Source organism: Actinoplanes sp. CA-015351 (genome assembly GCF_050955685.1).
Taxonomy (GTDB): domain Bacteria; phylum Actinomycetota; class Actinomycetes; order Mycobacteriales; family Micromonosporaceae; genus Actinoplanes.
Window position 1 is genome coordinate 7,577,564 of sequence record NZ_CP192102.1, and the last position, 112,929, is coordinate 7,690,492.

A 112,929-nucleotide genomic window follows, 5' to 3' on the forward strand; every position below is an offset into this window, starting at 1 on the left:
GTCACGTACGGTGACCAGGAAACATCACCGTACGTGCTTGCGAGATGACCGATTCGGTATCGCGTTCGATCATGTCGCACGGTAGGCATGACCAATGCTTCCGCACAACCCTCGTCCGCCGGCACCGACTTCCGGTGTGGACGGCGCGTCGGTCGGGCGGCACCGCAGGCCGGACACGCCTGCTGAGAACGTTCCGGCCCAGCCCGCCGCCGACATGTCCGCCGCCGCTGCCGCAGCTGCCGCCGCCCGATCGGCACGCCACCGCGCCGGCGCGAACGCGTCCTACAGCGCCTCCAGGAGTGCGAGCTCCTCCAGGAGCGCAGGCGGTTCCCGGAGTGCGAGCTCCTCGCGGACCGCTATCTCCTCGACCATCGTCGGCATCACGCGCGGCAATCAGCCACGCTCGGCACGGCATTCGCTCCCCGGGCGTACCCCGGTGGCCTCGGCCGGTCGCACCGGCAACCACCGCGCCCCCGGCGGCGGGGTGTCGTTCGAGGAATGGATGCGGGTCGCACGGAACCGGCCACAGCTCCTGCTCGGCACCCTGGTCATCGCCGGGGTGCTGCTCGCCGCGGTGCCGACCATCCCGCAGCAGGGCGGCGACCCGACAAGCGTGATGAACGTGGCGGCCCAGGCCGTCGCGTCCCGGGTCACCAGCTCGAAGCCGGCGCCCGAGGAGACCGGTGCCGCCGCCCCGGCCGTCACCTGGACCCAGCCGGAGACCGCGGAGACGACGGAGACCACCGAGCCCCCGGCGCAGCCGACCACCGAGGCCGAGCCGACCGCCGAGGCACGCCCGGCCGGGCTGAACCTGCCCAAGGGTGACGGACCGGCGAACTCTTTGATCACCACCGGCTCGCAGACCGTGACGCTGACCTTCGACGACGGCCCCGACCCGAACGAGACCCCCAAGATTCTCGCGATCCTGGCGCAGTACCAGGTCAAGGCGGTCTTCTGTCTGGTCGGCGAGCAGGCCGCCAAGCACCCCGACCTGGTCAAGCAGATCGCCCAGGCGGGGCACGTGCTCTGCAACCACACCTGGAACCACGATCTGAAGATCGGGAAGAAGAAGCCCGACGAGATCCGCGCCGATCTGGAGCGGACCAATGCGGCGATCCGGGCCGCCGTGCCGGGCGTGCAGATCCCCTACTTCCGCGCGCCGGGCGGCAACTTCACCGTGCGGCTCGTCCGGGTCGCCGGCGCGGACGCCATGACGTCGCTCTACTGGCACGTCGACCCGCGCGACTGGTACCACCCGGAAGGCGAGTCCGACGCCGACCACGTGAAGCGCGTGGTCGCCGAGGTCAAGGCGAAGACCCGGCCGGGATCGATCATCCTGTCGCACGACTTCAACCAGCCGGCCACGACTGAGGCGTACCACCAGCTGATGCCCTGGCTGGCGACGAACTTCGCCCTCGGCGTGCCGGGTCAGGAACCCGCGCCGACGGTTCCGGCCTCGGCCACGCCGAGCACCGCGCCGGCCACGTCGGCTCCGGCCACGCCCAGCGCGCCGGCCACCGCCACCCCGACACCGTCGGCCTCGACGACGACAGCCGCCACCGAGGAAGGCGTGGCGGCCGCGGCGGTCACGCCCTCGGCGACACCCTGACCTCGCGCTTCCGGCCGGCCGGACGGGCGACCTCCGGCTGGCAGGACGGGCACCAGTAAAGGTTGCGCCCGGCCAGCGGGCCACGGGCCACCTCGGTGCCGCAGACCAGGCACGGCTGACCGGGGCGGCGGTACACGTACACCTCGCCGCCGTGCCGGTCGACGCGCGGCGCCCGCCGCATCGCCTCCGGGGTGTGCTCGGTGTGCACGGTGTCGATCCGGCCGCGCGCCACGCCCTCTTTCATCAGCGCCCGCAGGTCGTCCCAGATCGCCGTCCAGCGGGCCTGGTCGATCGCGGTGCCCGGGGTCTGCGGCGACAGGCCGGCCCGGAAGAGCACCTCGTTGGCGTAGATGAGCCCGCAGCCCGCCACGATGGACTGGTCGAGCAGGAGCGCGAAGAGTGGCTTGGTGCTGCTCCGCACCCGCCGGAAGGCGACGGACGGGTCCGCGTCGTCACGCAGCGGGTCGGCGCCGAGCCGGGCCTTGAGCGCGTCGACGCCGCCCGGGTCCAGCACCGCACAGGCGGTGGGGCCACGCAGGTCCAGGAAATGACCGGAACCGATCATTCGCATCCGGACCTGGCCGATCGGCTCCGGCGCGGGCAGCTCACCGTCGGCGAACTTGCCGTAGAGCCCGAGGTGAACGTGGACGGTGCGGCCGTCCTCGTAGTGGTGCAGCAGATGTTTGCCGTACGCCTCGGTGTCGCGCAGCACCTGACCGCCGACCAGCGCGGCGCCCGCCACGAACCGTCCCTGCGGGCTGCTCACCTCGACCGGGCCGCCGGCGAAGAGCTCGCGGTGGCGCATGGCGAGGCGGTGAATCGTATGTCCCTCGGGCACGCGACAAAGGTATCCGCCGCCGGACTTCGCACCGATGGTCCGTGATCAGTGCCACTCGCGGGCCGTTTCTGCCGTGAGCGGATTCGCCCTGAGGGGAATCGCTGGGCTATCGCGCCATGCCTGAGAGAAGGTGTGAGTCGTAACCAGCGATGCGAGAGGGTGGGCTCATGAGCAAAAACACGACCATGCGTGGCGCCGGCGGGTCCTTCGACGACCAGGTGTTCGAGCGGCTGCTCCGGGAGCGGATCATCTTTCTCGGCAGCGAGGTCAACGACGAGGTGACCAACCGGATCTGCGCGCAGATGCTGTTGCTCGCGTCCGAGGACTCGGAGCGCGACATCGCGCTGTACATCAACTCGCCCGGCGGCTCGATCAGCGCGGGCATGGCGGTCTACGACACGATGCAGTACATCAAGAACGACGTCGCGACGATCGCGATGGGCATGGCGGCCTCGATGGGCCAGTTCCTGCTCTGTGCCGGCACCCCCGGCAAGCGGTTCGCACTGCCGCACGCCCGGGTGATGATGCACCAGCTCTCCGGCGGCATCGGCGGTACCGCCGCGGACATCGCCATCCAGGCGGAGAGCATGCTGCACATCAAGCACGTGATGAACGAGCGGATCGCGTTCCACAGCGGGCACACCCCGGAGGAGATCGAGCGCGACGCCGACCGCGACCGGTGGTTCACCGCCCAGCAGGCCAAGGACTACGGCCTGGTCGACCACGTCATCACGAAGGCCGCTGACGTGCACACCGGTGCACCGATCGGGTGACCTGAGTTCTGCTTTCGAAGGGCACGTGGAGTGACTCCACGTGCCCTTCGTGTTGTTTCCAGCAAGTCGGGGTATAGAGCTCGGTCATCACTGGAGAATCCTGTTCGGAGGTGCTGACGTGAGAATTCCTACCTTCCCCCGGCAGTCCTCGGCCGATACCACGGTCGAAGACCGGCCCACCGCTTCGACGACGCCCACCACCCAGCGTGACGACCGTCTGCCGCAGCGGACGTCGGTCGCTCCGCGGCCCAGCACGGTCACCCCTCCGCGGGACGAGACCACCAGGACCATCCCGGCTGTGCGTACCGAGACCCAGCGCGCCGCGTCGGTGACGCAAGAGCGCCCGGCTGCCGTGGTCGAGACCAAGCCTGTCGCCGACCGCAAGCCGCGCGCCAGCCTCATGGCCACGCTCGGCCTCATCGCCGGTGTTGCCGGCGCCCTGCTGGTGCTCTCCGGCCCGCTGATGGGTTACGGCATCGGCGTCGCGGCGCTCGGCCTGCTCCTGTCGATCGGCGGCCTGCTCGGCACCCGTAAGCGGCACGTCGCCGGAAAGACCGACGCCCTGATCGGCCTGCTGCTCTCGATCGGCGCGATCGTGATCGGCGTGCTGGCCCTGACCGGCTCGCTGTACTGGCTCGGCACCGACATGCAGCCGGTAAACGATCTTCGGCAGTGGCTCGACGCACAGTTTGCGGCCCGCTTCTGACGGGTACCTGACATATACCGGCGGTGATGCACAGCCGGTTGATTCCTCGGAACCGGGACGGTTGTCATACCGAACCCGCCCCGAAAGCCTCTGGCGGTTCGCCGGAGACCCGCATTGCGCTGAAGGACCGGCGGTTCGCCGGTCCTTCAGCGCATGCGCAACATTTCGCCGCCGGCCTCCGTGATCACGCAACGTTTCGCCGCGGTACGCATCATTGATCCGGGGCTGGCGTCGGTCGATGACGCATAGCGTCTTCTTCCATGACGTCCCACGCCACGCCGCGCCGATACCTGATGTGCCGGCCCACGCACTTCGCCGTCACCTACCGGATCAACCCGTGGATGGACCCGGCGGCGCCGTACGACAACGCGCTCGCCGTCAGCCAGTGGGAGAACCTGCGGCAGACGTTCCTCGGTCTCGGCCACACCGTCGATCTGATCGACCCGATCCCCGGTCTTCCGGACATGGTCTTCGCCGCGAACGGCGCCACCGTGGTCGACGGCCGCGTCCTGGGCGTCCAGTTCCGCGACGCCGAGCGCGCCGACGAGGCCCCGGCGTACGCCGCCTGGTTCGCCGACCGCGGTTTCGACGTGACCGAGCCGAAGCACACCAACGAGGGCGAGGGCGACATCCTGCTCGCCGGTGACGTGCTGCTCGCCGGCACCGGGTTCCGCACCGCGCACGCCTCGCACGCGGAGACCCAGGAGGTGCTCCGCCGCCCGGTGATCACGCTCCAGCTGGTCGACCCGGCTTACTACCACCTGGACACCGCGCTCTGCGTGCTGGACGGGACGAACATCGCGTACCTGCCGTCGGCGTTCTCCCCGGGTTCGCAGGACGTGCTCCGGCAGCTCTTCCCGAATGCGATCATCGCAACGCCGGAGGACGCCGCGGTGCTCGGCCTGAACGCGGTCAGCGACGGCCGCACGGTGGTGCTGCCGGTGCAGGCCACCAACCTCACGGCCGCGCTCGAAGCGGCCGGCTACAAGACCATCGGGGTCGACGTCTCCGAGCTGCGCAAAGCCGGCGGCGGCCCGAAGTGCTGCACGCTGGAGGTTCGGCCATGATCGCCTGCACCGAGCGGCACTCAGCCGCACTCTCGGACGGCGTCGCAGCCGAGGGCCAGAAGAGCATGGCAAAGGAGGCAACGGCATGACGACCGTCGAGTTCCGTACGCCGGACGCGCTGGCCGAGGCCGAGCGCTGGACCGCGCACAACTACCACCCGTTGCCGGTCGTGGTCGCCGAGGCCGAGGGCGCCTGGGTGACCGACGTCGACGGCCGCCGCTACCTCGACTTCCTGGCGGGGTACTCGGCGCTGAACTTCGGGCACCGGCACCCCGCTCTGATCGCCGCGGCGCACGCCCAGCTGGACCGGGTCACGCTGACCAGCCGCGCGTTCGTGCACGACCAGTTCGCCGACTTCTGCCGTGGGCTCGCCGAGCTCTGCGGCAAGGAGCTGGTCCTGCCGATGAACACCGGCGCCGAGGCCGTCGAGACCGCGATCAAGGTGGCCCGCAAGTGGGGTTACCGGGTCAAGGGCGTGGACGACGAGCGTGCCGAGATCATCGTGGCGGCCGGCAACTTCCACGGGCGCACCACGACGATCGTCAGCTTCTCCACCGACCCGGAGGCGCGGGCCGACTTCGGGCCGTACACGCCGGGCTTCGTGGTGGTCCCGTACGGCGATCTGGAAGCCGTCCGCAAGGCGATCACGCCGAACACCGTGGCCGTGCTCATGGAGCCGATCCAGGGCGAGGCGGGCGTGCTCGTGCCGCCGGCCGGCTTCTTCGCCGGTGTGCGTGAGCTGTGCACCGCGCAGAACGTGCTGATGATCGCCGACGAGATCCAGTCCGGCCTGGGCCGGACCGGCCGTACCTTCGCGATCGAGCACGACGAGGTCGTCCCGGACATGTACGTGCTCGGCAAGGCCCTCGGCGGCGGCATCGTGCCGGTCTCCGCGGTGGCCGCCGACCGGTCGGTGCTGGGCGTGCTGCGTCCCGGCGAGCACGGTTCCACGTTCGGCGGCAACCCGCTGGCCTGCGCCGTCGGCGCCGAAGTGGTCCGGCTGCTGGCGACCGGCGAGTTCCAGGAGCGGTCCGCCCGTCTCGGCGCCCACCTGCACGCGGGCCTGGAGGCGCTGATCGGCAAGGGTGTCGTGGGCGTACGCGGCCGGGGCCTGTGGGCCGGCGTCGACATCGACCCGCTGCTGATGACCGGCCGTCAGGCGTGCGAGCGCCTTGCCGAGCGGGGTGTGCTGGCAAAGGACACCCACGGCTCGACGATCCGGCTGGCCCCGCCGCTGGTGGTCACCGAGAAAGACCTGGACCACGCGCTGACCCAGCTGGCCGCGATCCTGAAAGCCGCCTGATTCACAGATCTTGTGGATTTCCGCGACAACGGTGCCGCGGAAATCCACAAGATCGAAAGCAGGACCGAACGCAAGCAGGAGGGTGAAGCTCAGCGACCCACCGGCCGGAACGCCATCGTCGGCGCTTCGGCCATCACCGATTCCGGCTGCACCACGCCACCTGTCGCCCAGAGCTTCGACCGCCCGATGTTGACCCCGGCGTACAGCTCCACCACGTCCTCGGCGGCGAGGATTCGGCTCTCCTGACGTTTCAGGCTGAGCCGCGCGTCGTCGTCGAGTGAACCGCCCGGACGGATGCCGGATCCGTTCGTGCTGACGTCCGTGACTGTCACCTCGCCGCTGCGCAGCGAGAACTGCACGTGACCCCGGCTGATCCATTTCCGGGCGTCGTCGGTCAGCCACTGTCCCAGCATGACCCCGCCGCCGCCCTCGGGCGCCCGGCCCACCACGACCGGCTGGTCGTCGGAGACCACGAATCGCTGCCGGATCACGCCGTCGATGCGTACCGAAAAGACCTCGGTGGTCGGCCGCGCCCCGGCGTCCTTGAGCCGCTCGCCGTGGCGCGGACAGGTGGGCGCGCCGGCCCGCAGGGCCGGAGGCGGCTGCGACACCGGGCTGGTGAAGGTCCGCATGTCGGAGAAGAAGCTGTCCGCGTCGCCGGTGCCGCTCGTGCTGTAACTGGTGCAGTTCGGCGCGGGGCAGCTCCAGATCCGGGCCAGCAGCCGCTCGCCGAGCGGTGAGCGGGGCACCGGAGGAGTCACCTCGCCGCGGCCAACCCGCGGGACCAGGATCGGCCCGCCCTGGTTCGACACCAGGGCCAGCAGGCGGCCGGGGTCGCTCACCCACGGGCGGCGGTCGCGGAAACGGTCCTCCCGGTCCCGGGTGAGCACCGGCAGGCCGAGCATCTCGGCGACCTCGAGCACCCGGTCGTCGAGCTGCGGAACCACCTCGATCTTGCCGTCGTCGGCCCAGCGCCGGACAACCATGCGCTCGTTCGACGTCAGGTCGGTGTCGGAGATGAGGCCGCGCGGGGCAACCGCGTAAACCGGCACATTCTCCTCGGCGACCAGACGGCCGAGCGCGTCGACCAGCAGACCGAGCCGGACCAGACTGGCCGGACGGCCACCGTCAAGGTCGGCATAGCGGACGACCTCGGACAGGTCAACCACTGCCCGGGCGAGCGCCGGGTCGGTGGTGAGCCGGACCTCAATGGCGTCGAGGACCTTGCTGACCTCGAATCTCACGAGCCCTCCCCAGGATTGCGCGTACCTGGCCCATCATGCCCGTCACATGATCGGTCTGGAAATCCGGGCGTCCGCGAGGCCGGACTTGTCCGTTTGCGAATTCATCCCATCGGGAACCTCCCCATCGACCGACGTCACCGATGCAGGGAGAACCGATATGCGGAAACTCGTACTGGCCTCGGCGACAGCCACACTCGCCCTGGCAAGCAGCGCGGGTTGCGCCGCGAACAACGCGGCCGAGCCGAGGTCGTCGTCGTCGCCGATCGTGGCGCCGAGCATCTCCGCGGCCTCCGCCGGCCCGGCCGCCTCCGCCGACCCGGCCGCCACCGCCGCACTCGGCAGGGCCACCGCCGCGCTCGGCACGCAGAGCTTCACCATGACCGTGACCGCCGGAACCGGCTTCGCGCTGACCGCGCTGATCGACCCGCCGACCGGCAAGGGCACCGCCGAACTCACCGCCTCCGGCCCGAGCACCGAGGTGACCGTGAAGTCCCTGCTGATCGGCCAGGATCTGTACGCGCAGATCCCCGGCATCACCAGGGACGGCACCTGGACCCACCTGGACATGAGCCGGCTGCCGGAGGGCGCGAACATCGGCCTGCGCCCGGGCCGGATCGATCCGGTGGACACCGCCAACCTGCTCGCGTCGACCACCGACGTGAAGGCCACCGGCGCTGACACGTACGCCGGAACTGTCGATCTCACGAAGGCGGCCGGCATCGCCGGCCTGGACCGGGTCACGATCGACGGGTACGGCGCCGCCGCCCAGCACATCCCGTTCGTCGCCGCGGTCGACGACCAGGGCCGGCTCGCCACCCTGACCCTGGAGCCGCCCGCGGTTCAGGGCAACCAGATCGTGCCGATCACCGCCAAGTACACCGATTACGGCCGGCCCGTTGCCGCCGAGAAGCCGGCGGCCACCGAGATCATCGAGGCGCCGGAGGACGTGTATCAGGTGCTCGGCGGCTGACCGTCCACAAGGGCCGGGACGCCGGGCGGTTCTCCTCGATCCACGCGTCGATCCGGGCCCACCAGTCGTAGAGCCAGTCGACGCGTTCCTGCTCGTCGGCCGGCACTTCCTCGGGTGGGACGCTCCAGAACCGCATCACCAAGCGCTTGTCCATCGGCAGCTCGCGCCAGACGTCGGACACCGTGATCATCCGGTCCAGGCCGGTATGCGCCACGAAGATCACTCCGGCGTCCGGCGCGGCTTCGATGGCGGCGAGCAGACCGCCCGGTTTTGGTGGCAGCAGGTTGCGCAGGTGCTCGGCGCGCTCGGCCATCTCGTCCAGGCCGCTGGCCCGGAGCCGGGCGATCGCGTTGATCTTGCGGCGCGGGGTGAAGTTGCCACCCTCCGGGAAGATCACGAAGGCGTCGTTGTCGTCCAGGCCGGTGGCCAGCTCGCCGATCTGCTCCTCCAGCGTCGACGTGCCGGTACGCCCCGGCGAGATGAACCGATTGGGCAGACGATTGAGCAGCACGTCCACCGCCGGATCCCACTGCAGGGCCGCTTTCAGCACGATCCGCGGCTCCCGTTCGAACCAGTTCACCAGGGCGTGGATCAGCGTGAACGAGTCGCCCGGTCCAGCGTGCCGGCTCACCACGATCTCCGGACGGCCAGGCATCCCGGTGTCCGGGTCGGTGCCGACCACGTCGATCGACAGATGCAGCGACCAGCGGGCGAACCAGAACATGCTTCGCAGGAACCAGCCGGTGAGCACGTAGTGCGCACGCTGGAACGTGGGATTGCGGATCTTCCAGCCGAACCCGGAAGCCAGCCAGAGGATCGCCAGCGCGACAAGTGCCGCAGCGTCCCAGACCAGGTAGACGATGAGCAGGAAGACCACCCGCGGCACCCGCAGCCGTCCGGGCACGAACGGCGACACGGCCAGGGCGAGCAGCAGCCAGATCGGCAGGGTGGTGACCAGGGTGATCGCGAGCACGACCACCAGCGGCGCGAGCACCGCGCGGCGCACCCAGATCGGCGGCAGGCCCATCACTGCCCCGGATTCGGCGCGGGATGCACATTGGCCGCCAGATAGCGGCGGGAAGCGGTGTACGCACGACTGATCCGGCGGCCGACCGAGGCCATGTCCCGGTACGCCCACGGCGAATCGTCCCGGGTCTCGCCGCCGCCGCTGGGGAGAACATGCACCCGTACATCGTCGGGCAACGATGCAAGCTCGCGGGCGAACCGGTGCCGCCGAGCGATCTCGAACGCCACCTGCGCCACCTCCCACGGCCGTTTCGGCACCGCCAGCTGGCGTTCCACCCGGCCCACCTGCAGCACGAAGATCAGTTTCGCGCCGATCCGGACGGCCTCGCCGATCGGGATCGAGTTCACGATGCCACCGTCCACATAGTGCTCGCCCCCGATCTCCATGGGTGGCAGCAGGCCTGGCACGGCCGAGGAGGCGAGCACCGCGTCGACAAGCGGCCCGCTGTCGAACCAGTGCTCGGCGGCCCGCTCGATGCTCGCGGCGCAGCACCGGAACGGAACCTTGAGATCACCGAACGTGGTGCCGTCACCGAGTTCGCTCTCCAGCAGCCGGCGCAGCGGCCGGGGCGAGTGCAGATGGGTACGCGCGGCGAAGCGGCGCATCTGCCGGCCGAGCGAGTCACCGTAGACCGCCGCCGCCTCCGGCGAGGTCCAGAGCCGCAGCAGCCGGTCGGTGACCCCTTCGGACGGATCCGCGGCGACAAGCGCGCCGTTGACCGCGCCGATCGAGGTGCCGACCACGACGTCAGGCCGGAACCCGGCGCGGAACAGAGCCCGCAGCATCCCCACCTCGACGGCGCCGAGCACACCACCGCCACCGAGCACGAACGCCACCGGGCTGTTGACCATGTATCCCATCTTGCCCTGACGCCGGTGTGAAGGCATACCGTCGGCCCATGCTGATCGGTGAGCTCGCCGAACGGGCCGGCACCAGCCCGCGCACGCTGCGCTATTACGAGGAGCACGGCCTGGTCCGTCCCCGGCGCGACGCGAACGGCTACCGCCAATACGACGACGCCGAACTCCGCGTCGTGCACGAGATCCGCGCCCTGCTCGCCGACGGTTTCGGCGTCGACGACATCAGGCCGTTCGTGGACTGCCTGCGCGCCGGCAACACCGCCGGCCACGTCTGCCCAGACGCCGTAGCGGTTCTGCGCCGCCGTCTGGCCGAAGTGGACGGATATCTCACCCAGCTCACCGACGTCCGCCGCCGCCTGCACGAACAGCTTGACCAAGCCATCGAACACCGGGAGATCCGTTGCCTGCTGAACCCCTGCTGACCGTCACCGACGAGACATTCGCCGCCCTCGTCCTCAACTCCCCGGTCCCGACCATCGTCGATTTCTGGGCCGCCTGGTGCCCACCCTGCGGCCCGATGACCCGGGTCCTCGCCGAGCTGGCAACCGAACTCGGCCCCGGCGTCCGCATCACCACACTGGACGTGGACACCAACCCGCGCACAACCCTCGAATACCGAGTCCACTCCATGCCGACGCTGCTCTTCTTCACCGCCGGCACCCTGACGAACACCCTGATCGGCGCCCGTCCCAAATCACTCCTCCGCCAAACCATCCATACAGCCCAAACCCCCTACACCAACGCAAACTGACCCACTCACTCTCTTTGTCGGTACGCCCTAAATCTCACCACACGCACCAACCGCGTACCCAAGTTCCTCGCCACGTGCCGCCCCTCCCGCCGGCGCCCTCCGGCGCCACCACCGGCGTCCCCTCGCGCTAGTCGAGCTCGGGCATGGCGACCGGCTGTGGTCGGGGACGGCAGCTGCCGCACTGGACCGCGTCCTCGACCACCAGGGCCTCGGCGCGGTCACGGGCGACCGAGCGGGTGACCTCAAGCAGGTACGGGCCGAAGCGCGCGTGCTCGGCGCACACGCCCCGACCGCAGAACCGGCAGGTGGCGCGGGCACCCTCGGCACAGAACCAGCACAGCATCAGCGGTCCTCCTCAGTACAGAACCAGCAGCGCATCAGCGGTCCTCCTTTGATCAGCCCGCGGACGTCCCCGTGCTCGGCTGGTCCGTTGTCGGGTCGTCGCTCGGCTCGGTCGGGTCTTCGCTGGTCGGGTCGTCCGTCGGAGTGGTGCTGGTTGCCGGGGCGCTGCTCGGCGCGGACGACGTGCTGCGGCTCGGGGCAGGACGGCTCGTCGGGACCGTGGTCGGCGCGGTGGTCGGCTGACGGGTCCGGGTCCTCGTCGGGTCCGGGTCGGGGCTGTCGGTCGTCTCGGCCGGGCGGGTGGTCTGCGCCGGTGACGTGGCCGGAGCCGACGACGACGGTACGACCGACGCGCTCGGCTCGGCCGGGAACGTGCCCTCCTCGATCGGATCCTCGCTGGGGTCGGCCGACGGGGGTTCGACCACTTCGCCGTCACCACAGCTCAGGCCGGCACCGGTAGCCGGAGCTGCGGCGCCCGCGACGGTGACCTCGCCGGACGCCACGGTGACGGTGAGCGGATCGACGGCGAACCACGCGTTGCCGGAGTTGGCGACGTCGCCCTGAGTACGCAGCACGGTCAGGCTGAGCGGCTGGTACGCCCCGCTCCTGCTCGTCGTGCCGGCGAGCACCCGGCCACTGCCCAGAGCCAGCCGGCCGGACGGCTGCGGCCGGCGGCCGTTCGCCGTCTCGGCGGCAGTCAGCTCGGTCGACGAACCGCCGCACAGCACCACGCTCGCGCCGCCCGGGAACGTCAGCAGAGCGCGTCCCGAGTCCGGAACCTTGATCTCCGAGCCGGCCGCGAGGTAACGCCGCTCGCTCGGCAGCAACGTCGTCTGATCGGTGGTGGCCTGGCCGCGCTGCACGGTCAGCAGCACCCGCTCGGCCGGCATCTCCGCCCAGGCCGGGCCGGGCTTCAGGTTGAGCGCGGCGCTGACCAGGGCGAACACCAGCAGGATGCTGGCGAAGGCCCACATCCGGCGCTCGAAGTGACCGTCCACGTCGTACGGACCGGGCTCGTCCGGCGGGCCGGGCGGCACGGCCAGAGGCGGATGGGCGGCGCCGGGGCGGACGGCCACCGGGGCGCCGGGGCGCAGCGACGGCATCGGGGCGCCCGGCCCGCGCCCGCCGACCAGGGGCGGCAGGATCGACGCGTCCGGGATGATCCATAGCCGGACCGGGGTACGCGTCTGCGCCACCGCTCCGGGGCTGCCGTCACCGACCGGGCCGACCAGGGTGCCGCGCCGCAGCTCGGTCCCGTCGGACATCGCGATGACGCCGGACTCGACCACCACGGCGTGGGTCGGGCCGGGCAGCACCACCGGGACACCGGGCTCCAGATCCGCCGGGTACGCGCCACCGATGAGCGCGAGGCACTGGTCGTCCTCCAGCCCCGCCAGGGCGGGAGTGTCGGCGAAGAGCGCTTCCGCTTCCGCCCGCTCCTCCGGCGGCGGTCCGGGCATCGGGCCGATCAGAGTGGACACCGTGTCGGCCGGCACGGTCAGCAGGGTCGCGCCGGAGGCGGCGTACCAGTCCAGCCGCGCGCTGCGGCCGGTGAGCGCGCCGGCCAGCCCGGCCAGGCCGCCCGGACCGGCGTGGTGCCGGATCGTGCCGCCCGGATCGCCGGGGCGGCGGCCGTGCAGCGCGCCTTCGACCACCACGTGGACGGCGGCGTGCTGCTCGCCCGCGCGGACCAGCTGACGGCCGGCCGGCGGGCGTTGCCAGCGGGCGTACGCGGCCAGTTCGTGCAGCACCGGCTCGGGCAGGCCGCCCAGCTCCGATGCGTGCAGGGCGGCCAGCCGGCGGGGCAGGTCGGCGTCCCGATCACGTTCGGCGGCGCGCTGCCGCCAGCGGCGCCAGCCCGCGCCGACCCGGCCGAGCAGGAAGTGCAGCGCCGGGGCGAGCAGACCGACGACCACCGCGATGAGGAGCAGCCGGCCGCCGAAGCCCTCGTACCAGAGACCGGTGGCGAGGCCGTGGACCCGATCGGTCCACAGGCGGTAACCGAGGCCGGCCGCGACGAGCAGCCAGAGCACGCCGAGCAGCGCGTAGAGCGCAACGATCCGGCCCTCGCGGTCCAGCGCCGAGAACCGTGGCCCGCGGCGGCGCAGACGGCCGGAGAGCCAGGAGAGCGCGCGTGCCCGCAGGTCGGGGATCTCCAGCCAGTCCATCAGCAGGTAGTGGCCGTCGAGCGGCAGCAGCGGGCTGAGGTTGAAGAACATGTGCAGGTAGAACAGGAACGCGAGCTTGAACGCGAAGCCTCCGGTCGCGGGCACGGCGAGGCCGATCACCTGGACCAGCCCGGCCAGGCCGAGCGCGGCTGCCGGACCGGCGGCGGTGACCGCCATCCGGGCACGGCGGCCCGCCATCCACACGTCGCTGGTGTCGACGAAGACCGACGGGATTCCGAAACGGAGCATCAGGCCGGCGGCCGGGACCTCCCGGCCGACCCGTTTCGCGGCGAGCGCGTGACCGAATTCGTGTATCGCCAGCGCCAGCACGTTGAGTAGCACCAGGCCGATCGCACCGAGTAGGTACGAGTCGTTCACCAGGAAGAGCGACCGGCTCCCCCGTTGCCAGGTAGCCCCGAACAGCCCCGCGCCGGCGACGGCGAAGACAGTCCCGATCCAGAACGCCACCCGGGTGAAGAGTAAGCGGCCGCCACCGCGGTACAGCGCGCCGATCAGGCCGTCCACGTCGACGGAGAGGACCCGGCGACCGCGCACGGCGGCCACCAGCGTCCCGCCGACCCGTTTCGGCAGCGGCTCCCGGCGGATCTCCCGCAGCGGCCGGAAGGCGTCCATCGGAAGCTCTTCCAGCATCCGGTTGGCGGCCAGGTCGGCGACGACCCGGCGGACCTGGTCGGGAGCGAGCCGGCCGGCGATCCGGGCGAACTCGGCGACCAGCCGGGCGACCGTGCCGCTCCCGTCCATCATCATGGCGAGCTGGTACTCGTCCGGGCTCAGGCGCAGGTACGAAGCCCGCCCGCCCTCTTCCGGCGAGCGCAGCATGACGTACCGGCCGCCGCGGACCGTGGCCCGGTGCCGGATCTCGATGCCGGCGCGCAGCACCGGGCGGGCGCTGGCCGGGTCGAGCCGATCGGCGACCGTGTGCCAGAGACCGGCGTCGGCCGGTCCGGACGGCACCCCGGGGGCGCGTCCGGCCAGGGCTTCCCAGACGTTGGTCCGGGGTTCGACGTACGTCAACTCGCAGGGCCTCTCACTCCACAAGACAACGCCCAGAGGGCGAATGGAGAGTAGGCGGTCGCCTGGGCAAACGCGAGTCTGGTGCGGCAAAAATCGCCGTTTGGTCGCGAAGGTCCTGAATCACGACATAGATAGGAATACGGCGGGTGACGCGCCCACCCCCGGGTCACGTCACCCGCCGTAGCGAGAGGGTCGTCTGTGTGGAGCCCGTTACTGGGCCTCTTGGAGTGTCACCGTGACGGTCTGCTCACTACCGTTTCGGGTGAACGTGATGGACAGCTTCTGGCCGACGGTGCCGGCCTGGACCGCCGCGACCAGATCGTCGGACTCGTCGATGGCCTTGCCGTCGACCTTGGTGACCACGTCACCCTGCTGAAGTCCCGCCTTCGAGGCCGCGCTGTCAGCGGTGACCGTGCTGACCAGGGCCCCGCCGTTCTCACCGTCGGTCACGCTGACGCCGAGCGCCGGGTGGCTGACCTTCTTGCCCGCCATCAGCTGGTTGGCGACGTCGGCCGCCTTGTTGCTCGGGATCGCGAAGCCGAGGCCGATGTTGCCGGAGCTGGAGCCCGAGGTGGCGATCGCCGAGTTGATGCCGACGACCTCGCCGTTCGTGTTGACCAGCGCGCCACCGGAGTTACCCGGGTTGATCGGGGCGTCGGTCTGCAGCAGGCCGGTCATCGTGGTCGAGGCCGACTGCTGTTGCTGCTGCTCCTGGCTGCCGCCGAACGGGTTCTGCGGCGTCTGCTCCTGCTCGTCCTCGCTGGCCGACTGGATGGTCCGGTCCTTGGCGCTGATGATGCCGGCGGTCACCGAGCCTTCCAGCCCGAGCGGGCTGCCGAGAGCCAGCACCGTGTCGCCGACCTGGATCTGCGAGCTGTCGGCGAACTTCGCCGCTTTCAGCCCGGAGACGCCGCTGGCCTTGACCACGGCGAGGTCGGTGCGCTCGTCGGTGCCGACGATCGTGGCGGTGGCTTTCGTGCCGTCCGCGAAGATGATGTTGACCTTGCCGTCGGTGGCGGTCGAGACCACGTGATTGTTGGTCACGATGTAACCGTCGGCGCTGAGCACGACACCGGAACCCTCACCGGAGCCCGTCGTGATCGAGACGACGCTGTCCTGGACCGCGGCGGCGATCTCGGCGAGCGAGGACCTGTCGACCACCCGGGTGACCGAGGAGTTGCCGGTCTGCACGCTCTGCGGGGTGCTGCCGTCGTCGAGGGCCAGAGCTGTCGCGGCGCCAACACCGCCCGCGCCGAGCGCGATCAGCACGGCGGCCGCACCGGCCAGGAAGATCTTGCGGCCACGGCCGGAGCGCTGCGGACGCTGGTCGCCGCCGGCCCACGGCGGGACGACGCCCTCAGCGGTCTGGGTGCCACCGGGCTGCCAGGCTCCGGCGTACGCAGCCTGCTGCGCGTAGTCCTGGTAACCGGTCTGCTGGTAACCGGCGTAGCCCTGCGGGGCCTGGTAACCCTGGTAGGGGTGGCCGTAGCCGTAGGGCTGGCCGGTGACCGGGTCGGTCGCGGAGGAGTAGGGCTGCCCGGAAGCGGGCTGAGCGTAAGCCGGCTGGGCTGACGCCGGCTGGGCCGAGGTCGGCTGGGCGGCCGGGTCCTGCGGCGCCTGCTGCTGCGGGGCTTGCTGCTGCGGGGCCTGCTGCTGCGGGGCCTGCTGCGTCTGCTGCCAAGGCGCCCACGGGCTCTGCGGCGCGGCGGGCGGCTGGGGTTGCACGGGCTGCGGCTGGGCGAACTGCTCCTGGGCGAGCTGCTCCTGGGCGGGCTGCGACTGAGCCGGCTGCGGCTGGGCGGCCGCGGTGTTGTGGGGTGCCGCGGACTGGGGAGCGGCGGTCGGCGGCACAATCGTCGGCTGTGCGGCGGTCGGCTGCTCAGACTCCACCCGCGCCGCGCTGTCTCCAGCGACGGCGTCCGCGGGCCGCGGGTCGGTCTCGTTCTCGTTCATGCGCTTAACTCTGCCCTGTCGTACTCGTACCGAACTGTGTTACCCCTGGACGTTTTCTGTGAACCCTTTATCGGGATTTATGGTGGGCAACGTGACGCTGAAGGTCGCGCCCTTGCCACCCTCGGAGTGAACCTCGACAGAACCTTGGTGCGCACGGACGATCGCCGCCACGATCGCGAGGCCGAGCCCGGTCCCGGTGGCCTCCCGATCGGTGTTGCGGGTACGCGCACCGTCCGCCCGGTAGAACCGCTCGAAAACCCGCTCCCGTTGCTCCGGGCTGAGCCCCGGCCCGGTGTCCGCGACCTCGACCACCGCCGTGTCGCCCTCGCCGGCGTGCAGCCGTAGCGTCACTGTCGCGTCGGCCGGGGTGTGCACCAGAGCGTTGGTCATCAGATTGCCGATCACCTGGCGGAGCCGGGCGTCGTCCCCGTACGCCACGAGTCGTTCCGGCTCGTCGCGCACTTCGAGGAGGATCTCCCGGTCCGGCGCCATCGCCTCGGCGGCCTGCACCGCGTCCAGCGCGAGCACCGGCAGCTCCACCGGGGCGAGCGTGAGAGGGCGTTCCCGATCGAGCCGGGCCAGCAGCAGCAGGTCCTCGACGAGCAGGCCCATCCGGGCCGCCTCGTCCTCGATGCGCCGGACCAGCCGGGCCACCGCGTCCGGATCGGAGACGGCACCCTGCCGGTACAGCTCGGCGAAACCGCGGATCGTGGTTAGCGGGGTCCGCAACTCGTGCGAGGCGTCCGCAACGAACTGCCGCATCTTGCCCTCGGACTCCAACGCCCGCGCCTCGGAACCCTGCGCCGCCACGGCCGCCTCCCGCGCCGCCTGCTCGGCCGCGAGGGCCGCCTGCTCGGAGTGCGCGCGGGCCAGGAAGGCCGTCTCGATCTGGGCGAGCATCGCGTTCAACGCGCGGGAGAGCCGGCCCAGCTCGGTGGTGGGATCGCCGTCGTTCTCCTCCGGGTCGGGCACCCGGCGGGTCAGGTCGCCTGCGCCGATCGCCGCTGCGGTCCGCTCGATCTGCACGAGCGGGATGAGCGTCTGCCGGACCAGCGCCGCGCCGATCGCCGCGAGTGCCACCAGCACCGCGCCGCCGACCAGGAAGTCGACCCAGACGAGCCAGGCGATGACCGCGTCCACCCCGGACATCCGCTGGCCGACGTAGAGAGCCGAGTCGTTGTCGGTGCGGACCACGAGCATCCGCCAGGTCATCGTGCCGTCGACCGACCGGGTCGTGTACGGCGTGCCGTCGTGCTTGCTGATCTCCTCGACACCGGTGAGGATCCGCGGCAGCTGGCCCGCGGTGTAGTCGCCGCCGACGTCGATGTCGCCGACCCCGGTGATCGACTTGGTGGTGGTCAGGTAATCCGAGGGCAGCACGATCCGGGACCCGGTGAAACCGGCCTTGATCCGGGCGTACGCGAACCGCTTGAGCTGATCGTCCATCCGGCTGATCAGGTAGGTGTTCAGTGCGTACGTGCTTGTCGCGCTGATCAGGGTGAGCGCGGCGAAGACCAGGACCAGCACCGACGCGACCAGCTTGGTCCGCAGGGAAATCTTGCGCAGGGTCGGGTGCAGCGGGATCGAGCCGCGAACCCGCTCAGCCAATTTCATCGCCCGGCGCCTAGACGGCGGGTTTGCGCAGGACGTATCCCACGCCGCGAAGCGTGTGGATCAGTCGGGGCTGGACGTTGTCCACCTTGCGGCGAAGGTACGAGATGTAGGACTCGACGATGTTGTCGTCACCGCGGAAGTCGTATTTCCACACGTGGTCCAGGATCTGCGCCTTGGAGAGCACCCGGTTGGCGTTGAGCATCAGGTAACGCAGCAGCTTGAACTCGGTCGGCGAGAGCTGCACCCGGCTGCCCGCCCGGTAGACCTCGTGCGTCTCCTCGTCCAGCTCCAGGTCGGCGAAGACCAGCCGGGACGGCTGCTCCTCGCCCGCTGTGGTGCGGCGCAGCACCGCCCGGATCCGGGCGGTGAGCTCCTCAAGGCTGAACGGCTTGGTGACGTAGTCGTCGCCGCCGAGCGTCAGCCCGCGAATCTTGTCCTCGGTGCCGTCACGAGCGGTCAGGAAGACCACCGGGGTCCGCTGGCCGCCCTCGCGCATCAGGCGGATGACCTCGAAACCGTCGAGGTCGGGAAGCATGACGTCGAGCACGACGAGATCAGGCGCGGAGCTGCGCGCGGCACTGACGGCCGCGCTGCCACTGGTCGCGGTGGTGACATCGAACCCGGCGAAACGCAGGCTGGCGGAGAGCAGCTCGAGGATGTTCGCATCGTCCTCGACGACGAGCAGTTTCGCCTCGCTCTGCTTGGGCTGGGTCTGAACGGCCATGGCGCCATTCTTTCGCCGTCCGCTGCGCCATGGCTGCACACTTGCTGAAAATTATCTGTGAGAGTCACCCCGCCGATCAGGCGGCGAGGCGGTAACCGCCCACTCCCATGCTGGACTGCGCCGCCCGAGCCAGCGCCTGGCGGCCGGCACCCGGCTCCGGCCGCAGCGCCGGTGCCGCCGCCAGGGTCACGGTGAGCCTGCGGACCCGGGCCACACGCAGCACCGATTCCCAGAGCGTGTCCTCGCCGACGAACGCGGCCTCGGTCGAGTCGTAACTGATCGAGATCGGCACCACCGGCGCTCCCGCGTCGATCGCCGCCTGGAACAGCGCCGGACGAAACGGGCCGTGCTCGGTGCCGCAGTAGGTCGTACCCTCCGGAAAGAGCGCGACCGAGCGACCGCCGCGAAGCGCGGCAGCGACCTCGCCCACCGTCCTGGGCAGCGTCTTCGGCCTGGTCCGATCGATAAAGATGGCGCCGCTGCGATCCGCGGTCGCGCCGATGGCCGGCCACTCCCGCACATCGTGCTTCGCCACCAGCCGCACCGGAACCACCGAGTACAGCGCGACGATGTCCAGCCAGGAGACGTGGTTGGCGACCAGCAGGCTGCCGGGTCGCGGCACCGCGCCGCGCCAGACCAGACGGATACCGAGAACCGCGAGGATCGCGCGGGGCAAGGCCTGCAGCGCGGCGCCGCGCAGCAGCGCCGCAGGCAACAGACCCGTCAGGAGTACGCCGATGAGCGCGACCACCCGCAGTGTGGCGGTGACCGGCGGCACCTGCGCGTGCCCGCCCGGCCGGCAGTCGTCATCGCACCCGGAGGCGGGGTGCCAGTTCATCGGGTCGCACCCAGGAAGTGCCGGCGGTACCGCGGGTCCAGCCGGTCCATCGAGAAGAGCACGTAGAAGTCGGCGCAGTCGAAGTCCGCGTCGTACGCCGGCTCGCCGCAGACCCAGCTGCCCAGCCGCAGGTAACCCTTGAGCAGCGCGGGAACCGCTGTCTTCGGGTCGCCGGCCAGACCTTCCGGCGGCGTCCACGGCCGGCGCGGGCGAACCCGCATGGCCGGCGGGGAGAGGTGCTTCGCGTTGATCCGTTCCCGGACGCCGGCCGCCGTGACGCCACCGTCGGCGAGCGGCACCGAGGCGCATCCGCCCAGCCAGCGCAGGTTGTTGAGGTGCATGTACCGGGCGATGCCGGCCCACATCAGGTTGACCACGGCGCCGGAGCGGTGGTCCGGGTGCACACAGGACCGGCCGGTCTCGACCAGGTGGTCCCGCAGAGGTCGGAGGGCGCTCAGGTCGAACTCGCCGTCCGCGTACCGGCGGCCGGCCAGTTCCGCGGCGCGCGGCGGGAGCATCCGATAGGTGCCCACCACCTCGCCGGTCGAGTCGTCCCGGACGAGCAGGTGATCGCAGTACTGGTCGAACTCGTCGGTGTCGAGTCCGGCCGGCCCTGCGAGAGTGGCGCCGAGTTCGCCGGCGAAGACCTCGTGGCGCAGCCGCTGTGCTGCCTCGACGAGGCTCGCGTCGTCCGCGATGAGAAGCGTGTAGCCGCTGGTCCCGGTGGGTGCGGCGGCTGTCATCAGAACTGCCATGGGATCTGTGTAAGGGTGACAACTGCCGATGGCGTGTCGGATCAGGAGGCGATGCGTGACCGGCGGATGAACGACTTGTGCGAGAGTCGGTGGATGCTGATCCCGGATCGCTTCAACGGCCCGCCCGGCACCGGCAACGGAGGCTGGTGCGCAGGAGTGTTCGCGCAGGCCACGGGCGTGCGACCGGCACAGGTGACGCTCCGGGTCCCGCCTCCGCTCGGCGTTTCCCTCGACCTGCGCGACGACTCGATCTGGGCTGGGGGGACGCTTGTCGCCTCGGTCGCGAAGGCACCCTCCATCGGTGATGGCGTGCCACCCGTTTCGCGGGACGAGGCGGTCGCGGCGTCGGCCGGATATCCCGGTTTCACCTCGCACCCCTTCCCCACCTGTTTCGTCTGCGGGCCGGATCATCCGGACGGCCTGCGGATCTTTCCGGGGGTGCTGGCGGACGGGCGGACGGCGGCGCCGTGGACGGTCCCGGACGAGGTCTCCGAGCCGACCATGTGGGCCGCGCTGGACTGCCCGGGAGGGTGGGCCGCGATCGCCACCGGCCGGGCGTACGTCCTGGGCCGGATCGCCGCGCAGGTGCTGGCCCTGCCGGCACCGGGCGACGAGTGCGTGGTGGTCGGCGCGGCCACCTCGATCGAGGGCCGCAAGGCGATGGTCGATTCGGCGGTTCACGGTCCGGACGGCCGAAGGCTCGCAATCGCGCGGGCGACCTGGATCACGACCGGCTGACGCCCCGCGCAAGCAGATCTCGCGGAAGGCAGTTGGTCACAGAGTGGACGTCCGGTCGGAGGGCGCTCAAGCACGGCGTAGCCTTGAGCGGGAATCCTACCCGTCCCGCGTGACGGAGCAGTCACGTGATGACAAACACGGTGAAAGAGGCGAACGCGGCAGTGTCGACGCAGCAGACTTCGCAGGACAATCCACTCGCGGACTTCGGTCCCAACGAGTGGATCGTCGATGAGATGTACCAGCGCTACCTGGCCGACCCGACCAGTGTCGACCCCGCCTGGCACGACTTCTTCGCTGACTACAAGCCGGCGATGGCATCGGGTTCGATCGCGACTCCGGACGAGGCCAAGGCGGCCACCGCCACCGCGTCCGCGGCGAAAGCGGGCACGGACGCTCCGGCTGCGGCCACGGTGGCCCCGGTCAAGCCGGTGACCCCGGCGGCCGCGCCCAAGGCCGAGCCGAAACCGAAGCCGGCACCGGTGGAGAAGGCCGCGCCCAAGCCCTCTTCCAGCGGCAACGTGCCCTCCGACGCGAAGACCACTCCGCTCCGCGGGGTCGCTTCCAAGATCGTCCAGAACATGTCGGCCTCGCTCGAGGTCCCGACCGCCACCTCGGTGCGCGCGGTCCCGGCCAAACTGATGGTCGACAACCGCATCGTGGTCAACAACCACCTCTCCCGTGGGCGTGGTGGCAAGGTCAGCTTCACCCACCTGATCGGCTGGGCGCTGATCCGCGCGGTGGTGGCGCACCCGGAGATGAACAACTCCTTCGCCGAGATCGACGGCAAGCCCAACCTGGTCCAGCCGGAGCACATCAACCTCGGCATCGCGATCGACCTGGCGAAGAAGGACGGCTCCCGCAGCCTGGTCGTCCCGTCGATCAAGAACTGCGAGACGATGGACTTCCGTCAGTTCTGGCAGGCGTACGAGGACGTGGTCCGGCGCGCCCGTCGCAACGAGCTGACCATGGAGGACTACTCCGGGACGACGATCTCGCTGACCAACCCCGGCGGCATCGGCACCGTCCACTCCATCCCGCGCCTGATGAACGGTCAGAGCGCCATCATCGGCGTCGGCGCGATGGAATACCCCGCGCCGTACTCCGGTATGAGCGACGAGATGCTGACCGAGCTCGGCGTGAGCAAGGTCACCACGCTCACCAGCACGTACGACCACCGGGTCATCCAGGGCGCGCAGTCCGGCGAGTTCCTCAAGGTGATGCACGAGCTGCTGCTCGGCAACCACGGCTTCTACGACGAGATCTTCACGTCGCTGCGGATCCCGTACGAGCCGGTCCGCTGGGTTCGCGACGTGGCCCGCACCTCCGAGGGTCAGATCGACAAGGCCGCCCGGGTGGTGGAGCTGATCCACGCGTACCGGGTGCGCGGTCACCTGATGGCCGACACCGACCCGCTCGAGTTCACCATCCGCAAGCACCCCGACCTGGACGTGCTCCAGCACGGCCTGACCCTGTGGGACCTGGACCGGACCTTCCCGGTCGGCGGCTTCGCGGGCAAGCAGAAGATGAAGCTGCGCGACGTGCTCGGTGTGCTGCGCGACAGCTACTGCCGCCGGGTCGGCATCGAGTACATGCACATCCAGGACCCGGAGGAGCGCCGCTGGGTCCAGGAGCGCATCGAGGTCAAGTACACGAAGCCGGACGCCGAGGAGCAGAAGCACATCCTGCACCGGCTGAACGCCGGCGAGGCCTTCGAGACCTTCCTGCAGACCAAGTACGTCGGTCAGAAGCGGTTCTCGCTGGAGGGCGGCGAGTCGCTGATCCCGCTGCTCGACGCGGTTCTCCAGTCGTCCGCCGAGGCCGGCCTGGACGAGATGGTCATCGGCATGGCCCACCGCGGCCGGCTGAACGTTCTGACCAACATCGTCGGCAAGCCGTACGAAAAGATCTTCAACGAGTTCGAGGGTCAGATGGACCCGAGGTCGGCCCACGGCTCGGGTGACGTGAAATACCACCTGGGCCAGACCGGCAAGTACACGACGCCGGACGGCGAGAGCTCGACGACCGTCAGCGTGGTGGCGAACCCGTCGCACCTGGAAGCCGTCGACCCGGTGCTCGAGGGCATCGTCCGGGCCAAGCAGGACCGTCTCGACCTGGGCCTGCACGGTTACACGGTGCTGCCGGTGCTGGTGCACGGCGACGCCGCGTTCGCCGGGCAGGGCGTGGTCGCCGAGACGCTGAACCTGTCGCAGCTGCGTGGTTACCGGACCGGCGGCACGGTGCACGTCATCGTGAACAACCAGGTCGGTTTCACCACCGCGCCGGAGTACAGCCGCTCGTCGATGTACTCCACCGACGTGGCCCGGATGGTCGAGGCGCCGATCTTCCACGTGAACGGTGACGACCCCGAGGCCGTCGTCCGGGTCGCCAAGCTGGCGTTCGAGTACCGGCAGACGTTCAACAAGGACGTCGTGATCGACATGGTCTGCTACCGGCGCCGCGGTCACAACGAGGGCGACGACCCCTCGATGACCAACCCGCGGATGTACCAGATCATCGACACCAAGCGCAGCGTGCGGAAGCTCTACACCGAGGAGCTGATCGGCCGCGGCGACATCACCGTGCAGGAGGCCGAGGAGCAGCTGCGCGATTACCAGGGTCGCCTCGAGGACGTCTTCAAGGCCACCCGGGACGCCGGCGCCACCCCGCCCCGCCCGCACAGCCTCACCGAGGAGGCCGAGCCCGAGGTGCAGACCGCGATCGGCGCCGAGGTGGTCCGCGCGGTCGGTCAGTCGCACGTCGAGCTGCCCGAGGGCTTCACCCCGCACAAGCGGGTCCAGCAGCTGCTCGACCGGCGCGCCAAGATGTCGTCGGACGGCGGCATCGACTGGGGCTTCGGTGAGCTGATCGCGTTCGGATCGCTGCTCGGCCAGGGTGTCACGGTCCGTCTCGCCGGCCAGGACTCGCGGCGTGGCACGTTCACCTCGCGGCACGCCGCCATCGTCGACGCGAAGACCGGCAAGGACTTCCTGCCGATCTCCACGATGGCGACCGGCAGCGCCCGGTTCTTCGTGCACGACTCGCTGCTCAGCGAGTACGCGGCGATGGGCTTCGAGTACGGCTACTCGGTGGAGAACACCGAGGCGCTGGTCCTCTGGGAGGCGCAGTTCGGCGACTTCGTCAACGGCGCCCAGTCGATCGTGGACGAGTTCATCTCCTCCGGCGAGGTGAAGTGGGGCCAGCAGTCGTCGCTGGTACTGCTGCTCCCGCACGGCCAGGAGGGCCAGGGCCCGGACCACTCGTCCGGCCGTCCCGAGCGGTTCCTGCAGCTCTGCGCGCAGGACAACATGCGGGTGGCGAACCCGACCACTCCGGCGAACTACTTCCACCTGCTGCGCCGCCAGGCTCTCAGCAGCAAGCGCAAGCCGCTGGTGGTCTTCTCGCCGAAATCGCTGCTGCGCCACAAGCTCGCGGTGTCGTCGGTCGCCGACTTCACCGAGGGCACGTTCCAGCCGATCATCGGCGACGCCGGGATCAACGGCACGCAGCTGGACGCGAACGCGGTGAAGCGGGTTCTGCTCTGCTCCGGCAAGGTCTACTACGACCTGTTCCAGGCGCGGGCCGAGCGCGGCAACACCGACACCGCGATCATCCGGATGGAGCAGATCTACCCGCTGCCCGTCGAGGAGCTCAAGGCGGTGCTCGCGCAGTACCCGAACGCCGAGGACTTCGCCTGGGTCCAGGAGGAGCCGGCCAACCAGGGCGCCTGGTCGTTCGTGGCGCTCAACCTGCTCGAGCACCTGGAGGGCGTCCGCCTGCGGCGGATCTCCCGCCCGGCCGCCGCCGCCCCGGCGGTCGGCTCGGCGAAGATGCACGAGGCCGAGCAGGCGGCGCTGGTCGAGGCCTCCCTGCCTCGCCCGTGACGTACGCGAAGTGAAGGGGCCGCTCCGGGAAACCGGGGCGGCCCCTTCTACTATCCGGGCATGTACTTCACCGACCGTGGCATCGAGGAACTCGTCCAGCGTCGTGGCGAGGAGACCGTGACCCTGGAGTGGATCGGCGAGCAGCTGCGCACCTTCGTCGACATGAACCCGGAGTTCGAGACGCCGATCGAGCGCTTCGCCACGTGGCTGGCCCGTGCCGACGAGGACGACGACGAATAGATCTCACCCTGTCCGGGACTTTCGGCCCGGCCGCGTGGTGGTCCTGCCGGTAGGTTGAATCCGTGGCACGCAGTGTGTACGTCGCGGGCTTGGGCCCCGGTGTCGGTAAAGGAACCGTGGCGCTCGGCATCGTCGAGTTGCTGTCCCGGCGAGTCGCTCAGGTGGCGGTCTTCCGTCCCCTGGTGGCCGGCCAGGACCGAGATCCGCTTCTCTCCGTCCTTCGTGATCGCTATCCCGGCCCGGTGCCGTACGAGGAGTCCTTCGGCGTCACCATGGCCGAGGCGTCCGCGCTGGTCGCCGACGGCCGCCGGGAGGAGCTGATCGGCCGGATCGTGGAGCGTTACCGGGACGTGGAGCGGCGCAGTGCGGCCGTCGTCGTGATCGGCAGCGATTTCTCCGACAAGGCTGACGAGGGCCGCGAGGAACTGCCCCGGGAACTGGCCTTCAACGCGCGCCTGGCGACCGAATTCGGCAGTGTGGTGGTCCCGGTCGTCAGCGGCGAGGGGCGTACTCCTGAGTCGCTCGCGGCGGCGGCGCGTAGCGCGTACCACTCGCTTGTTGATCTGGGCGCGACCGTTCTCGCGGTGATCGCCAACCGCGTGCCCTTTGATCTTGAAAAGATCAACGGCCTGCCGGTCCCGGTCTGGGCGATGCCCGAGGTCGCGGCCATCGCCGCGCCGACGGTGGCCGAGGTCGCTGCCGCGCTGGACGCCACGGTCTTCATGGGTACGCCCAGCGCCCTCGATCGCGACGTGCTGGATTACGTGGTCGGTGCCGCCCAGGTGCCCACCGTCCTGAAACACCTGACCGAGGGCGCACTGCTGATCACTCCTGGCGACCGCGCGGACCTGCTGGTGGCGGCGAGCGCCGCGCACGCGGCCGGCACGGCCACCCTGGCCGGTCTGGTGCTGACCCTGGGCGAGCCGCCGGACCCGCAAGCCGTCAAGGTCATCGAGCGTCTGAACACCGGACTCGCCATCCTGATCTCCAAGGCGGACAGCTATCACACGATCGCGGCGGCCGGCCGGATCAAGGCGGAGCTGAGCACACCCCGCAAGGTCGAGGCGGCGCTCGGCGTCTTCGAGAAGAACGTGGACACCGCGGAGCTGTCGCGGATGCTGGACGTGGCCCGCTCCGGCCGGGTGACCCCGCTGATGTTCGAGAACGATCTGATCGACAAGGCCCGCGCCGACCGGCGGCACCTGGTGCTCCCGGAGGGCACCGAGGAGCGGATCCTGCGGGCCACCGAGACCCTGCTGCGGCGTGACGTCGCCGACCTCACCCTGCTCGGCGACCCGGCCGAGATCACCCGGCGGGCCCGGGAGATCGGCGTGGAGATCGGTGGGGCGCACCTTGTCGACCCGGCAACCGCCGAGTGGCGCGAGGACTTCGCGGCCCGGTACGCGGAGCTGCGCAAACACCGCGGCGTCACGCTGGACCTGGCGTTCGACGTGGTCCGCGACGTGAACTACTTCGGCACCATGATGGTCGCGGCCGGCCTGGCCGACGGCATGGTCTCCGGCGCGAACCACACGACGGCGGCCACCATCCGGCCGGCCTTCGAGATCATCAAGACCGTGCCGGGGCTGTCGGTGGCGTCGAGCGTCTTCTTCATGCTGCTCGCCGACCGGGTCCTGGTCTACGGCGACTGCGCGGTCAACCCGGACCCGGACGCGGCACAGCTCGCCGACATCGCGCTCTCGTCGGCGCAGACGGCTGCCGCGTTCGGCATCGAGCCACGGGTCGCGATGCTGTCGTACTCGACCGGAAGTTCCGGGTCCGGCGCGGACGTGGACAAGGTCGCGGCGGCCACCGCGCTGGTCCGCGAGCGACGGCCCGACCTGCCGGTCGAGGGACCCATCCAGTACGACGCGGCGATCGACCCGGCCGTCGCCGCCGCGAAACTGCCCGGCAGCCTGGTGGCCGGAAAGGCAACCGTCTTCGTGTTCCCCGACCTGAACACGGGGAACAACACCTACAAGGCCGTGCAGAGGTCGGCGAACGCGGTGGCGGTCGGCCCGGTCATGCAGGGTCTGCGCGCGCCGGTCAACGACCTGTCCCGTGGCGCCACGGTCAAGGACATCGTGAACACGGTCGCCATCACGGCGATCCAGGCGGGAGCGAGATGACCCGGGTACTCGTGCTCAACTGCGGCTCGTCGTCGCTGCGGTACCGGCTCTACGACGGCGACGAGGTGCTCACCAAGGGCCTGGTCCAGCGGATCGGCGAGGCCGACGGCGACGTGGCCGACCACGACGAGGCCCTGCGTACGCTGATGGACGACCTGGACCTGACCGGGCTGTCCGCGGTCGGCCACCGGGTGGTGCACGGCGGCGAGCGGTTCACCGCGGCGACCGTGGTGGACGACGACGTGCTGGCCGCGATCGAGGAACTCATCCCGCTGGCCCCGCTGCACAACCCGGGCGCGCTGACCGGGCTGCGGGTGGCCCGCAAGCTGCTGCCGGACGTACCGCAGGTGGCGGTCTTCGACACCGCGTTCCACGCGACGATCCCGCCGGAAGGCGCGCTCTGGGCGGTCGACAAGGACCTCGCGAGCCGGTGGGGCCTGCGACGGTACGGATTCCACGGGACCTCGCACGCGTACGTGTCCCGGGAGACGGCACGGGTGATCGGCAAGCCGGCCGGCGAGGCGAACGTGATCACACTGCACCTCGGCAACGGCGCGAGCGCCGCCGCTGTTCGCGGCGGGCGGAGCGTGGCGACGTCGATGGGCATGACCCCGCTGCCCGGCCTGGTGATGGGCACCCGTTCGGGTGACATCGACCCGAGCCTGATCTTCCACCTGCACCGGGTGGCCGGCCTGTCGCTCGACGAGATCGAGGACACGCTGACCCGGAAATCCGGGCTGCTCGGCCTCTCCGGCGCCAACGACATGCGTACGGTCCTGGAGCGCGCCGACGCCGGTGACGAGGACGCGCGGCTGGCGTTCGACGTCTTCTGCCGGCGGATCCGGGAGTACGTCGGGTCCTACCTGGCAGTGCTCGGCCGGGTGGACGCGATCACGTTCACGGCCGGGGTCGGCGAGAACGCGCCGCTGGTCCGGGAACACGCGCTGGCCGGGCTGGAAGCACTCGGCATCACGGTGGACCCGGACCGCAACGCTCGCAATGAGTTGATCATCTCCCCGGACGGATCACCGATCACCGTGTGTGTGGTGCCGACCGAGGAGGAGCTGGAGATCGCTTCGGAGGCCCGGAAGGCCGTTTCCTAGAGCGCGAGCCAGGTTACGAGTGCGATCAGGACGACGAGGGCGACCACGCCACCGATCACGAACGGCAGCTTGGACGACGACGACTCGGAGTCGGACGTCGTCCGGGTGAACGCGCGGAACGCCTCGGTGTTGCCGCTGGGGTCGACGCTGTTGTCAGACATGCGCCGACCCTAGCGAAACGGGTCAAGGATGGCGAAACAGACCACCTGATCAGGCGAGATGATCGATTACGACCTTGCCGAAGACCTCGCCGGTGTCGAGCCGCTCGAACGCCTTCGCCGCCTCGCTGAACCGGAACGTCGAGTCGATCACCGGGCGGACCCTGTCGTCCGCGACCAGTTCCAGCAGCTCGGCGAGCTCGTCGGGGGTGCCCATGCTGCTGCCCAGGATCTCGATCTGCATGGCGAAGACCCGGCGCAGGTCGATCGTGGCCTGGTGACCGGCGGTCGCTCCGCACACCACGATCCGGGCGCCGGGCGCCGCACACTTCATCGAGTGGTCGAACGTGGGCTCGCCGACCGACTCGATCACCACGTCCACCCGTTCCGGCAGCCGCGCGCCGGGCTCCAGCGCGGTCGCGCCGAGCTGGCTGATCCGCTCACGTTTCCACTGCTCACGGCTGGTCGCGTAAACGCGCTTGCCCAGCGCCACGCCGAGCGCGACCGCCGCCGACGCGACGCCGCCTCCGGCGCCTTGAACCAGCACGGACCCACCCTGAGCGATCCGGCCGCGGGTCACCAGCATGTGGTACGCCGTGAGCCAGGCGGTCGGCAGGCAGGCCGCCTCGGCGAAGGAGACCCCTGCCGGTTTCCGGATCAGGTTCTCCCGGGGCGCCGCGATCCTCTCCGCGATCCCGCCGGGATGCCACTCGGAGAAGAGCGAATAGCCCCGCGGATCGGCCTTGTCCTCGACCACCGGGAAGACGACGACCTCGTTGCCGTCCGGGTCGACGCCTGCCGCGTCGCAGCCGAGGATCATCGGGAGCCGGTCGGCGGGCAGGCCGACACCACGCAGCGACCACAGGTCGTGGTGGTTGAGCGAGGAGGCACGCACCTCGACCGGCACCCAGCCGTCGGGTGTGGCTCGCTCGGGCAGGTCACCGACGGTCAGCCCGCGCAGGGGCTCGTCCGGGTTCAGGGCGGAGGCGTAAGCGGCTCGCATCAGCCGACCTTAACGCTGAATAAGACGGCCGTGCCGCCCCCGGATGTGCGGGAGCGGCACGGCTGTCCTGTCAGGTGGTGATGCCGTCGTCAGGCCGGGACGACAGTCGCCGCGTGCGCCGGGGCCGCGGACCGGCGCGCGACGCCGTCCTCGATCGCCGCCGCCGCGACCGCAGCCGCGACCGCCGGAGCGACCCGCGGGTCCAGCGGGGACGGCACGATCGCCTCGGGACGCAGGTCGTCGGAGACGATCGCGGCGATCGCGTCGGCTGCGGCCACCTTCATCCGGTCGGTGATCGTGGTGGCCCGGACGTCGAGCGCGCCGCGGAAGATGCCCGGGAACGCCAGAACGTTGTTGATCTGGTTCGGGAAGTCGCTGCGGCCGGTCGCGACGACCGCCGCGTACTTGTGCGCGACCGTCGGGTGGACCTCCGGCGTCGGGTTGGCCAGCGCGAAGATGATCGCGCCTGGCGCCATCCCGGCCAGCGCGGACTCCTCGATCGCGCCACCGGAGACGCCGACCAGCACGTCCGCGCCGATCAGGGCCTCGGCGATGCCACCGGTACGCCCGGAGATGTTCGTCGTGGCGGCGAGCTGCTCCTTGACCGGACCGAGGTTCGGCCGGTCGGCGTGGATGATGCCGCGCGAGTCGCAGACGATCATGTTGGCGCCCTGGACGCCCGCCGCGATGAGCGTTTTCGTGATCGCGACACCGGCCGCGCCGGCGCCGCTGATGACCACGCGCAGGTCGGCGAACTGACGCCCGAGCAGCTTCGCGGCGTTGCGCAGCGCCGCGAGCGTGACGACCGCGGTGCCGTGCTGGTCGTCGTGGAAGACCGGGATGTCGAGCTCGGCGTCGAGGCGCTGCTCGATCTCGAAGCAGCGCGGTGCGCTGATGTCCTCGAGGTTGATCCCGCCGAACGACGGGGCCATCGCCTTGACCGTGGCGATGATGCCCTCGACGTCCTGGGTGTCGAGGCAGATCGGGATCGAGTCGACCCCGCCGAACTGCTTGAACAGGACCGACTTGCCCTCCATGACCGGCATGGCGGCCTTCGGGCCGATGTTGCCGAGGCCCAGGACGGCCGAGCCGTCGGTGATCACGGCGACCGTGTTGGCGGTCCAGGTGTAGTCGGGGTAGAGCGACTCGTCCTCGGCGATCGCCTCACAGACCCGGGCGACACCCGGGGTGTACGCCAGGGACAGGTCGTCCCGGCTGGCGAGCGGAACAGTGGCGCTCATCGTCATCTTGCCCTGGCGGTGCAGGTCGAAGACCGGATCGGCGGCAAGGGCAGGATCGAGCTCAAAACTGAAAAAAGACACGGTGAACTCCACACGGCATCGTCATTGACACGTTGGCACCTGACCACTGCTGGTCGCGAGTATGCGCCAGAGGGAGGTGCGATGCGGGGATCACCCGGTAAAGCAACCGCAGCACGGGTGTGCGCTGGGGATCAGAAGACCTTAACTCAAACGCCCTGGCCTGGGCCAGTACCGGTACGTCACACGGCCCAGCGTGTCGGCGACGCCGTACGCCCGCGAGTCGTCGGTGACGAACTCGTTGTCACCTTCCAGCCACCAGCCGCCGTCCTGTTCGCGTACCGCGCGCTTGACCACCAGCAGGTCGGGCCGGGACCGGAAGCTCGCCACGACGATGTCTCCGGGACGAACCCGGCGGCCACCCCGGCGGACAACCAGGGCGTCGCCGGAGCGCAGCGCCGGAACCATGGACGGGCCCTGCACCAGCACTACGAACAGTGGTAATTGCCATCTCAAGGCATCAAGCCTCCGTCGCGTTACCCCATGGGTGTAAGGGGTAGTGTCAGCCTTGGATCATCGCAAATCTCTTTGGAGGAGTCCTGATGCGACTTCCGCGTTTCCTCACGCCGCGCACCGTTGTCAGCGCGCACTGTGACCTGCCCTGTGGGGTCTACGACCCGGCGCAGGCTCGGATCGAGGCCGAGTCGATCAAGGCCATCGCCGAGAAGTACCAGGCGAACACCGACCCCGAGTTCCGCACCCGCGCCATCCTGATCAAGGAGCAGCGCTCCGAGCTGGTCAAGCACCACCTGTGGGTGCTCTGGACCGACTACTTCAAGGCACCGCACTTCGAGAAGTACCCGCAGCTGCACGGCCTGTTCAACGAGGCCACCAAGCTGGCCGGCGCCGCCGGTGCGAAGGGCTCGGTCGACCCGGCCGTCGCCGAGCAGCTGCTTGGCAAGATCGAGGAGATCTCCAAGATCTTCTGGGAGACCAAGCAGGCCTGAGCGGTTCCCAGGCCCGGCAGCCGGATTAATTCCGGCAGCCGGGCCTGCCCTTACTCAGCGTGAGCGGCTAGAGTCTCCTCCATCAGGAGGAGGGGCTCGGGTGACTCAGCTGATGCAGACAGGGCCGGACGTCGGTGACGACGTCGTACTACTGACCGTTCCCGCCGACGGCGGGTACCTCGGTGTCCTCCGTACGGCCACCGCGGGCCTCGCGGCACGGCTGCACTTCGCGCTCGACGAGATCGAGGACTTGCGGATCGCGGTCGACGAGGCGTGCGCCATGCTGCTGGCGATAGCCACTCGCGGCGCCGAGCTGGAGTGCCGTTTCGCGGTCACCGACGATGCGCTGACCGTCGAGGTCACCGTCTCCACGGTTCGTGGCGCGCGGCTGCCCTCCGAGTCGTCGTTCGCGTGGAAGGTGCTGACCGCCCTCACCACGTCGGCCGAGGCCGAGGCGAACGGGCGTTCTGCCACGATTCGGCTGCTTACTCGGCGTACCGAGTTCTAGCGGACCGCTTCCGCGATGAAATCCAGGTGCTCGCCCGCGACGCGTGTCGCGCTCTCGGCGTCCTGCGAGATCAGACACTCCACCAGGCGGCGATGGTCGGCGTCGATGCGCAGCCAGTACCCCTCGGGCAGCACGCCGATGATCTCCTCGCCGTAAGAAGCCTGGTAAAGCGGGCTTCCGACCAGCTCGAACAGCGGGTTGCCGGTGGCCTTGGAGATCGCCCGGTGAAACGCGGAGTGTGCCGCCATCATCGTGTCGAAGTCGTCGATCACCGGGTCGAAGAGCGCGCCACGCAGCTCCGCCAGATGCGCGTCGGTCCGGCGCGTCGCGGCCAGGCCCGCCGCCGGCACCTCCAGGGCGCGCCGTAGCTCCAGCAGGTCGACAAGGCCGACGCTGGCGGAGTGGGTGAGCAGCGCGAACCCGGTCGACAGCCCGTCGGCCAGCTGCTCGGCGTCGGGATGAGCGACAAAGCTGCCACCGGTCACGCCACGCGTCGTCACGATCAGGTGCTGGCTGGCGAGAAGCCGCAGCGCCTCGCGCACCGTGCTCCGGCTGACGCCGATCTTGACGCAGAGTTCGGGTTCCGGAGGCAGACGTTCACCGGGCTGCAGCCGCCCTGAAGTGATATCTGCACGCAAATCGTCCGCAAGCTGCTGATATGCGGGCGGGCGCACCGTTGAGCCGGTCACCCATACAGGTTAGGCCCTGATCCGCCGACGGAGACCCACTAATCGACGCCCAACGCTCGACTACTTGGCGGAACGAGGATCAGAGCCGCGGTCACCGCAGCCAGAACCAGCATGCCCGCGCCCTGCCAAATCATGCCGATCTGGACCAGAAATCCTCCGGTCGCCAGCAGGAACAGCTGAATCACGACGGCCGGGCCCCGCGCACGGACCGCGCCGCGCCCGAGAGCGCGCGCCACCACGAAAACCCCGAACGCGGCCAGAGCGGCCATCACCGTGAGCGACGCGGCGATCGCCACATCGATCCCGTCCCCGGTCAGATCAAGGACGACGAGGTACGCCGTGAGCACAGCGAGGCCGGCCGCCTGCAGGTAGAGCAGCCGAACCCCCCATTCGAGGGTCGCCGCTCCGTCTTTCACGGGGTTCTCTCCGGTCACTCGTGCACCATACCGACAGACCGGAGGCGTTTCGACGGGTACAGTGCCGCCCATGCGAGCGTTGCTGGTGGTCAACCCCAGGGCGACGACGACCAGTGAGCGCAGCCGCGATGTCCTGGTCCGGGCGTTGCGCAGCGCGGTGGACCTGACGGTGCGATACACGGAACGGCGCGGCCATGCCACGAAGCTGGCGCGCGACGCGGCCGAGACCGGGGTCGACCTGGTCGTCACGCTGGGCGGCGACGGCACGGTGAACGAGGCGGTCAACGGTCTGCTGACCGCGGCACCCGCCCTCGGTGGGGAGTCGGGTCCTCTGGCGTACCGGCTTCCGGCGCTCGCGGTGGTCCCGGGTGGATCCACGAACGTCTTCGCCCGCGCGCTCGGCATGCCACGCGACTGGGTGGACGGCACCAGCGTGATTCTCGACGGCATCCGCGACGGCCGGCACCGGATCATCAATCTCGGCCGGGCCGACGACCGCTACTTCGCCTTCGCGGCCGGCCTCGGCTGGGACGCCGCGACGATTCGCAAAGTGGAGCAGGCTCGCCTCCGTGGGCGCACTTCCACCCCGGCTCTCTACGTCCGCGCGATGACATCGCAATTCTTCACCGGAATGGACCGCAAGGATCCACCGATGTCGCTGGAACGACCGGGCGAGGAGACCGAGACCGGAATCGGCACGGTGATCGTCCAGAACACCGCACCCTGGACTTATGTCGGTGAACGGTCCGTCGACCCGAACCCCGGCGCCTCGTTCGAACTGGGCCTCGACGTGATGGCGATGCGCCGCCTCAACCTCCCCGGCACCGCACGGACCGTGACACAACTCGCGTGGCAGTCCAGCGATCTACGAGGTAAACAAGTATTACGGCTTCATGACATCGCCGAGTTCACCGTGGTGGCGTCCCGACCCCAGGCATTCCAGTTGGACGGCGACTACCTAGGCGAACGCCAGAAAGTGCACTTCGTGTCCGTCCCCTCGGCTCTGCGTGTGATCTGCTGACAACGGGGTACGTGAACCTGGTAGGTGCTCACGATCCGTTACAGAAACACGGTCAAAAGGTCGGCGAAGTGGGCAGGACCGTACTACATTGATAGGGGCGTTCGTCATCCGGCTCCAGCAGTAACCACGGAACCGGACATATGGGTGCGTGAGCCAGCTCACCCGGCGGGAGAAACTTCCGGCGCTACCCTTGACATCGCGAGAGTTCGTGAAAGCATTCACAAGCGAAAAGAAGTAACCGGTTGCTGCTTGTGCGCGTTCCTTAATCAAGAAGCGCAGAACAGCCACCAAACACCAATAGCTTGCTGACGCACTGGTGATCGCGCGGGCACAACCCGTCGCCTCCACTGCGCATGCATATAGGTAAACAGCACTGTTTTCATTACCCCATCCGAAACAAGGAGTTTGCCGCCATGGACTGGCGTCACGATGCGATCTGCCGCGACGAGGACCCTGAGCTGTTCTTCCCGATCGGGACGTCCGGCCCGGCGCTCCTGCAAGTCGAGCAGGCCAAGGCCGTGTGCCGGCGGTGCCCGGTGACCGAGTCGTGCCTCTCTTGGGCCCTCGAGTCGGGTCAGGACGCCGGCGTATGGGGCGGCATGAGCGAAGACGAACGACGCGCAGTCAAGCGTCGCGGTGGCCTTCGGGTCGGCGCTCCTACCGCCTGAATCAATCCCCCACACAGCATTTGCGCCCCGGGCCTCACGGCACCGGGGCGTCTTGCTGTTTCGGGCCGCTCACCCAGCGTTCCATTCCGCAGTGCGCAATTGCGATCACCGTCAGTTTTCCCGAACCCCCGAAATGATCTCGAAATTCGGATCAAGACGCTTTGCGTCGCGGACTCGGCACACTCCGCATTGGAGTGACCCGATCACCCTTTCGCAGTTACCTTGCGCGGAGCGCCGGTAACCCACAGTGAGTTAGTTCGTTCACCGGCAATCAGGTAACCACTTGGTCGCGTAGTCCCCATCGGACTAGCCCTCAAGTCCTTCCCCGCCTCCGCTCAAATCCCCCGAATCCGGCGAAGGCTCACTGTGAATCCCCTGAACCACCTGTGAATCCCCTGAGCCCAGCCGCTGACCCGCTGACCCACTGAGAGTCCGCCGAGAGCCCGCTGAGCGCCCGAAGACGCCAAATCTGAGCTTGGGACTCCATGCAGGACGTTCCAGCCCCGCAGAATCCCGCTCCGAAGGCGGCGCCGCAACCTCGCAGGCGCGGGGTCAGGCTGCGATGGGTAGGCGGCCGGTCAGGGCGGGCTCTACGCGGGCGTTCACGAGGCGCACGAGTTCCGGGGCGGCGGCGAGTGGTTCGGCCACGGTGATTGCGCCGGCCTCGCGGGCGGTGCGTGCCGCCAGGTCGTAGAGCAGGCCCGGTGCCAAGAAATATGCCGCCGTGGCTACCCGCTGAGCGCCCGCCTCACGCAACCGGGTCACGGCCTCACCCGCGGACGGTCCGGCGCCGGAGGCATAGGCGACCTCAGCCGGCAGACCGAGTCGCCGTCCGAGCGCCGCGGCCGCTTCGGCCACCGTCGCCCGGGCAGCCTCATCCCGGGTGCCGGCCGAAGCGAGCACCACGCCGTCGACACCACCACCCAGCAGATCACCATCTGGCAGACCAACCCCCGGCAGGACGCCCTGACGGGTGACACCATCACTCGGGCGCGTTACGCAGCCGGCATGCCGGGTGGGAACGACGCACGACTCCACGCCGGGCGACACGGCCTCGGACAGGCGCCGGCACAGCGCCGCCAGCAACAGCGGTGACGCCGGGCCGAGGACGTCGGTGGCGGTCACCTCGATCGGCAGGGACTCGGCTTCCCGGACCACAGCGGGCAGGTCCACCCGGCCGTGATAGGCGGCGGTGAGCAGCAGCGGCACCAGGACCGCGCGGGAGGCCGGCACCGACGCCAGCACGTCGATCGGCCGGGGACCGGCGTGATCGAGATAGGACGCCCGCACCAGCCAGTCCGGCCGGGCCCTGCGGACGGCCCGGGCCAGCGCCTCGGTGGCGACCGCGGCCCGCGGGTCACGGCTGCCGTGAGCCACCAGGACGACGGCAGGCCGCGACCGGCGACTGAAGCCGGCCGCGGAGCCACCCGGAAAACCAGAGCCGCTCACACGTGCAAACCGCATTCGGTCTTCTCGAACATCGCCCAGCGCCCGGCCCGCGGGTCCTCGCCGGCCTTGGTACGCCGGGTGCACGGCCAGCAGCCCACCGAACCGTAGCCCTTCTTGAACAGCTCGTTGACCGGCACGTTCCACCGGCTGATGTAGCGGTCCACGTCCGCCTGGGTCCAGGCCGCGATCGGGTTGACCTTGACCTTGCCCTTCTTGGCGTCGAAGGCGACGACCGGCGTGTTGGCGCGGGTCGGCGACTCGTCGCGGCGCAGGCCGGTGGCCCAGGAGTCGTAGTCGCTGAGCGCGCGCTCCAGCGGCTCCACCTTGCGCAGGAAGCAGCACTCGTCGGGGCTGCGGGCGAAGAGACGGGGGCCGTACTCGCCGTCCTGCTGGCCGACAGTCATCCGGGGGCGGATGGACCGGACGTTGACGTTCATCGTGCGGGCCACGGTGTCGCGGACCTTGAGGGTCTCCGGGAAGTGCAGGCCGGTGTCGAGGAAGACGACGTCGACGCCGGGCGCGACCCGGGAGAAGATGTGCGCCACGACGGCGTCGGCCATCGAGCTGGTGACGCAGAACCGCGCGCCGAAGGTGTCGGTCGCCCACTTGGCGATCTCCTCGGCCGGCTTGCCCTCAAGGGCCTGCGCGGCGTCGAGAGCGAGCGCCCGCAGCTCCTCCGGGCTGCGCCGGCCGGGCTCCAAGACCGCAGACGACGAGGAGGCGGAGGCCGAGCCACCCAGGTCGATCAGGCCCAGGCTAGAAGCGTTCAGGAGACTCATCGATTTACTCCCTTGGACAACAACCCGATGAACTTGACCGAGAAAACCCGCGCGCAGGAGTGGCACTCCCAGGCGCCGTGCGAGGCCTCGTTGGGACGGAGGTCCTCTTCACCGCAGTAGGGGCAGTACAGGGGAGCGGATCTGGCGTCGCTCATTTCAGGAGCTCCTCGTCGGCCCGCAGGACCCACTTCGCGAAGGTCTCGCCGTCGGTGCGGCCGTCCAGGTAGTGCCGGGCGACACGTTCCACGTACTCGGGAAGCTCCTCGGCGGTGGCCTTCAGGCCACGCACCTTGCGCCCGAAGCCGGCGGTCTCGCCCTTGGCCATGCCGAGCGCGCCGCCCAGGTGGATCTGGAAGCCCTCGACCTGCTCGCCGCGCGAGTTCAGCACGAGCTGGCCCTTGAGGCCGATGTCGGCGACCTGGGTGCGGGCGCATGCGTTCGGGCAGCCGTTGATGTGGATCGAGAGGTCGGCGTCGAAGTCCTTGAGCCGCTCCTCAAGCCGCGCCACCAGTTCCTCGCCGCGCGCCTTGGTCTCGACGATCGCGAGCTTGCAGTACTCGATGCCGGTGCAGGCCATCGTCCCGCGGCGGAAGGCCGAAGGACGGGCTTCCAGCCCGATCGCACGCAGGCCCTTGACGAACGGTTCCACCTTGTCGTCAGCGATGTCCAGGACCAGGACCTTTTGGTACGCGGTGAGCCGCACCCGATCCGAGCCGAACTCCTCGACCAGGTCGGCGAGCTTGCCGAGCTGCGTGCCGGAGGTGCGCCCGACGATCGGGGCGGCGCCAACGTAGTTACGACCGTCGTTCTGCTTGTGCACGCCGATGTGGTCGATCGGCTTCTCCGGCAGCTCCGGCGCAGGGCCGTCGAGGAGCGTGCGCCCGAGGTACTCCTTCTCCAGGACCTCGCGGAACTTCTCCACACCCCAGTCGGCGAGCAGGAACTTCAGGCGGGCGCGGTGACGGAGCCGGCGGTAACCGTAATCGCGGAAGATCCCGACGACGCCTTCCCAGACGTCCGGGATCTCGGCCAGCGGCACCCAGACGCCGAGGCGCTCGGCCAGGCGCGGGTTGGTGGAGAGGCCGCCGCCGACCCAGAGGTCGAAGCCGGGGCCGTGCTCGGGGTGCTCGACACCGACGAAGGAGATGTCGTTCGCCTGGTACGGCCCGTCCGGCAGCCAGGAGATCACCGACTTGAACTTGCGGGGCAGGTTCGAGTACCGCGGGTCGCCGACGTACCGCTTGACGATCTCGTCGATCGCCGGCGTCGCGTCGATGACCTCGTCGATCGCCACACCGGCGACCGGACTGCCCAGCACGATCCGGGGGCAGTCGCCGCACGCCTCGGTGGTCTGCAGTCCGACCGCTTCGAGCCGGCGCCAGATCTCCGGCATGTCCTCGACCCGGATCCAGTGCATCTGGATGTTCTGCCGGTCGGTGATGTCCGCGCTGTCCCGGGCGAACTCGCTCGCGATGCCGGCGATGGTGCGCAGCTGCAGCAGGCTCAGGGCACCGCCGTCGATGCGGACGCGGAGCATGAAGTACTCGTCCTCGAGCTCTTCCGGCTCCAGCACCGCGGTGCGGCCGCCGTCGATTCCGGCCTTGCGCTGGGTGTAGAGACCCCACCAGCGGAACCGGCCACGCAGGTCGGCCGGGTCGATCGAGGAGAACCCGCCGTGGGCGTAGATGTTCTCGATACGCGCACGGACGTTGAGCGGGTTGTCGTCTTTTTTGCTGCGTTCGTTCGGGTTGAGCGGCTCGCGGTGTCCGAGCGCCCACTGTCCCTCGCCACGCGCCTTACGAGGGCGGGCGGTGGGACCTGCAGCGGGGGTGTTGCTGGGCGCCATGTCGGCGTTCCTCCGGGTTTCGTGGGCGCGCATTGCCGCCCACGGCCCTGAAGAGGACTCGTGACATCTGTGTCAGGAGTGGGCCCGGCGGTCGCGCGGCCGAAAATGAAAATCGGGCGGCGTCAGGAAGCCGGACACATCGCGCTGCGGACACGGCCGTAGTCCACGTGGCGGCGGGCCACGAGGCGGCAGTCCAGAGCAGCGGTCATGTTGGCTAGCGTCTCACGCCTGGCGAATCTGAGCCAGTGCGGTCCAGAATCCGGGAGTGTGCCGCGTAACACAGCCCTAACATCTTGTAACAGTTGCCACCTAAGCTCGCCGGCACCAAAGATCGACCACTTGGTGTAGTGACAACACTACTTAAGGTTGTCAGACTCGGGCGTCAAAGGCCTCAGGCCGACCCCTACGGGAGCCGCCCATGCTCAGTCCGGCAGCCTTCGACGACTCCCCGACCCGGCCACTCGCGGCGCCTCGGCGTACGACCCGCCGGCGACCCCTCGCCCTCGTCCTGGCGTGGGGTCCTTTTCTGGTCCCGGCCACGCTGGCCACCTCGGTCGGCCTGATCGGCCTGGCCGTGCCGGTGGCCGGTGCTCGCGAGCAGCTCACTCGGGTCTCCACCGGGCTCACGCCGGAGCAGATCCTCGACTCGGCCCGCGACGCCGACGCGGTGAACGCCTTCTACTACCTGCTCATGCACTTCTGGGCCGAGCTGGCCGGCGACGACGTCACGATGCTGCGGCTGCCGTCGGCCATCGCGATGGGCCTCGGTGCCGGGCTCGCGGGTGAGCTGGGCCGGCGCATCCTCACGCCCGGCATCGGGCTCTGCGCCGGGCTGATACTGGCCGCCCTGCCCGCGGTCAGCCGGTGGGCACAGGAGGCACGCCCTTACGCACTCGCTTTCCTCTGCGCCACCGCCGCGACGCTCCTGCTCTATCGGACGCTCGACCAGCCGCGCTGGTGGCGCTGGACCGGGTACGGGCTGTTGATCACCCTCACCGGCCTGCTGCACGTCACGGCGCTGCTGATCCTGGCCGGGCACGCGTACACGGTCTTCTCGCGATGGGTGCTCAGCCGCCAGCCCGCACTGTTCTGGTGGTTCCCGGTGACCGTGCTGTCACTCGTACCCCCGGCGCCGTTGATCTCACTCGGTGTGCGGCAGCATGCCGCGCTGCTGGCCTGGCGCCCCCACCTCCCGTGGGAGGTGGCGCGAAGCGCGCCGGAGGTGCTGCTCGGCTCGGCGGCGGCCGGGTTGCTGGTGATCGGGCTGGCGCTCGCCGCGCGGTGGCCGGACCGTGCGCTGATCCGCGAGCTGGCCGCGCTCGCCGCCGTGCCGCCGCTCGTGCTGATCGGGGCGACGTTCCTGAGCGGTCAGGTGTGGGCGCCGCAGTACGCGTTACCGGCCCTCGTGCCGATCACGCTCTGCGCCGCGGCCGCCCTGCGTGGCCTGCGTCTGCGAGCACTCCTGGCGCTGCTCGCGATCGTCGCGCTGGCGCTGCCGCAGCACCGCGCCATCCGCGAGCCGGACGCGCACCGCCCGGCCCCTGCCGCCACCACGGCGGCCGGACCGATCAGCGTTTCGCCAGCGGGACCACCATGACGGCCTCGGTGCCGCCGCCGGAGCGGTTGCGCAGTTCGATGCTGCCGCGCAGCTCACCGGTGGCGAGCGCCCGGACGATCTGAAGGCCGAGCCGTTTGCTGCCCTCGAACTTGAAGCTGTCCGGCAGGCCCCGGCCGTTGTCGGCGACCGTGACGTGCAGCTGCTTGCGGAAGCGATGCGCGGAGACGACAACCTCACCGGCGATCTCCGGCGCCGGGGCGGTCAGGTCCTCGTCGTCCTCGGGCGCCGGGAAACCGTGCTCGACCGCGTTGATGAGCAGCTCGTTGAGCACCATCACGAGCGAGGTGGCGATCTCGGCGGGCAGTACGCCGAACGTGCCCTCCCGGCGCATCCGCACCGGGTAACTGGTGGCTGCCACCTCGGTGGCGGCCGAGGCGACCCGGTCGACGATGCCGTCGAACTCGACCGCCTCGTCGCTGGACATCGAGAGCGTCTCATGGACCAGGGCGATCGAAGCGACCCGGCGTACCGACTCCTCCAGGGCCATCCGCGCCTCGGGCGCGGCGACCCGCCGGGCCTGCAGGCGCAGCAGCGCCGCCACGGTCTGCAGGTTGTTCTTCACCCGGTGGTGGATCTCCCGGATGGTCGCGTCCTTGGTCATCAGGGCGCGTTCCCGGCGGCGGATCTCGGTGACGTCGCGGACCAGCACCAGCGCGCCGATCGGCACACCGGCCGGCAGCAGTGGCAGCGCCCGGGTGAGCACTGTGGCGCCGCGCGCCTCCACCTCCATCCGGGGCGCGAACTCGCCGCGCAGCGACGAGAGGATCCGCTCGGACGCGTCGTTGCCCTCCAGCGGGTCGGCGGAGAGCCGGATGGCGAGTTTCGCCAGCTCCTCGCCGACCAGGTGGGAGTTGAAGCCGAGCCGCCGGTACGCGGACTGCGCGTTCGGGCTGGCGTAGGTGACCTTGCCGGACGAATCCAGCCGGATGATGCCGTCGCCGACCCGGGGCGCCGACGTGGTCTCACCCGGGTGCCGGGGCGGCGGGAAGGTCCCGTCCGACACCATCTGGGCCAGGTCGTCAGCGGTGGTGAGGTAGTTCAGCTCGAGCTGGCTCGGTGTGCGCGCTGTGCTCAGGTTGGTGTCGCGGCCGATCACCGCGATCACCTCGCTGTAACCCTCTTCCAGGTCGGTGGCGTCCCGGAGCCGGACCGGGATGGCCTCGTGGCGGGCCGGGGTGTCGCCGTACCAGACCGGGTCGCCCTCCCGCCAGATCCGCTCCTGGGTGATCGCCACGTCGAGGTGCGCCACCTCCGGGCCGCCGACGATCTTGCCGACCTGGTCGTCCTGGTACGCCGTCGGCGCGGTCACCGGACGCACCTGGGCGACGCAGAGGAACTCGCGTGGCTGCCTCGGTTCCCCCTTTATCGGCACCCAGAGAAGCAGGTCCGCAAAGGAGAGATCGGAGAGAAGCTGCCAGTCGCCGGCCAGGCGGTGCAGGTGGTCGATGTCGGCGGAGCTGAGGGTGGTGTGCTCTTCGACGAGGTCACGCAGGGTGGACACGGCCCCAGCTTATGGGCTGTTGATTACAGCGTCGTGGTGACCTTCTTGAGGCCGCGCGGCGCGTCCGGGTCCTCGCCCCGGGCCAGCGCGAGAGCGAGCGCGAGCTTCTGAAGAGGAAGGATGTCGAGCAGCGGGCTGTACCGCTCGTCGACGGCCGGGACGGCAAGCCGTGCCGAGGCGCCGGGAACGTCGGCCGCGCCGATCGTCACCACGTCGGCCCGGCGCTCACCGAGACGGGTCACCACGTCGCGCATCGCACGGCCGCCGGGGCCGTCGCCGACCACCGCGAGCACCGGCACGTCCGGGTCGGCCATCGCGAGCGGGCCGTGCAGCAGGTCGGCGCCGGAGAACGCGAGGGCCGGCAGGTAGGACGTCTCCATGAGCTTCAGCGCGGCTTCACGGGCAGTCGGGTACGCGTACCCACGGCCTGTCGTCACCAAGCTGGAAGCGAACCGGTAACGCTGAGCCAAGTCCTCGGCCGACGAGTCGGCGAGAGCCGCCTCGGCGAGCCGGGGCAGCTCCTCGATCGCGGCCCGCTCCTCGGCGGGGAGCTGCCCGTCACCGGCGCGCACGCCCTCGACGAGCAGCAGCAGGGCGAGCAGCTCGGCCGTGTAGGTCTTGGTGGCGGCGACCGCGCGCTCGTGACCGGCGGCGACGTCGATGGAGAGCTCGGCGGCCTGCGCCAGCGGCGACTCGGGGTTGTTGGTGACGGCGAGGGTGAGCGCGCCGTTCTCCCGGGCCACGCCGAGGACGCCGGTGAGGTCGGCGGAACCACCGCTCTGACTGACACCGATCACCAGCGAGCCGGTGAAGTCGGGCTTGGCGCCGTAGAGCGTGATCGCGCTCGGCGAAGCGCTCGCGACCGGCAGGCCGAGGCGGATCTCGGACAGATAGGCGCCGTAGAGCGCGGCGTGGTCGGAGGTGCCCCGGGCCACGAACACCACGTTGCGCGGTTTCCGGCGAGCGATCTCGGCTGCCACCTGCGCGATCGCACCGGAATTGTGGCCGTCCAGCAGCCGGGCGAAACCGGCGGGTTGTTCCGCGATGTCCGCCGACATGCCGTGCCCTCGCTGTGTCACGTGATCCTCCCTGACATCCAATTCTTGTGCGATCGCTGCGCAGTCTTGCAAGAAAAAGCTTACTAGGTCAAGGTTTCGCGCACGATTGCGCAAACATGAGGACTGACATATGGCGTCGGTTCCCCTAGGGTCTTTCCTCGTGGAATCCCCCTCGTCCCACCGCGACATCGCGCGCGCCCGCGCCGCACTCGACCGTGGCGAGAACGCGGACGCCGCCGGGCTTCTCGCAGGCCTGCTCGCCCACGCACCCACCCTGCCCGAGATCCACGAGCTGCTCAGCCGGTTGGCCGCGACCACCGGGGGCGGGCTCGACCTGTTCGGCGCCGAGCCGTACGAATCGGTCGGCCGCACGGTCGCCCGCGCACACCTGCTCGCCGCCTCGGGCCGCCCGGAGGACGGGCTCCCACTTCTCGCCACTGCCAGCGGCAGCCACCCGGAGATCGACTGGGCCGGCGTGCCCTGGGTCAGTGAGCCCGCGCTCGGCGTACGCGTCGACCCGGGCGTGCTGGCCCGCACGATCATGCGGCTCTGCACCGCCGTCGGCGATCCCGCGCCGGCCGAGACGGTCGACGCGCTCCGGCCCTATCTCACTGTCGTCCGGCACGCCGTCGCCGCGCACGGTGAGCAGGCGATGCTGCTCGGCGCCGGTTCCGCGCTGGCACGCCGGCTCGGCGAGGTCGGTCTCGCCGTCGACTGGGCCGCTCGCGGCGCCCGGGCGCAGCCGTCGAAACTCGGGGAGATCTGGCTGGGGTACGCGTACCGCAGCGCCGGCCGGATGCCCGAGGCGCTCGCCGCGCTGCGCCGGGCTGTCGCGTACGACCCCGACGACCTGTCGGTGTACGCCGACGTCGCCGCCACCCTCGCCGACCTGGACCGGCTCGACGAGGCGCTGCGCTGGACCGAGCTGGCGCTGGAACGCGACCCGGACTTCGATTGTGTCGTGCACACCGCGCACCGGCTGCGGTACCGGGCCGACAGCGACGTGGCCCACCTGGTCGCGCTCGCCGACTTCATCCGGGACCACCCGGACGACGCGCACGAGCACACCGACCTGGAGGAGTGCTGCCGGGAGACGCCGTGGCTGGGTGGCATGCCGGCCGGTGCTCTCCTGCCGGCCGGGCGCGCTCCGGTCAACGCCGAGCCGTCCGCGGACGCGGTGCACCGGCTGCTCCGGGTCGCGTCACCGACCTGGGCGCATCCGCCGGCCGCGTACGACCGGGCGCTCGGACTGGTTCTCGTCGAGCCGTGGGAGCTGCTCGCGCTGCTGGCCCACCCGTCGGTCACCGAGGCGCGCCAGCCGACCGGGCTGGAGGCCTGGGCCTGCCTCGGCCTGCTGCACCACGGCAGCGAGGAGCCCTGGCTGGAGTCCAGCCGCCGGCGTCTGCTGCTCGGCCTGCTCGACGGCGATCTGGACCGGGTGACCCAGGCGGCGCTGTTCGCGCTTGTCACGTACGCCTGGGTGGACCCGGAAGCGCGCGCCGACGTGGCCGCCGTGGTCACCGGCCGGCTCACCGAGACGGCGTCCGGCCCCGCCGCGCGTGCCGTCGCCGAGCTGGCGCTGGCCGCTCCCGGCCTGGACCGGCCCGCCCGGGAGCTGGCAGCGGCCACGATCCGGGTCCCGGCCATTCCTCGTCCGCGGGGCCGGACGGTCTGGCGCCGCTTCACCCCACGGCGCGGAGACCGCGCCTAGGGCCTAGTTGATCACCGCGGCTTACGGCCTAGTTGATCACCGCGATCAGGTCGCCCTCCTGGACGACGTCGCCTTCGTGCACCGCGAGCTGGGAGACCGTCCCGTCAGACTCGGCGATCACCGGGATCTCCATCTTCATGGACTCCAGGATCACCAGCGTGTCGCCGTCCGCGACGTTGTCGCCGACGCCGGCCACGACCTTCCACACGTTGGCCACCATCTCGGCCCGGATCTCGTCCGCCATGAGGGGATCACCCTTCTGCTCGCACTGCTCTCGGTGAACGTCATCAAATCACGGATGCGTCCCGGCCACGTCCCGGCTCGGCGGACGCGCCCACTACGATCGGCAGCGAGAAGGCACCACGGAAGGGAGTACCACCATGGCGAAGAAGGCCCGCAAGAAGAAGGCTCGTAAGAAGAGCGCCGCGAACCACGGCAAGCGTCCCAACAGCTGAAAAAAGGCCCGGCGAATGCCGGGCCTTTTTCGTGTCCTGCTCAGGTCAGGGCTGGTGCTCCCGAGTCTCGGTCTGCACCTCGAGCTGGTCGAGCTTGAACCGCAGACGCTCACGCAGCTCCGACGGGGCGCGCTCGTCGCCGCAGCAGCGGTTCACCAGCGCTTTCACGTCCTGCTCGATGCCGAACTCGCGCATGCAGCCGGTGCACTCGTCCAAGTGCTTCTGGATCAGCTGGCGCCGGTCCTCGCTGCACTCGAGGTCGAGGTAGAGGTAAACCTCGCTGAGAGCGATGCTGCAATCAGTCTCGTTGTCGTCGGTCGACATCGGTGTCAGGCCCCCTGCGGTTCGGACGTCGTGGCACGGGTGATGCCCCGGTCGGAGGCGTACCCCTCCAGAAGGTTGCGCAGGTTGCGCCGCCCGCGGTGCAGACGGGACATGACCGTGCCGATCGGCGTACCCATGATGTCGGCGATCTCCTTGTAGGAGAAGCCCTCGACATCAGCGAGGTACACAGCCAGCCGGAAGTCCTCCGGCAGAGATTGCAGCGCTTCCTTGATGTCACTGTCCGGAAGCCGGTCCAGCGCCTCGGTCTCGGCCGAGCGAAGACCCTGCGACGTGTGCGACTCGCTCGACGCGAGCTGCCAGTCGGTGATCTCCTCGGTCGGAGCCTGTACCGGCTGCCGCTGCTTGCGCCGGTACGAATTGATGTACGTGTTCGTGAGGATCCGGTACAGCCACGCCTTGAGGTTCGTACCCTCTTCGAACTGGTGGAACGCGGAGAACGCCTTGAGGAACGTCTCCTGCACCAGGTCTTCGGCGTCGGCCGGGTTACGGGTCATCCGCAGTCCGGCGGCGTACAACTGATCCACGAACGGAAGCGCATCGCGCTCGAAGCGCTGACGGCGCTCGTCTGTCCGCTCCTTCTGGGCCACCCTGGACTCCCCCCTCGACTGCCTCGCCGAGGATACGGGTAGTGCCCCTGTAACGCCGTTGAAAACCGGGTGTGTGCTCACGCTCACCGAACGGCTTGACGGCGGTGTCTCGACCGCTGGCCACTCGGGAGAGCTCAAAAGGCTCTGCACCCGGGCGGCCTCCCGGCCGTCGCGCTCGGTTACCGAACCCACCACGACTTCCCCTTCCGACGAACAAGCTTCCGGGGGGTGTAACGCCGGAGGGTGACCCGCCATTCCGCTCGTTGCCGCGTTATCGGGCCCAGCCGTTGCGCCGCAGCCAGCCGGCGGCGATCGTGGCGGTTCCGGCGACGTCCTTGCGCAGATCGTGGACAGCGCCGGGTCGCACAACCACCTCGACCGGTCCGTGCGGCTCCGGCACACCGAACGGATCCCGGTCCCCGTTGATCACCAACGCGGGCACGCCGAGCTCCAGCTCACCCGCCCGGCTCTTCTCCGGCTTACCCGGCGGATGCAGCGGAAACGCCAGCGCGAGAACCCCCGCGGCCCCACTCGTGGTCGCGGTCCGGCACGCGACGCGCGCTCCGCTGGAGCGCCCTCCGACGATCAACGGCAGCGTGGGTACGCGTAAAGCAGCGACCACCGCACCCCACGCCTCGTCGAGATGCCCCGCGGGTGCGGGCGCGCGGCGGCCGGCCACCCGGTAAGGCTGGGTGACCAACGCGACCCGCACGCCGGCCGCCACCGCCGCGTCGTGCACCGCGATCAGGTCCGGCGCGTCGACTCCACCACCGGCGCCATGGCCGAGAAGGAGCAGACTCGTCGCCGGACCTGAGGGCACGGTGACACGCGCGGCGGCGGGGCCGCGCGGAGTCTCGATCGTGAGTTCTTCAGGCACCGACCGTTTTTATCAGCTTTTGTCAGCGACTCACCGGGATGAGGGTCAACAGCCGGCGATCCTCGTCGTCGGAGGAGTCCTCGACCAGGTCACCCTCCGCGGTGACCCGTTCCCGCCAGGCGACCAGCATGGCCCGCCGCTCGCGTGGCGTCGTGCCGCCCCAGACCCCGTGGCAGTCACCGACCTGCAGTGCCCAGGCCAGGCAGGCTCCTTGCACATCGCAGGTTCCGCAGAGAGCGACAGCGCCGCCGGACGGTTCGTTCGGCGCCGGAAAAAACGTCTCCGGATCGACACTGCGGCATGCGCCGCGTGTCCGCCAGGCCTCGTCGGTCCGCTTTTGCACGATCGCCTCGAGCAGTCGCGGGTCGCGTCGCGCGATGGCTACCTCGTGCGGACGCGGCATGCGTGCTCGTGTCATCAGCCCACCTCCCCCGTGGGACCGGAAGTGCTGTGGCGACCGGAACGCACCTTACGCACCGGCACCACTCCGGCGCTGGTTTGTACCGCACCGTACAAGATCAGAACAAGGGGGTGATCTATCTTGAAACAAAGTTGTTGATTCCGAATGGGCGCATAATCCGACAAAGACCAACGTTGATCTAGCGCCGTTCAGAAAAGCGTTACCTCGGGTCGAGGTTCCAGTAACTCGGGTCCATTGTTGCGAACATTGCCGACTTCCGAGCCGACCGGACGTACCTCGATGGCCTCGAGATCACTCTCGGAGAGCGGACGCAACAGCTCATCCGGATCGCCTCCACCGGCCAGCCAGTCGGACCACCGCTCGGCCGGCAGAATCAGCGGCATCCGGTCGTGCACCCTGGCCAGACCACCGAGCGCAGCGGTCGTCACCACACTGCAGGTGAGCACTGATTCCGGACCCCAGGCCGACCAGAGCCCGGCGAAGGCGAGAGGTTTCCCATCGCGCGGCGTCATGTAGAACGGCTGCTTCTGCTTGCCGTCACGCACCCACTCGAACCAGCCGTCGGCGGGCACCAGGCACCGCCGTTTCGCGAACGACGGCGCGAAAGATCGCAGCGTAGCCACCGTCTCGGCGCGAGCGTTGATCATCCGGGCGCCGCCACGCAGGTCAGGTGCCCAGTGCGGGACGAGCCCCCAGCGCGCGGTGTCGAGCACCCGGGCCTCGTGCTGTTTCGACGTGCGGATCAGCGGAACCGGGTCGGTGGGAGCGACGTTCCAGCTGGCACGCAACGGCTCGGCAACGTCGACGGCCTCGAAGAACGTGCTGAGGTCGGCGTTGCTCCGGGTCGTGGCGTATCGGCCGCACATGAGAGTGAACGGTACTGCCAGCAGCCCTCCGCCGTCCGCCCCGCCACGCCCGCCCCGAACCCACGGTGAGCCCGCGTCCAGCCGCGCCAGGAGCCCACGGTGGGTTCGCGTCCAGCCGCGCCAGGAGCCCACGGTGAGCTCGCGTCCAGCCGCGCCAGGAGCCCACGGTGGGTTCGCGCCCAGCCGCGCCAGGAGCCCACGGTGAGCTCGCGTCCAGCCGCGCCAAGAACCCACGGTGAGCCCGCGCCCAACCGCGCCAAGAACCCACAGTGAGCCCGCGCCCAACCGCGCCAAGAACCCACAGTGAGCTCGCGTCCGCCTTGCGGGGAGGCGCACGGTGAGCTCTGGTCCGGCCCGGGGGCCCGGGCGGCGCGCCGTCGAATGTCCCGCTAGAGCCGTGAAGAGCACCTGAGACGGGTCAATCAAGGCGTCGTCCATGGCCTGTGTGGGGTGGATGAGGTCACACCCAACGCCATCGTGTGCCCTGATCCCCGCTATAGCCGTGACCAGGGCACACGCAACGCAACGGTGTGCCCCTGGCCCCGCTGATCGGGCCTACTGTGTGCCGCTGTCCACATTCCGGCCCGGGCTTCGTCGTGCCGCGCCGCAAATCGCGCGAATCGACAAGATCGACTGGCCACCGTTCCCGGGTAAGCGAGGTGAGCACAAACGCAGGCGTTCTCAACGTTCGCCCACTGCCCCCGGGGCGGCGTGAGCCCCGCGGAAGCCGCTCGCCGTCCCCGCCGCGTGGTATTCCGTGGTCTGTTCCGCTCGGACCACGGCCAGCCGGAGCAATGGCGGCGTCCCGGTCGGCCGCGCACCATTCCCGCACCGTGGGCGCGCTCCCATGGAATGCCTCGCGTATTGCCTGATAGATAAAGGAATGCGTCACGGAATTCAGAGGACGCAAGGGAAAGCGCGGCCGACCGGGGTCTCGCGACGCACTCCACGGGGCCACACCGGCTGCCGCACGCCGGGACTCACCGACGGCGGCCGGGCGATCACTGGCGGCGGCCGAGCGATCACTGGCGGCGGCCGGGCGATCACTGGCGGCGGCCGGGACTCGCCGACGGCGGCCGGGTGCGTGGGTACGCCGAGACGGTGATGGTTGGCCGCATTCGTCCCGGGAGACGGGAACTCGGGAGGGGCCCGGCTGCGCCCAGCGGCAGAATGGGGTGGTGACTGCTGAACCTCGCCCCTGGCTCGCCCCGTCCGCTTCCGGCCCGGTCTCGGCGACCGTGCGGCTGCCCGGCTCCAAGTCGATGACCGCCCGCGCTCTCGTCATCTCCGCGCTCGCTGACGGGCCGTCAGTGATCGAGGCGCCGCTGCGGGCGCGTGACACCGTGCTGATGTCGGCCGGCCTGCGGGCGCTCGGCGTCGGCGTCGACACCAGCGACGACGAGAGCTGGACCGTCACGCCCGGCCCGCTGCGTGGCCCGGCCCGGGTCGACGTGGGGCTGGCCGGCACGATCATGCGATTCCTGCCGCCGGCGGCCGCGCTGGCCGAGGGCACTGTCGAGTTCGACGGCGACCCGCACTCACGCAATCGGCCGCTGCGCCCGATCGTCGAGGCGCTCCGCGCCCTCGGTGTCGCGATCGAGGCGTCGCCGACCGGTGGGCTGCCGCTGACCGTGCGCGGCAGCGGCCTGGTCGAGGGTGGCGAGGCCGTCATCGACGCGTCCGGGTCCAGCCAGTTCGTCTCCGGGCTGCTGCTCTCCGCGCCCCGGTTCACCAAGGGGCTGACGCTGCGGCACGAGGGGCCACCGGTGCCGTCCGCGCCGCACCTGCGGATGACCACGCACATGCTGCGGGCCGCCGGCGCGGTGGTCGACGAGAGCGTGCCCGACGTGTGGGCCGTCGAGCCGGGTGGCCTGCGCGGGCACACCTGGACGATCGAGCCGGACCTGTCCGGGGCGGCGCCGTTCTTCGCGGCGGCGGCCGTGACCGGCGGTCAGGTCACCCTGGCCGGCTGGCCGGCCGACAGCTGGCAGCCGGTGGAGCGGGTGATCGAGCTGTTCACCGCGCTGGGCGCCGAGGTGACCCGGTCCGCGGAGGAGGGCCTGACCGTGCGGGGCACCGGCACCCTTCGCGGGATCACCGCCGACCTCTCCGAGGTCAGTGAGCTCACACCGGTGATCGCGGCCCTCGCGGCGCTCGCCGAGGGTCCGAGCGAGCTGCGCGGTGTCGAGCACATCCGCGGCCACGAGACCGACCGGATCGCCGCCCTCGCGGCCGAGCTGACAAAGGCCGGCGCCGAGGTCACCGAGTTCCCGGACGGGTTGCGGATCGTGCCCGGCCCGCTGCGGGCGACCACCTTCGAGACGTACGCGGACCACCGGATGGCACACGCCGCGGCGGTTATCGGCCTCGCCGTGCAGGGCATCGAGCTCGCCGACGTAGGTTGTACCTCGAAGACGTTGCCCGAGTTCCCCGAACTCTGGGCGGGACTCGTGGCGAGGAGCTAGTTCTGCCAGGCCGTAAGCGGGAGTACGACGAGGACGACGTCCGGGTCCGGCCGGGGCGCGCGTCGCGTCCGCGTACCCGTACCCGCCCCAAACACGACGACGCGATCGACGCGCTCGTCATCACCGTCGACCGCGGGCGTTACGGGTGCGTCCGCGAGGACACCGGCGACATCGAGGTGATCACCGCGATGCGTGCCCGGGAGCTGGGCCGCAAGTCGGTGGTGGTGGGCGACCGGGTGCAGCTGGTCGGCGACGTCTCCGGCGCGCCGGGCGCGCTGGCCCGGATCGTGCGGATCAGCGAGCGCACCTCGGTGCTGCGCCGGACCGCGGACGACGACGACACCACGCCCGAGGGCCGGCTGGAGCGGGTCGTGGTGGCGAACGCCGACCAGCTCGTCATCGTGAGCGCGCTGAGCGACCCGCCGCCACGGACCGGGTTCATCGACCGGTGCCTGGTGGCGGCGTACGACGCGGGCGTCGAGCCGCTGCTCTGCCTGACCAAGGCCGACCTGGCCGGCCCGGAGCAGGTGCTGGACTACTACGCCGAGCTGGATCTGCCATACGTGCTGGTCCGCCCGGGCAGTGATCTCGACGAGCTGCGCGGGCGGCTGGCGAGCCGGATCTCGGTGATGGTCGGCCACTCCGGCGTCGGCAAGTCGACGCTGGTGAACCGCCTGGTGCCGGACGCCCTGCGCGCTGTCGGCGTGGTCAGCGCGATCGGCAAGGGCCGGCACACCTCGACCAGCGCGGTGGCGCTGCGACTTCCGGCAGTGGGTAAGTCGAGGAAAGACCCGGGCTGGATCATCGACACCCCGGGGATCCGGAGTTTCGGCCTCGCTCACGTCAGCGCGGAAAGCCTGCTGCACGGCTTCTCCGACCTGGTCGAGGGAACTCTGGACGACCAGCCGAACTGCGGGCACTCCCCGGCTGACGCCGATTGCCGTCTCGACGCGTGGGTTGCGGCTGGGAACGCTGATCCGCGGCGCTTGGCCTCGTACCGAAGGCTCCTGAGCTCGCGCGCCGGAGAGCTGGACTCGCGCAACGAAGAAGGACCCGCGGCCTAGCCGCGCTGCCCGTGGAATGACTCCATCCCGGCGGGGTATCAACGAGATTCTCAGCCGGTGACGACCGATCCTCACGCCGAAATGCGAGGAGGGTGCGCGTTATGCACAATGGAGCGATCATGCCGATCGAGGTTCGTCATCTGGTGGACCGTGGCCGGGCTCATCCCCTGGTCCGGCTGTCCGGGGTGCTCGACGACGGATCCGCGGCCGCGGCACGCTTCGCACTGCTCGACCTGCTCGCGGACCAGCCGGAGGCGCTCGTGGTCGACGTCGACGGCCTTCAGGATCCGCACGGCCTCGCCGTCACGATGCTGCGCGATGTCTTCGACGTGACCCGTGACTGGCCCGGCTCACGTCTGGCGCTCTGCGGCACCACCGACACCGCGACCTGGCTACCGACCGGCTGGCCGGCCTGGCCGGATCAGGCAAATGCCTTCGCCGCCCTGGGCGAGCCGGACCCGGATCGGCGGATCAGCATCGACCTGGAACCGGATGTGGGCGCGGCCCGGGTGGCCCGCGAGGTGATCACCGACGCCTGCGACCGATGGGGCCGCACCGACCTGACCGGCAACGCCTGCATCGTGACGACCGAGCTGGTGAACAACGTGGTGGCACACGCCCGTACGCCGATGCGGGTGCTCCTGGCCATGGACGACGAGACGATGAGCGTTGCGGTCCGGGACAGCTCGCCCGTGCTGCCCCGGTTCACCGGCCCGGTGGCGCCGACCTCGTTCGGCGGCCGTGGCCTGCTCCTGATCGACGCCATGACCTCGCGCTGGGGAAACCTGGAACTGGACGGCGGCAAGGTGGTGTGGGCCCGCCTCGTGCCGGATCGAACGGTTATGCCGGTATGAGGCTTCCCCTACCTGGGTAGATTGCGCACATGCGAGAGAACGACTACCCCACCGAGGTCAGCGACCCGGAGGCCTCCGGTCTGCCGGACACCGCCGATGACGACTCCACCGCGTACGACGAGGTAGACAGCTCCCGGTGGGCCGACGGGGCTGATCCCGCCGCCCTGGCCGGCACCGGACCCGGTGGGTCGAACCGCTTCGGTGACACCCCGGAGGAGGCGCTGCAGGGCGAGTCGCTGGACCAGCGTCTGCGCCAGGAGGAGCCGGACGTCGGCGCCGTGCGGGAGCAGATCCGGCCGGACCGCGACCCGGACGACGAGACCGTCGACGACTCGGAGGAGCTGGCCTTCGACCGGGACGTCTGGGAGGACGGGCCGACCTCGGACCCGAATTCGCCGATCTCGCTCTACGACGACGGCCAGCTCGACGCGGACGCCCCGGGTTCGGTGGGCCGCCTGGTCGCCCCGGACGAGGGCTCCGGCTTCGACGAGGAGACCGACAGCGTCGCGTACGATGCGGGCGCGGCCGGCGGTGGTGCCAGCGCCGAGGAGCTCGCGATGCACGAAACCAGGGCTCCGGACTACGACTGACGGTCCTAACGGCTAGAAAGCCGTAATGGGTCCTTAAAGATTTGGTCCCATCCCTTGCTGAGAGCGCTCCCGAGCGCGCACAGTGCTCCCGCGAGTGATCAAGGGGTGGGAGTCTTTCGAATGAACAGCGCGCGCCTGCTGCGGACGCTGACGGCGGCCGCGGTGTTCGTCTCCGGGCTCGCGGTGGCCGCTCCGGCCTCCGCGGCCACGACGATCACCCGGGTCGTCTTCAGTGATGATTTCTCGGGTGACCGGGGCACCGCACCGGACCCGGCGAAATGGGTGCCACAGGACGACGGCGACCAGGACGACGGCGACCAGGACGACGGCGACCAGGACGACGCCTCGCTGGACGGCGAGGGCAACGTCACGCTTGACGACCCGCTGCGGACCGTGCGGACGTTCGCCTCGTCGAACGGGCACGCCGAGGCCCGGATCAAGCCGGGCCGGGAGTACGGCGCCTGGCGCGCCCTCGCCGTGCTCGACGAGTCGGGGCAGCTGCCGGCCGGGCAGGTCGAGCCGCTCGCCGACGACCGGGTGAACCCGGACGAGTTCCACACGTACACGATCGACTGGACGGCGACCTCGATCGTCTGGTCGGTCGACGGCACCAAGGTGCTCCGCTTCACCCCGGCGGAGAGCGGCAAGCCGTTCCACCTGGTGCTCAACGTGACCATGGGCGAGCGCCGGTCGCCCGACGTCGTGGTCGATTCGGTACGGGTAACCGTCAAGGTCACCGTCGCGACCAAGCCGTGGAAGAAGTTCACCACGTACAAGGCCGGCCAGTACGTCACGTACAAGGACGTCGCGTACCGCGTGCGGGAGCGGCACACCTCCCTGCCGGGCTGGCAGCCGAGCCTGGTCCCGGCGCTTTTCCAGAAGATCTGACGAAAAAAGAGTTATCCGGTGGTTCCGGAACCCGTCTCCATTGACCGATGGCAGTCGATTTTTAAAGACTGTTTGGAGTAACGGCTTTCCCTCTCCCCCGGAGGATCCCCCATGCGCAAGTTACGGATACTTCTCAGTGCGGCGGTGATCGCGACAACGCTCGCCACCACGCTGACCCTCGCCTCCCGCAGTGACACCGCCGACGCCGCGATCGGACCGGTGACCTGGTCCGACGAGTTCAACGGTGCGGCTGGCGCGGCGGCCGACGGCTCGAAGTGGAACTTCGACGTCGGCGGCGGCGGGTTCGGCAACAGCGAGCTGCAGTACTACACGAACTCGACGAACAACGTCCGCCAGGACGGCGCCGGGCGCCTCGCGATCACCGCTCGCAAGGAGAACCCGGCGAACTACCAGTGCTGGTACGGCACCTGCCAGTACACCTCCGGCCGGCTGCTGACCTCGGGCAAGTTCACCCAGAAGTACGGCCGGTTCGAGGCGAGCATCAAGGTTCCCAAGGGCCAGGGCATCTGGCCGGCGTTCTGGATGCTCGGCGACAACCTCGGCAGCGTCGGCTGGCCGCAGTCCGGCGAGATCGACATCATGGAGAACGTCGGCAAGGAGCCGAACACCCTGTACGGCACGGTCCACGGCCCCGGGTACTCCGGTGGCAGCGCGATCAGCGGCAGCCGTACCCTTGGCGCTCCGCTCGGCGACGCCTTCCACTCGTACGCTGTGGAATGGTCTCCGAACCTGATCGTCTGGTTCCTCGACGGCGTGGAGTACCACCGGGTCACCCCGGCCACCCTGGCCGGCCGCGGAGCCTGGGTGTTCGACCACCCGTTCTTCATCATTCTGAACGTCGCGGTCGGCGGCAACTGGCCGGGCAGCCCGGACGCCAGCACCTCGTTCCCGCAGACGATGCTCGTCGATTACGTCCGCGTCTCGGCATGGAACGAGGACACCGCGACCGGGTCCGCCCTGAAGAGCACCTTCAGCGGGCGCTGCATCGACATCCCGAACGGCAACAGCGCCGACGGCACCCGCATCCAGATGTGGGACTGCAACGGCTCCACCGCTCAGCGCTGGACCTTCGCGGCCGACGGCACCCTGCGGGCGCTGGGCAAATGTTTCGACCCGGCCGGTGGGGCGCTCGCGAACGGCACCCCGATCCAGCTGGTCACCTGCAACGGCAACCCGGTGCAGCGGTTCACCCTGTCGGCCGCCGGTGACCTGGTGAACGTCTCGGCGAACCGGTGCGTCGACATCAAGGACTGGAACGCGGCGAACGGCGCCCAGCTCCAGCTCTGGGACTGCGGCGGCGGCACCAATCAGAAATGGACCAGGGCCTGATCCTCATCGGCCCAGTGTGTACTGATCGCCGTACACCTTCCAGGTCAGTGGGGTGGTGAGGTCGAGGTTGCTGGCCCGCAGGAACACCCGCTGGGCGGTCTCCACCCGGCCGAGGTCGCTGTGCGCCTCTTCGGTACGCATCTCGGCGCTCCGCGCGTTCAGGAACGCCGTGAGATAGGCGATCTCGTCACCACCCTGCGCCGGAGTCCGTGCGGCACGTGCCGCACGGCTCCGGATCGACCGCATCCCGTCCGGGCCGTGCATCACCGCGGCGTCGTAGTACGCGAACTGGCCCAGCGCCCGCAGCCCGTCGCCCTGCGCGAGCCGCACTGCCGGGTCGAAGTAGACCCGGTCCCGGGCGTCCTCCTGCACGCTGCGGAAGACCTCATCGGTGGCCGACGCCTTCCACGCCTTGGTGAAACCGGAGCCGAGGCCGGTGTGCGAGTCGGTGCCGTTCACCGAGCGCAGCGCCGGCAGGTATCGGGCGAGTGGGTTCGACGGCTTGCGCCGGGTGTACTCGGCGACCACGCCGAGCATGTCCGCGGTGCCGGAGGTGAACCCGACCAGCCCTCCGGTGTATCCACGGCCGTCGCCGATGTCCTCGATGTATCCGTACGAGGCGCGCCAGTTCAGTGTCGAGTTCTCCGCGCTGGCGACCAGCTTGAGGGCGGTCTCCTTCTTCTGCGCGGCAGTGAGCGCCGCGGCTGCGGCCGGCACCGCCGCGGACGGCCGGCGACCGCTCTCGGTGACCGGGCCGGACGGACCCGGCCCGTAAGCCTGCATCTCCCAGAGCGAGTACCCGCCGGACTCGACGGAGCGCTGGGTGGCGAGCAGCCGCAGGAAGCGCCCGGAGCCGTGCAGGCTGAGGACGTCGTCGGCGCCGCCGTTGCCGGTACCGGTGCGGTAGAGGTCCGTCCACACCGAGCCGTTGTCGGAGAGCTGCAGGCGGTACGCCTTCGCGTACACCTTGGCCCAGCTCAGCCGGACCCGACGGACCTCCTGCGCGGCGCCCAGATCGATCTGGACCCACTGGGTGCCCGCGCCCGAGCCGCTGGTCCATCGGGTCCGCCCGTCGCCGTCAGCGACCGCGGAGGCGGTCCAGGCGACCGAAGCTGCCGACGAGGCCAGCGCCGGGCGCCCCTGGGAGATCACGACGTCGGAGGAGCCACCGATGGCCGCCACCGAGACGGCCGGCGGCACACAGAGCACCGCGGCGATCCCACCGGCCAACGTGAAAGAACGAAACGACCCGACCCGAAACCGCATACTTCCAACGCTAGGGCCGGATCCGTCAGCGACGCTTACGGTTCCGGGAAATCAACACTATCGCCAATATGACCGCACCGACCACGAACAGACAGCAAAGCAACCCAAATACGCCGAAAACACCAAACCCGCCCCGGGACCGTCGCCGGGCCGCTTCCACGGCCAGGTCCGCCACGCCGTTGCTTGCCGCCCAGGCATGCGCCGGGATTACCAGGGCGAGCACCACGCCGGTCACGGCAGCAGCTGCGCGTGACCACCACTTCACCAGATGAGCCATGTACTCAATGCTGACCGATGAGCGCAACGGGTAATGGAGCGGTACCTAAGGAAGGAACCTGCGATGGATGCGGATCTGGTGGCGCTGGCCGAGGCGCACGGGGTGTCGACGTGGTACGAGGACTGGCGGCGCAAGCGAACCGAGGTCTCCCCGGAGTCGGTGATCGGCGTGCTGGGCCTGCTCGGGGTGGACGCGAGCACGCCGCCGGCGGTCCGTTCAGCACTCGCCGACGTTCGCCGCACAGACCAACATCGGTTGCCCGGCACGATCGTCCTGCGCCTGGGTGACAACCGCCCGCTGAGCGAGCCCGGCGAGGTCACGCTGGAGGACGGCGGCGCCCGCACCGTGGAGAAGCTCGAAAACCTGCCTCTCGGCTGGCACCGGCTGCGCTGTGCCGGCCAGGACATCACTCTCGTGGTGGTCCCGGACGAGCTGGCCGAGCCGCCGGAGACCTGGGGCTGGATGCTGCAGCTCTACACGCTGCACTCGGCGGACTCCTGGGGCATGGGCGACCTCGGTGACCTGCGGACCTTCGTCGCCGGGTCGGCCGGGGCCGGGCTCATCCTGCTCAACCCGCTGCACGCGATCGCGCCGACGCATCCGGTGCCGGCTTCGCCGTACTCGCCGTCGAGCCGGCGGTTTGCGAACCCGCTCTATCTGCGGGTGTCGGACGTCGAGGCGTACCGGCGGGCGGACCCGGAGCTGCGGGCCCGGGTGGACGCGCTGCGGCCGGGGCCCACCGACGACGGCCTGATCGATTACGACGTGGTCTGGGCGGCGAAACTTGCCGCTCTGGAGCTGCTCTGGCCGCTGGCCGGGCCGGTCGACCTGGACCGGGACCCGGGGCTGACCGACTTCGCCCGGTTCTGCGCGCTCGCCGAGCAGCACGGGCCGGACTGGCGGACGTGGCCGGAAGAGCTGCGCCGGCCGGACTCACCAGCGGTTCTCGCCTTCTCCTCGGACCGGATCGCGTTCCACGCCTGGGTGCAGCACCTGGTCGAGGACCAGCTGGCCGCGGCACGCGAAGCAGCCTCGGGCATGCCGGTGGGCATCGTGCACGACCTGGCCGTGGGCATCGATCCGGGCGGCGCGGACGGCTGGCTGCTCCAGGACGTCTTGGCGCCGGGTGTCCGCGCGGGCGCCCCACCGGACGCGTTCAACCAGCTGGGCCAGGACTGGGGTCTGGCTGCGTGGCGGCCGGACAGGCTGGTCGAGACCGGGTACGCGGCCTACCGGGACATGCTGCAGCGGATCTTCCGGCGCGCCGGCGGGCTACGGGTCGACCACGTGGCCGGGCTCTGGCGTCTCTGGTGGGTGCCACCGGGCCTCGGCGCGACCGAGGGCACGTACGTGCGGTACGACCCGGAGGCGATGCTCGGCATCCTCGCCCTGGAAGCGCACCGGGCCGGTGCCGTGGTGATCGGCGAGGACCTCGGCACGGTCCTGCCGGAGGTGACCGAGGGCCTGGAGCGGACGAACATGCTCGGCTCGGCGGTGCTCTGGTTCACCCGCGACAACGACGGCGATTACCGCCCGGCGGCCGGATATCCGCGCAACGCGCTCGCCACCATCTCCACCCACGACCTGCCGACCGCCGCCGGCTTCCTGGCCGGCGAGCAGGTGAGGGTACGCGCGGAGCTGGGCCAGCTGGCCGGTTCGGTCGAGCAGGAGGAGGCGAACTGGCGCAAGGATCGTGCCGAGCTGCTCGGCCTGCTGAAGGCCGAGGGTCTGCTCGACGACGACGCGACCGCCGAGCAGACCGTTCTCGCCATGCACCGCTTCCTGGCCCGCACACCGTGCCGGTTCGTCACCGCCTCGCTGCACGACGTCCTGATGGAGAGCCGCCAGCCGAACCTGCCGGGCACCTACGACGAGTACCCGAACTGGCGGATCCCGCTCGGCCCGGACCTCGCCGAGGTAATCACACAGCCACTGTTCCGGGAGGTCGCGGCGATTCTGGGTAAGAACAAGCCATGAGTTTCCTGGACAAGGCCAAGGCGATGATCGACAAGCACGAGGACAAGGTCGACGCGGCGCTCGACAAGATCGGTGACGAGGTGGACCGGCGTACCGGCCACAAGCACTCGTCGAAGATCGACAAAGGCGTCGAGGAGATCAAGAAGCGCACCGGTCCGACCCGTTAGATCGGGCTCAGATCGACAGGGGCTGCGGCGGCGGGTCGTCGTCCACGGCGTACAGCATCGGGTGCAGTGGCAGGAAGGTGTCCGGCTGCCGGCAGCGAGCCGGCGGCAGCAGGGACGACCCGTGTGCCGGGTGCTCCCGGCAGTGCCGGTGCGCCCGGGCCAGAGCATCCTCGTGATGCCGTCCGCCGCCGTACTCCCCGCAGCCGCCGCAGTCCCACCGCCAGAACGGTGGCCCCTCGTCCGAGGTGTGCCGGCGGATCCGCAGCGGCGGACCGGCGCTGCGCCGCGCGGCGGCCAGGATTCCGGGCATCTCTCTGACCGGCGGCGGCCCCGGTGGCCGCCGCTGGCCCATGATCTCGGCAAGCACGTTGCTCGACACCGCCACCTCCATGGTCGTGATGCTGCGTTTCAGTGTGAAGCGCACCTCCTGAACCGGATGGCGTTTTTGCCGCTTTTATCTGCTTGTAGTAACCCCCAGTGATGACGTGGTCACTCCGGGGAACACTGATGCCAGGTCGCCGAGACCGCATCGGGCCCGCAGGATCTCGCCGATCACCGCCCGATAATCGGTGGTCACCGCCAGGTCGCCGTCGCGCAGGTTGGCCGCGGCCAGGCCGGGCCACCGCCCGTACACCTTGCCGCCGCGTACGCCGCCGCCCAGCACGAACATGGCGTTGCCGTAACCGTGGTCGAGACCGCCCGAGCCGTTCTGGGTGACCCGGCGTCCGAACTCGCTGATCGTGACAACGGTGACCCGGCGCAGGCCGTCCGGACCCAGGTCGGCTGCGAACGCCGCGAGGGCCGTGGCGAACGCCTTGAGCTGGTCGAACATCCGCTTGCCGGGCGTCGCGACACCGAGGTTCTCGTGCATGTCCCAGTCACCGGAGTCGACAGTCGCGCTCATCAGCCCGACCCCCGACTTGATCAGCCGGGCCACGTCGCGCAGCGCACCGCCGAGCTCGGTGGCGGGATAGACCGCGCCGTTCGCCGGGGCGTACCCGGCGGCACGCAGCTTCGCGGCCTGGGCCAGCGCACCGGTCAGCTGGGCCGAGGTCCGCCCCAGCGCGGCCGGGGCGCCCTCGTACAGGGCCGCCATCGTCGCCGCGATCGGCCGGTCCGCCTGGTCACCGTTGAGCTGGGTCTTGTCGACCGAGGTGATGCCGAGATATCCGGCCGGGCCGGCCAGCACCCGGGCCGGCATCGCGGTGCCCATCGCGACAGCGTTGAACACGTCGGAGGTGCCGAGCGAGCCGAGCATCCGGTTCAGCCAGCCGGTCCGGATCGAGGTGCCCGGAGCTGCCCGCTCCAGCTCCTCCATGGCCGAGAAGTGCGACCGGTTCGGCGCCGGCTGCCCGACCGCATGCACCGCGGCGAGCTGCCCGCCCGTCCAATACGGCAGCAGCGGCGCGAGCCCCGGATTCAACCCGAAGAACGAGTCACCCCCGATCAACTGCGCCTTCGGTACGCCGATGCCAGGCCGCGCCGGGTAATAGGCCGCGTCGCCGTGCGGCACCACCGCGGAGAGCCCGTCGAAACCGCCCCGCAGCGAGAGCAGCACCAGCACGTCACCGGCGTACGCCGGATCGGCCGCGAAGGCGAGCCCGGTGTCCAGCTGCGAACCGGCCAGCCCGGCGAACGCTCCCGCCGCTCCGGTGGCGAGCAACCGGCGCCGGGAGACAGTGGCCTGACGCTCGTCGTCGCACGCACAGGGAACAGTCATGGTCCTCATCTCAAGGCGAACGTCGGCGAGTTGAGCAGCATCCCCATCAAGTAGGGGAACATCCATCCGGCCACCGGATCGGTGGCCTTCAACGGTGACGCCGGTGTCTTGCCATAGAACTCGGCGAGCGCCGCCACGTGCTTAGCCGGTGGCGCCATCCCGGTCAGCCGCACGCCCAGCGCTGTGATCAACGCCCCGTACGTGGCCGGCAGCGGACCGACCATCCCGGTCGCCAGGTTCGCCGGCCGCACCAGAGTGTCCGGCCACCAGCCGGCCGCGATGGAAAGGTGGAAATTCCAGCGCACCAGCAGGCCGGACGGCGAAGCCCAGGCGCTCGCCACGTCCGGATAGCCGTTCGGCGGACCCCAGCCCAGCGGCGCGTGCCCGGCATCACGGGCCATCCAGTACAGGCTCTCCAGGAACTTGGTGCCGCTGGGCGCCGGTCCGTACCCGAGGGTGCGTACCGTCGCCGCCAGGTCCTCCATCGGCGTACGCGTCTTGGCGCCGATCGATGCCGCGAACTGGGCCGAGCCGAACAGCGCCCGCAGCACCGGCGCGATCGCCGACTTGTTGTCCAGGTACACCTTGACCAGCGCGGTGATCAGGTCGGCCGGTGGCTCGTCGGCGACGAAGCGGACGCAGAGTTTCGTGACGATCCGGCGGGCCGTGACCGGGTGCAGGGCCAGGTAATCGAGGAAGCTCAGTGCGGCCGCCTCGCCGCCGGCCGGGGTGCTGTTGGCGTGCTGGAAGGCGAGGACGCGTACCGCCCCGGTGGCGTGGCCGGCCGCGTCGTATCGGTATTGACCGGTCGTGTTGTCGACGGTCAGCCCGGTGAGCAGGCGGGCCGCGTCCTTGACGTCCGATTCGGCGTACGCAAGACCCACGGTGTGCAGTTCCAGCAGCTCACGGCCGTAGTTCTCGTTCGGCGACGCCTTCGTCGAGAACCGGTTGTCCAGGTACGTCAGCATCGCCGGATGCCGGGCGGACGCCTTGAGCAGGTCGGCGAACGTCCCGAGGGCGTACCTACGGATCACGTTGCGGTCGTAATCGATCCGGCTGTCCCAGACGTCGCCGTGCGGGCAGCTGACGTTCAGGTGGTTGCTCCAGAAATCCACCATCACCTCGAACAGTTGGCGCTCGCTCCAGATCGCCCGGGCCGTCGCGGCGAAACCGAGCTGCCACATCGGGTCCCAGCTGTACTGCTTGAGCTTGCCGGAGGTGACCTGGCCGCGGATCTCGGCGATGCCGAGCCCGGCCAGCGGCAGGCGGGCCAGCACGCCGTCGGTGACCTTGTCGGGAATCGAGGCGGGTGCGAGCTGCCGCTCCAGCCAGGCCTTCGCGCCCAGCTTGCGGATCTCCGCGATCGACGACGGGCTCGGACCGAACGTGGCCCGCCGCAGCAGGTGCAGCAGCTGATCGTCAGGGAGAAAGGAGGCTGCTTCGGGGGCGAGGGAAGCCTCCGAGGAGGCGGTGGCTGCCGCCGCCGGCGTGCTGGGCAGGGCGACCGCCACACCGGCGGCCGCCGCAACACCCAGGACACCGCGCCGGGTCATCGTCTGCTCTGATGCGCTCACGCGGGCATAGGTCGGAAGTTTCCCGAGTGATCGTTGGCTTCCCTGCGACGCGCTACCGATTTGCTCCGGACATACTTGCCCGATGGCACAGCGCAAGGCGTCCCGGCGACGCGTGGAAACAGTCGCGTCCGGAGTCGCCGAGCTGGTGCCCGACCCCGACCGGGACACCGCGTTCACCCTGATGCTGGACGGCGCGCCGCAATCCCACGTCGACCTCGCCGACCCCACGTACCTGCAGTTCGAGTACGTGCGCCGGATGGCCTCGGCGATCGATCTGGTCGCGCCGGCCGGCAGGCCGCTGCGCGCCCTGCATCTCGGTGGCGGCGCGCTGACGCTGCCGCGGTACATCGCGGCCACCCGGCCCGGTTCCGCTCAGCGGGTGGTCGAGATCGACGGACCGCTTGTCGAGCTGGTGCGCCAGGCACTCCCACTGCCCGCTTCAGGCAACATCCGGGTACGCGTGGCCGACGCCCGCGCCGCCGTCGAAGGCATGCGCGACGCCGGGTACGACGTGGTGATCCTGGACGTCTTCGCCGGCGCCCGCACCCCCGCGCACCTGGCCTCCGCCGAGTTCGCCCAGCAGGTGGCCCGGGTCCTCGACCCGACCGGCTGGCTGATCGCGAACGTGGCCGACGGCCCGCCGCTGAAGTACGCCCGCAGCCAGGTCGCCACGATCCGCGCCTCGCTGCCGGAGGCCTGCCTGATCGCCGACGCCGGCGTGCTGCGCGGCCGCCGGTTCGGCAATCTCGTGGTGCTCGCCGGCCGGACACCGCCGCCGCTGGCCGAACTGACCCGGCGAGCGGCCGGCGACTGGTTCCCGGGGCGGGTGGAGACCGATCTCGATCGCTTCACCGGAGGGGTCGCTCCGGTGCCGGACGCATCCGCGGTCCCCTCGCCACCACCTCCCGAGGGCCTATTCGGTAACCGAAAGTGATGACCGGATAGGCCGTTGGTACACCGCTGATTACCGCGGTGTGTCGATTTCCGAAGATCCGATGTGATTCGCGCCCGGTGACTGGCGGCACTCGGTGCGACAGGCTGTAATCGGGGACGGCCGCGCGAACGGCGGATCGCGGCGAACACGGGGAAGGCGAACATGTTCCACCAGCACTTCCTGTCGGCGGCCGGCACTGATCTCGGACCGCTCGACAGCGGGGAGCGTGTGCTCTGGCAGGGCCACTGTGCCGTCGCCGAGTACGCGTTCGATGAGGCGTCGTCGCTACCTCGATGGACGCTGCCCGAAGAGACCGATGTCCTCGTCACCGACCGGCGTGTGCGGTACACACACCCGACCGAGTCAACGGTGAGTAGCGGCGAGCTGTTCTGGCTCTGGCCGCAGCACCTCCGTGTCCAGCCGGGCAACCGGGAAGTCGGGCGCAACGCCACGGTCACCCAGATCCAGCTGGTCTGCAACGGCCCGGACGGCAGTTTTCCGGCCCTGGTCTTCGCCGGTGGCACGCTGGCCTCGGTCGGCGACGCCGACCGGCTCGCGAACGTGATGCGGCAGGCGATCGCCCGGTTCCGGGTGGAGAACGCGAACGAGCTCGGCGTACCGGCACAGCAGGCCCGGATGCTGTCGCGCCTGGTCATCGGACCGGAGTTCAGCAATTACCAGGGCGGCGAGGGCCAGACCGTTACCCTGCTCGGCTCGGTGCAGGTGCCGGCTCCCGAGCCCGCTTACCAGGAGCCTGCTCAGTTCGAGGAGCCCGATCCGGCTCCGGTCTCCTCGGCGCCGGTCTCGGCCACGCCGGTTTCCGCCAGTCGCGCGTACTTCGACCGGCCCGGCCTGGACGCCGACGCCCAGCGTGCCCACGAGGCTCTGCGTGCCGAGCAGGACAGCCGGTACGCCGAGCCCGACCTCGCCTCCCGCGCGGCCAGCCTGGCAGCTCGGATCGCCGGCCTCGTCTCCACCGACGAGACCCCGGGCGGGCACCCGAACAACCTCTCGGCGTACCTCAACGCCGACGTCGACCCGGGCACCGCGCGCTAGATCAGGCCTCCGCTCAAGCTTCTGACGACCGGCTCGCCGCGGGTGCGAAACAGCTGCCCGCGGCGACCCGCTCGGCGTGCAGCTGGTGCGCCCGGCGCAGCAGCGTCATCAGCTCGTCCTCCTGGCGGATCCGGGCCCGGTACTTCTCCGGCAGCTCGCGCAGGCTCTTCTCCTCCACGAGGAGACGGTGGTAGATCTCGTCGCAGTACGCCGGGTCGGTCTCCACGTCGAGGAACTCGGTGGCGTGCCGGCGGGCGGCCGCCACGTGCGTGCGGGCCCGGCCTTTCGGGCTGAGCAGCGACGCCACCACGGTGATCAGCAGCACGCCGATGATGATGGCGAGCGAGAGCAGCGTCGGGATCTCGGCGACGTCGATGTGCTCACCCTCGTTGATGAACGGGACGTTGTTCTGGTGCAGCGCGTGCAACACCAGTTTCACGCCGATCAGCGCCAGGATCGCGGCCAGGCCGTACGACAGGTAGACGAGCCGGTCCAGCAGGCCGTCGATCAGGAAGTAGAGCTGCCGGAGCCCGAGCAGCGAGAACGCGGTGGCCGTGAAGACCAGATAGACGTTCTGGGTGAGGCCGAAGATCGCCGGGATCGAGTCGAGTGCGAACAGGATGTCGGTGCCGCCGATCGCCACCATCACGAGCAGCATCGGGGTCAGGACCCGCTTGCCGTCCTTGTAGGTGAAGAGCTTGTCGCCGTCGTACTCGTCCGAGGTGTGCAGGAACCGGCGTGCGATCCGGATCACGATGTTGTCCGGTGCCTCGTCCGGGTCGTCGCCCTTCTCGCGCAGCAGGTTTCCCGCAGTGACCAGCAGGATCAGCCCGAAGATGTAGAAGATCCAGGCGAACGAGCTGATCAGCGCGGCGCCGAGCACGATGAACCCGGTCCGGGCCAGCAGCGAGACCACGATCCCGAAAAGCAGCACTTTCTGCTGGTCGGCGCGCGGCACCTTGAAGCTCGTCATCAGCAGCAGGAAGACGAAGAGGTTGTCGACCGAGAGCGCTTCCTCGGTGACGTACCCGGCGAAGTACTCGGCGCCCATCGTGGAGCCGCCGAAGATCCAGACCCCGATGCCGAACATGATCGCGATCGACACGTAGATCGACGTCCAGAGTGCGGCCTCGCGCAGCGTAGGAACGTGCGCCCGCCGGACGTGGAAGAAGAAGTCGAACAGCAACAGGCCGACGATGAAGAGGACGGTCAGCACCCACACCAAGCCCGAGACCTGCATGGCAACATCCTAAGGGTGATCGGCGCCCGTCACTGCGGCGCGACGCTGCGACGGAGTGAGAAAAAGTACGTCTGTGAGATTCGCGCCACGCAGGTCGGTGCCGCGCAGGTCGGCGCCGGTGAAATCAGCCCGGCGCAGATCCGCGTCCCGCAGGTCGGCGCCGATCAGCAGCGCGCCGCGGAAGCTCGCGCCACGCAGGTCGGCGCCCCGCATCCGGCGGCCGATCAACTGCGCCCCGCTGTGATCCGACCGGCGGCCACCGGCCCGCGCACGAGCCAGCTCGCTCGCCCGGCGCAGCAACGGATTGACCCGGTTGCGGTACGCGTCCACGTCGAGCGCACGCAGTTGCTCGGCGCTCCCACCGGCCATCCGGTCGGTCTCGGCGAGCGCGGCCTCCAGGTCCCGGCGCAGACCGCGGGCCTCGTCCAGCTTCAATGCCTCGGTGAGGTACCACATCAGCTCGTGCAGCTGCCGCATCACCGGCAGCGACGCGAACATGTCCCCCGCGATCTCCGGCGCCGAACGCCAGTCCCGCCCGCCGAAAGTCTCCTGCGTGATGCGTTGCCCGGCCCCGAAACAGTCGAACACCACGCACCCCGGAAAACCGCGCTCCGGCAGTTTCTCGTGAATGCCACAGAGGAAGTCGTCCCGCAGATTCCGGCACGGCTGCCCAGCCGGTTTGTCGATCGCGAAATCGGATGATCGAGCAAAGGCGGGAGCCACACAACAGAGCGCGGCGCAACGAGCGCAATCAGCGGCCAGACCAGTCACTTCGCCCACTCTAGGACCCCGATTAGGCACCCAGCTCAGTGCGGGGTAAGCTTTGTTCATACCGACGCGGGGTGGAGCAGCTCGGTAGCTCGCTGGGCTCATAACCCAGAGGTCGCAGGTTCAAATCCTGTCCCCGCTACAAGTGGTAGGGGCCCTGTGTTTGCGGAGATCGCAAACTGGGGCCCCTTTACGTTATTCCTTCCTGGGGGCCGAGCCCCCAGACCCCCAGGTTGCGATGGTCGCGCGCGGTGAATCTCTCGCGCTCGGTGCATCTCTCGCGCTTGGTGAGTCTCTTTCTCTTGCGCCTGGTTTGCGGGTTCAGGGGCTTTGCGGAAACAGTGGTTCTTGGTTTGCCCGGCGGTATCGGGTGGCTTTGCTGCGGGGGCCGGTTCCGATCAGGTCTACTGTGCCTTCTTCCCGCATGATTGTCAGCCAGCGGCGAACGGTCTGGTCGCTGAGTCCGGTTCGGGCAGCCAGGTCGGCTCTGGACAGCGTCTCGTCACCGAGAGCGGCAAGCAGCGCTGGGCGGCGATCGGCCCGGCGGGCCGTGCCGCTGGCGTGGAAGGCTGGGCGTGGAGCCAGCCAGTACTGTGCCCAGCGTCGAGTTCCGCTCTGAGTGACGAGCTCACGGGCGACTAGATCTTGGAGTTCGCCAGTTGCCACGCGCGAATCGACGCCGGTTGCGGCCCGGTATGAGCGGTTGTCCAATATCTCCTCCTCCCGGAGCATCGCCAGAGCGACGCATTGGCTGTCAGTGAGGCCAGGCTCGCCGAGCTCTCTGATCCATTGGAGAGTTTCTTCCGACAGCAGGGTGTGATTCGGGAAGGTGACGATGAAGGATGAGACACGGTCCTCAAAGCGAGGCGGGCTCATGCCGGCACCCAGAAGCGCATCGAGCATCGAACGGATGCCTGAGCCCCTGTTCTCGCAGACAGTCCGCGTCTCACCCGGTAGCGGAACGTCCTCGAGGAGTTTGATCAGGGTCGCGTTGCGCGCCGAGGAGATCCCTTCCTCGCCGAGGCTGTCAACCGTGATCGGGCCGAACAGGCCGCCAGGGCTCTTGATGACGAGGCGGTCGGGATACATCTCGACTTGAATCTGGGTCCCTCGTGCGCCTCCCGACAAATCTCGGTGTACCAGGGCATTGACGACGGCTTCACGCAGCGCGGTCTCGGGGTACTCCCAGATGTCCTGCCGGCCCGCGTCGGCCACCACCGCCCGGCGCGACATGTTCCGGCGAATGGCGGCCAATGCGTCACGGGCCATCAGCGGTATCGGGCCTTCAAGAGCGACGTTGTCCAGGAAGCGCTGACCAGAGGCTAGCTCCGCGCCGGTGGCGGTTGGGTAATGGACAAAAGTGAGCATGAGCTGTGGAAAATGCTCTTGTGGATAGGTGCCGAGTGCTAGCAGGCCCGCGAGCGAGACTTCATCCTTGCCCTCCGGATCGGGCACCAGAACCTTTGCCCGGCGCAGAACCGCGAGGCGGTCGAGGTCCTGAAACGCGTATGGCCGACTGGTTCGCAACCGCGCGATCAGGGCATCAACAGCCGGCTGTGCCAGATCGCCGATCCTCGTGCCGGGAACTGCCTGCTCGTCGTCTCGTGGTTGACCTCGCGAGGACAGCATTATCTGGACTTCGTAGGTCGACAAACGTCGGTCGCCATCGCTGACCCGCACGAAGCTGCCCTTGGTGATGCCGGCCCCTTTGTAGAAGCACGGCTTTTGGGCCGGATCGAGTTCGGGAATTTCAGCGACGACTAACCGCTCGTCCTCGAACTTGTGAATTTGAATGAGCGGCCGTATCGCAGGTTCCATCTCCGACGAGCACATCGACGCGAAATCGGCAGCGAGTTTCGCAGGGTTCGGAAGGCCGACAGCCGGGAAGCCTCGGCCTTCATCGAGTCCGAGTATGACGACGCCACCGCGCGTGTTGGAGAACGCGGACAGCGTCTCCCGAAGCGACTTGGGTAATCCTCCGCTGCTGTTCTTCACCTCGACGTCGGCGATGTCCGCGCCGAGGACGCGCAGGTTAGCGACGATCTCACCAAGCTCGGCGTCGAACAACACGGCTCCTTGCCCATCCCGATCATGCCTACTACATGATAGCTAGCATGTTAGTCATCATGATGGTTCTTCCGGTACGCGTACCGAAGGTGGCGTTTTGTCGTCGTCGACCAGGCCGATCATTCCGGCGGACCCGACCACGTTCGAGAGCGGAAGCGGCACCCGCGACCCGTACCAATCCAGAGAGCGCAACCAATCCAGAGAGCGCAACCACCGCAACGTGGGGGTCTGGGGGCTCGGCCCCCAGGAAGAAATCACGAAGAGGGGCCCATGTCCGCGCTTTCCGCGGACACAGGCCCCTTCCACTCGTAGCGGGGACAGGATTTGAACCTGCGACCTCTGGGTTATGAGCCCAGCGAGCTACCGAGCTGCTCCACCCCGCGTCGGTATGAATGAAGCTTAGCGCACCGTCTCCGGGGGCTGCAAAACGGCCCCCGGAGACGGCTGCCACATCAGCTGCCGGCGCTGACTGACGGCGCCACGGCGGGCGCTGTCGTGGCCGGTGTGCTTGCTTCCGTGGCCTGGAGCTGCTGGAAGCGGTTGACCGCGTCGTCGAGGGCCTTCAAGGCTTCACCCTGCTTGACGAAGTCGCCGTCGCGCTGAGCTGCCTTGAGGTCTTCGATGGCCTTGTCGACGGCGGCCGCGGCCTGGGCCAGGTCGCCGGTGACGGTGGGCGGTGCGGTCGACGGTGTCGGTGTGGCGCCGGGCGTGCCGGTGCCGGGTGTGGTGGGCGTCTCGGTTGTCGGTGTGCCTGACGTCCGGCCCAGCTCGGCCAAGGCCTGCAGGCCCTTGGTGAGGTTGTCCTCAAGCACGACGTAGGTGCCGCCGTCGCCGTAGGACATCAGGACTTTTTGCAGCAGCGGGGCCGCGTTGGCCTGGCTGTTGCTGCGCACGTAGACAGGTTCGACGTAGAGGATGTCCTTGTCCAGCGGCAGCGAGATGAGGTTGCCGTAGAGGACTGTCGCCTGGCCCTGGCGGCTGAGAAGTGCCAGGTCGGAGGCGACGTTCGCGTTGTTGGTCATCCGTTGGTGCACTTGGACGGGGCCGGAGACGACGGTGTCGTCGGGTAGCTCCAGCACCTCCAGCTTGGGCTGGCCGTCCACGTACGAGCCGGAGATCAGCGCTGCCATGTTCTCCCGGTCGGCCGGTGTGACGCCGGCTGTGAGCTGGAACCGTGTCTCGTCCTGCTCGGGGAGTTTCACGTTCAGGTAGAACGGCGGCTGCTTGACGCCGTTCTGCGGCGCGTCCGGTGCGTTCGGAACTTCCCAGAAGTCGTTGCCGGAGAAGAACGTCTGCGGGTCGGTGACGTGGAACTTGGTCAGCAGGTTGCGCTGGACCTTGAACATGTCGGCCGGGTACCGGAAGTGCGAGGCCAGGTCGGTCGGGATCTCCGCCTTCGGCACGACGAGGTCGCCGCCGAACGCCTTGTTCCACGCCTTGAGGACCGGGTCGCTGTCGTCGAACTCGTAGAGCTTGACGGTGCCGTCGTACGCGTCGACGGTCGCCTTCACCGAGTTGCGCATGTAGTTGACGTCGTCCCGGGCAAGGGCGAAGGACCCCTGGCCGGTGAGCTCGTCACGCGTCTCGGTCGCGAGGTTGATCTTCTGCGCGTACGGATAGGTCTGCGCCGTGGTGTAACCGTCCAGGATCCAGACGATCTTTCCGCCGACGACGGCCGGGTACGGGTCGCCGTCGATGGTGAGGAACGGCGCGACCTTCTCGACGCGGTCCCGCGGGTTGCGGACGTACATGAGACGCGACTTCGAGTTCACCGCGTCGGAGAGCAGGAAGTTGCTCTCGGTGTTCTTGATCGCGAAGACCGCGCGCTTGAGGAACGAGCCGATCGGCACGCCACCGGTGCCCTCGTACGTGTAGAGCTCGGACGCGTCGCTGTTCTGCTCCTGCGGACGGTCGAACTCGACGTTCTTCTCGGCGCTCTCCTGGCCGACGATCACGTACTCGCTGGACTGCTCGCCGTAGTAGATCCGCGGCTGCTCGGCCTTGATCTCGTCGGTGGTCGAGGCGCAGTTGCCCTGGTTCGTGCTGCCGAGGAAGCCGGAGACGAAGAACGGCAGACCGGTGCCGCAGACCTGGTTGGCCGGCGCCGCCACCAGGCCGTAACCGTGCGTGTAGACGGTGTGCCGGTTCAGCCAGTTGCGCTGCTGGGCGGTCAGTTTCTCGTCGTTGATCTCACGAGCGCCGACCACGTAGTCCTGGGTCTTGCCGTCGATCGTGTACCGGTCGACGTCGAGTTTCTCGCCGAAGTCGTAGAAGCCCCGGGACTGCTGCGACTGGGTGAAAGCTTGCGAGACCAGCTGTGGGTCTATCAGCCGCACGTTCTGCGCGCTGGTGTTGTCGGCCAGGTTGGTCGGCGGGCTGCCGCTGGCCGCGCTGTACTGGGTGACATCGGTGGCCTCCAGACCGAACGCGTCGCGGGTCGCGTCGATGGATCTCTGGATGTATGGCGCTTCCTTGTCCGAGAGGCTCGGCTTGACCTGGAAGTTCTGCACGGCGAGCGGGTAGATGCCGCCGATCGCCACGGCCGAGATGGCCAGCAGCGCCAGCGAGACGCCCGGCCACACCAGGTTTCGCATCACCGCGTTGGAGAAGACGATGATCGCGATCGCGACCACCACCGAGATGTACGCGAGGATCTCCTTGGCCGGCAGCAACGCGTTGACGTCGGTGTACCCGGCGCCGTACAGCCCCGGTGACACGTGCTGCTCCAGGAGCAGCGCCCGCCGGTCCAGGATGTACGCGACCGCCTTGAGCAGCACGAAGATCGCCACCAGCGTGGTGAGGTGGGCGCGTGCCGCCGCCGTCATCCGGTCGCCGACGCCCTGGAGACGCACACCGCCGAAGATGTAGTGCACCGCGAGCGCACCGAGCAGCGACAGCACCACAGCGGTGAAGCCGACGCCGAGCAGGTAACGCAGCAGCGGGAACTCGAAGATGTAGAAGGAGATGTCGACCTTGTGCTCGGGGTCCTGGACGCCGAAGTCTCCGCCGTTGCGGAACAGCATCCAGTCGGCCCATCGGTTCTGCGCGGACAGGCCCGCGAAGAAACCGACGATCAGGCTGACCACGGTAATCCAGGTGCCCAGACGGGGCGTCAGGATCATCCGGTAACGCTCCAGCGTGGCCTGTTCCGCGGAGTGCGGCCGCAGCAGCGGCCGCAGGCGGTACGCCAGGTAGAGGTTTCCGGCGACGATCAGGGTCATCGCCGCGCCGATCACAAGGAACAGCAGCAATTTGGTGAGCAGAACTCCGGAGAAGACCTGAGTGAAGTCGACTTCGGAGAACCACAGGTAGTCGGTGTACGCGTCGATGCCCCACCCGAGCAGCGTGAAAAGAATAAAGACCCCGACCAGGACGCCGACCGTGACGCGACCGCGCCGGCTCATCCTCGGTAGAGGACTATTACGCATGACCAACGTTGGCTCCACACTTCGTCTGGCCGGTGTTTCACCTTACGATGTCGCATCCAGCTTCTATACGCGGCAGAACTGTCTCGTCACTACCGGTGCGGGATCACGAAGCCGTACACGGCTTCGGGGTCCCGCCTGAGGTAAAGGTCGCGAGCGCGGTGAGCGCATCGTCCACCGTGGCGACCTCCGCCATGGGCAGACCGGTCACCGCGTTGCGAAGCGCTTCCGCGCAGTTGTCCTTGGGCACCAGGAAGAGCTCGGCGCCTGCGTCCTTGGCTCCCACCAGCTTCTGCGGGATGCCGCCGATCGGGCCAACGTTACCGTTGTCGTCGATGGTTCCGGTGCCCGCGATCACCTTGCCGCCGGTGAGGTCCTCGGGCTTGAGCTTGTCGATGATGCCCAGGGAGAACATCAGGCCGGCGCTCGGTCCACCGATCTTGTCGAGGTCGATCTCGATGTCGAACGGGTTCGGCTGGGTGGTCTCGATCTCGATGCCGAGCCGGGGGGTGTCGTCACCATCTGCGGTCTTCGTGGTGATCTGAGCGGTACCGGCCTTGCCGTCACGCTGGTAACCCACGGCCAGCGCCGTGCCGGCGGGCTTGGCCCGGACCAGCTCGGTGACCTGGGACGGGTCCTCGATCGTGGTGCCGCCGACCGACGTGATCACGTCGCCGGCGGCGAGCTTGCCCTCGGCGGCGCCACCGGTCGTGACCTTGCGCACGGAGGTCAGCACGGGGTATCCCAGCTCGCGCAGCGCGACCGTCTCGGCGCTGGTCTGCGACTGTTTCCACTCCTGCGCGTTCTGCTCCTGGACCTGCTTCTCGCTCTGGTCCGGCGGGTAGATCAGCTCGCGCGGGACGACCGCGTCCTCGCCGCTCAGCCAGCCCTGGATGGCCCAGACCAGCTCGACTTTCGACTGCACGTTCACCGTGGTGAGGCGTAGCTGGCCTTTGGAGGTCGAGGTCTCGCCCTTCTTGACCTGGATGACCTCGGTGCCGTTGTCCGAGCCGAGGGTGTTGACCGTGGGGCCGGGCTTCAGCACCACGTAAGGCAGGGGCGCGACCATGACACCGGCTGCCAGCAGTGCGGTGATCAGGGCACCGAGGATGACGGTGACACCTCGACGTCTCATGCGCGTGAGAGTACCTACCCACCCTGAGTTCTCTCTGAGCTGATACCGCCCTCAGTCCGCTCGCAGCATTTCGCGCGTACGGTTGGGGACGTGCCTGATATCCCGTTCGGCTTCTCCCTGCCGGGCGCTCAGCCGCCCGACCCCTCCGACCCGCAGCAGATGCAGCAGTTCATGGCGCAGCTGCAACAGATGTTCGCCGCACCTGGAAACGGTCCGGTCAACTGGGACCTGGCCCGGCAGGTCGCCGCCAGCCAGCTCTCGGCGTCCGGCGATCCCTCGGTGAACATGCTGGAGCGCCACCAGGTCGAGGAGGCTCTGCGGCTCGCCGACCTCTGGCTCGACCCGGTGACAGCCCTTCCGAGCGGCGTCCACAAGGCCGTCGCGTGGAACCGCAACGAGTGGATCTACAACACTCTCGACGTCTGGAAAAAGCTGTGCGAGCCGATCGCCGGCCGCATGGTGGGCGCGATGGGCGACCTCGTGCCCGAGGAGGCCCGCGCTCAGCTGGGCCCGATGCAGTCGATGGTGGCGACGCTCGGCGGCGCCCTCTTCGGCGGGCAGCTCGGGCAGGCTTTCGGCCAGCTCGCCGCCGAGGTGCTCTCGGCCGGCGACATCGGGCTTCCGCTCGGCCCGGCCGGCACGGCCGCGCTGATCCCTTCCAACATCAAGGCGTACGGTTCCGGCCTCGAACTTCCCGAGGACCAGGTACGCCTTTACGTGGCGTTGCGTGAGGCCGCACACCAGCGGCTCTTCGGGCACGTCCCGTGGCTCCGGTCGCACGTGCTGAGCGCCGTCGAGACGTACGCGAACGGCATCACCGTGAACCGTGAGGCGATCGAGGACGCGATGAGCCGGGTCGACCCGAGCGATCCCGAGTCGATGCAGCAGATGGCTCTCGAGGGCATCTTCACTCCTGAGGACACCCCGCAGCAGAAAGCCAGCCTGGCCCGGCTGGAAACGGCGCTGGCACTGGTCGAGGGCTGGGTCGGCCATGTGGTCGACGCCGCCGCGGCCGACCGGCTGCCGTCGGTGGCCGCGCTCGGTGAGGCGTTCCGTCGTCGCCGGGGCGCCGGCGGCCCTGCGGAGCAGACCTTCGCCGCCCTGGTCGGCCTCGAGCTGCGGCCGCGCCGGCTGCGTGAGGCCGGCGTCCTGTGGGCGTCGGTGGCCGAGCAACGGGGCATCCCGGGCCGGGACGCGCTCTGGGACCACCCCGACCTGCTGCCCACCGACGAGGACTTCGCCAGCCCGGAGACCTTCGCGGCAGGCCGTTCCGACTGGGACATCAGTGAGCTGGACAACCTGGGCGACGGTCCGAAAGAGGACTGAGTCAGCCGCCGAGGAGGGCCCGGGTGTTGTCCCAGCCCTCCAAGGCGGTGTCCAGCGTGGCCAGCTCAGCCGGGCCACGCAGACGGCGCCACTGCGCGGTCGAGGTGACCTCACCGGGCGTCGGAGCGTTCCGGCGCAGCAGCTGTGGTGTCGCGCTGTCCAGGTCGAGGTCGAGGAGCCAATCCGGCGCGGGCAAATTCGTCGCGACGCCGAGCGCTCCGCCGCCGGGCCCGCCGGGCGCCACCGCGACCGACTTGCTGTCCAGCGGCTGGAGAAGTTTGCCCAGGGTCATGCCGGGCACGTCGGGCGCGTCCGCGGCGATCACGGCGGCCTGGTCGTAACCGTCGCCGGCCGCGGCCGCCAGCACCGGCAGCAGGGTCGGCGCCGGCACGTCGTAGATCTTCATGCCCGGCCAGGCGATCTCCTCGGCCAGCTCACGGTCACCCGGCCCGGCGGCGATCGCGGCGTCCGCCGCCGACAGCCGGGCGAGCAGATCGACCACGTCCTCGGCCAGGGCGGCACGCCAGTCCCGGAGCGCCACTCCGGGCGGGCTCCACGGGACCGGGACCAGCAACGTCACCACCAAGCGCCGAACCACGGCCAAAGCTTAGTGCTCCGCCATCTCCAGGTTTCCGGCCGCGGACACTCCCTCGAGGTAACCGCGGGCGCGCTCGGCTTTTCCGAACCTGTTCACCAGCTCCCAGAAGCGGGCATTGTGACTCGGCACGACCAGGTGGGCGAGCTCGTGCAGGACGACGTAGTCGACGACCCACTCGGGCATCTCCTGGATGCGGTGCGAGATCCGGATGGTCGCGTCGTCGGGGGTGCAGGAGCCCCAGCGGCCGTTCTGATTGGTGACCCATCGCACGCTGGCCGGAACCACCACGTCGGCGTAATCAGCGAGGTATCGCGCGGTCAGGCGCCTGGCGCGGGCCAGCAGCTCGGCGTCGGTGCACCGCAGGCGTTCCTCACGGGCGGCCAGCCGGGCGAGCATCCGCTCCACCCACTCGGTCTCCTCGGCCCGGGAGAACCGGTCCGGGATGAGCACGACGACACGTTCACCGTCGCGGTACGCGGACACCGTCCGGCGCCGGCGCTGACTGCGCCGCACCTCAACGACAGGCTTGCGCACGCGGGCAGCCATTACCGGCTCGCGCGGCCCTGATTCGGGTTCACGTTGAGACGCTAATCCGCCAGCCCCTGGTCACCGCAAGAGTACTGGCAATGAGCTTCTCCGAAAATGCCCACTTCCGACGCATATACCCGAAAAAAATTTCCCCATCCGCAACATCGGGAGACACCTGTCAACCTAGACCATCTTCGACTCAGGCCTCGGGCGGCTTCGGTGTCTGTTTTATGCCTTTCTGATGGCAATCGTCGGCGTGTCTCGGCAATTCTGGCGCAAAAGGACACTTTGACCGGCACACTCACGTCGTCGGCGACACCGCCGACACTGCGTTGACATGGAACCGGCCTGACCTGGGTAAGTGACCGCCCCGGACGGGTGGCCACAAACCGCGTGGCCGCGCGGTCCAGCGCCGCAGAGAGGTTCGCACCCGTAGCCGCGAACGAGGCACCGGGCTGAGCGGCCGACGACACCGACGAGGAGGAACCGTGGCCGACACCACTTACAACGGCTACTGCGTGAAGTGCAAGGAAAAGCGCGACTTCCAGGGCGAAGTGGCAGTCTCCAAGACCGGCATGAACATGGCCAAGGGCAAGTGCCCTGTCTGCGGGACCACCATGAACCGGATCCTGGGCAAGGCCAAGGCGTGACCGCTTCCGGGGAGGGCTGCCGCATGGTCGCCCTCCCCGGTGGCTTCACCCGTTTACCCGTAACCGTGGCCGACCAGTCACGTTGAGTGGTTCGGGGCGACCCCTATCCGCCTGTGGATAACTCGCTTCAGCCTGTGGACAAAGCTGCCCGCGCCCTCGCGGGCCTGTGGATAACATCACCGCTCCGCAGTGCTGCCGTGACAACCTGTCATCCATGTCCCGGACACCGCTGCCGCGGCCGACCCTGATTCCCGGGCTGCCGCGCATCTGGCGCAACCCCGGTGAACTCCAGCTCGGCCTGGATCCCGCGCACGCCGTGGTCCTGCGGCTGCCCGATCCCCGAGCCGCCCGGGTCCTCGATCTCCTCGACGGCGTCCGATCCGAACGCGCCGTGCTCCTGCGGGCCGCCGAGCTCGGCGTACGCCCGGACGAGGCACGCAGCCTGCTCGACCTGCTTCACCAGGCCGGACTCGTGCTGCCCGCCGGAACACTGCTGCCGGCCACCCTGCCGGCCGTCTCCCGCGCCCGGCTCACCGGCGAGGCCGCCGCGCTGGCCCTGAGCGCCGTCTCCCGCCGCACCGGCCAGCCCTCCCCGGCGCGGGTGCTGCGCCGCCGCCAAGCTTCCAGGGTCGCGCTCAGCGGCCGGGGCCGTCTCGGCGCCCCGATCGCGGTGGCGCTCGCCGAAGCGGGTGTCGGACACGTCCACCCGGACCTGTCCGGCACTGTCGGGGCCGGCGAGATCACCGGCGGGCCGCTCGGCACCGCGGACGTGGGCAGCCCGCGCCGGTCCGCAGTCGCCGCCGCGATCCTGCGTACCGTGCCCGGCACGGACGTGCACGGCACCCGTCGCCCGGTCGCCGATCTGGTCGTCCAGCTGGCCCACGACGAGCCGGCCGCCCTGGTCGCGGCCGCGCACGCCGGGCGTCGCCAGCCACATCTCGTGGTCACCATCCGGGACGGCGCCGCGGTGATCGGCCCGCTCGTGCCGGCCGGCGGGCGGCCCTGTCTGCGCTGCGTCGACCTGCATCGCCAGGATCGGGACGCCGGATGGCCTGGCGCGCTGGCGACGGCCGGAGCGGATACCGAGCCGTGCACGGTCGCCACCCTGCTCGCCGCCGTCGCGTACGCGACCGCCGAGGTCCTCGCCCACCTGGACGGCGAGGTGCCGGAAACCCTCGGGGCGGCCGTCGAGATCACCGCGCCGGGCCGGTTCCGGCGGCGTACCTGGCCGCCTCATCCGGCGTGTGACTGCCAGCGGCGGGCCCGGTCCCACACCGGACCTTCACCACATATCCCCAAAAGCACCAGACGACGGGCCGAGTAGCCGCCGGAAGTCGGTCACAATGATCTGGTGACCGACATACCCCGCCGCGCTGCTTCCCGGACCGCCAAACTGGCCGCGCTGCCCCTCGGGTTCGCCGGGCGCACCGCGCTGGGCCTCGGCAAGCGTGCCGTCGGCATCGCGTCCGACGTCATTTCCGCGGACATCCAGCAACGCACCGCCGAGCAGCTGTTCAGCGTCCTGGGCCAGCTCAAGGGCGGTGCGATGAAATTCGGGCAGGCGCTGTCGGTCTTCGAGGCCGCGATGCCCGACGAGATGGCCGGGCCGTACCGGCAGGCCCTGACCAAGCTCCAGGAAGCGGCGCCACCGATGCCGGTGGCGAACGTGCACAAGGCGCTCGCCGAGCAGCTGGGGCCGGACTGGCGGGACAAGTTCGCCGAGTTCGACGACAGCCCGGCCGCCGCGGCCAGCATCGGTCAGGTGCACCGCGCCGTCTGGAAACTGCCGCCGGCCCGCCGCAACGGCAAACCCAAGCTGCTGCCGGTCGCGGTGAAGGTGCAGTACCCGGGTGCCGGAGACGCACTGGTCGCCGACCTGAAACAGCTCTCCCGGCTGGCCGGGATGTTCAAGATCATCCAGCCCGGCATGGACGTGAAACCGCTGATCGCCGAGCTGCGGGAACGGATCATCGAGGAACTCGACTACGAGATGGAGGCGGAGACCCAGCGGGCCTTCGCCGAGGCGTACCGGGACGATCCCGACATCTTCGTGCCCCGGGTGGTGGCGTCCGCACCCCGGATCCTGGTGACCGAGTGGGTCGACGGGAAACCGCTCGCCGACGTGATCAGCGACGGCACCGTCGAGGAGCGCGACGAGGCCGGCCGGCTCATGGCGATCCTGCACTTCTCCGCGCCCGGCCGGGCCGGTCTGCTGCACGCCGACCCGCACCCCGGCAACTTCCGGCTGCTCGACGACGGCCGCCTCGGCGTTATCGATTTCGGCGCGGTGGCGCGCCTGCCGGACGGCCACCCCGAGCCGATCGGCCGCCTGGTCCGGCTCGCTCTCGACGGCCGCGCCAAGGACGTGGTCGACGGGTTGCGTGACGAGGGCTTCATCAAGCCCGACGAGGAGATCGACGCCCAGGCGGTGCTGGACTTCCTTCTGCCGATGATCGAGCCGATCGCGGTGGAGCGGTTCCGGTTCACCCGCGCCTGGCTCCGGGGCGAGGCGGCCCGGCTGGGCAGTCCGCGGTCCCCGGGTTATCAGCTCAGCCGCAAGCTGAACCTGCCGCCGTCCTACCTTCTGATCCACCGGGTCACGCTTGGATCGATCGGTGTGCTCTGTCAGCTCGAAGCGGAGGCTCCGTACCGGGAGATCCTCAAGGAGTGGCTGCCAGGATTCGCACTCACCGATGGTGAAGCTCCTGCTGATGGTGAAGCTCTCACTGACGGCGAATCTCTCACTGATTGAGATCGATAAACATCGAAAAGGCCCGTCCGCAACAGCGAACGGGCCTTTATCTATTGGTGGTCGTCAGAGTCCGCCCAGTTCGCGGCCGGCCCGGTTACGGGCTTCCATCGCGATACGGCGGGCGGAACGGTAGGCCTCAGGTGCGACTTCGCTCTGAGGCCTTCGCATTCGGGCCCTCGACAACGCTTCGTGGATGAGTCTCATCTTGGTGGATCCGTTCGGGGTCATCTTGGTACTCGGCTTTCGGATATCGATCACGGTCATGGGGAGGGAATTCATCTCAGGCCGCCAGGCGGACCGAGTTGCGGGTGTCGAGACCGTTCGCGGCGAGCCGCTCCTCGACCTCGACGGCCAGCTCGGCGTCGCGAGCGACGTCGGCCTTACGGGGACGGCCACGGGGCCGCTTGCGCGGAACCACGGCGCCACGCTCAAAGATCTCTCCACCCCAGACACCCCAGGGCTCACTACGCTCCACCGCTCCGGCGAGGCACTCCACGCGGAGCGGGCAGTCGCCACAGAGCGACTTCGCCAGCTCCAGCTGGGCCGGGGCGTCAGAGAACCACAGGTCAGGGTCGAACTTCCGACAGGGCAGGTTTGCCTCGAGCTCGACGGTCACGTCGAGTGGGGCCAGCGCCAGACTCATAAAGCCCGGTCACCTCTCTCTTCTTCTCGATCTTCTGGATCGCGATACGGGTTGAACACCGGCGGGTGAGCCGGCCAAAAAATTAAGGCCGCGGATCCCGGTTATCGGGTTCCGCGGCCTCGAGGTGAGCCGGAGGTCTGTAATCAGACCGGCCTTCCTCGAGGCGGGACACCGCTGCCACCATCCGTGTAGCGCTTACGCGAGATGGCATTGCCACTGAAGCCAGTGGTCCCCTTGTTTCCATCGACGAGCACCAGAACGGTTTTGCCCAGCTCGGCCTGGACCGGAGCCTGGTGCGCCCACGGAGAAACAGCCCGCTCAGCGACAAGCAGAGCAGAGGTGGCAGGGGCGGACGGCGAGCAAACTGCAGACGGCAGCATCGACGGAATCATCATGTTGAGCTTCATCAGTGCCACCTCCTCCATAACGTTGCACTCGTGTCCTGAATCTTGGCGGGCGGAGCCGCTCGCCAAGATGTGTTCTGAGGCTATGCCTGCCCTACAGCGGAGAGCAAACGAATTAACGGACTAACTTTCGAAGTTTTTCTGGGCAAGATCATCAGGGCTCGCTCCGGCCACCAGAGCGAAGACCGCCTCGCCGTACTGGCCGAGCTTGCGCGGGCCGATTCCGGCGATCGCGACCAGCTGCGCGGGCCCGGCCGGCCGGCGCTCCGCCACCGCCGCCAGGGTCGCGTCGGTGAATACCACGTACGCAGGAACTTTCAGGCTCGCGGCGGTGTTCGCCCGCCACACCTGGAGACGCTCGTACAGGTCCTCGTCGATGTCGGACGGGCAGGTCGGGCAGCGGCCCAATTTGCGGTCCGCACCGGCCAGCAGCGTGGCGCCGCAGATCCGGCAGGAGGAGACCTGCGGGCGGCGGCGGTCGGGTTTCCGACTGGCGGCGATGCCGCGCTCACCCCGGTCCGCGGCGTGGCCACCGGTGCGCTCCAGCTGCGGCAGGAACCGGCACGGGCGGCGCGGACGGCCACCAGGGGCGCGGGACTGGCCGTACGAGAGCCACAGGCACTGTCGCGCCCGGGTCACACCCACGTACAGGAGCCTGCGTTCCTCCTCCAGCTGGTCGGGCGTTTTCGCGTACGTCGTCGGCAGGGTCCCGTCGGCGAGGCCGACCAGGAAGACCGCGTCCCATTCCAGGCCCTTCGCCGAGTGCAGCGAGGCGAGGGTCACGCCCGCCACGGTCGGCGCGTGCTGCTGTTCGGCGCGGCGGGCCAGCTCGTCGTTGAACGCCGAGAGCGACACCTCACGCTGCACCCGGCCGGCTTCGCCTATCGGCAGGATCGCCGGTGTCGCCGCGTACTCCTCGGCGAGGGTGACAAGCGCCGCGAGCGCCTCCCACTGCTCGCGTGCGGCACCGCCCGGCGGTGGCTGGTCGCGGTTCCAGCCGGTGCCCGCGAGGCCCTCCACGACCGCCTGGACCAGCGGGGTCTCCCCCGGGATCGAACGCACGGCGGCGCGCAGCGCGATCATCGCCCGGCGGACCTCGGTGCGTTCGAAGAACCGTTCGCCGCCGCGGACCACGTACGGGACCTCGGCCTCGGCGAGCGCCTCCTCGTACGACTCGGACTGCGCGTTGGTCCGGAAGAGCACCGCGATCTCGCTGGCCGGCGTCCCGCTCGCGATCAGCTCGCGGCATCGACGGGCCACCGCAGCGGCCTCGCCCGGCTCGTCCGGGAAGATCTTGAGTTCGGGTTCCGGGCCGGACGGGCGCTGACCGACCAGCTCCAGGCGCAGTTTCGCCTCGGTGCCCCGGGCCTGCCGGATCACCGCGTTGGCGAGGCCGACCACCTGCGGGGTCGAGCGGTAGTCGCGGACCAGCCGGACCACCACGGCGTCCCGGCGCCGGCGCGGGAAGTCGATCAGGTATCCGGAGGTCGCGCCGGTGAACGAGTAGATCGTCTGGCTGGCGTCGCCGACCACGGTGAGGTCGTCACGGCCGCCCAGCCATGCTTCGAGCAGCCGCTGCTGCAGCGGGTTGACGTCCTGATACTCGTCGACCACGAAGTGCCGGTACTGGGCGCGGATCTGCTCGGCGACGTCCTGGTGCTCCTCGATGCCCCAGACCGCGGCGCGCAGCAGGTCCTCGAAATCGATCACGCCCTGGCGGCGCTTGAGCGACTCGTAGGCGGCGAAGACCTCGGCAACCTTGGCCGGGTCGACCGGGGGCTCGCGCAGCGCCTTGGCGGCCGCTACGACGTACTCCCCGGGTTCGACCAGTGACGACTTGGACCACTCGATCTCACTTGCCAGGTCCCGGGCGGCGGCGCGGTCCGTGCGTACCCCTGCCTTGGCGGCCGCGAGGCCGACCACCCGGACCTTGCTTTCCATCAGCTCGGGCATCGCGCGGCCCTCCAGCAGCCGCGGCGCGAAGTAGCGCACCTGGCGCAGGGCGGCGGCGTGGAACGTGCGGGCCTGGACCCCGCCGGCGCCCAGCGCGGTGAGCCGCGCCCGCATCTCGGCTGCGGCGCGGGCGGTGAAGGTCACCGCGAGCACGTGCCGGGGGCTGATCTCGCCGTTCGACGTCCGGTACGCGATCCGATGGGTGATCGCCCGGGTCTTGCCGGTACCGGCGCCGGCCAGGATGCAGACCGGTCCGGCCGGGGCGGTCACAGCCGTTCGCTGATCCGGGTCGAGCCCGTCCAGCACCGCAGTCACCGCATCAGATAGCACGGTAGGGAATCATGACACCCCTGGCGGGTGTTGTGCTTCTCAGCCGCACCGCCGTGTGACGAGGATCGAAGGAGCCCTGACCGATGCTGACCATGTACTCGACGTCCTGGTGTGGGTACTGCCACCGCTTGAAGAGCCAGCTCGACCGCGAGGGCATCGCCTACGACGTCGTGGACATCGAGCAGGACGAGACGTCGGCCGAGTTCGTGCGCAGCGTGAACGGCGGCAACCAGACCGTTCCGACGCTCAAGTTCGCTGACGGGTCCGCACTGACCAACCCGTCGATCGTGCAGGTCAAGCAGCACCTGTCGGCAATCAGCGCCTGATCGGACGAAAAGGGGCCGTTCCCACGAACGGCCCCTTTTTCATTCCCCCGATTACGGAATCAGCGCCGGGATGCTCGAGTCGAGCAGTCCCCGCTCCTTCAGCGCGCCGTACAGCGGAGTGGTTTCCGGGTAGTGACCCCACTGGTGGTCACCGTCACCGGCGCCGAACCCGCCGAGCAGCTGCTTCTGGACCTCGCTGAATCCGTTCCACTCCGGCCGGGCCGGCAGGTCCGCGACCTCGTCGCGGATCGCGATCCAGCGCGGGGTGTAGCCGAAGAACGCGCCGACGCGCGTGATGTCGGAGTAGTTGTCCGACCGGGCGTGCCAGATGCGGCGATCGAAGACCACCAGGTCACCCGCGTTCGCGGTGATCTGGACGGCGCCCTCGGGCTGCGGCCACGAGACACCGCGGCTCGGCGGGCCGGGCAGCCAGTTGGTCTTGTGGCTGCCGGGCAGGACGGTGAAGTTGCCCCGGCCGGTCTCGCTCACGTCGGAGAACCAGTACGCGAGTTTCACCGACATCATCGGCCGCGGGTCGGTCTCGATCTCCCGGTTCTGCCGGCCGCCGTCCTGGTGCCAGTGCCACCATTCCTTCTGCTTCTCGTGCAGCTGGGGGTGCACGTCGATGTGCGAGTGGTAGACGTGCACGTTCCACCCGAGCAACGACCAGATGTACTTGAAAGCTCTGGGGTGATCGAGCAGGAAGGCCAGCTCGGGCACGTGGGCGACCGGCGAGAGCTGGTGCAGCGCACCGCCCTCGGCCTTCACCTTGTCGTAGTACCCCAGAATCGCGGCCCGACCGGCCTCGATCTCGCTCTCACTGAGCACCGACGGCACGACGATGTAGCCGTCCCGCTCGAACGCCTCCCGCTCCTGGGCGGACATGGGCGTCCACGCCGGGGCTTCCACCTGGGTCATCGGTTCCCCTCTCGTCTTTGTATCCAAGACGCATCCGGACCCCACTCAGGTTGCCACCGAACCAGAAAAAGATTCTGTTAACCCTGCAGCCACTTCTCGACGAGATAGAAGGCGATCGACGACCGCATGGGCAGGCTCATGGGTACGCCGCTGTCCGGGTCGACGTAACCGCCGGCGATCATCTTGGCGATCGCGTCCCGGGTGAACCAGTGCGCCTCGTCGATCTCCTCCGGGTCGAGCACGAACGGCTGACCAGGGTCGGCGACCGCGTGGAAGCCGAGCATCAGCGAGCCCGGGAACGGCCAGGACTGACTGCCCACGTAGTGCATCGAGCTCAGCCGGATCCCGACCTCCTCATGCACCTCGCGGACGACCGCGGCCTCGGACGACTCGCCGGGCTCCACGTAACCGGCCAGGCAGGAGAATCGGCGTACGCCGTCCGACCCGGTCGGCCAGGACGCGTTGTGCCCGAGCAGACAGCGGCCGGCCGGTCCGGCGACACCGTCGTGCACCAGCACGATCATGGCCGGGTCGGTACGCGGCCACATCAGCTGACCCTCGTCGTCGGCACGGGCCCAGCCGGCCTCCACCACCGTGGTCGGCTTGCCGGTACGCGGGGAGAACCCGTGACTGCGGTGCCAGTTGCCGAGCGCGGCCGCCGCGGTGAACAACCCGGCGTCCCGGTCGTCGAGCAGATGGCCGATCTCCCGCAGGGTGGCCGCCCGCTGATCACCGGTCGCCTCGACCGGGGCGTCGACGGCCCAGATCGGGACGCCGCCCACGTCCAAGCCGAGGAACCACGGCTCGTGCGCGGCGTCCGGCGCCTGCGACGACGGCACCAGGATCAGTGCGACGCCGTCGTCCGGGCGGCCGGTCACCAGGGCACGGCCGCCCTTCGCGAGGTCGACGACCAGGACCAGGCCGCGCGTCCAGGCGTCGGCCAGCCAGGCCTCGTCCTTCCGCCGGTGCGCGGCACGGTCCAGGGTGGTACGGGCCAGCGGCGGGGTACCGGGTTGCTCCCCCAGGTCTGGCTGTTCAGGTTCGGTCACTCTGTGCTTCGCTCCACGGCCGTCAGTACGGACAGTTGCGACTCGATCTTGTCGGCGTCGCCGAGGACAACGGTAACCGCCCGCGAGGGGGCGAGGTACTTCGCTCCGGCCGCGAAGACCTCCTCACGGGTGACGGCGGCCAGTTTCTCCGAGTGCTCGCGCAGGTGGTCGAGGCGTAGGCCGAAGCCCGCGTACATGCTGGCCAGGCCGGCGAGCCCGGATTGGGTGGACATGCCGAGGCGCAGCGTGCCCAAGGCGTATCGCCGGGCCTGCTCCAGTTCCTCCTCGCCGGGCGGGAGGCTCGAGATGCGACCCAGTTCGTAGATCGTCTCCAGCAGCGACGGGCCGGTCACCTCGGTGGCGACCTCGGCCGCGCCGAGCCAGGTGGAGCCGGCCACGGAGTGCTCGATCACCGAATGTGAGCCGTACGTGTAGCCCTTGTCCTCCCGGATGTTCTCCACCCAGCGGGAGGAGAAGTAACCGCCGAAGATCAGGTTGGCGACTGTGAACGCGGCGTAGTCCGGGTCGGTACGCGGAACGCCCGGCAGCGCCAGCCGCAGCGACGACTGCACCGAACCGGGCCGGTCGACGAGCAGCAGCGGGCCGGTCGAGATCGCCGGGGTGGGCGGGATGACGCCGTCCGGCGCCGCACCGGACCAGCCGCCGAGCACCTTTTCCGCGACGTCGATCGCCTGGTCCGGGTCGATGTCGCCGACCAGGACCAGGGTGGCGCCGGCCGGGCGGACCCGCTCGGCGTGCAGCTCGCGCACCGCGGCCGGCTCGACGGCACGGACCTCGTCCGGCGTCGGGGTCTGCACCGCGTACGGATGGGTGTCGTAGATCCGCTTCAGCAGCGCGACCCGGGCCAGATGCGCGGGCTGGCTGAGCGCGACCTGGATGTGGTCGACCAGGCGCTCGCGCTCGGTCACCACTTCCTCGACCGGGTACGTCGCGTCGGTCAGCGAGCCGGCGAGCAGTTCCAGGGTCCGATCCAGCCCGGCGGCGAGCGCGTTGCCGCTGATCAGGAGACGGTCCGGGTCGATGCCGGCGGCCAGGCTGCCGCCGACGGCCTGCAGCTCGGCGGCGATCTCGATGCTCGACAGCGTGCTGGTGCCGGTGAACAGCGCCTGGGAGAGCAGGGTGGCCGGGGCCAGCGGCGCCCGGCCGAACGGGATCCGCAGCCGCAGCTCCACCAGGGGCACCGCGGAGCGGCGGATCGCGATCACGGTCAGGCCGCTGGGCAGCCGGCGCTCCGCCTCGCGGGGCAGGTGCAGGTCAGCGTCCGGAACCAGGTCGGGCAGGGTCGTGGTGCTCATGAGGCAGCTCCCGGGATGACTTCGACGCTGGCACGGTTCTCCGGGCGCAGGGTGGCCGCGGCGGCGACGATCTGTTCGCCGGTGACCTCGCTGACCAGCTTGGGCAGCTCGTTGAGCAGGTCCGGCCGGCCGCGTTGCAGCTCCAGGACCGCCATCGGCTGGGCCCGGCCGAGCACGTCGTCGGTGCCCTGCAGCAGGCGGGTCGCCATCCGGGCCTGTGTACGGTCCAGCTCACCGGGCTTGAGGCCGTCGGTGACCAGACGGTCGAGTTCCTCGTCGATGGTCTGCAGCACCTTGCCGGCGTCGCCCCCGGGAGGCAGGTGGGCCTGCAGCAGCAGCGCGGTGGGGTTGCGGACCTGGTATTCGTCGCCCATGAAGCCGATGTACCCGCCGAGCGTGGTGGCCGTCCGGTCGCGCTGGACCAGCCGCTCCACGAGACGGGAGGCGTCGCCGTCGGTGAGCACCTCGGCGAGCACCGAGTACGGCAGGTAACGGTCGAAGTGCGCGATCGGGTCCGGTACGCCCCAGGCCCCCGCGACGGCGGGCAGCGGCGCGATGCGGTCGATGTAGGTCTCCCGCTTCTCCTCGGTGAGGCCGGGTTCGGCGAAGTCGGGCAGCTCCGGCGCGGGCCGCGCCTCGACGTCACCGAAGTGCCGCTCGATCATCGCGGTGGCCTGGGCCACGTCGAAGTCGCCGGCGACCGAGAGGACCGCGTTGCCGCAGGCGTAGTAACGGTCGAAGAAGCCCTGTGCGTCCTCGACGGTGGCGCTCTCCAAGTCCTCGAACGAGCCGTACCCGTCGTGGGCGTTGGCGAACGTGGAGAACATCACCGGCGGCAGTTTGAGCCAGGGGAACCCGCCGTACGGCCGGTTCAGCACGTTGACCCTGATCTCTTCCTTGACCACGTCCACCTGGTTGCGCAGGTTCTCCTCGGTGAGCCGGGGCCCGCGCATGCGGTCGGCTTCGAGGAAGAGCGCGCGCTCGAGGCCGCCGGATGGCAGCTCCTCGTAGTAGTCCGTGTAGTCCAGGTGGGTGGAGCCGTTGAAGGTGCCACCGGCGCCTTGCACGTGCCGGAAGTGGGCCAGCTTCTCCAGGTTCGCCGAGCCCTGGAACATCAGATGCTCGAAGAGGTGGGCGAAGCCGGTACGGCCTTCCGGTTCGCTGCGGATGCCGACGTCGTAGACGACGGCCACGCCGACCACCGGGGCGCTGCGATCCGGAGAGAGGACCACACGCAGACCGTTGCCGAGGGTGAATCGCTCGACCGGATATTTCGTCGCGGGGATCTTGATTCTGGGCGCCACGGTACGAATCTAGCGTGTTGGCACGGATCCGCGCGGTAGTCATCGGTGTAGCAGGGCGATGACGCGGAGTAAATGCGTCGATATCCCGATCCGCCGATCTTTGCGGGACCGGCGCACTCCGTGTTGCCCCCGTCACAGCACTTGACGCGTCAATCCCATCTGTTCCACTATTCCCATCCAGCAGATAGGTTAAGCAAAGAATCACGGGAGGGGGCGCGCGACATGTACGTATCGGCTCGCACGGACTACGCCGTACGCGCAATGCTGGCGGTCACCGCCGAGCACCCCCACCTGGTCAAAGCCGCTGGACTGGCTGCGGTCCAGGACATCCCGCTCAGCTTTTTGCAAGGAATCCTGCTCGATCTGCGCCGCGCCGGGCTGCTGCACAGCCACCGCGGCGTGGACGGCGGGTACGCCTTGGCCCGCCCGGCCGAGGAGATCACCGTCGGCGACGTGGTCCGCGCCGTCGGGGGTGCCCTCACCACCGTCCGGGGGCTACCCACGTCCACGGCGGTCTATCACGGTGCGGCGACGGCGCTGCATGACGTGTGGATCGCCGTCGAGGCGGCCATCGAGGGTGTAGTCGACCACAAGACCCTGGCCGAACTCTCTCAAAACTCAGTGAAGAAAAATTAGGAGTGAGCATGAGCTCCCGCACCACACGTGCGCTTGCCCTTGCATCGGCCGCGGTTGTGGCCTCTACCGCGCTGGCCGCTTGCGGATCGAACGACGACAACACCGCCGAGGGCACCAGCGGCGCGGCTGCCGAAGCCAAGACGATCAACCTGGGCTACTTCCCGAACATCACCCACGCGCCCGCCCTGGTCGGCGTGAACAAGGGTCTGTTCAAGGAGGCCCTCGGCAGCGCGACCACCCTCGAGACCAAGACCTTCAACGCCGGTCCGGCCGCGATCGAGGCCCTGCTCTCCGGCGCGATCGACGCGACCTACATCGGCCCGAACCCGGCGATCAACGGCTGGTCCACCTCCAAGGGGACCGCGCTGAAGATCATCGCGGGCAGCACCTCCGGCGGCGCCGGCCTGGTCGTCAAGGAGGGCATCAACTCCGCGGCCGACCTCAAGGGCAAGAAGATCGCCACCCCGCAGCTCGGCAACACGCAGGACGTGGCTCTGCGCGCCTGGCTGAAGGAGAACGGCCTCAACGCCGACACCAACGGCGGCGGTGACGTCTCCGTCCTGCCGCAGGACAACGCGACCGCGATCCAGGCGTTCGCGCAGGGCACCATCGACGGCGCCTGGGTGCCGGAGCCCAACTACAGCAAGCTGATCCTCGAATCCAAGGGCAAGGTCCTTGTCGACGAGAAGACGCTGTGGCCGAACCAGGAGTTCGTCACCACGCACCTGATCGTCAGCCAGAAGTTCCTGAAGGAATACCCGGGAACGGTCAAGAAGCTGCTCCAGGGCCACATCAACGCGGTCAAGTACATCAAGGACAACAACGCCGACGCGCAGACCGCGGCGAACGCCCAGATCGAGGCGCTCACCGGTAAGCCGCTGAAGGCCGAGATCCTGACCGCCGCGTTCGCGAACCTGAAGTTCACGTACGACCCGATCGCGTCCTCGCTGTACACGAGCGCCCAGCATGCGGAAGAAGTCGGCCTTCTCAAGACCGTCGACCTCAAGGGCATCTACGATCTCGGTCCGCTGAACGAGCTGCTCAAGGCAGACGGTCAGCCCGAGGTCAGCGACGCCGCGGCCAGCTGACGAACCACTGATGGGAGGGGCGAGCATGAGTACGGTCGTCCGGATCGACGACGTCTCGAAACAGTACGGCTCGGGCAGCAACGCTCTGCTCGCCCTTGACCACATCTCACTCGACGTCGAGCAGGGAGAGTTCGTCTGCCTGCTCGGCGCGTCCGGCTGCGGCAAGAGCACGCTGCTCTCGCTGGTGGCCGGACTCGACAAGATCTCCAGCGGCACCCTGGACATCGGCGGGCGGCACGTCGCGCTGATGTTCCAGGAGGCCGCGCTCTTCCCCTGGCTCTCGGTGGCCGGCAACGTGGAGCTGCCGCTGCGGCTTCAGGGCCTCGGCCGGGCCGAGCGCCGGAAGCGGGCCCTGGAGCTGCTGGACATCGTCCGGCTCTCCGGTTTCGCCGACAAGCGCCCGCACGAGCTGTCCGGCGGCATGCGGCAGCGGGTCGCCCTGGCCCGGGCCCTCGCCCAGAACGCCGACGTGCTGCTGATGGACGAGCCGTTCGGCGCGCTCGACGCGATGACCCGCGACATCCTGCACGACGAGCTGGAGCGGATCTGGCGCGAGCAGGAGCTGACTGTGCTCTTCGTGACCCACAACGTGCGTGAGGCCGTACGCCTCGGCGACCGGGTGGTGCTGCTCAGCAGCCGCCCGGGCCGGGTGATCGAGGACTTCAAGATCGGCCACCCGCGCCCCCGGCGCATCGACTCCCCCGAGGTCTCCGGCCAGGCCGCCGAGATCACCGACCGGCTCCGCGCGGAGGTCGCCCGCCATGCCAACTGAGCCCACCAACACCACGGCCACCAGAACCACGGCCACCAGGGCCGCCGTCCAGGGTCTCGACCCGGGTGCGTTCCCGCCTCCCGCGGACCTCAAGCCCGTCGACCTGGCGGCCGCCGACCGGGTCAGCGGCATGGACGCGCTCGAACTCGGTCCCAAGAAGGAAAAGGGCCGGATCGGGCTGCGGATCTGGAACAGCACCTGGCCGAAACTGCTGGCGATTGCCATCGTCATCGCGATCTGGCAGATCACGGTCCTGTCCGAGTGGAAGCCGATCTACGTTCTTCCGGCGCCGCTCGACGTCTTCACGGTCCTCAAAGACCTGGTCACCACCGCTGACTTCTGGAACGGCGTACGCCTGACCATGACCCGTGCGATCACCGGCTTCTTCCTGGCCGTGCTGATCGGCACGATCATCGGCGCGGCCGTCTCCCGGTTCGCCCCGCTGCGCGCCGCGATCGGCTCGCTGATCACCGGCCTGCAGACGATGCCGTCGATCATGTGGTTCCCGCTCGCGATCCTGCTCTTCCAGCTCGGCGAGAGCGCGATCATGTTCGTGGTCGTGCTCGGCGCCGCGCCCTCCGTGGCGAACGGCCTGATCAGCGGCATCGACTATGTGCCGCGGACCTGGCTGCGGGTCGGCCAGGTGATGGGCATGAAGGGTCTGGCGCAGTACCGGCACCTGATCCTGCCGGCCTCGCTGCCGTCGTTCGTCTCCGGCCTGAAGCAGGGCTGGGCGTTCTCCTGGCGCAGCCTGATGGCCGGTGAGCTGCTGGTCATCGTGCCCGGCACGGTCTCGGTCGGTGTCCGGATGCAGAACGCCCGCGACCTGTCGGACAGCGCCCTGGTGATCAGCTACATCATCGTCGTCCTGGTCATCGGCATCCTGATCGACCAGCTCTTCAACTTCGCCGACGGCAAGCTCCGCAAGCGCTGGGGATTGACGGGAAGCTAAAGCGGCCGCACCGACTCGAGGACCTCGTCGACGACGTAGTCGAACTGCTTGTGGGTTCCCGGGATCGAGACGTACAGAATCGCTGCCGTCGGCTTGCCGACGTCGATGACCGCCACCGCGGAGAGTTCCTCGGTGGCGGTCAGTCCGTTCGCCTGGAATTTCAGCCGGAACTCGCTCACGAAGGCCGGCAGCCCGCCCAGCGTGGTGACCTCGTCGCGGAGCGGCTCCATCGTGTTCGGCTGCGGGTAGTACTCCGCCCGCACGTCCGCCGCCACCTGCCGGCCGACGCACTCCAGGTCGAGCGAGACCGCGTCGTTGTCCGCGGCCGGCACCGCCGCCGACAGGATCGACGCGTGGTACTGCCCGCCGCTGTACATCTCGGTCACGAAGTGCTGACCGACGCGATAGGGAACTTCGAGGGTCCCGGCCCGCCACACGTCGTCCCAGACCAGCCACGGCGAACCGTACTTCCGGTACGAGATGCCCGCTTCCTCGTCCTCGGTCCGCTCGCCGGTCACCGGTGCCGCAGCACTGGGTTTCCGGGTCGGCGCCGCACTCGGCGCTGTGGTCGGCGCCGGGCAGGCCTGTGCCAGCGGCGGTCGCAGATCGGCCGGAGCAGCCGCCTTGTCGGCGAACGGATTGCTCTCCCCACCGAAGATCACGATCAGCAGCACCGTCAGACCAGCCGCCAGAATCGCACCGGCCACCCCACCGAAGATCATCAACTGCCGCCGGCGCCGTTGTGCCCCATCCGGGCGCGGCGCCTCCGGCTCCGCAGGCGGTTGCGCGGCTTGCGAGGGTACGCCCGAAGCGGTGACCGTGCCCGACGTCCACGACCCGCCAGACCGGCTCCACGCGTTCGGTTCCGACATGTTCTCCAGTGAACACCACGGGACGTCTCAAGAGCCGGTACGCCTGTCGGCATTGTCCACCCGTACCGGGCCTTTTCCAGAAAGTTCAGCTACCGTGCTGCCATGGAACTGGTGTATCCCCCGGTTGTCGGCCTAGCTAAGACCATGTTTCGCGTCCTCGACAACAAGATCGAGGTCCAGGGCGGCGAGCACATCCCGACCAGCGGCGGGGCGGTGCTTGCCAGCAACCACTCGAGCTACCTCGACTTCATCTACTGCGGCCTCGGTGCCCAGCCGTCCAAGCGGCTGGTCCGCTTCATGGCGAAAAAGGCAGTGTTCGACCACAAGATCAGTGGTCCGCTGATGCGCGGCATGAAGCACATCCCGGTCGACCGCAAGGCCGGCACCGCCGCCTTCCGCGAGGCGATCGAGTCGCTGCGCAGGGGCGAGATCGTCGGCGTCTTCCCGGAGGCCACGATCAGCGAGTCGTTCACCATCAAGGCGCTGAAATCGGGTGCCGCGCGGATGGCGCAGGAGGCCGGCGTCCCGCTGATCCCGATGGCTGTCTGGGGCCCGCACCGTCTCTGGACCAAGGGGCGGAAGAAGGAGCTCACCAAGCGCCACGTGCCGGTCATCATCAAGATCGGCGAGCCGATCCAGATGCCGGACGGCGCCACCGCCGAGGCAGTGACCGTCCTGCTGAAAGAGCGGCTGACCAGGCTGCTCGACGACGTGCAGAGGGCGTACCCGGAGAAGCCGGCCGGCGAGGACGACCGCTGGTGGCTTCCCGCCCACCTCGGCGGCACCGCACCGCTGCCGCAGCCCTCAGCGTCGGTCTGACACTTCCTTACCGAAGAAGCTCAGCCTGACCGAAAGAGATCAGCAAGGCCCTCGGCGCGCCGCGCCGGGGGCCTTCACTTCGCCCCATAAAGGCATCGGCGCCGCACCCATGCGGGCACGACGCCGATTTCTTTTGAGACTTACGGCTACCGCCGGAGGTGGCAGCCGATCAGGCTCGGAATCAGACGGAGCGGATGTTCGCGGCCTGCGGGCCCTTCTGGCCCTGGGTCACCTCGAACTCAACACGCTGGTTCTCCTCCAGGCTGCGGTAGCCCGACATCTGGATTGCGGAGAAGTGGGCGAAGACGTCGGCGCCGCCGTCGTCCGGGGTGATGAACCCGAAGCCCTTGTCCGCGTTGAACCACTTCACAACGCCGGTAACCATGATCGTCTCCTCGACGGTCGATCGCTCTCGCCCATTATGGACGGGAACGAGGTAATAAGACCCGCATTCTGCGGGACTCGTGTCGCCGTACTGATCGCCCGTACCGGAGAAACCCGGGTTACGACAAAGAGCGCCTGGGGCAGACTTCCCCACAGGCGCTCCTGAGTACTTGGGAACCAAACTGACAACGCTCGCGAGCGTATCATGATGGAGGAGGCCGGGGACATGGTCGGCACACATTTGGCGCGGCGTCTCAGCGACGCCGGACTTGTCTGGAAACCGCGGCTCGGCGACCGGTTCACGGTGCCCGATCGCGACCTCGACGACGAAGTTTTCGTGCTGAGCAACATGACTATCCAGGTACATGATCGACCTGACGGCCCGATCATCGGCTTCAACGGCACCACCGAGTGGGCACTCGACGATGTGGATCTCGACGAGGCGATCTGGCTGCCCCGCGAAGATCAGCTGCGGGAACTCCTCGGCGGAACCTTCCGGGAACTGCGCCGCGAGACAGGCGACTATTCGGTACGCGTCGGCGTGCTCGGCGAGGACCGCGTCTTCACCGCAGCGAGCGCCGACGAGGCGTACGCAAGTGCTCTGATCTTTCTCCTTGGTGCCGCCGGCCTGGGCGCGTCAGAGTGACTCCTCCGGCACCGCGAGGATCAGCTCGGCCAGCTCGCTCGCGTCCATGAGATCGGCCGGACGCACCGTGACCTGCTCCCGGACGTAATGGAACCCGGCGCGGACCCGGCGCACCGGCACACCGGCCAGTGCCGCCCAGGCCAGCCGGTACGCGGCCAGCTGCACCGCCGCGGCGTCCGCCTCCGCACCACCCGGGCGCCGGCCGGTCTTCCAGTCGATCACGTCGAACCGGCCGTCCGGGTCGGCGAAGACGGCGTCCATCCGGCCACGCACCACCACACCGGCGACGGTCGTCGCGAACGGGACCTCGACCTCGACCGGATTGCGGTCGGCCCACTCCCCGGTCAGGAACGCCTCCTGGAGAGCCGCCAGCTCCTCGTCACCGGCCGCGCCGTCGTCGGCCGCACCCGGCAGCTCGTCGATGTCGATCAACCGGCCCGCCCCGAACCGCTGCTCCAGCCAGAGGTGGAACGCGGTGCCGCGCCGGGCCTGCGGCGCCGGGCGGTGCGGGAGAGGACGGCGCAGCGATCGCGCCAGGGCTTGCGGGTCACGCCGGAGGACAACGAGCTGCGAGACCGACAGATGCGGCGGGAGTGCGACCTCGGCCGGGCCGTCCTGGGTCGTGCGTTCCGCACGCTCGGCGAGCAGGAGGCGAGCCTCGTTCCGCCAGCGGACGACGTCCGGGTCCGCCGCTGACTCGGCCTCCTCGCCGGCTTCCTGCTCGCCGGCTTCCTGCTCGCCGGGTTGCGAGCCCGGACCCGCCAGGCCGACCAGATCGGCGGCCAGCCCCGCCCGTGCCGCCACCTCAGGGTCACGTGACGCCAGGTCGGCGAACGCCTCAGCGGCCGACTCGTCCGGGCTCTCGATCATCCGGCGGATCAGGTCGGCGGCGGCCACCATGGCCGGCCGGCGCAGCCCCAGGGGATCGGCCGGCCACTCGGCACTCGACACCGCCTGCTCGCTCGGGTTCGACTCGCCCGGCGCGGGCTCCGGCGTCCACCGGTCCACCACCCCGGCGCCGTCCGCGCAGACCGCCCGGATCTCGTCGAGGAAGACCGACGGCCCGCGCGGCCGCTTCACACTCTCGCCCCACCAGTAACCCGAGCAGAGCAGCAGCCGGCGAGGACGCGTCACCGCGACATAGGCGAGCCGGCGCTCCTCCCGTTCGTCATGCTCCCGCCAGGCCCGGCCGAAAGTGGTCAGCGCACCCGCCACGTCCTTCTGCTCGACCGCGTCGGTCAGATCGAGATCGGGCAGACCCGACGAGTCACCGCGCAGCGGGAACGGCAGCACACCGATGCCGCCCAGGTAGTGATCGGAACTCCGGGACATGCCGGGCCACACTCCCTTGCAGAGCCCGGCCACCGACACCACGTCCCACTCCAGGCCTTTCGCGGCGTGCGCCGTGAGGATCTGCACGGCGCCCTCGACCACGTCCACCTGACCCGGTTCCAGCCCGCGTTCCTCCTCCTCGGCGGCGGCCAGGAAGGCGAGGAAGCCGGCGATGGTGCCGCTCTCGTTCTCCCCGGTGTACCGGGTCGCGGCCTCACCGAGCGCGTCCAGGTGGGCGCGGGCCAGCCCGGCGTCACCGGCCGCCCAGCCACGGACCGCCACCTCCACGTCCAGGCCCATCGTTCGCTCGATGTCCGCGAGAAGATCGGGCAGCGGTTGGTCCAGGCGCTGCCTCAGCGCACCCAATTCCTTTCCGTACGCCCGGAGCCGCGCGAACCCCTCCACCGAGTACTGCGCCGGAATGCCCAGATCGGCCATCGCCTCGACCAGGGTGGCGTCGTCGAGACGGTCCGCGATGATCTCCGCTTCCTCGGCGTCGCTGTGCTCCTGCGCCCGGGCAGCGGCGAGCGCCCGGGACCGGCGATGCAGCGACACCAGGTCACGCGGGCCGATCCGCCAGCGGGCGCCGGTGAGCAGGCGCAGCAGGGACGCGCCGTCGGTCGGGTCGGCAAGCACACGCAGGGTGCAGACGACGTCGCGTACCTCCGGGGTGTCCAGCAGCCCGCCCAGGCCGACCACCTCGACCGGGAGGCCACGGGCACGCAGCGCCTCCTCGATCGCCGCGATCTGGCTGCGGACGCGTACCAGGACCGCGCTCGTCGGACGCAGGTCCAGCGGGATCTCGCCGGCCGGCGCGGACGGCATGCCGGCGGCCAGGCGCCACGCGGTGAGCATCGAGTCGGCGATCCAGCCGGCCTCGTCGGCGTACGTCGGCAGCAGCGCGCACGTGACCGTCCGGCCACCGACCGCCTCGGCCACCCGGGGCGCCGAGGTCAGCTCGGTGACCTTCACACCGGCGCGCAGCGGGGCCGAGATCGTGTTCGCCACCGCGAGGATCTCCGGGCGGTTGCGCCAGCTCTTGGAGAGGCTCTGCACCCAGGCCGGGTGCTGTTTCCGGTCCGGGAAGTCGCTGGGGAACCGTTCCAGCGTCCCGGCCGAGGCGCCCCGCCAGCCGTAGATCGACTGGCTCGGGTCGCCGACCGCGATCACCGGGTGGCCGCCGCTGAAGAGTTCCTTCAGCATCACCACCTGGGCGTGGCTGGTGTCCTGATATTCGTCGAGCAGCACGATCCGGAACCGGCCGCGCTCGACCGCTCCGACCTCCGGATGGTCCCGGGCCACCAGGGCGGCACGGGCCATCTGGTCGCCGAAGTCCATCGCCTCCAGGTCGAGTTTGCGCTGCTGGTAAAGGCGTACCAAAGGCAGCAGGGTGAGTCGCTGCTGCTGGCGCCGGAGCATGTCGGTGACGTCCTTGTAGACCCGGCCCGGGTATTCGGTGATGTCGGCGTAGAACCCGCCGGTCCAGGCGGCGACGTCGTCCGGTGTGGTCAGGTGCTCGGCGATCTCGGCGGAGAGCGCCAGCACGTCGTCGGTGACGGTGCCGGGCGCGCGGTTCAGCCCGGTCATCTCCCCGGTGTACGTGCGCACCAGCGAGTCGACGATCTGCCAGCGGGCGGCCTCGGTGAGCAGCCGCGCGGACGGCTCGTAACCGGCGCGCAGCCCGTGCTCGGTGACAACCCGGGCCGCGTACGCGTGGTACGTCGAGATGGTGGCCTCACCGGCGAACGCGTCGTCCCGGCCGAACCGGCGGATCAGCTGGCCGACCCGGGTACGGACCCGGTGCGCCAGCTCGCCGGCGGCCTTGCGGGTGAAGGTGAGACCGAGGATCTCGCCTGGGTGCGCGTACCCGTTGGCGACCAGCCAGACCACCCGCGACGCCATCGTCTCGGTCTTGCCCGACCCGGCGCCCGCGACCACCAGCAGCGGCGCCACCGGAGCCGCGATGATCGCCTCTTGCTCGGCGGTCGGCGGCGGCAGGTGCAGCATCCGGGCCAGCTCGCGCGGCGTGTACCGAGGCCCGGAGTCGGCGCGGCGACGGGCCCGGGGTTGTTCTCCGAACAGCGTGGGTTGGCTCATTGTGGTTCGACGACCTGTCGCCCCTTACCAGAAATTGGACAACTCGTGCGGACCGGGCAAACCCGGCACCGGCTGTTCGCCACCGCGGAAAACGTCGAGGCGGCCATCGTCTCCGCCGTCCGGCGCACCATCGCGTACGCCCACTGCGGATCCGTCGCGTCGGAGAGCGGCACCTGCATCTGCTCGCGGGCCTCCCTGCCCGGACCGAGCTGCACCAGCGCCGCGCCGCCGCTGTCACTTCCGTAATCCGCGAAAGCGCCCGCGTCGACCGCCGCCTGATAGCCGCCGAGCTGCGGGTTCTCCGCCACGTCAGCACCGGCCACGGCGGTCGTCTTCCCGGTCTTGAGGTCGATCACCACGAGCCGGCCCTCGTCGTCGATCTCCAGCCGGTCGACCCGCCCGGTCAGCTGGATCGGCCGCTGCTCGTCCTCCAGCCGCACGGTGAACTCGTGCTCGATCGCCAGCAGCCGCCGCGGGTTCACCGCGAGCCAGCGCAGCAGCTTGTCGACCATGCCCTGCGCCCGCTCATGCTCCGGCCCGGCCAGCCAGCGCGCCGCCAGCTCGATCGAGTCGAACCGGGCGCTCACATATTCGACCAGTTTCTCCCGGTCGGCGTTGGCGTCCTCGGCGAGCATCGCGGCTGCGTGCACCAGGTTGCCGATGCCCTGAGCGGGTCCGGCCGGAGCCGCACCACCGTGCCGTTCGAGCAGCCAGCGCAGGCTGCAGCGCAGCGCGCTCTCCATCGACGAGGGCGTGACCTTGACCAGATCACCCTCGTCGATCAGCGGCCGGTCGTCGGAGAGCGGCCGCAACCCCCACCACTCGTCCGGATGGGCGCCTGCCACCCCGGCGGCGGCCAGCTTCGCGAGCTCACCCGCCGCCGCGCGCCGCCGGCCAGGCGTCTCGTTTTCCGAGACCACGACGGTACGGAGTTCGGCCACGAGCGAGGCGAGCGTGAGAGCCCGAGGAGCCCGCCCGACAGCAAGCTCAACCTCCCCGCCGTCCAGATCTTCCAGCTCTTCCGGGGTTTCCAGCTCTTCCGGGGTTTCCAGCTCTTCCGGGGTTTCCAGCTCTTCCGGGGTTTCCGGGTCTTCCGGGTCTCCCGGCTCTTCCTGGTCGTCCGGGTCCGTTTCCCGAGGCTCGGGTTCGGGCTCGGGTTCGGGCGGCTGCGGATCCTGCGGGCCGTCACCCGGGCCGGGCCCGCCCGAGCCGTCGGACCCGCCCGGACCGTCGGGCCCGCCCGGACCGTCGGAGCCACCTGTGCCACCCGCGCCGCCGGGGCCGCCGGCCGCCAGCTCGGTCAGGAAGCGGCTCGGCTGCTCCTCACCGCCGATGCCGCCGGAACTCGCGGACGACACCGCGGTGACCACGAGCCGCCGCCGAGCCCGGGTGATCGCCACGTAGAAGAGCCGCCGCTCCTCGTCCAGCAACGCCGACGTCTCACCGGCGACCGCGGCCGGACCCGACGCGGGACGGCCGGCCAAGACGTCGACCAGACGCTCCGACCCCAGCAGACTCCCGCGCAGGCGCAGGTCGGGCCAGATGCCCTCCTGCACACCGGCGAGAACCACGACGTCCCACTCCAGGCCTTTCGCCGCGTGCGCGGTCAGCAGCCGAACCGCCTCACCCCGGTCGGCGCTCGGCGCGATCGAGTCAGCGGGCAGGTCCTGGCCGAGGACATGTTCAAGAAACACTTCGGTACGCGCACCCGGCAGCCTGTCGACGAACCGCGCCGCCGCGTCGAAGAGCACCACCATCGAGTCGAGATCACGATCCGCCGCCTCGGCACGCCAGCGCCGGGCCCGCCCCGCCTCCCGGTGATCCGGCATCGGGGTGGAGCCGGTGCTCATCGCGTACCACCGGTCGGCCAAACCGCTGGCCCGCCACACCGCCCAGAGCACGTCCTCGGCCGTGGCGCCCGGCTCGGCGGCGGCTTTCCGAGCCACGTCGATCAGATGTGCCACGGCTTTGGCCGGCCGCGCCCAGCGACGCTCCACCATGTCCAGTCCGGCCGGGTCCCGCACCGCGTCGACAAGCAACTCCCCCGACGGCCGCCGGTCACCGGCCGCGAGAGCGAGCGCCCGCAGCCCCTGCCGCAGCCGACGCTCGGCAAGCGGATCGGCCCCGCCGAGAGGCGAGTGCAACAACGCCACCGCCGCCTCTTCCTCAAGCACACCCGGATCAAGCGCACACCGCAGGAGCAGCAGAAACGGTGCGACAGCAGGCTGCAGGTGCAGCGGCAGATCCTCGGCGAACGTGACGGTCGGAACCCCGGCAGCGGCCAGCGCCCGCTGAACCGAAGGCTGCTGCAGAGTGGTCGACCGCATCACCACGGCCATCCGCGACCACGGCACCCCGTGCAGCAGATGCGCCTCCCGAAGCGCGTGCGCGATGAACGCGGTCTCCGCAGCAGGCGACCGGAAAATCCGCACCACAGCCTCAGAAACCAACACCCCAGCCTCGGGCACCTCAACCGCAGGCACCTCAACCTCCGGCGCTTCAATCGCTGGCGCCTCGGGCTCCGGCGCTTCAATCGCTGGCGCCTCGGACTCCGGCGCTTCAATCGCTGGCGCCTCGGACTCCGGCCCGCCCGCGCCGGCTTCGCCTCCGCGCCTCCCCTCACTCTCGATCTTGTGGATTTCCGCAGGCCCGTTCTCGTGCGAGTCAACAAGATCGGCAGAGGAGGGGGCCGGCGCCGGAGCCGCAGAGGAGGGAGCCGGCGCAGGAACCCCAGAGGAGGGAGCCGGCGCAGGAACCCCAGAGGAGGGAGCCGGCGCGGGAACCCCAGAGGAGGGAGCCGGTGCGGGAGCGGCGGGCGGGAACATCGGGCGGTGGCTGATCGGGCCCCGCATGCGGCGGGCCACGCGCCCGGTCGCGCTCAGCAACGGCGCTGCCACGCGGTAGTTCGTATGCAGCGTCACCGTCTCCGCCGGCGCGCCCGCCGGTGAGCGGAAACGGTCAGGGAAGGCCGCCACCAGGGACGGGTCGGCGCCTCGGAAGGCGTAGACCGAGGAGTCCGGGTCGGCGAAGGCGACGACCGGTTTGCCGCCGCCGGCGACCTGGGCCAGCAGGTCCATCTGGGCCGGGTCGGACTCGGCCAGCTCGTCGACGTAGACGAACGCGAGGCGTCGGCGCTCGGCGGCCAGCAGGTCCGGCTCGTCGGCGAGCAGGCCGGAGGCCGCGCGGACCAGCTCGGCCGGATCGTAAGCGGTGGAGCCTCGAGTGGTGACGTCACGCAGGGCGAGCACCGCGACGTACTCCCTGAGGAAGCGGGCTGCGGCCGGCCAGTCGTCGCGGCCGAGCCGCTCGCCGAGGCGGGCCAGCTGCGCCGGGCCGATGCCACGCTCGGCGGCGCGCTGCATGAGGTCACGCAACTGCTGGGCGAAGGCACGGGTGGGCAGGGCCGGGCGCAGCGCCTCGGGCCAGCCGATCTGATCGGGCGCCTCCGGGTCACCGACGACGGCCAGCAGCTCCCGGATGATCAGGTCCTGCTCGGGGCCGGTCAGCAGCCGCGGCGACGGCTCACCACGCTCGGCGGCCGCCCTGCGGAGCAGGCCGAACGCGTACGCATGGAAGGTCCTCACCAACGGCTCGTGCACGATCCGCCCGCCGTCGTCGGCTATCCGGGCCTCGATGCGGTCGCGCAGCGCCGACGCGCCACGGCGGCCGAACGTCAGCACCAGGATCCGCTCCGGATCGACCCCCTCGGCGATCCTTGCCGCGACCGACTCGACGAGCAGCGTGGTCTTGCCGGTGCCGGGACCGCCGACCACCAGCAGCGGCCCGCCGGCGTGCGCGGTCACCCGACCCTGCACCGGGTCGGCGAGCAACTCGGGCACAGCAGGACGAGGACGCCGAACCAGGCGATAAGCCGGCCGGCGCACCGGAGTCTGGGGGGCCGGCGTGCTCACGGCATCTATGAGAGCACGCCGGTACGACGTTCTCCCGCAGCGAGGTACCGGCCGAGGGAGATGCGGACGCGAGCCGGGCCGAGGTCAGGCCGCGAGCGCGGCCTCGATCTGGTCGACGGCCTCGGGTACGGTCCGCGCGATCAGAATCATCTCCAGCGCCGCCGGCCGGACGAACTTGTTGTCGACCAGGCTGCCCAGCCAGGTCCACAGGCCGTCGTAGAAGCCGTCCGGGTCGAGCAGCACCATCGGCTTGCGGTGCACGGCGAGCGTCGCGGTGGTCCAGACCTCGAAGAGCTCGTCCAGCGTGCCGAGGCCGCCGGGCAGGGTGATGAAGGCGTCCGACCGCTCGACCATCAGGTTCTTGCGGGAGCTCATGTCGGCCGTGACGACGAGCTCGTCGGAGGCCAGGTCAGCGACCTCCAGGTCCATCAGGCGCTGCGGGATGATCCCGAGGGTGCGGCCACCGCCCGCGCGGGCGCCGTCGACGACGGCGCCCATCATGCCGACACAACCGCCGCCGGAGACGAGCGTGTGCCCGCGGCCGGCGATGGCCCGGCCGGTCTGCTCGGCCAGGTCGAGCCAGCGCTGTTCGAGGGTGGTGGAGGAGGCGCAGAACACGCAGATGGCGGCCATGTCAGAGCTTCCCGAGGGCGGCGTCGGCGTCCACGATGATCCGGACGGCCTCGGCGACGTCGTCGGTGACCTGCAGAAGTTCGAGATCCATGGCGTTGATCTTGCCTTCGTCGAGCATCCGGCGCTTGATCCAGTCGAGCAGGCCGCTCCAATATTCGGTGCCCATCAGGATCACCGGGAAGCGGGTGACCTTCTTCGTCTGCACGAGGGTGATCGCCTCGAAGAGCTCGTCGAGGGTGCCGAAGCCGCCCGGCAGGACCACGAAGGCCTGCGCGTACTTCAGGAACATGGTCTTGCGGACGAAGAAGTACCGGAAGTCGATGCCGACGTCGACCCAGTCGTTGAGGCCCTGCTCGAACGGCAGCTCGATGCCAAGTCCCACGGACATCCCGCCGGCCTCGGTGGCGCCGCGGTTCGCCGCCTCCATGACGCCGGGGCCGCCGCCGGTGATCACCGCGTAGCCCGCCTCGGCGAGGGCCGCGCCGAGGCTCTCCGCCAGCTCGCACTCGTAGCTGTCGGCGCTGCTGCGGGCCGAGCCGAAGACGCTGACCGCGGGTGGCAGGTCAGCCAGGGTGTCGAATCCCTCGACGAACTCGGAGAGGATGCGCAGGGCGCGCCAGGCGTCCTTTGTCTTCCACTCGCCGCGGTGGGGTGAGTCGAGCAGTTTCTCGTCGGCGGTGCTCGGCGGGATGGCGTCACGGCGCAGCGTGACGCCTCCACGGTGACGCTCCGGACCCGCCTGCGGTCGCCCGTTGGTGCTGTCCGTCATGCGTCAAAGGTAGTGCGGACGGTCAGTACCCGGTGAATAACCGGGTGCGTTTCGGTAAGAGGATTGCGACCTGCGGACCTTTTTGCCAGATTGAAGCAACCGAACGTAGCCCTGCGACGTCTGTACTGTTACCGACCTCGACCACACGGCAGGCACGGTGCCCGGTTTGACACCGGGTGCCCGGCGAAGGAGCAGCCACCGTGACGAACCGTTACGAGCGCCTCAAGATGCACCGCGCCATGCAGCGCCGGATCCGCCTGGTGGTGGAGGAACGGCGGATGGCTTTCGCGGCGCGTGAGCCCGAACCCACCGTCGACCTCGAGACCACGATGGAGATACCGCCACCGGCGCTGCTGCCACAGCGCGCCGTCGGCCGGGTCGTTATACAGAGCGCGTAGAAAATAGAAGAACCGAGCGCCTAGATGTCGGACGACGGCGCCAGCCAGCGGTACAACGTGGCCGCGCCGTCCCGGATCTTGCCGATCTCGACGTGCTCGTCCGGCGCGTGCGCCAGCGCCGGATCGCCCGGCCCGTAATTGAGTGCCGGGATGCCGAGCGCCGCGAATCGGGCCACGTCGGTCCAGCCGAGCTTCGCGGCGGGCTCCTCGCCGACCGCCAGCAGGAAGTCACGGGCCGGCGCGGCGGTCAGGCCGGGGAGCGCGCCCGGCGCCGAGTCGATGACCTCCAGCTCGTAACCGTCGAAGACCTCGTGCAGGTGTTCGAGCGCCTGCTTCTCGCTGCGGTCCGGTGCGAAGCGCAGGTTCACCTCGGTCCAGGCCTCGTCCGGGACGACGTTGCCGGCGATGCCGCCGCCGATCCGGACCGCGCTGAGCCCTTCCCGGTACGTGCAGCCGTCGATCGTCACGGTCCGCGCCTGGTAACGGTCGAGGCGCCGGAGGACCTCGCCCATCGCGTGGATCGCGTTGGTGCCGCGCCAGGCCCGCGCGGTGTGCGCCCGGCGGCCCCGGGTGTGCAACCTCACCCGCATCGTTCCCTGGCAGCCCGCCTCGACCACCCCGTACGTCGGTTCGAGCAGCACCGCGAAGTCGGCCTGCAGCCATTTCGGATGCGCGTCGGCGACCAGGCTGAGCCCGTTGAACTCGGACTCGATCTCCTCGGCCTCGTAGAAGAGGTAGGTGATGTCGTACTCGGGGTCGGGCACGGTGGCGGCCAGGTGCAGGGCGAGGGCGACGCCCGACTTCATGTCCGAGGTGCCGCAGCCGTAGATCAGGTCGTCGACGACAGTGGACGGCCAGTTGTCGTTGATCGGGACCGTGTCGAGGTGGCCGGCGAGGATGACCCGCTGCTCCCGCCCCAGTTTGGTACGCGCCATCACCGTGTTTCCGAGCCGTTTGACGTTCAGGTGATCGACCTGGCGGAGGGCGTCCTCCACGCAGTCGGCGATCACCTTCTCGTCACGGGACACGGACTCGATGTCGACCAGCGTGCGGGTGAGCACGACCGGGTCCACCAGCACGTCCGGGGTAAGCGGGTTGGCCATGTGCGCACCATACCGGGGTTCCACGAGCCCGCCGTTGCCTCGTTACGGTCCGGTAGGGTTCCGGTCGTGGAAACCGCGATCTCGACCTCGCCCGCCTGGGGCATCGGCCTCGCCACCGTGACCGCTGAGGGACAGGTGCTCGACACCTGGTTCCCCGGCGGATATCTGGGCCTCGGCGAGGAGCCCGCCGACGTTCCGGCGCTGCCGGCCGGGCTGACCGGCCCGAAACTGCTGCCCGGCCTCTCCACGGTCGAGGTCCGCACGGTGATCAAGTCACTGGCCGACCCGATCACCGACGCCTCGGACGCGTACCTTCGCCTGCACCTGCTCTCGCACCGGCTGGTCCAGCCGAACGCTCTGAACCTGGACGGTGTCTTCGGCAAGCTGGCGAACGTGGCCTGGACCACGGCCGGCCCGTGCCCGCCGGAGCGGGTCGACGAGCTGCGCTTCCTGGAGCGCGCCGCCGGCCGCCAGCTGAGTGTGTACGGCGTGGACAAGTTCCCGCGGATGACCGATTACGTGGTGCCCTCGGGCGTCCGGATCGCCGACGCCGACCGGGTACGCCTCGGCGCCCACCTGGCCTCCGGCACGACGATCATGCAGGAGGGATTCGTCAACTTCAACGCCGGTACGCTCGGCACCTCGATGGTCGAGGGCCGGATCGTGCAGGGCGTGGTGGTCGGCGACGGCGCGGACATCGGCGGCGGATCGTCGATCATGGGCACCCTCTCCGGCGGCGGCAAGGAGAAGGTCCGCATCGGCGAGCGCAGCCTGCTCGGCGCGAACGCGGGTGTCGGCATCTCGCTCGGCGACGACTGCGTGGTCGAGGCCGGCGTCTACATCACCGCCGCCTCCAAGATCTCGCTGCCCGACGGCCGTGTGGTGAAGGCCATCGAGCTGTCCGGTGTGAACAATCTCCTGTTCTGGCGCAACTCGCTCTCCGGCGCCCTGGAGGCGAAGCCCCGCAAGGGCACCGGCATCGAGCTGAACAGCGCGCTGCACACCAACGACTGATCAAGAACGCAACGAACTGACGGCCGCCGTTCGCACGGCGGCCGTCAGTGTCTCCAGGACCCGAGACTCGATCTTCCAGCGCTGCCAGTACAGCGGCACGTCCAGGAATCGCCCCGGCATCACCTCGACCAGCCGGCCCGCCGCGAGATCCGGAAGCGCGTGCTGCTCCGGCATCATCCCCCAGCCGAGCCCCTGCCGGATCGCCTCCTCGAACGACGCCGCAGCGGGCACGTAGTGTGCCGGCGGCAACCGCCGCGAGCCCAGGAACCGCTGCTGCAACTCGTCCTTCCGGTTGTAGACGACGACCGGGGCACGTTCAACATCATCAACAGGAAAAGCGGCGACGGCCAGGTACCGCATCACCCCGAGGCTCTCCACCCGGCACCCCTGCACCGCCACCCGATCCGCGGTCACCGCGGCCATCGCCTGCCCGGTCCGCAGCAGCTCGGCCGAGTGATCCTGATCATCGATATGCAGTTCGAACCGGACGTCCGGCACCGCTGTCAGCACCGGCAGGAACCAGGTGTTCAGCGAGTCCGCGTTGACCACCACGGAGAGCCGGCTGCCGTCCCGGGCCTGCCCGAGGGCCTCCTGCTCCAGCAGCGCCACCTGCCCGGCGAACCGGACCAGCGCCTGCCCGGCCGTGGTCGCGGTGCACGGCTTGCCGCGGCGGACCAGCACCTGACCGACCGACTGTTCGAGGGCCTTGATCCGCTGACTGACCGCCGACGGGGTGACGTGCAGCGCCCGCGCGGCCGCCTCGAAGCTGCCCTGCTCGACAACCGCCTGGAACGTAGCGAGCTGAATCTGGTCCACGTTAAGCAACGCTAATCCATAGTCAGAATCTTTAGCTGGACTGATCCGTCAGAGAAAAATACCGTCTCACCATGCTCACCTCCGCACTGGCCGGCTTCGCCGCCTCCGCCGTGCTCATCCTCGCCATCGGCGCCCAGAACGCGTTCGTCCTGCGTCAGGGGCTGCGTCGCGAACACGTGCTCCCGGTGGTCCTGACCTGTGCCTTCTCCGACCTCGCGCTGATCCTCGCGGGCATCGCCGGACTCGGCGCGGTGATCAACGCACAGCCCGGCCTGGTCACCGCGATCCGCTGGTTCGGCGCGGCCTTCCTCCTCGGTTACGCCGTGCTGGCCGCGCGCCGCGCTCTGCGCCCGCAGCGCCTCGAAGTCGCCGGGAAACCGCCGGCCACGCTCCGCGCCACGCTTCTCACCTGCCTGGCGCTCACCTACCTCAACCCGCACGTCTACCTGGACACTGTGCTGTTGCTCGGCTCGATCGCCCAGCAACACCCACACCGCTGGCTCTTCGGACTCGGCGCGGCCACGGCCAGCCTGGTCTGGTTCGTCGCGCTGGGCATCGGCGCGCAGCGGCTGGCTCCACTGCTGGCCCGCCCGTCCGCATGGCGGGTGCTGGACGGCGTGATCGCCCTGGTGATGGCGGCTCTCGGCATCACGCTGATCCTGCAAGCTTGACTCTCCAGCAGGTCGAGACAGCAAGGTCTGACGACGTGAGCGACACACGAGGCATCGGCGAGGCGGCGCGGGCGAGCGGTTTGAGCGTCAGCGCGCTGCGCTTCTACGACGGCGCGGGCGTACTGGTCCCGGCCGTCGTGGATCCGGCCACCGGCTATCGCCGGTACACCGCCGGTCAGATCAAAGCGGCCCGGCTCATCGCCGGGCTACGGCGAGTGGGCATGCCGGTCGCGGACATCGCGCAAGCGGTCCAAGACCTTCCCGACCCCGCTTCGGTACGCGAGAAGCTGGACGCCCACTTGGCCCGATTGGAGGCCGGTCTCGCCGACGCCCGTCGTGAGCTCCTTCGTCTGCACGCGCTGCTCGACCTGGAGGAGAACCTGATGACCCGGATCACCCTGCCCACCACCGCCCTGGCCGCCGCCCTCGGCGCAGTCCGTTTCGCCGCGGCGGACGCCACCGACCCGATCCCGGCCGGCGTGCTGTTCGAGACCGGCGACGCCCGGCTGACCCTTGTCACGACCGACCGTTACCGGCTCGCCGTCGCCTCGGTCCCGGCCGGGGTCGAGGGGCCGCCGGCCCGGCTGTTCCTGCCCCTGGACCTGGCGGACGACCTGGCCGGCCTGCCGGCCGGCCCGGTCACCCTGGACCTGACCGCCGACCGGGTACGGGCACAGGCCGGCGACACGGTCGTCGAGGGCAAGCCGATCGACATGGACTTCCCGGATTACCAGCGCCTCATCTCGGTGGCCGGCGAGCAGACCCGGCAGATCCCCGTCGACACGGCTGTCCTGCGGGAGCAGGTGGCGGCGGCCCCGGTGGTGCCGAAGGAGCACGACGGTCACGCGTACCCGGTCTCGGTGATCGGTCTGGACCAGGCAGGGAGCCTGCGCCTGGTCACCCAGAGCGAGTGGGAGGCGAATGCCGACGCGCATGTCGCGGTGAACCGCGAGTTCCTGCTGCAAGCCATCGACGCTGGTGGACCCGGGCAGCTGGTGCTGGAGCTGGACGGACCGCTGCTGCCGCTCGCCGTCCGGATTCAGGGGGACGACACCCGATTTTCCCTGCTGATGCCCGTTCGCCCCTAGGTACGCCTTCGCTGGTAACCGTTCAGACACAGTCCGGCACCGGTACCGCATGGGAGTCGTGATCAAGTCGCTCATCGGCCCGTGGCCCGGCTACTTTTCGTCACGTGCGCAACCGGGAGGACGAACTCAACGCCGCGGCTACCGGCGCGTCCATGACCGGGTGGGAGTTCGCCTGGCTGGACGGCCTGGCCGTGGAGTCCGAGCCGTCCTGGTCGTACCCGGAGCTGGCCCGCCCTCTGGTTCGCCGGTCCGCCAGCGTGCTCGACCTGGACACCGGCGGCGGCGAGCTGCTCGCCGAGCTGGCGCCCCTGCCTGCGCACACCGTCGCGGTGGAGAGCTGGGCCCGCAACACCCCGGCCGCGGCCGCCCGCCTCGGCCCGTTCGGCGTCCCGGTGCACACCGAGCTGCCGGCCGGGGAGAACGAGTTCGACCTGGTCCTCAGCCGGCACGGCCGCCTGCCGTCACCGGACATCGCCCGCCTGCTCAAGCCCGGCGGCGTCGTGCTCACCCAGCAGGTGGGCAGCGACGACCTCGCTGATCTGAACGTCGAACTCGGCGCCCCGCCACCGCATCCGCGACGGTGGGACGCCGAGGTCGCGGCGGACTCGCTGCGGGCTGCCGGGTTGCGCGTCACCGACGTGCGCGAGGAGCACCCGCCGGTGGTCTTCCGCGACATCACCGCGGTGGTCCATCAGCTGCGCACGGTGCCCTGGCAGATCCGCGACTTCTCCACCCAGCGGTACGAACGAGCGCTGGCCCGCCTCGGCGCCGCGATCCGTGCCCGGGGCGAATTCACGGCGCGAGCGCACCGGTTCCTCGTCCAGGCCGAGCGGCCGACAGAGGCGTAAGGCGCAAGCCTCTTTCAGGGGATCCGGCGTTAACCCTTTGGTGTTTGCTACCCGGAAAATATCTTCTTTACTTTCTCCGTTTCACATGATCGCTTCACGTTTCGCGCTCACTGAAGGCCGATTCGGAGGCGTTTCGGCGTTGCTTCGCTTCGGCCCGGCTTGATGCCTCAGCCAGTCTGTGCCCACCACCCAGCCCGCTGCTCGCACCGGCTCCGGTGGATCTAGCTGAGGGTTCACTGGGAGCGACCTGAACGAATTCGTCACGCTTACGGGGTAAGCGAATCGGTCTGGCCCGGCAGCCGATTTGCACGCAAGAGGCGGTCGATACGGCCTATCGCGGCGTTCGGGGCGTTCCGTCATCTTTGTCCCAGCACCGGGATGCCTGAACGGCTCCCGGAACACCCGAACAACGACGCTCACCCCGAGTTGGTCGCTCCCGCGACTCGGTTACGGGGTTTTCCGAGCGCAAGCTGATCCGTTCCAGGAGGAACATCCCATGCGCAAGTTCACCAAGCGTTCCGTCGCCCTGATCACCGCAGGCGTCGTGGCTGTCGGCGGCGGCGCGGCTTACGCCGCCTGGAGCCTCGGTGGCAGCGGCACGGCCACAGCTTCTGCCGGCACTGTCCAAACGCTCTCCGTTGCGGGCGTCAGCACGACTCCGCTGGTCCCGGGCACCAAAACCGACGTCACCCTGACCCTGACGAACCCGAACAAGTTCCCGGTCGTCGTCACCTCCATCAGCTACAGCGGTTTCAGCAGCAACAACGGCGATTGCGCTGGGTCCAACATCGTGGCGACTGGCGCTGCCATCCCGACAGGCGTCATTGTTCCGGCAGCGACCTCGACTGCTCCGGGAACGGGCCCCATCACCCACGTCGAAGCGCTGAGGATGGTCGGCAACGCGGCGGAGGAATGCCAGGCCGCCACCTTCTCGTTCACCGCCACGGTGGGCGCGGATAGCGCCGCTTCCTGACCGTTCGGCCGGAGGGGCGCCAACGCGTCCCTCCGGCTTGCTCGTCGATCTATCAACTCTAGGTAGGGAGCAGCAAGGTGTTCGGATCCACGCTGCGAGCCAGGTCCATGGCGGGCGTAGCCCTTGCGATCGCACTGGTAGCAAGCGGCAGCGCCGCCTGGGCCTATTGGAGCCTGGGCGGCAGCGGAACCGGCACTGCCACTGCAGGGTCACCCGTCAACTTGATCGCCACCGGAGTCACTGACCCGGTAACGCCTTTGGTCCCAGGTGCCACTCGGGATCTCTATGTGACTATTCGCAATGACAATCGCTTTCCTGTGCGGGTGGCAACCGTTCGCCCTGGAGCAGCCGGCGTCAGCGCCGATGTCGCGCATCGGAACGCGGGTTGTATTCAGACCGGCGTGGTTCTGGTCGGCTCGCCTTTCTCAGTTGCTTGGCCGGTGCCGGCTAGGTCCAGCGCCAAATTCCGGCTGCCGATTTCGATCAAAATGACCAATGCTTCGCACTCCGCCTGCCAAGGCGCGATTTTCTCGGTGCCACTCACCCTGACGGGCCAGAGCAATGCGAGTTGATCTGCATTCTCCGCTGTTGCTGAAGAGCCTTGGCGCGGCCGTGACGGCTGTTGTTTGTGCTTGGGTGGCGGTTGGGGCGCGTACCGAAGAGGTTGGGTCCGAGGAGGTCTCGCAGCACTCGGCCCTCACGTTCGATGTGAGTTCGACCCCTGTGAAAGATCTTTATCCTGGTGCGCGAAAGCGCACCCGCTTGACCGTGACCAATCCCTATCCGTTTCCGATCGAGGTTCGGTCGCTTGAGGCTCGCCTCGCGTCGACGTCGAAGCGGAGCTGCCGGGCGATCGCGGCGAATTTGCAGGTCGGGCAGCATCTCGGGAAGTTGCCGCTGACCGTGTCAGCGGGGAAGAAGAAAGCCGCGGGTGAGTTTGAGCTGCGGATGCCGAATTCGGTGGCCGATGACTGTCAGCGCACGACGTTCCGGCTGCGGATCATCGCGCGTGCCAGGAAGGCCGGCCGATGAAACGGCGATCAACGATGGCGATTCTCGTGGCCGGTGTGGCCGGCACCCTCGCTGCGGGTGCCGGCCTCGCGGCCTGGGCGGACTGGAACGTCGGCGGCAGCTCCGGCCGGGCGACCGCGCGCGCCGAACAGATGCCGGAGGTCGGCAAGCCCGGCGTCGAGGTGCCCGCGAAGGGTGTTCCGCGGATCTCGTGGACCGCAGTCACCTTCGAGTCCGGTCGGCCGGTCGGCGGTTATGTCGTTACCCGGCGGATCGACGACAAGGTTGACGCGGTGGCCTGTACTGCGCCAACCGGCACGCTGACCTGCTCGGATGAGCAGGCCCCAGCGGAGCAGAAGATCGTTTACCTGGTAAACGCCGTGGCGGGCACTCGCTGGACCGGCCCACTGAGCCCGCACAGCAAGCCCGTCCGGGTCGGTACGCCGAGCGTGGACGCCCCGCTCGCTCCGAAGGTCAAGAAGAAGGCCGCGGTGGCGGTCCCGGCCGAAGAGGCCCGCGTCGAGACGGTGACCACCCAGCCGACCGCAGCGGCCCCGGCCGAAACCACCGAAACCACAGTCTCACCGGCGCCGATCGCGTCCTCCCCGTCGCCGGCGCCGGTGACCAGCAGCCCCGAAGCGATCACTACCGCGCCGACCACCGCAGAGTCGCCCTCGCCAGAGGCTCCGGCAACGACCACTGGATGAGCCGGCTCAGCTTCGATCTTGTGGAATTGGCCGACCCGTTTGCGCCCAACTCCACAAGATCGAAAAACCCCCCGCGGATCTCGTATCCAAAAACCCCCGCGGATCTCGTATCCAAAAACCCCTGCGGATCTCGTATCGAAAAGCCCCGTGGATCTCGTGGAGTTGGGGGGACCGTTTGCGGGGAGTTCCACAAGATCTATGAGTGGGGCGTGTGCGCATCCGCCCCTCTGGTCGCCGCCGGTCGGCGATCCCCTCGACCGCCGCTGATTTGAGTCAGCGGCGGTCGCTCGCTATGTGTGGTGTTCGGGCTGGGCAGGACGGGTGCGGATGGGCGTCGTCGCAGGCCGGAGGCAGTGGAGTAGCACGATGTCATCACTCGGGCGGGTTAAACCGTATAGGCATACCTGTCCGATTTATGCACTGGAAGGGCAAACGGAAAACCGATCACATCGGACATCTCTATCGGGGAACGTTGTATGAGCGCCGGACACGGCGTTTTCCCACCGGCCTTCGAGGAGGAGCGAGCCGCTATGTCCCACGTGAGCGAACCACCGGCGGCTGCCGCCGCGAAGGCTGCCCCGTGAATCGGCGGGACGTTCTGACGAACCTTCATGAGGGCGGCGGCCGGCCCCACCGTGGTCACGGCGACGGCAAGCCGCCGCGGGCGAACATCGAGCTGGACCCGGCCGACCACGAGGAACCGACGTGGGAGGTGCACCGCCCCGGCACACCCCGGCGGCGGTTCGACCGGCGGGCCCGGATGATCCTCACCGCCGCCGCGGTCGCCGCGCTGCTGGCGAACGCGGGCGCGGCCTGGGCGTACTGGCGGTTCAACCAGCCGGACGAGCCGACCGCGGCGCACTCGGTCACGGCCGGTGTCACGTTCGCCATGGCGCTGAACGGCACCTCGGACCCGGACGACCCCTCCGGCGATCTCACGGTCACCGTGACCAACCAGCATCCGGTGCCGATCCGGATCACCGCGATCCGGCCGGGCGCCGGGCGGGCGATGGCTGACGACACGCATCGCGACGCCGGCTGTTCGGCGCCTCGGGTGCGGATCAGCCAGGACGTCTTCCCGGTCTCCTGGGAGATCCCGCGGAACACCGTCGGGGCGTTCGTCCTGGATGGCGCGCTGTCGGTGCGGGCCGGCGGCCAGGCCGCATGCAAGGGCGCGTCCTACAGCGTCCCGATGCGAGCCGAAGCCATCCGCCCCTAGCCCAGAAGCCGTCCGCCCAGCCCAGAAGCCGTCCGCCCCTGGCTCAAATGCTGACGCGGTGGCGCGTCACCGGATTTTCCATGGTGGACGGGTCGACCACGACGGCCGTGTGCAGCACGATTCGCGCATGCTCGGTCGCGGCCTGCACCAGGCCGTCGTCGTGGCTGGCCGCCTCGATGCCGTCGGCGATCACCTTGGCGGTGGCGTCACCGTACGTGCGGGCGTCGTGGATCTCCCGCTCGTGAATGAGTGACGCCTCGTGTTCGCGCAGTCGTGCCGCGCGCGCCTCGGACCGCTCGTAAGCGTTGCCCCGGGACACGAACTTCAGCGCGACCGCCGCACAGTC

At 69.6% G+C, this 112,929-nt stretch carries 106 protein-coding genes, 2 tRNA genes and 1 pseudogene (1 of these 109 running past the window's edge); 52 read left to right on the plus strand and 57 right to left on the minus strand.

What is annotated here, in order from left to right; all coding sequences use genetic code 11:
* Window positions 1-436 precede the first annotated feature (436 nt).
* Window positions 437-1,609 (plus strand): polysaccharide deacetylase family protein, encoded by a 1,173-nt coding sequence (locus tag ACQP2E_RS34335; protein WP_433827128.1) that lies wholly within the window; start codon window positions 437-439, stop codon window positions 1,607-1,609.
* Here ACQP2E_RS34335 and ACQP2E_RS34340 read toward each other — a convergent pair.
* The gene (locus tag ACQP2E_RS34340; RefSeq protein WP_433827129.1) at window positions 1,587-2,447 is read right to left on the minus strand and encodes an Fpg/Nei family DNA glycosylase; all 861 of its coding nucleotides are present in this window, start codon (window positions 2,445-2,447) and stop codon (window positions 1,587-1,589) included. The genes ACQP2E_RS34335 and ACQP2E_RS34340 overlap by 23 nt on opposite strands.
* 167 nt (window positions 2,448-2,614) lie before the next feature.
* Between ACQP2E_RS34340 and ACQP2E_RS34345 the strand changes: the two genes are divergently transcribed.
* The 4 genes from ACQP2E_RS34345 to rocD all read left to right on the plus strand — a co-directional run bounded on the left by ACQP2E_RS34345 (window position 2,615) and on the right by rocD (window position 6,296).
* Window positions 2,615-3,220, plus strand: coding sequence for an ATP-dependent Clp protease proteolytic subunit (locus tag ACQP2E_RS34345; RefSeq protein ID WP_433827130.1), 606 nt, complete (start codon window positions 2,615-2,617; stop codon window positions 3,218-3,220).
* A gap of 118 nt (window positions 3,221-3,338) precedes the next feature.
* Complete coding sequence (locus ACQP2E_RS34350) at window positions 3,339-3,926, plus strand: hypothetical protein (protein WP_433827131.1); 588 nt, start codon at window positions 3,339-3,341, stop codon at window positions 3,924-3,926.
* A 260-nt stretch (window positions 3,927-4,186) separates the two neighbouring features.
* Window positions 4,187-4,993, plus strand: coding sequence for a dimethylargininase (ddaH, locus tag ACQP2E_RS34355; RefSeq protein WP_433827132.1), 807 nt, complete (start codon window positions 4,187-4,189; stop codon window positions 4,991-4,993).
* Window positions 4,994-5,078: 85 nt separating this feature from the next.
* Window positions 5,079-6,296, plus strand: a complete 1,218-nt coding sequence (rocD, locus tag ACQP2E_RS34360; RefSeq protein ID WP_433827133.1) for an ornithine--oxo-acid transaminase — start codon at window positions 5,079-5,081, stop codon at window positions 6,294-6,296.
* An 89-nt stretch (window positions 6,297-6,385) separates the two neighbouring features.
* Here rocD and ACQP2E_RS34365 read toward each other — a convergent pair whose 3' ends face one another.
* Window positions 6,386-7,540 (minus strand): FHA domain-containing protein, encoded by a 1,155-nt coding sequence (locus ACQP2E_RS34365; RefSeq protein WP_433827134.1) that lies wholly within the window; start codon window positions 7,538-7,540, stop codon window positions 6,386-6,388.
* A 157-nt stretch (window positions 7,541-7,697) separates the two neighbouring features.
* Here ACQP2E_RS34365 and ACQP2E_RS34370 point away from each other — a divergent pair, with 157 nt between their 5' ends.
* The gene (locus tag ACQP2E_RS34370; protein ID WP_433827135.1) at window positions 7,698-8,510 is read left to right on the plus strand and encodes a hypothetical protein; all 813 of its coding nucleotides are present in this window, start codon (window positions 7,698-7,700) and stop codon (window positions 8,508-8,510) included.
* On the opposite strand, the gene ACQP2E_RS34375 is transcribed toward ACQP2E_RS34370, so the two are convergent.
* On the minus strand, window positions 8,467-9,537 hold the full coding sequence (locus ACQP2E_RS34375) for a 1-acyl-sn-glycerol-3-phosphate acyltransferase (RefSeq protein ID WP_433827136.1): 1,071 nt from the start codon (window positions 9,535-9,537) through the stop codon (window positions 8,467-8,469). The two genes, ACQP2E_RS34370 and ACQP2E_RS34375, sit on opposite strands and share 44 nt — an antisense overlap.
* Window positions 9,537-10,388 carry a patatin-like phospholipase family protein gene (locus ACQP2E_RS34380; protein ID WP_433827137.1) on the minus strand — a complete coding sequence of 284 codons (852 nt, stop codon included), beginning with the start codon at window positions 10,386-10,388 and terminating at the stop codon, window positions 9,537-9,539. The genes ACQP2E_RS34375 and ACQP2E_RS34380 overlap by 1 nt, the downstream gene beginning before the upstream one ends.
* A gap of 47 nt (window positions 10,389-10,435) precedes the next feature.
* Here ACQP2E_RS34380 and ACQP2E_RS34385 point away from each other — a divergent pair, with 47 nt between their 5' ends.
* Both ACQP2E_RS34385 and ACQP2E_RS34390 read left to right on the plus strand, forming a co-directional pair.
* Window positions 10,436-10,819 (plus strand): MerR family transcriptional regulator, encoded by a 384-nt coding sequence (locus ACQP2E_RS34385; RefSeq protein ID WP_433827138.1) that lies wholly within the window; start codon window positions 10,436-10,438, stop codon window positions 10,817-10,819.
* Window positions 10,798-11,148 carry a thioredoxin family protein gene (locus tag ACQP2E_RS34390; RefSeq protein ID WP_433827139.1) on the plus strand — a complete coding sequence of 117 codons (351 nt, stop codon included), beginning with the start codon at window positions 10,798-10,800 and terminating at the stop codon, window positions 11,146-11,148. Before ACQP2E_RS34385 ends, ACQP2E_RS34390 begins: the two co-directional genes overlap by 22 nt.
* A gap of 127 nt (window positions 11,149-11,275) precedes the next feature.
* Here the strand turns inward: ACQP2E_RS34390 and ACQP2E_RS34395 are convergent, their stop codons facing one another.
* The 7 genes from ACQP2E_RS34395 to ACQP2E_RS34425 form a co-directional block, all read right to left on the minus strand.
* On the minus strand, window positions 11,276-11,491 hold the full coding sequence (locus ACQP2E_RS34395; RefSeq protein ID WP_433827140.1) for a hypothetical protein: 216 nt from the start codon (window positions 11,489-11,491) through the stop codon (window positions 11,276-11,278).
* A gap of 52 nt (window positions 11,492-11,543) precedes the next feature.
* Window positions 11,544-14,693 (minus strand): cyclic nucleotide-binding protein, encoded by a 3,150-nt coding sequence (locus ACQP2E_RS34400; RefSeq protein WP_433827141.1) that lies wholly within the window; start codon window positions 14,691-14,693, stop codon window positions 11,544-11,546.
* Window positions 14,694-14,903: 210 nt separating this feature from the next.
* On the minus strand, window positions 14,904-16,646 hold the full coding sequence (locus ACQP2E_RS34405; RefSeq protein ID WP_433827142.1) for a trypsin-like peptidase domain-containing protein: 1,743 nt from the start codon (window positions 16,644-16,646) through the stop codon (window positions 14,904-14,906).
* Window positions 16,647-16,685: 39 nt separating this feature from the next.
* Entirely contained in the window at window positions 16,686-18,260 is a 1,575-nt protein-coding gene (locus tag ACQP2E_RS34410; protein ID WP_433827143.1) for a sensor histidine kinase, read from the minus strand.
* A 10-nt stretch (window positions 18,261-18,270) separates the two neighbouring features.
* On the minus strand, window positions 18,271-18,984 hold the full coding sequence (locus tag ACQP2E_RS34415) for a response regulator transcription factor (protein WP_433827144.1): 714 nt from the start codon (window positions 18,982-18,984) through the stop codon (window positions 18,271-18,273).
* Between the two features lie 76 nt (window positions 18,985-19,060).
* Window positions 19,061-19,822 carry a lysophospholipid acyltransferase family protein gene (locus tag ACQP2E_RS34420; protein ID WP_433827145.1) on the minus strand — a complete coding sequence of 254 codons (762 nt, stop codon included), beginning with the start codon at window positions 19,820-19,822 and terminating at the stop codon, window positions 19,061-19,063.
* Window positions 19,819-20,577, minus strand: a complete 759-nt coding sequence (locus tag ACQP2E_RS34425; protein ID WP_433827146.1) for a GNAT family N-acetyltransferase — start codon at window positions 20,575-20,577, stop codon at window positions 19,819-19,821. The genes ACQP2E_RS34420 and ACQP2E_RS34425 overlap by 4 nt, the downstream gene beginning before the upstream one ends.
* A 93-nt stretch (window positions 20,578-20,670) precedes the next feature.
* On the opposite strand from ACQP2E_RS34425, the gene ACQP2E_RS34430 reads away from it, so the two are divergent.
* The 5 genes from ACQP2E_RS34430 (at window position 20,671) to ACQP2E_RS34450 (ending at window position 28,668) form a co-directional block, all read left to right on the plus strand.
* Window positions 20,671-21,315, plus strand: coding sequence for a hypothetical protein (locus ACQP2E_RS34430; RefSeq protein ID WP_433827147.1), 645 nt, complete (start codon window positions 20,671-20,673; stop codon window positions 21,313-21,315).
* Window positions 21,316-21,443: 128 nt separating this feature from the next.
* Entirely contained in the window at window positions 21,444-25,196 is a 3,753-nt protein-coding gene (locus tag ACQP2E_RS34435) for a multifunctional oxoglutarate decarboxylase/oxoglutarate dehydrogenase thiamine pyrophosphate-binding subunit/dihydrolipoyllysine-residue succinyltransferase subunit (RefSeq protein ID WP_433827148.1), read from the plus strand.
* 60 nt (window positions 25,197-25,256) lie between these two features.
* Window positions 25,257-25,436, plus strand: a complete 180-nt coding sequence (locus ACQP2E_RS34440; RefSeq protein ID WP_433827149.1) for a DUF6104 family protein — start codon at window positions 25,257-25,259, stop codon at window positions 25,434-25,436.
* A 62-nt stretch (window positions 25,437-25,498) separates the two neighbouring features.
* Complete coding sequence (gene pta, locus ACQP2E_RS34445) at window positions 25,499-27,565, plus strand: phosphate acetyltransferase (RefSeq protein ID WP_433827150.1); 2,067 nt, start codon at window positions 25,499-25,501, stop codon at window positions 27,563-27,565.
* On the plus strand, window positions 27,562-28,668 hold the full coding sequence (locus ACQP2E_RS34450) for an acetate/propionate family kinase (RefSeq protein WP_433827151.1): 1,107 nt from the start codon (window positions 27,562-27,564) through the stop codon (window positions 28,666-28,668). Before pta ends, ACQP2E_RS34450 begins: the two co-directional genes overlap by 4 nt.
* Here ACQP2E_RS34450 and ACQP2E_RS34455 read toward each other — a convergent pair.
* From ACQP2E_RS34455 to ACQP2E_RS34470, 4 genes are all read right to left on the minus strand, one after another.
* Window positions 28,665-28,829, minus strand: coding sequence for a hypothetical protein (locus tag ACQP2E_RS34455; protein ID WP_181557985.1), 165 nt, complete (start codon window positions 28,827-28,829; stop codon window positions 28,665-28,667). The genes ACQP2E_RS34450 and ACQP2E_RS34455 overlap by 4 nt on opposite strands.
* 49 nt (window positions 28,830-28,878) lie before the next feature.
* A complete protein-coding gene (locus tag ACQP2E_RS34460; RefSeq protein WP_433827152.1) occupies window positions 28,879-29,829 on the minus strand; it encodes a zinc-binding dehydrogenase in 951 nt (316 codons plus the stop codon).
* Between the two features lie 89 nt (window positions 29,830-29,918).
* On the minus strand, window positions 29,919-31,151 hold the full coding sequence (locus tag ACQP2E_RS34465) for an NAD(P)-dependent malic enzyme (RefSeq protein ID WP_433827153.1): 1,233 nt from the start codon (window positions 31,149-31,151) through the stop codon (window positions 29,919-29,921).
* A 141-nt stretch (window positions 31,152-31,292) separates the two neighbouring features.
* Window positions 31,293-31,556 (minus strand): S24 family peptidase, encoded by a 264-nt coding sequence (locus ACQP2E_RS34470; RefSeq protein ID WP_433834175.1) that lies wholly within the window; start codon window positions 31,554-31,556, stop codon window positions 31,293-31,295.
* Between the two features lie 134 nt (window positions 31,557-31,690).
* On the opposite strand from ACQP2E_RS34470, the gene sodN reads away from it, so the two are divergent.
* Both sodN and ACQP2E_RS34480 read left to right on the plus strand, forming a co-directional pair.
* Window positions 31,691-32,095 (plus strand): superoxide dismutase, Ni, encoded by a 405-nt coding sequence (gene sodN / locus ACQP2E_RS34475; protein WP_111651779.1) that lies wholly within the window; start codon window positions 31,691-31,693, stop codon window positions 32,093-32,095.
* A 112-nt stretch (window positions 32,096-32,207) separates the two neighbouring features.
* Window positions 32,208-32,603 (plus strand): ATP-binding protein, encoded by a 396-nt coding sequence (locus ACQP2E_RS34480; protein WP_181557991.1) that lies wholly within the window; start codon window positions 32,208-32,210, stop codon window positions 32,601-32,603.
* On the opposite strand, the gene ACQP2E_RS34485 is transcribed toward ACQP2E_RS34480, so the two are convergent.
* Entirely contained in the window at window positions 32,600-33,292 is a 693-nt protein-coding gene (locus ACQP2E_RS34485) for a FadR/GntR family transcriptional regulator (RefSeq protein WP_433827154.1), read from the minus strand. The two genes, ACQP2E_RS34480 and ACQP2E_RS34485, sit on opposite strands and share 4 nt — an antisense overlap.
* Window positions 33,293-33,330: 38 nt before the next feature.
* Window positions 33,331-33,726, minus strand: coding sequence for a hypothetical protein (locus ACQP2E_RS34490; protein ID WP_433827155.1), 396 nt, complete (start codon window positions 33,724-33,726; stop codon window positions 33,331-33,333).
* 52 nt (window positions 33,727-33,778) lie between these two features.
* Here ACQP2E_RS34490 and ACQP2E_RS34495 point away from each other — a divergent pair, with 52 nt between their 5' ends.
* Together ACQP2E_RS34495 and ACQP2E_RS34500 are read left to right on the plus strand one after the other, a co-directional pair.
* Window positions 33,779-34,729 (plus strand): diacylglycerol/lipid kinase family protein, encoded by a 951-nt coding sequence (locus ACQP2E_RS34495; RefSeq protein ID WP_433827156.1) that lies wholly within the window; start codon window positions 33,779-33,781, stop codon window positions 34,727-34,729.
* Window positions 34,730-35,142: 413 nt separating this feature from the next.
* Window positions 35,143-35,397 (plus strand): WhiB family transcriptional regulator, encoded by a 255-nt coding sequence (locus tag ACQP2E_RS34500; RefSeq protein WP_014447395.1) that lies wholly within the window; start codon window positions 35,143-35,145, stop codon window positions 35,395-35,397.
* A gap of 552 nt (window positions 35,398-35,949) precedes the next feature.
* Here ACQP2E_RS34500 and ACQP2E_RS34505 read toward each other — a convergent pair.
* The 3 genes from ACQP2E_RS34505 to ACQP2E_RS34515 all read right to left on the minus strand — a co-directional run bounded on the left by ACQP2E_RS34505 (window position 35,950) and on the right by ACQP2E_RS34515 (window position 39,471).
* A complete protein-coding gene (locus ACQP2E_RS34505; protein WP_433827157.1) occupies window positions 35,950-36,774 on the minus strand; it encodes a sirohydrochlorin chelatase in 825 nt (274 codons plus the stop codon).
* 68 nt (window positions 36,775-36,842) lie between these two features.
* Window positions 36,843-37,625 carry a phosphoadenylyl-sulfate reductase gene (locus ACQP2E_RS34510; RefSeq protein WP_433827158.1) on the minus strand — a complete coding sequence of 261 codons (783 nt, stop codon included), beginning with the start codon at window positions 37,623-37,625 and terminating at the stop codon, window positions 36,843-36,845.
* 151 nt (window positions 37,626-37,776) lie between these two features.
* Window positions 37,777-39,471 (minus strand): nitrite/sulfite reductase, encoded by a 1,695-nt coding sequence (locus ACQP2E_RS34515; protein ID WP_433827159.1) that lies wholly within the window; start codon window positions 39,469-39,471, stop codon window positions 37,777-37,779.
* A gap of 418 nt (window positions 39,472-39,889) precedes the next feature.
* Here ACQP2E_RS34515 and ACQP2E_RS34520 point away from each other — a divergent pair, with 418 nt between their 5' ends.
* Window positions 39,890-41,068, plus strand: coding sequence for a glycosyltransferase family 39 protein (locus ACQP2E_RS34520; RefSeq protein ID WP_433827160.1), 1,179 nt, complete (start codon window positions 39,890-39,892; stop codon window positions 41,066-41,068).
* Here ACQP2E_RS34520 and ACQP2E_RS34525 read toward each other — a convergent pair.
* Both ACQP2E_RS34525 and ACQP2E_RS34530 read right to left on the minus strand, forming a co-directional pair.
* Window positions 41,040-42,590 (minus strand): sensor histidine kinase, encoded by a 1,551-nt coding sequence (locus ACQP2E_RS34525; RefSeq protein ID WP_433827161.1) that lies wholly within the window; start codon window positions 42,588-42,590, stop codon window positions 41,040-41,042. The two genes, ACQP2E_RS34520 and ACQP2E_RS34525, sit on opposite strands and share 29 nt — an antisense overlap.
* A gap of 23 nt (window positions 42,591-42,613) precedes the next feature.
* Entirely contained in the window at window positions 42,614-43,648 is a 1,035-nt protein-coding gene (locus tag ACQP2E_RS34530) for an SIS domain-containing protein (RefSeq protein WP_433834178.1), read from the minus strand.
* A gap of 130 nt (window positions 43,649-43,778) precedes the next feature.
* On the opposite strand from ACQP2E_RS34530, the gene ACQP2E_RS34535 reads away from it, so the two are divergent.
* Window positions 43,779-45,359 (plus strand): tetratricopeptide repeat protein, encoded by a 1,581-nt coding sequence (locus ACQP2E_RS34535; protein WP_433827162.1) that lies wholly within the window; start codon window positions 43,779-43,781, stop codon window positions 45,357-45,359.
* A gap of 28 nt (window positions 45,360-45,387) precedes the next feature.
* Here the strand turns inward: ACQP2E_RS34535 and ACQP2E_RS34540 are convergent, their stop codons facing one another.
* Complete coding sequence (locus ACQP2E_RS34540) at window positions 45,388-45,603, minus strand: biotin/lipoyl-binding carrier protein (protein WP_433827163.1); 216 nt, start codon at window positions 45,601-45,603, stop codon at window positions 45,388-45,390.
* 136 nt (window positions 45,604-45,739) lie between these two features.
* On the opposite strand from ACQP2E_RS34540, the gene ACQP2E_RS34545 reads away from it, so the two are divergent.
* Complete coding sequence (locus ACQP2E_RS34545; protein WP_370461611.1) at window positions 45,740-45,814, plus strand: 50S ribosomal protein bL37; 75 nt, start codon at window positions 45,740-45,742, stop codon at window positions 45,812-45,814.
* Window positions 45,815-45,859: 45 nt separating this feature from the next.
* Here ACQP2E_RS34545 and rsrA read toward each other — a convergent pair whose 3' ends face one another.
* From rsrA to ACQP2E_RS34570, 5 genes are all read right to left on the minus strand, one after another.
* Window positions 45,860-46,138: a mycothiol system anti-sigma-R factor gene (gene rsrA / locus ACQP2E_RS34550; RefSeq protein ID WP_433827164.1), complete on the minus strand. Its 279-nt coding sequence runs from the start codon at window positions 46,136-46,138 to the stop codon at window positions 45,860-45,862.
* Between the two features lie 5 nt (window positions 46,139-46,143).
* Window positions 46,144-47,001, minus strand: coding sequence for a sigma-70 family RNA polymerase sigma factor (locus tag ACQP2E_RS34555; protein WP_433827165.1), 858 nt, complete (start codon window positions 46,999-47,001; stop codon window positions 46,144-46,146).
* Window positions 47,002-47,017: 16 nt separating this feature from the next.
* Window positions 47,018-47,623 (minus strand): alpha/beta hydrolase family protein, encoded by a 606-nt coding sequence (locus ACQP2E_RS34560; protein WP_433827166.1) that lies wholly within the window; start codon window positions 47,621-47,623, stop codon window positions 47,018-47,020.
* 22 nt (window positions 47,624-47,645) lie between these two features.
* Window positions 47,646-48,041, minus strand: coding sequence for a WhiB family transcriptional regulator (locus ACQP2E_RS34565; RefSeq protein ID WP_433827167.1), 396 nt, complete (start codon window positions 48,039-48,041; stop codon window positions 47,646-47,648).
* Between the two features lie 191 nt (window positions 48,042-48,232).
* The gene (locus ACQP2E_RS34570) at window positions 48,233-48,910 is read right to left on the minus strand and encodes an SOS response-associated peptidase (RefSeq protein ID WP_433827168.1); all 678 of its coding nucleotides are present in this window, start codon (window positions 48,908-48,910) and stop codon (window positions 48,233-48,235) included.
* Between the two features lie 1,175 nt (window positions 48,911-50,085).
* On the opposite strand from ACQP2E_RS34570, the gene aroA reads away from it, so the two are divergent.
* The 6 genes from aroA to ACQP2E_RS34600 all read left to right on the plus strand — a co-directional run bounded on the left by aroA (window position 50,086) and on the right by ACQP2E_RS34600 (window position 56,121).
* Complete coding sequence (gene aroA, locus ACQP2E_RS34575) at window positions 50,086-51,375, plus strand: 3-phosphoshikimate 1-carboxyvinyltransferase (RefSeq protein WP_433827169.1); 1,290 nt, start codon at window positions 50,086-50,088, stop codon at window positions 51,373-51,375.
* Window positions 51,348-52,439: a ribosome small subunit-dependent GTPase A gene (gene rsgA / locus ACQP2E_RS34580; protein WP_433834180.1), complete on the plus strand. Its 1,092-nt coding sequence runs from the start codon at window positions 51,348-51,350 to the stop codon at window positions 52,437-52,439. The genes aroA and rsgA overlap by 28 nt, the downstream gene beginning before the upstream one ends.
* Before the next feature lie 119 nt (window positions 52,440-52,558).
* Window positions 52,559-53,293, plus strand: coding sequence for an ATP-binding protein (locus ACQP2E_RS34585; RefSeq protein WP_433827170.1), 735 nt, complete (start codon window positions 52,559-52,561; stop codon window positions 53,291-53,293).
* A 29-nt stretch (window positions 53,294-53,322) separates the two neighbouring features.
* Window positions 53,323-53,883: a DUF5709 domain-containing protein gene (locus ACQP2E_RS34590; protein ID WP_433827171.1), complete on the plus strand. Its 561-nt coding sequence runs from the start codon at window positions 53,323-53,325 to the stop codon at window positions 53,881-53,883.
* A 120-nt stretch (window positions 53,884-54,003) separates the two neighbouring features.
* On the plus strand, window positions 54,004-54,771 hold the full coding sequence (locus tag ACQP2E_RS34595) for a carbohydrate-binding protein (protein ID WP_433827172.1): 768 nt from the start codon (window positions 54,004-54,006) through the stop codon (window positions 54,769-54,771).
* A gap of 111 nt (window positions 54,772-54,882) precedes the next feature.
* Entirely contained in the window at window positions 54,883-56,121 is a 1,239-nt protein-coding gene (locus ACQP2E_RS34600) for a family 16 glycosylhydrolase (protein WP_433827173.1), read from the plus strand.
* Window positions 56,122-56,124: 3 nt separating this feature from the next.
* Here the strand turns inward: ACQP2E_RS34600 and ACQP2E_RS34605 are convergent, their stop codons facing one another.
* A complete protein-coding gene (locus ACQP2E_RS34605; RefSeq protein ID WP_433827174.1) occupies window positions 56,125-57,387 on the minus strand; it encodes a chitosanase in 1,263 nt (420 codons plus the stop codon).
* A 25-nt stretch (window positions 57,388-57,412) separates the two neighbouring features.
* A complete protein-coding gene (locus ACQP2E_RS34610) occupies window positions 57,413-57,664 on the minus strand; it encodes a hypothetical protein (RefSeq protein ID WP_433827175.1) in 252 nt (83 codons plus the stop codon).
* Between the two features lie 63 nt (window positions 57,665-57,727).
* Between ACQP2E_RS34610 and malQ the strand changes: the two genes are divergently transcribed.
* A complete protein-coding gene (gene malQ, locus ACQP2E_RS34615) occupies window positions 57,728-59,641 on the plus strand; it encodes a 4-alpha-glucanotransferase (RefSeq protein ID WP_433827176.1) in 1,914 nt (637 codons plus the stop codon).
* Window positions 59,638-59,808: an antitoxin gene (locus ACQP2E_RS34620; RefSeq protein ID WP_111651754.1), complete on the plus strand. Its 171-nt coding sequence runs from the start codon at window positions 59,638-59,640 to the stop codon at window positions 59,806-59,808. Before malQ ends, ACQP2E_RS34620 begins: the two co-directional genes overlap by 4 nt.
* A 7-nt stretch (window positions 59,809-59,815) precedes the next feature.
* Here the strand turns inward: ACQP2E_RS34620 and ACQP2E_RS34625 are convergent, their stop codons facing one another.
* Genes ACQP2E_RS34625 through ACQP2E_RS34635 form a run of 3 tightly spaced genes read right to left on the minus strand, consistent with a single transcriptional unit; the run spans window position 59,816 to window position 63,102 of the window.
* Complete coding sequence (locus ACQP2E_RS34625) at window positions 59,816-60,232, minus strand: hypothetical protein (protein ID WP_433827177.1); 417 nt, start codon at window positions 60,230-60,232, stop codon at window positions 59,816-59,818.
* A 30-nt stretch (window positions 60,233-60,262) separates the two neighbouring features.
* Window positions 60,263-61,528 (minus strand): DUF1501 domain-containing protein, encoded by a 1,266-nt coding sequence (locus ACQP2E_RS34630; protein ID WP_433827178.1) that lies wholly within the window; start codon window positions 61,526-61,528, stop codon window positions 60,263-60,265.
* 5 nt (window positions 61,529-61,533) lie between these two features.
* Complete coding sequence (locus tag ACQP2E_RS34635; protein ID WP_433827179.1) at window positions 61,534-63,102, minus strand: DUF1800 domain-containing protein; 1,569 nt, start codon at window positions 63,100-63,102, stop codon at window positions 61,534-61,536.
* A gap of 82 nt (window positions 63,103-63,184) precedes the next feature.
* Here ACQP2E_RS34635 and ACQP2E_RS34640 point away from each other — a divergent pair, with 82 nt between their 5' ends.
* The gene (locus ACQP2E_RS34640; RefSeq protein ID WP_433827180.1) at window positions 63,185-64,036 is read left to right on the plus strand and encodes a spermidine synthase; all 852 of its coding nucleotides are present in this window, start codon (window positions 63,185-63,187) and stop codon (window positions 64,034-64,036) included.
* Between the two features lie 162 nt (window positions 64,037-64,198).
* Window positions 64,199-65,092: a translation initiation factor 2 gene (locus tag ACQP2E_RS34645; protein WP_433827181.1), complete on the plus strand. Its 894-nt coding sequence runs from the start codon at window positions 64,199-64,201 to the stop codon at window positions 65,090-65,092.
* A gap of 250 nt (window positions 65,093-65,342) precedes the next feature.
* Here ACQP2E_RS34645 and ACQP2E_RS34650 read toward each other — a convergent pair.
* A pseudogene (locus ACQP2E_RS34650) lies at window positions 65,343-66,332 on the minus strand (TerC family protein); the annotation flags it as partial.
* Window positions 66,333-66,341: 9 nt separating this feature from the next.
* The gene (locus ACQP2E_RS34655) at window positions 66,342-67,103 is read right to left on the minus strand and encodes a pentapeptide repeat-containing protein (RefSeq protein WP_433827182.1); all 762 of its coding nucleotides are present in this window, start codon (window positions 67,101-67,103) and stop codon (window positions 66,342-66,344) included.
* 65 nt (window positions 67,104-67,168) lie between these two features.
* Between ACQP2E_RS34655 and ACQP2E_RS34660 the strand changes: the two genes are divergently transcribed.
* Window positions 67,169-67,242 (plus strand) — tRNA-Met (locus tag ACQP2E_RS34660).
* Window positions 67,243-67,421: 179 nt separating this feature from the next.
* Here the strand turns inward: ACQP2E_RS34660 and ACQP2E_RS34665 are convergent.
* The 4 genes from ACQP2E_RS34665 to ACQP2E_RS34680 form a co-directional block, all read right to left on the minus strand.
* Window positions 67,422-69,167, minus strand: a complete 1,746-nt coding sequence (locus ACQP2E_RS34665; protein WP_433827183.1) for an ATP-binding protein — start codon at window positions 69,165-69,167, stop codon at window positions 67,422-67,424.
* Window positions 69,168-69,476: 309 nt separating this feature from the next.
* Window positions 69,477-69,550, minus strand: a tRNA-Met gene (locus ACQP2E_RS34670).
* Window positions 69,551-69,619: 69 nt separating this feature from the next.
* Window positions 69,620-72,571 (minus strand): UPF0182 family membrane protein, encoded by a 2,952-nt coding sequence (locus ACQP2E_RS34675; protein WP_433827184.1) that lies wholly within the window; start codon window positions 72,569-72,571, stop codon window positions 69,620-69,622.
* 127 nt (window positions 72,572-72,698) lie between these two features.
* Window positions 72,699-73,727, minus strand: a complete 1,029-nt coding sequence (locus tag ACQP2E_RS34680) for a YlbL family protein (protein ID WP_433827185.1) — start codon at window positions 73,725-73,727, stop codon at window positions 72,699-72,701.
* Between the two features lie 90 nt (window positions 73,728-73,817).
* Between ACQP2E_RS34680 and ACQP2E_RS34685 the strand changes: the two genes are divergently transcribed.
* A complete protein-coding gene (locus ACQP2E_RS34685) occupies window positions 73,818-75,053 on the plus strand; it encodes a zinc-dependent metalloprotease (RefSeq protein ID WP_111651746.1) in 1,236 nt (411 codons plus the stop codon).
* A gap of 1 nt (window position 75,054) precedes the next feature.
* On the opposite strand, the gene ACQP2E_RS34690 is transcribed toward ACQP2E_RS34685, so the two are convergent.
* Both ACQP2E_RS34690 and ACQP2E_RS34695 read right to left on the minus strand, forming a co-directional pair.
* Complete coding sequence (locus tag ACQP2E_RS34690; RefSeq protein ID WP_433827186.1) at window positions 75,055-75,651, minus strand: hypothetical protein; 597 nt, start codon at window positions 75,649-75,651, stop codon at window positions 75,055-75,057.
* Between the two features lie 9 nt (window positions 75,652-75,660).
* Window positions 75,661-76,197 carry a M48 metallopeptidase family protein gene (locus ACQP2E_RS34695; RefSeq protein ID WP_433827187.1) on the minus strand — a complete coding sequence of 179 codons (537 nt, stop codon included), beginning with the start codon at window positions 76,195-76,197 and terminating at the stop codon, window positions 75,661-75,663.
* Between the two features lie 470 nt (window positions 76,198-76,667).
* On the opposite strand from ACQP2E_RS34695, the gene ACQP2E_RS34700 reads away from it, so the two are divergent.
* From ACQP2E_RS34700 to ACQP2E_RS34710, 3 genes are all read left to right on the plus strand, one after another.
* Window positions 76,668-76,829: a DUF5679 domain-containing protein gene (locus ACQP2E_RS34700; protein ID WP_172890699.1), complete on the plus strand. Its 162-nt coding sequence runs from the start codon at window positions 76,668-76,670 to the stop codon at window positions 76,827-76,829.
* A 214-nt stretch (window positions 76,830-77,043) separates the two neighbouring features.
* On the plus strand, window positions 77,044-78,153 hold the full coding sequence (locus ACQP2E_RS34705) for a hypothetical protein (protein ID WP_433827188.1): 1,110 nt from the start codon (window positions 77,044-77,046) through the stop codon (window positions 78,151-78,153).
* A gap of 27 nt (window positions 78,154-78,180) precedes the next feature.
* Window positions 78,181-79,581 (plus strand): ABC1 kinase family protein, encoded by a 1,401-nt coding sequence (locus ACQP2E_RS34710; protein WP_433827189.1) that lies wholly within the window; start codon window positions 78,181-78,183, stop codon window positions 79,579-79,581.
* Window positions 79,582-79,861: 280 nt separating this feature from the next.
* Here the strand turns inward: ACQP2E_RS34710 and ACQP2E_RS34715 are convergent, their stop codons facing one another.
* The 3 genes from ACQP2E_RS34715 to ACQP2E_RS34725 form a co-directional block, all read right to left on the minus strand.
* On the minus strand, window positions 79,862-80,224 hold the full coding sequence (locus tag ACQP2E_RS34715; protein ID WP_433827190.1) for a WhiB family transcriptional regulator: 363 nt from the start codon (window positions 80,222-80,224) through the stop codon (window positions 79,862-79,864).
* A 143-nt stretch (window positions 80,225-80,367) separates the two neighbouring features.
* Window positions 80,368-80,631: a hypothetical protein gene (locus tag ACQP2E_RS34720; RefSeq protein ID WP_433827191.1), complete on the minus strand. Its 264-nt coding sequence runs from the start codon at window positions 80,629-80,631 to the stop codon at window positions 80,368-80,370.
* A 120-nt stretch (window positions 80,632-80,751) separates the two neighbouring features.
* The gene (locus tag ACQP2E_RS34725; protein WP_433834182.1) at window positions 80,752-82,887 is read right to left on the minus strand and encodes an ATP-dependent DNA helicase UvrD2; all 2,136 of its coding nucleotides are present in this window, start codon (window positions 82,885-82,887) and stop codon (window positions 80,752-80,754) included.
* Between the two features lie 107 nt (window positions 82,888-82,994).
* Here ACQP2E_RS34725 and ACQP2E_RS34730 point away from each other — a divergent pair, with 107 nt between their 5' ends.
* Complete coding sequence (locus tag ACQP2E_RS34730) at window positions 82,995-83,237, plus strand: mycoredoxin (RefSeq protein ID WP_433827192.1); 243 nt, start codon at window positions 82,995-82,997, stop codon at window positions 83,235-83,237.
* A 51-nt stretch (window positions 83,238-83,288) separates the two neighbouring features.
* On the opposite strand, the gene ACQP2E_RS34735 is transcribed toward ACQP2E_RS34730, so the two are convergent.
* The 4 genes from ACQP2E_RS34735 to ACQP2E_RS34750 all read right to left on the minus strand — a co-directional run bounded on the left by ACQP2E_RS34735 (window position 83,289) and on the right by ACQP2E_RS34750 (window position 87,824).
* On the minus strand, window positions 83,289-84,155 hold the full coding sequence (locus ACQP2E_RS34735) for a phytanoyl-CoA dioxygenase family protein (protein WP_433827193.1): 867 nt from the start codon (window positions 84,153-84,155) through the stop codon (window positions 83,289-83,291).
* Between the two features lie 77 nt (window positions 84,156-84,232).
* Entirely contained in the window at window positions 84,233-85,204 is a 972-nt protein-coding gene (gene nudC, locus ACQP2E_RS34740; RefSeq protein ID WP_433827194.1) for an NAD(+) diphosphatase, read from the minus strand.
* Window positions 85,201-86,520 (minus strand): M16 family metallopeptidase, encoded by a 1,320-nt coding sequence (locus ACQP2E_RS34745; RefSeq protein ID WP_433827195.1) that lies wholly within the window; start codon window positions 86,518-86,520, stop codon window positions 85,201-85,203. The genes nudC and ACQP2E_RS34745 overlap by 4 nt, the downstream gene beginning before the upstream one ends.
* Window positions 86,517-87,824 carry a M16 family metallopeptidase gene (locus ACQP2E_RS34750; protein WP_433827196.1) on the minus strand — a complete coding sequence of 436 codons (1,308 nt, stop codon included), beginning with the start codon at window positions 87,822-87,824 and terminating at the stop codon, window positions 86,517-86,519. Before ACQP2E_RS34750 ends, ACQP2E_RS34745 begins: the two co-directional genes overlap by 4 nt.
* A 222-nt stretch (window positions 87,825-88,046) precedes the next feature.
* Between ACQP2E_RS34750 and ACQP2E_RS34755 the strand changes: the two genes are divergently transcribed.
* The 4 genes from ACQP2E_RS34755 to ACQP2E_RS34770 are packed head-to-tail and all read left to right on the plus strand — an operon-like array spanning window position 88,047 to window position 91,272.
* Window positions 88,047-88,460 (plus strand): RrF2 family transcriptional regulator, encoded by a 414-nt coding sequence (locus tag ACQP2E_RS34755; RefSeq protein ID WP_111651733.1) that lies wholly within the window; start codon window positions 88,047-88,049, stop codon window positions 88,458-88,460.
* Window positions 88,461-88,468: 8 nt separating this feature from the next.
* Entirely contained in the window at window positions 88,469-89,548 is a 1,080-nt protein-coding gene (locus tag ACQP2E_RS34760) for an ABC transporter substrate-binding protein (RefSeq protein WP_433827197.1), read from the plus strand.
* Window positions 89,549-89,573: 25 nt separating this feature from the next.
* Window positions 89,574-90,320, plus strand: coding sequence for an ABC transporter ATP-binding protein (locus tag ACQP2E_RS34765; RefSeq protein ID WP_433827198.1), 747 nt, complete (start codon window positions 89,574-89,576; stop codon window positions 90,318-90,320).
* Entirely contained in the window at window positions 90,310-91,272 is a 963-nt protein-coding gene (locus ACQP2E_RS34770) for an ABC transporter permease (RefSeq protein ID WP_433827199.1), read from the plus strand. Before ACQP2E_RS34765 ends, ACQP2E_RS34770 begins: the two co-directional genes overlap by 11 nt.
* On the opposite strand, the gene ACQP2E_RS34775 is transcribed toward ACQP2E_RS34770, so the two are convergent.
* Window positions 91,269-92,144 carry a hypothetical protein gene (locus tag ACQP2E_RS34775; RefSeq protein WP_433827200.1) on the minus strand — a complete coding sequence of 292 codons (876 nt, stop codon included), beginning with the start codon at window positions 92,142-92,144 and terminating at the stop codon, window positions 91,269-91,271. The genes ACQP2E_RS34770 and ACQP2E_RS34775 overlap by 4 nt on opposite strands.
* A gap of 102 nt (window positions 92,145-92,246) precedes the next feature.
* Here ACQP2E_RS34775 and ACQP2E_RS34780 point away from each other — a divergent pair, with 102 nt between their 5' ends.
* Window positions 92,247-92,963: a lysophospholipid acyltransferase family protein gene (locus tag ACQP2E_RS34780; RefSeq protein WP_433827201.1), complete on the plus strand. Its 717-nt coding sequence runs from the start codon at window positions 92,247-92,249 to the stop codon at window positions 92,961-92,963.
* A gap of 181 nt (window positions 92,964-93,144) precedes the next feature.
* On the opposite strand, the gene cspE is transcribed toward ACQP2E_RS34780, so the two are convergent.
* The gene (gene cspE, locus ACQP2E_RS34785; RefSeq protein ID WP_014447450.1) at window positions 93,145-93,348 is read right to left on the minus strand and encodes a transcription antiterminator/RNA stability regulator CspE; all 204 of its coding nucleotides are present in this window, start codon (window positions 93,346-93,348) and stop codon (window positions 93,145-93,147) included.
* A 207-nt stretch (window positions 93,349-93,555) separates the two neighbouring features.
* Between cspE and ACQP2E_RS34790 the strand changes: the two genes are divergently transcribed.
* Window positions 93,556-93,993 carry a pilus assembly protein CpaE gene (locus ACQP2E_RS34790; protein WP_433827202.1) on the plus strand — a complete coding sequence of 146 codons (438 nt, stop codon included), beginning with the start codon at window positions 93,556-93,558 and terminating at the stop codon, window positions 93,991-93,993.
* Here the strand turns inward: ACQP2E_RS34790 and ACQP2E_RS34795 are convergent.
* From ACQP2E_RS34795 to ACQP2E_RS34810, 4 genes are all read right to left on the minus strand, one after another.
* Window positions 93,985-97,422, minus strand: coding sequence for an ATP-dependent helicase (locus ACQP2E_RS34795; RefSeq protein ID WP_433827203.1), 3,438 nt, complete (start codon window positions 97,420-97,422; stop codon window positions 93,985-93,987). The genes ACQP2E_RS34790 and ACQP2E_RS34795 overlap by 9 nt on opposite strands.
* Complete coding sequence (locus ACQP2E_RS34800; RefSeq protein WP_433827204.1) at window positions 97,419-101,261, minus strand: ATP-dependent helicase; 3,843 nt, start codon at window positions 101,259-101,261, stop codon at window positions 97,419-97,421. The genes ACQP2E_RS34795 and ACQP2E_RS34800 overlap by 4 nt, the downstream gene beginning before the upstream one ends.
* A 156-nt stretch (window positions 101,262-101,417) precedes the next feature.
* Window positions 101,418-101,966 (minus strand): TIGR00730 family Rossman fold protein, encoded by a 549-nt coding sequence (locus ACQP2E_RS34805; protein ID WP_433827205.1) that lies wholly within the window; start codon window positions 101,964-101,966, stop codon window positions 101,418-101,420.
* A gap of 1 nt (window position 101,967) precedes the next feature.
* Complete coding sequence (locus ACQP2E_RS34810; protein WP_433827206.1) at window positions 101,968-102,735, minus strand: TIGR00730 family Rossman fold protein; 768 nt, start codon at window positions 102,733-102,735, stop codon at window positions 101,968-101,970.
* Window positions 102,736-102,935: 200 nt separating this feature from the next.
* Between ACQP2E_RS34810 and ACQP2E_RS34815 the strand changes: the two genes are divergently transcribed.
* Entirely contained in the window at window positions 102,936-103,133 is a 198-nt protein-coding gene (locus ACQP2E_RS34815; RefSeq protein WP_433827207.1) for a hypothetical protein, read from the plus strand.
* A gap of 20 nt (window positions 103,134-103,153) precedes the next feature.
* On the opposite strand, the gene dapE is transcribed toward ACQP2E_RS34815, so the two are convergent.
* Window positions 103,154-104,236 (minus strand): succinyl-diaminopimelate desuccinylase, encoded by a 1,083-nt coding sequence (dapE, locus tag ACQP2E_RS34820; protein ID WP_433827208.1) that lies wholly within the window; start codon window positions 104,234-104,236, stop codon window positions 103,154-103,156.
* A 66-nt stretch (window positions 104,237-104,302) separates the two neighbouring features.
* Between dapE and dapD the strand changes: the two genes are divergently transcribed.
* Entirely contained in the window at window positions 104,303-105,250 is a 948-nt protein-coding gene (dapD, locus tag ACQP2E_RS34825; protein ID WP_433827209.1) for a 2,3,4,5-tetrahydropyridine-2,6-dicarboxylate N-succinyltransferase, read from the plus strand.
* On the opposite strand, the gene ACQP2E_RS34830 is transcribed toward dapD, so the two are convergent.
* Window positions 105,251-106,066 (minus strand): LysR family transcriptional regulator ArgP, encoded by an 816-nt coding sequence (locus ACQP2E_RS34830; RefSeq protein ID WP_433827210.1) that lies wholly within the window; start codon window positions 106,064-106,066, stop codon window positions 105,251-105,253.
* Window positions 106,067-106,137: 71 nt separating this feature from the next.
* On the opposite strand from ACQP2E_RS34830, the gene ACQP2E_RS34835 reads away from it, so the two are divergent.
* The 8 genes from ACQP2E_RS34835 to ACQP2E_RS34870 all read left to right on the plus strand — a co-directional run bounded on the left by ACQP2E_RS34835 (window position 106,138) and on the right by ACQP2E_RS34870 (window position 112,583).
* Window positions 106,138-106,737, plus strand: coding sequence for a LysE/ArgO family amino acid transporter (locus ACQP2E_RS34835; RefSeq protein ID WP_433827211.1), 600 nt, complete (start codon window positions 106,138-106,140; stop codon window positions 106,735-106,737).
* A 35-nt stretch (window positions 106,738-106,772) separates the two neighbouring features.
* Window positions 106,773-107,825, plus strand: coding sequence for a MerR family transcriptional regulator (locus tag ACQP2E_RS34840; RefSeq protein ID WP_433827212.1), 1,053 nt, complete (start codon window positions 106,773-106,775; stop codon window positions 107,823-107,825).
* A 104-nt stretch (window positions 107,826-107,929) separates the two neighbouring features.
* The gene (locus tag ACQP2E_RS34845; protein WP_433827213.1) at window positions 107,930-108,673 is read left to right on the plus strand and encodes a class I SAM-dependent methyltransferase; all 744 of its coding nucleotides are present in this window, start codon (window positions 107,930-107,932) and stop codon (window positions 108,671-108,673) included.
* A 496-nt stretch (window positions 108,674-109,169) separates the two neighbouring features.
* Window positions 109,170-109,646, plus strand: coding sequence for a hypothetical protein (locus tag ACQP2E_RS34850; RefSeq protein WP_433827214.1), 477 nt, complete (start codon window positions 109,170-109,172; stop codon window positions 109,644-109,646).
* Between the two features lie 287 nt (window positions 109,647-109,933).
* Window positions 109,934-110,218: a hypothetical protein gene (locus ACQP2E_RS34855; protein WP_433827215.1), complete on the plus strand. Its 285-nt coding sequence runs from the start codon at window positions 109,934-109,936 to the stop codon at window positions 110,216-110,218.
* A gap of 16 nt (window positions 110,219-110,234) precedes the next feature.
* Complete coding sequence (locus ACQP2E_RS34860) at window positions 110,235-110,678, plus strand: hypothetical protein (protein WP_433827216.1); 444 nt, start codon at window positions 110,235-110,237, stop codon at window positions 110,676-110,678.
* 14 nt (window positions 110,679-110,692) lie between these two features.
* Entirely contained in the window at window positions 110,693-111,364 is a 672-nt protein-coding gene (locus ACQP2E_RS34865; RefSeq protein WP_433827217.1) for a hypothetical protein, read from the plus strand.
* Between the two features lie 580 nt (window positions 111,365-111,944).
* Window positions 111,945-112,583 (plus strand): hypothetical protein, encoded by a 639-nt coding sequence (locus ACQP2E_RS34870; protein WP_433827218.1) that lies wholly within the window; start codon window positions 111,945-111,947, stop codon window positions 112,581-112,583.
* A gap of 43 nt (window positions 112,584-112,626) precedes the next feature.
* Here ACQP2E_RS34870 and ACQP2E_RS34875 read toward each other — a convergent pair whose 3' ends face one another.
* Window positions 112,627-112,929: the 3' portion of a DUF4407 domain-containing protein gene (locus tag ACQP2E_RS34875; protein WP_433827219.1), read on the minus strand. 945 nt of this gene lie beyond the right edge of the window; only the last 303 of its 1,248 coding nucleotides appear in the window; its start codon lies off the right edge, out of view; the stop codon is at window positions 112,627-112,629.

Bases quoted from the DNA above. Each gene is read 5' to 3' on its own strand.
- ACQP2E_RS34345 (WP_433827130.1), top strand. From the start codon at position 2,615: ATGAGCAAAAACACGACCATGCGTGGCGCCGGCGGGTCCTTCGACGAC.
- ddaH (WP_433827132.1), top strand. From the start codon at position 4,187: ATGACGTCCCACGCCACGCCGCGCCGATACCTGATGTGCCGGCCCACG.
- rocD (WP_433827133.1), top strand. From the start codon at position 5,079: ATGACGACCGTCGAGTTCCGTACGCCGGACGCGCTGGCCGAGGCCGAG.
- ACQP2E_RS34370 (WP_433827135.1), top strand. From the start codon at position 7,698: ATGCGGAAACTCGTACTGGCCTCGGCGACAGCCACACTCGCCCTGGCA.
- ACQP2E_RS34375 (WP_433827136.1), bottom strand. From the start codon at position 9,537: ATGGGCCTGCCGCCGATCTGGGTGCGCCGCGCGGTGCTCGCGCCGCTG.
- ACQP2E_RS34380 (WP_433827137.1), bottom strand. From the start codon at position 10,388: ATGGTCAACAGCCCGGTGGCGTTCGTGCTCGGTGGCGGTGGTGTGCTC.
- ACQP2E_RS34385 (WP_433827138.1), top strand. From the start codon at position 10,436: ATGCTGATCGGTGAGCTCGCCGAACGGGCCGGCACCAGCCCGCGCACG.
- ACQP2E_RS34395 (WP_433827140.1), bottom strand. From the start codon at position 11,491: ATGCTGTGCTGGTTCTGTGCCGAGGGTGCCCGCGCCACCTGCCGGTTC.
- ACQP2E_RS34405 (WP_433827142.1), bottom strand. From the start codon at position 16,646: ATGAACGAGAACGAGACCGACCCGCGGCCCGCGGACGCCGTCGCTGGA.
- ACQP2E_RS34410 (WP_433827143.1), bottom strand. From the start codon at position 18,260: ATGAAATTGGCTGAGCGGGTTCGCGGCTCGATCCCGCTGCACCCGACC.
- ACQP2E_RS34415 (WP_433827144.1), bottom strand. From the start codon at position 18,984: ATGGCCGTTCAGACCCAGCCCAAGCAGAGCGAGGCGAAACTGCTCGTC.
- ACQP2E_RS34420 (WP_433827145.1), bottom strand. From the start codon at position 19,822: ATGAACTGGCACCCCGCCTCCGGGTGCGATGACGACTGCCGGCCGGGC.
- ACQP2E_RS34425 (WP_433827146.1), bottom strand. From the start codon at position 20,577: ATGGCAGTTCTGATGACAGCCGCCGCACCCACCGGGACCAGCGGCTAC.
- ACQP2E_RS34430 (WP_433827147.1), top strand. From the start codon at position 20,671: ATGCTGATCCCGGATCGCTTCAACGGCCCGCCCGGCACCGGCAACGGA.
- ACQP2E_RS34435 (WP_433827148.1), top strand. From the start codon at position 21,444: ATGACAAACACGGTGAAAGAGGCGAACGCGGCAGTGTCGACGCAGCAG.
- ACQP2E_RS34440 (WP_433827149.1), top strand. From the start codon at position 25,257: ATGTACTTCACCGACCGTGGCATCGAGGAACTCGTCCAGCGTCGTGGC.
- ACQP2E_RS34450 (WP_433827151.1), top strand. From the start codon at position 27,562: ATGACCCGGGTACTCGTGCTCAACTGCGGCTCGTCGTCGCTGCGGTAC.
- ACQP2E_RS34455 (WP_181557985.1), bottom strand. From the start codon at position 28,829: ATGTCTGACAACAGCGTCGACCCCAGCGGCAACACCGAGGCGTTCCGC.
- ACQP2E_RS34460 (WP_433827152.1), bottom strand. From the start codon at position 29,829: ATGCGAGCCGCTTACGCCTCCGCCCTGAACCCGGACGAGCCCCTGCGC.
- ACQP2E_RS34470 (WP_433834175.1), bottom strand. From the start codon at position 31,556: ATGGTTCCGGCGCTGCGCTCCGGCGACGCCCTGGTTGTCCGCCGGGGT.
- sodN (WP_111651779.1), top strand. From the start codon at position 31,691: ATGCGACTTCCGCGTTTCCTCACGCCGCGCACCGTTGTCAGCGCGCAC.
- ACQP2E_RS34480 (WP_181557991.1), top strand. From the start codon at position 32,208: ATGCAGACAGGGCCGGACGTCGGTGACGACGTCGTACTACTGACCGTT.
- ACQP2E_RS34495 (WP_433827156.1), top strand. From the start codon at position 33,779: ATGCGAGCGTTGCTGGTGGTCAACCCCAGGGCGACGACGACCAGTGAG.
- ACQP2E_RS34500 (WP_014447395.1), top strand. From the start codon at position 35,143: ATGGACTGGCGTCACGATGCGATCTGCCGCGACGAGGACCCTGAGCTG.
- ACQP2E_RS34510 (WP_433827158.1), bottom strand. From the start codon at position 37,625: ATGAGTCTCCTGAACGCTTCTAGCCTGGGCCTGATCGACCTGGGTGGC.
- ACQP2E_RS34515 (WP_433827159.1), bottom strand. From the start codon at position 39,471: ATGGCGCCCAGCAACACCCCCGCTGCAGGTCCCACCGCCCGCCCTCGT.
- ACQP2E_RS34520 (WP_433827160.1), top strand. From the start codon at position 39,890: ATGCTCAGTCCGGCAGCCTTCGACGACTCCCCGACCCGGCCACTCGCG.
- ACQP2E_RS34530 (WP_433834178.1), bottom strand. From the start codon at position 43,648: ATGTCGGCGGACATCGCGGAACAACCCGCCGGTTTCGCCCGGCTGCTG.
- ACQP2E_RS34535 (WP_433827162.1), top strand. From the start codon at position 43,779: ATGGCGTCGGTTCCCCTAGGGTCTTTCCTCGTGGAATCCCCCTCGTCC.
- ACQP2E_RS34540 (WP_433827163.1), bottom strand. From the start codon at position 45,603: ATGGCGGACGAGATCCGGGCCGAGATGGTGGCCAACGTGTGGAAGGTC.
- rsrA (WP_433827164.1), bottom strand. From the start codon at position 46,138: ATGTCGACCGACGACAACGAGACTGATTGCAGCATCGCTCTCAGCGAG.
- ACQP2E_RS34555 (WP_433827165.1), bottom strand. From the start codon at position 47,001: ATGGCGGGTCACCCTCCGGCGTTACACCCCCCGGAAGCTTGTTCGTCG.
- ACQP2E_RS34565 (WP_433827167.1), bottom strand. From the start codon at position 48,041: ATGACACGAGCACGCATGCCGCGTCCGCACGAGGTAGCCATCGCGCGA.
- ACQP2E_RS34570 (WP_433827168.1), bottom strand. From the start codon at position 48,910: ATGTGCGGCCGATACGCCACGACCCGGAGCAACGCCGACCTCAGCACG.
- ACQP2E_RS34585 (WP_433827170.1), top strand. From the start codon at position 52,559: ATGCCGATCGAGGTTCGTCATCTGGTGGACCGTGGCCGGGCTCATCCC.
- ACQP2E_RS34590 (WP_433827171.1), top strand. From the start codon at position 53,323: ATGCGAGAGAACGACTACCCCACCGAGGTCAGCGACCCGGAGGCCTCC.
- ACQP2E_RS34595 (WP_433827172.1), top strand. From the start codon at position 54,004: ATGAACAGCGCGCGCCTGCTGCGGACGCTGACGGCGGCCGCGGTGTTC.
- ACQP2E_RS34600 (WP_433827173.1), top strand. From the start codon at position 54,883: ATGCGCAAGTTACGGATACTTCTCAGTGCGGCGGTGATCGCGACAACG.
- ACQP2E_RS34605 (WP_433827174.1), bottom strand. From the start codon at position 57,387: ATGCGGTTTCGGGTCGGGTCGTTTCGTTCTTTCACGTTGGCCGGTGGG.
- ACQP2E_RS34610 (WP_433827175.1), bottom strand. From the start codon at position 57,664: ATGGCTCATCTGGTGAAGTGGTGGTCACGCGCAGCTGCTGCCGTGACC.
- malQ (WP_433827176.1), top strand. From the start codon at position 57,728: ATGGATGCGGATCTGGTGGCGCTGGCCGAGGCGCACGGGGTGTCGACG.
- ACQP2E_RS34620 (WP_111651754.1), top strand. From the start codon at position 59,638: ATGAGTTTCCTGGACAAGGCCAAGGCGATGATCGACAAGCACGAGGAC.
- ACQP2E_RS34630 (WP_433827178.1), bottom strand. From the start codon at position 61,528: ATGACTGTTCCCTGTGCGTGCGACGACGAGCGTCAGGCCACTGTCTCC.
- ACQP2E_RS34640 (WP_433827180.1), top strand. From the start codon at position 63,185: ATGGCACAGCGCAAGGCGTCCCGGCGACGCGTGGAAACAGTCGCGTCC.
- ACQP2E_RS34645 (WP_433827181.1), top strand. From the start codon at position 64,199: ATGTTCCACCAGCACTTCCTGTCGGCGGCCGGCACTGATCTCGGACCG.
- ACQP2E_RS34675 (WP_433827184.1), bottom strand. From the start codon at position 72,571: ATGAGCCGGCGCGGTCGCGTCACGGTCGGCGTCCTGGTCGGGGTCTTT.
- ACQP2E_RS34680 (WP_433827185.1), bottom strand. From the start codon at position 73,727: ATGAGACGTCGAGGTGTCACCGTCATCCTCGGTGCCCTGATCACCGCA.
- ACQP2E_RS34695 (WP_433827187.1), bottom strand. From the start codon at position 76,197: ATGGCTGCCCGCGTGCGCAAGCCTGTCGTTGAGGTGCGGCGCAGTCAG.
- ACQP2E_RS34705 (WP_433827188.1), top strand. From the start codon at position 77,044: ATGTCCCGGACACCGCTGCCGCGGCCGACCCTGATTCCCGGGCTGCCG.
- ACQP2E_RS34715 (WP_433827190.1), bottom strand. From the start codon at position 80,224: ATGAGTCTGGCGCTGGCCCCACTCGACGTGACCGTCGAGCTCGAGGCA.
- ACQP2E_RS34720 (WP_433827191.1), bottom strand. From the start codon at position 80,631: ATGAAGCTCAACATGATGATTCCGTCGATGCTGCCGTCTGCAGTTTGC.
- ACQP2E_RS34730 (WP_433827192.1), top strand. From the start codon at position 82,995: ATGCTGACCATGTACTCGACGTCCTGGTGTGGGTACTGCCACCGCTTG.
- ACQP2E_RS34735 (WP_433827193.1), bottom strand. From the start codon at position 84,155: ATGACCCAGGTGGAAGCCCCGGCGTGGACGCCCATGTCCGCCCAGGAG.
- ACQP2E_RS34745 (WP_433827195.1), bottom strand. From the start codon at position 86,520: ATGAGCACCACGACCCTGCCCGACCTGGTTCCGGACGCTGACCTGCAC.
- ACQP2E_RS34755 (WP_111651733.1), top strand. From the start codon at position 88,047: ATGTACGTATCGGCTCGCACGGACTACGCCGTACGCGCAATGCTGGCG.
- ACQP2E_RS34760 (WP_433827197.1), top strand. From the start codon at position 88,469: ATGAGCTCCCGCACCACACGTGCGCTTGCCCTTGCATCGGCCGCGGTT.
- ACQP2E_RS34765 (WP_433827198.1), top strand. From the start codon at position 89,574: ATGAGTACGGTCGTCCGGATCGACGACGTCTCGAAACAGTACGGCTCG.
- ACQP2E_RS34770 (WP_433827199.1), top strand. From the start codon at position 90,310: ATGCCAACTGAGCCCACCAACACCACGGCCACCAGAACCACGGCCACC.
- ACQP2E_RS34775 (WP_433827200.1), bottom strand. From the start codon at position 92,144: ATGTCGGAACCGAACGCGTGGAGCCGGTCTGGCGGGTCGTGGACGTCG.
- ACQP2E_RS34780 (WP_433827201.1), top strand. From the start codon at position 92,247: ATGGAACTGGTGTATCCCCCGGTTGTCGGCCTAGCTAAGACCATGTTT.
- cspE (WP_014447450.1), bottom strand. From the start codon at position 93,348: ATGGTTACCGGCGTTGTGAAGTGGTTCAACGCGGACAAGGGCTTCGGG.
- ACQP2E_RS34790 (WP_433827202.1), top strand. From the start codon at position 93,556: ATGGAGGAGGCCGGGGACATGGTCGGCACACATTTGGCGCGGCGTCTC.
- ACQP2E_RS34795 (WP_433827203.1), bottom strand. From the start codon at position 97,422: ATGAGCCAACCCACGCTGTTCGGAGAACAACCCCGGGCCCGTCGCCGC.
- ACQP2E_RS34805 (WP_433827205.1), bottom strand. From the start codon at position 101,966: ATGGCCGCCATCTGCGTGTTCTGCGCCTCCTCCACCACCCTCGAACAG.
- ACQP2E_RS34810 (WP_433827206.1), bottom strand. From the start codon at position 102,735: ATGACGGACAGCACCAACGGGCGACCGCAGGCGGGTCCGGAGCGTCAC.
- dapE (WP_433827208.1), bottom strand. From the start codon at position 104,236: ATGGCCAACCCGCTTACCCCGGACGTGCTGGTGGACCCGGTCGTGCTC.
- ACQP2E_RS34835 (WP_433827211.1), top strand. From the start codon at position 106,138: ATGCTCACCTCCGCACTGGCCGGCTTCGCCGCCTCCGCCGTGCTCATC.
- ACQP2E_RS34850 (WP_433827214.1), top strand. From the start codon at position 109,170: ATGCGCAAGTTCACCAAGCGTTCCGTCGCCCTGATCACCGCAGGCGTC.
- ACQP2E_RS34865 (WP_433827217.1), top strand. From the start codon at position 110,693: ATGGCGATTCTCGTGGCCGGTGTGGCCGGCACCCTCGCTGCGGGTGCC.